This window comes from Rhodococcus sp. 14-2496-1d (assembly GCF_002259365.1).
In the GTDB taxonomy this organism is placed as follows: Bacteria; Actinomycetota; Actinomycetes; order Mycobacteriales; family Mycobacteriaceae; genus Rhodococcoides.
Window position 1 is genome coordinate 57672 of the sequence record NZ_NPFV01000010.1, and the last position, 115343, is coordinate 173014.

Annotated in this window: 104 protein-coding genes, 1 tRNA gene and 1 pseudogene (1 of these 106 only partly in view); 61 read left to right on the top strand and 45 right to left on the bottom strand. The window is 65.2% G+C overall.

Annotated elements, in window-relative coordinates:
- The 4 genes from CH296_RS07135 to CH296_RS07150 form a co-directional block, all read right to left on the bottom strand.
- On the bottom strand, positions 1-624 hold the 5' portion of the coding sequence (locus CH296_RS07135) for an EAL domain-containing protein (protein ID WP_179277652.1). 120 nt of this gene lie to the left of the window's left edge; 624 of the gene's 744 nt are visible here — the first part of the coding sequence; its start codon is at positions 622-624; its stop codon lies beyond the left edge, outside the window.
- Between the two features lie 45 nt (positions 625-669).
- Positions 670-1962: a lipase family protein gene (locus tag CH296_RS07140; RefSeq protein ID WP_256980371.1), complete on the bottom strand. Its 1293-nt coding sequence runs from the start codon at positions 1960-1962 to the stop codon at positions 670-672.
- Between the two features lie 21 nt (positions 1963-1983).
- Positions 1984-3576 carry a GMC oxidoreductase gene (locus CH296_RS07145; protein ID WP_094684375.1) on the bottom strand — a complete coding sequence of 531 codons (1593 nt, stop codon included), beginning with the start codon at positions 3574-3576 and terminating at the stop codon, positions 1984-1986.
- 102 nt (positions 3577-3678) lie between these two features.
- Positions 3679-4230 carry a TetR/AcrR family transcriptional regulator gene (locus CH296_RS07150; protein ID WP_256980372.1) on the bottom strand — a complete coding sequence of 184 codons (552 nt, stop codon included), beginning with the start codon at positions 4228-4230 and terminating at the stop codon, positions 3679-3681.
- Between the two features lie 95 nt (positions 4231-4325).
- On the opposite strand from CH296_RS07150, the gene CH296_RS07155 reads away from it, so the two are divergent.
- Positions 4326-5630, top strand: a complete 1305-nt coding sequence (locus tag CH296_RS07155; RefSeq protein ID WP_256980373.1) for a carboxylesterase family protein — start codon at positions 4326-4328, stop codon at positions 5628-5630.
- Between the two features lie 22 nt (positions 5631-5652).
- On the opposite strand, the gene CH296_RS07160 is transcribed toward CH296_RS07155, so the two are convergent.
- From CH296_RS07160 to CH296_RS07175, 4 genes are read right to left on the bottom strand one after another with little or no spacing between them, the layout of a single operon-like run.
- Positions 5653-6033 carry a hypothetical protein gene (locus CH296_RS07160; protein ID WP_094684377.1) on the bottom strand — a complete coding sequence of 127 codons (381 nt, stop codon included), beginning with the start codon at positions 6031-6033 and terminating at the stop codon, positions 5653-5655.
- An 11-nt stretch (positions 6034-6044) separates the two neighbouring features.
- Positions 6045-7187: an NAD(P)/FAD-dependent oxidoreductase gene (locus tag CH296_RS07165; RefSeq protein ID WP_094684378.1), complete on the bottom strand. Its 1143-nt coding sequence runs from the start codon at positions 7185-7187 to the stop codon at positions 6045-6047.
- Positions 7184-7381, bottom strand: coding sequence for a ferredoxin (locus CH296_RS07170; protein ID WP_094646014.1), 198 nt, complete (start codon positions 7379-7381; stop codon positions 7184-7186). The genes CH296_RS07165 and CH296_RS07170 overlap by 4 nt, the downstream gene beginning before the upstream one ends.
- Positions 7378-8580, bottom strand: a complete 1203-nt coding sequence (locus CH296_RS07175; protein ID WP_094683524.1) for a cytochrome P450 — start codon at positions 8578-8580, stop codon at positions 7378-7380. Before CH296_RS07175 ends, CH296_RS07170 begins: the two co-directional genes overlap by 4 nt.
- A 158-nt stretch (positions 8581-8738) precedes the next feature.
- Here CH296_RS07175 and CH296_RS07180 point away from each other — a divergent pair, with 158 nt between their 5' ends.
- Positions 8739-9407, top strand: a complete 669-nt coding sequence (locus tag CH296_RS07180; RefSeq protein WP_094630495.1) for a TetR/AcrR family transcriptional regulator — start codon at positions 8739-8741, stop codon at positions 9405-9407.
- Positions 9408-9417: 10 nt separating this feature from the next.
- Here the strand turns inward: CH296_RS07180 and CH296_RS07185 are convergent, their stop codons facing one another.
- Together CH296_RS07185 and CH296_RS28850 are read right to left on the bottom strand one after the other, a co-directional pair.
- Positions 9418-9630, bottom strand: a complete 213-nt coding sequence (locus CH296_RS07185; protein WP_032405338.1) for a hypothetical protein — start codon at positions 9628-9630, stop codon at positions 9418-9420.
- A gap of 4 nt (positions 9631-9634) precedes the next feature.
- Positions 9635-9778, bottom strand: a complete 144-nt coding sequence (locus tag CH296_RS28850; protein WP_176459099.1) for a hypothetical protein — start codon at positions 9776-9778, stop codon at positions 9635-9637.
- Between the two features lie 357 nt (positions 9779-10135).
- On the opposite strand from CH296_RS28850, the gene CH296_RS28855 reads away from it, so the two are divergent.
- Positions 10136-10294 carry a hypothetical protein gene (locus CH296_RS28855; RefSeq protein ID WP_176459098.1) on the top strand — a complete coding sequence of 53 codons (159 nt, stop codon included), beginning with the start codon at positions 10136-10138 and terminating at the stop codon, positions 10292-10294.
- A 4-nt stretch (positions 10295-10298) separates the two neighbouring features.
- On the opposite strand, the gene CH296_RS07190 is transcribed toward CH296_RS28855, so the two are convergent.
- The gene (locus CH296_RS07190) at positions 10299-11060 is read right to left on the bottom strand and encodes a lysophospholipid acyltransferase family protein (protein WP_094646015.1); all 762 of its coding nucleotides are present in this window, start codon (positions 11058-11060) and stop codon (positions 10299-10301) included.
- 158 nt (positions 11061-11218) lie between these two features.
- Between CH296_RS07190 and CH296_RS07195 the strand changes: the two genes are divergently transcribed.
- Complete coding sequence (locus CH296_RS07195; RefSeq protein WP_094630497.1) at positions 11219-12133, top strand: alpha/beta fold hydrolase; 915 nt, start codon at positions 11219-11221, stop codon at positions 12131-12133.
- A gap of 70 nt (positions 12134-12203) precedes the next feature.
- On the opposite strand, the gene CH296_RS07200 is transcribed toward CH296_RS07195, so the two are convergent.
- Genes CH296_RS07200 through CH296_RS07210 form a run of 3 tightly spaced genes read right to left on the bottom strand, consistent with a single transcriptional unit; the run spans position 12204 to position 15593 of the window.
- Positions 12204-13994 (bottom strand): FAD-dependent monooxygenase, encoded by a 1791-nt coding sequence (locus CH296_RS07200; RefSeq protein ID WP_094684379.1) that lies wholly within the window; start codon positions 13992-13994, stop codon positions 12204-12206.
- Complete coding sequence (locus tag CH296_RS07205; RefSeq protein ID WP_094646018.1) at positions 13991-14917, bottom strand: fumarylacetoacetate hydrolase family protein; 927 nt, start codon at positions 14915-14917, stop codon at positions 13991-13993. The genes CH296_RS07200 and CH296_RS07205 overlap by 4 nt, the downstream gene beginning before the upstream one ends.
- A 40-nt stretch (positions 14918-14957) precedes the next feature.
- Positions 14958-15593 carry a VOC family protein gene (locus CH296_RS07210; protein WP_032397229.1) on the bottom strand — a complete coding sequence of 212 codons (636 nt, stop codon included), beginning with the start codon at positions 15591-15593 and terminating at the stop codon, positions 14958-14960.
- A 118-nt stretch (positions 15594-15711) separates the two neighbouring features.
- Here CH296_RS07210 and CH296_RS07215 point away from each other — a divergent pair, with 118 nt between their 5' ends.
- The gene (locus CH296_RS07215) at positions 15712-16320 is read left to right on the top strand and encodes a TetR/AcrR family transcriptional regulator (RefSeq protein WP_032396596.1); all 609 of its coding nucleotides are present in this window, start codon (positions 15712-15714) and stop codon (positions 16318-16320) included.
- 271 nt (positions 16321-16591) lie between these two features.
- A complete protein-coding gene (locus tag CH296_RS07220; RefSeq protein ID WP_032396597.1) occupies positions 16592-18946 on the top strand; it encodes a pyruvate dehydrogenase in 2355 nt (784 codons plus the stop codon).
- A 165-nt stretch (positions 18947-19111) separates the two neighbouring features.
- Here the strand turns inward: CH296_RS07220 and CH296_RS07225 are convergent, their stop codons facing one another.
- Positions 19112-19543 (bottom strand): SRPBCC family protein, encoded by a 432-nt coding sequence (locus CH296_RS07225; protein ID WP_032396598.1) that lies wholly within the window; start codon positions 19541-19543, stop codon positions 19112-19114.
- 140 nt (positions 19544-19683) lie between these two features.
- Between CH296_RS07225 and CH296_RS07230 the strand changes: the two genes are divergently transcribed.
- Together CH296_RS07230 and CH296_RS07235 are read left to right on the top strand one after the other, a co-directional pair.
- Positions 19684-20886, top strand: coding sequence for an oxidoreductase (locus CH296_RS07230; protein ID WP_094684380.1), 1203 nt, complete (start codon positions 19684-19686; stop codon positions 20884-20886).
- A 70-nt stretch (positions 20887-20956) separates the two neighbouring features.
- Positions 20957-21622: a TetR/AcrR family transcriptional regulator gene (locus CH296_RS07235; protein ID WP_176459097.1), complete on the top strand. Its 666-nt coding sequence runs from the start codon at positions 20957-20959 to the stop codon at positions 21620-21622.
- Here CH296_RS07235 and CH296_RS07240 read toward each other — a convergent pair.
- Positions 21619-22374, bottom strand: a complete 756-nt coding sequence (locus tag CH296_RS07240; protein WP_094684381.1) for a TspO/MBR family protein — start codon at positions 22372-22374, stop codon at positions 21619-21621. The two genes, CH296_RS07235 and CH296_RS07240, sit on opposite strands and share 4 nt — an antisense overlap.
- 69 nt (positions 22375-22443) lie before the next feature.
- Between CH296_RS07240 and CH296_RS07245 the strand changes: the two genes are divergently transcribed.
- Genes CH296_RS07245 through CH296_RS07255 form a run of 3 tightly spaced genes read left to right on the top strand, consistent with a single transcriptional unit; the run spans position 22444 to position 25584 of the window.
- Entirely contained in the window at positions 22444-23640 is a 1197-nt protein-coding gene (locus tag CH296_RS07245) for a S9 family peptidase (RefSeq protein ID WP_094684382.1), read from the top strand.
- Positions 23634-24497 (top strand): alpha/beta fold hydrolase, encoded by an 864-nt coding sequence (locus CH296_RS07250; RefSeq protein ID WP_094684383.1) that lies wholly within the window; start codon positions 23634-23636, stop codon positions 24495-24497. The genes CH296_RS07245 and CH296_RS07250 overlap by 7 nt, the downstream gene beginning before the upstream one ends.
- Positions 24487-25584, top strand: coding sequence for a M20 family metallopeptidase (locus tag CH296_RS07255; protein WP_094684384.1), 1098 nt, complete (start codon positions 24487-24489; stop codon positions 25582-25584). The genes CH296_RS07250 and CH296_RS07255 overlap by 11 nt, the downstream gene beginning before the upstream one ends.
- Here CH296_RS07255 and CH296_RS07260 read toward each other — a convergent pair.
- On the bottom strand, positions 25545-26570 hold the full coding sequence (locus CH296_RS07260) for a LacI family DNA-binding transcriptional regulator (protein ID WP_094684385.1): 1026 nt from the start codon (positions 26568-26570) through the stop codon (positions 25545-25547). The two genes, CH296_RS07255 and CH296_RS07260, sit on opposite strands and share 40 nt — an antisense overlap.
- Positions 26571-26771: 201 nt before the next feature.
- On the opposite strand from CH296_RS07260, the gene CH296_RS07265 reads away from it, so the two are divergent.
- Genes CH296_RS07265 through CH296_RS07300 form a run of 8 tightly spaced genes read left to right on the top strand, consistent with a single transcriptional unit; the run spans position 26772 to position 33776 of the window.
- The gene (locus tag CH296_RS07265) at positions 26772-27638 is read left to right on the top strand and encodes a BtpA/SgcQ family protein (protein WP_230596918.1); all 867 of its coding nucleotides are present in this window, start codon (positions 26772-26774) and stop codon (positions 27636-27638) included.
- A 3-nt stretch (positions 27639-27641) separates the two neighbouring features.
- Positions 27642-28538: a carbohydrate kinase family protein gene (locus CH296_RS07270; RefSeq protein WP_094613028.1), complete on the top strand. Its 897-nt coding sequence runs from the start codon at positions 27642-27644 to the stop codon at positions 28536-28538.
- Complete coding sequence (locus CH296_RS07275; protein WP_045197202.1) at positions 28535-29548, top strand: substrate-binding domain-containing protein; 1014 nt, start codon at positions 28535-28537, stop codon at positions 29546-29548. Before CH296_RS07270 ends, CH296_RS07275 begins: the two co-directional genes overlap by 4 nt.
- Before the next feature lie 4 nt (positions 29549-29552).
- Positions 29553-30335, top strand: a complete 783-nt coding sequence (locus tag CH296_RS07280) for an ATP-binding cassette domain-containing protein (protein ID WP_094630512.1) — start codon at positions 29553-29555, stop codon at positions 30333-30335.
- Positions 30332-31366, top strand: coding sequence for an ABC transporter permease (locus tag CH296_RS07285; protein ID WP_094684386.1), 1035 nt, complete (start codon positions 30332-30334; stop codon positions 31364-31366). The genes CH296_RS07280 and CH296_RS07285 overlap by 4 nt, the downstream gene beginning before the upstream one ends.
- Before the next feature lie 11 nt (positions 31367-31377).
- Positions 31378-32391 carry a phosphotriesterase gene (locus CH296_RS07290; protein WP_256980374.1) on the top strand — a complete coding sequence of 338 codons (1014 nt, stop codon included), beginning with the start codon at positions 31378-31380 and terminating at the stop codon, positions 32389-32391.
- A 9-nt stretch (positions 32392-32400) separates the two neighbouring features.
- Entirely contained in the window at positions 32401-33153 is a 753-nt protein-coding gene (locus CH296_RS07295; RefSeq protein WP_094657475.1) for a glutamine amidotransferase, read from the top strand.
- Entirely contained in the window at positions 33150-33776 is a 627-nt protein-coding gene (locus CH296_RS07300) for a TenA family protein (RefSeq protein ID WP_094684387.1), read from the top strand. Before CH296_RS07295 ends, CH296_RS07300 begins: the two co-directional genes overlap by 4 nt.
- Positions 33777-33785: 9 nt before the next feature.
- Here CH296_RS07300 and CH296_RS07305 read toward each other — a convergent pair whose 3' ends face one another.
- A complete protein-coding gene (locus CH296_RS07305; protein WP_094646031.1) occupies positions 33786-34955 on the bottom strand; it encodes a thiolase family protein in 1170 nt (389 codons plus the stop codon).
- A gap of 93 nt (positions 34956-35048) precedes the next feature.
- Here CH296_RS07305 and CH296_RS07310 point away from each other — a divergent pair, with 93 nt between their 5' ends.
- The 4 genes from CH296_RS07310 to CH296_RS07325 all read left to right on the top strand — a co-directional run bounded on the left by CH296_RS07310 (position 35049) and on the right by CH296_RS07325 (position 36668).
- Complete coding sequence (locus CH296_RS07310; protein WP_094684388.1) at positions 35049-35516, top strand: helix-turn-helix domain-containing protein; 468 nt, start codon at positions 35049-35051, stop codon at positions 35514-35516.
- Positions 35517-35577: 61 nt separating this feature from the next.
- A complete protein-coding gene (locus tag CH296_RS07315) occupies positions 35578-36114 on the top strand; it encodes a hypothetical protein (RefSeq protein WP_094684389.1) in 537 nt (178 codons plus the stop codon).
- Positions 36115-36147: 33 nt separating this feature from the next.
- On the top strand, positions 36148-36276 hold the full coding sequence (locus tag CH296_RS29865) for a CGNR zinc finger domain-containing protein (protein WP_218829206.1): 129 nt from the start codon (positions 36148-36150) through the stop codon (positions 36274-36276).
- Positions 36273-36668, top strand: coding sequence for a VOC family protein (locus CH296_RS07325; protein WP_094630521.1), 396 nt, complete (start codon positions 36273-36275; stop codon positions 36666-36668). Before CH296_RS29865 ends, CH296_RS07325 begins: the two co-directional genes overlap by 4 nt.
- Positions 36669-36835: 167 nt before the next feature.
- Here the strand turns inward: CH296_RS07325 and CH296_RS07330 are convergent, their stop codons facing one another.
- The 7 genes from CH296_RS07330 to dcd all read right to left on the bottom strand — a co-directional run bounded on the left by CH296_RS07330 (position 36836) and on the right by dcd (position 44489).
- Complete coding sequence (locus CH296_RS07330) at positions 36836-37951, bottom strand: fused (3R)-hydroxyacyl-ACP dehydratase subunits HadA/HadB (RefSeq protein ID WP_032396614.1); 1116 nt, start codon at positions 37949-37951, stop codon at positions 36836-36838.
- 50 nt (positions 37952-38001) lie between these two features.
- A complete protein-coding gene (locus CH296_RS07335) occupies positions 38002-38970 on the bottom strand; it encodes an Hsp70 family protein (RefSeq protein ID WP_032396615.1) in 969 nt (322 codons plus the stop codon).
- Positions 38971-39111: 141 nt separating this feature from the next.
- Positions 39112-39399, bottom strand: a complete 288-nt coding sequence (locus CH296_RS07340) for an ANTAR domain-containing protein (RefSeq protein ID WP_094684390.1) — start codon at positions 39397-39399, stop codon at positions 39112-39114.
- A 150-nt stretch (positions 39400-39549) separates the two neighbouring features.
- Positions 39550-40629 (bottom strand): hypothetical protein, encoded by a 1080-nt coding sequence (locus CH296_RS07345; RefSeq protein WP_094684391.1) that lies wholly within the window; start codon positions 40627-40629, stop codon positions 39550-39552.
- 82 nt (positions 40630-40711) lie between these two features.
- Positions 40712-42154, bottom strand: coding sequence for a CYTH and CHAD domain-containing protein (locus tag CH296_RS07350; protein WP_094684392.1), 1443 nt, complete (start codon positions 42152-42154; stop codon positions 40712-40714).
- A 55-nt stretch (positions 42155-42209) separates the two neighbouring features.
- On the bottom strand, positions 42210-43805 hold the full coding sequence (locus tag CH296_RS07355; RefSeq protein ID WP_179277653.1) for an Hsp70 family protein: 1596 nt from the start codon (positions 43803-43805) through the stop codon (positions 42210-42212).
- Between the two features lie 105 nt (positions 43806-43910).
- Positions 43911-44489 carry a dCTP deaminase gene (dcd, locus tag CH296_RS07360; protein WP_094684394.1) on the bottom strand — a complete coding sequence of 193 codons (579 nt, stop codon included), beginning with the start codon at positions 44487-44489 and terminating at the stop codon, positions 43911-43913.
- A gap of 140 nt (positions 44490-44629) precedes the next feature.
- On the opposite strand from dcd, the gene CH296_RS07365 reads away from it, so the two are divergent.
- The 6 genes from CH296_RS07365 (at position 44630) to CH296_RS07390 (ending at position 51790) form a co-directional block, all read left to right on the top strand.
- Positions 44630-45343, top strand: a complete 714-nt coding sequence (locus CH296_RS07365) for a hypothetical protein (RefSeq protein WP_094684395.1) — start codon at positions 44630-44632, stop codon at positions 45341-45343.
- Positions 45340-47469: an Rv1355c family protein gene (locus tag CH296_RS07370; protein ID WP_094684396.1), complete on the top strand. Its 2130-nt coding sequence runs from the start codon at positions 45340-45342 to the stop codon at positions 47467-47469. The genes CH296_RS07365 and CH296_RS07370 overlap by 4 nt, the downstream gene beginning before the upstream one ends.
- 117 nt (positions 47470-47586) lie before the next feature.
- The gene (locus tag CH296_RS07375) at positions 47587-49368 is read left to right on the top strand and encodes a bifunctional diguanylate cyclase/phosphodiesterase (protein ID WP_094684397.1); all 1782 of its coding nucleotides are present in this window, start codon (positions 47587-47589) and stop codon (positions 49366-49368) included.
- Positions 49369-49399: 31 nt separating this feature from the next.
- Positions 49400-49473 (top strand) — tRNA-Gly (locus CH296_RS07380).
- Between the two features lie 340 nt (positions 49474-49813).
- Positions 49814-50665 carry a glycoside hydrolase family 16 protein gene (locus tag CH296_RS07385; RefSeq protein ID WP_032396624.1) on the top strand — a complete coding sequence of 284 codons (852 nt, stop codon included), beginning with the start codon at positions 49814-49816 and terminating at the stop codon, positions 50663-50665.
- A gap of 168 nt (positions 50666-50833) precedes the next feature.
- A complete protein-coding gene (locus tag CH296_RS07390) occupies positions 50834-51790 on the top strand; it encodes a triacylglycerol lipase (protein ID WP_094630528.1) in 957 nt (318 codons plus the stop codon).
- Positions 51791-51793: 3 nt separating this feature from the next.
- Here the strand turns inward: CH296_RS07390 and CH296_RS07395 are convergent, their stop codons facing one another.
- Positions 51794-52981: a CdaR family transcriptional regulator gene (locus tag CH296_RS07395; RefSeq protein ID WP_032396626.1), complete on the bottom strand. Its 1188-nt coding sequence runs from the start codon at positions 52979-52981 to the stop codon at positions 51794-51796.
- Between the two features lie 188 nt (positions 52982-53169).
- Here CH296_RS07395 and CH296_RS07400 point away from each other — a divergent pair, with 188 nt between their 5' ends.
- The 5 genes and pseudogenes from CH296_RS07400 (at position 53170) to CH296_RS07420 (ending at position 58579) form a co-directional block, all read left to right on the top strand.
- Positions 53170-54888 carry an aldehyde dehydrogenase family protein gene (locus tag CH296_RS07400; RefSeq protein WP_045200508.1) on the top strand — a complete coding sequence of 573 codons (1719 nt, stop codon included), beginning with the start codon at positions 53170-53172 and terminating at the stop codon, positions 54886-54888.
- 32 nt (positions 54889-54920) lie between these two features.
- Positions 54921-56506: pseudogene (locus CH296_RS07405) on the top strand (GMC family oxidoreductase).
- A 163-nt stretch (positions 56507-56669) separates the two neighbouring features.
- Positions 56670-57356: a hypothetical protein gene (locus tag CH296_RS07410; protein ID WP_045197236.1), complete on the top strand. Its 687-nt coding sequence runs from the start codon at positions 56670-56672 to the stop codon at positions 57354-57356.
- A 90-nt stretch (positions 57357-57446) separates the two neighbouring features.
- Positions 57447-57917 carry a hypothetical protein gene (locus tag CH296_RS07415; RefSeq protein WP_032396629.1) on the top strand — a complete coding sequence of 157 codons (471 nt, stop codon included), beginning with the start codon at positions 57447-57449 and terminating at the stop codon, positions 57915-57917.
- Positions 57914-58579 (top strand): methyltransferase domain-containing protein, encoded by a 666-nt coding sequence (locus CH296_RS07420; protein ID WP_094630529.1) that lies wholly within the window; start codon positions 57914-57916, stop codon positions 58577-58579. Before CH296_RS07415 ends, CH296_RS07420 begins: the two co-directional genes overlap by 4 nt.
- Here CH296_RS07420 and CH296_RS07425 read toward each other — a convergent pair.
- A complete protein-coding gene (locus tag CH296_RS07425; protein ID WP_052050023.1) occupies positions 58566-59882 on the bottom strand; it encodes a hypothetical protein in 1317 nt (438 codons plus the stop codon). The two genes, CH296_RS07420 and CH296_RS07425, sit on opposite strands and share 14 nt — an antisense overlap.
- A 78-nt stretch (positions 59883-59960) precedes the next feature.
- Here CH296_RS07425 and CH296_RS07430 point away from each other — a divergent pair, with 78 nt between their 5' ends.
- From CH296_RS07430 to CH296_RS28860, 5 genes are all read left to right on the top strand, one after another.
- On the top strand, positions 59961-60758 hold the full coding sequence (locus CH296_RS07430; protein WP_032397237.1) for an S-methyl-5'-thioadenosine phosphorylase: 798 nt from the start codon (positions 59961-59963) through the stop codon (positions 60756-60758).
- Positions 60755-61813, top strand: coding sequence for an NAD(P)-dependent oxidoreductase (locus CH296_RS07435; protein ID WP_045197241.1), 1059 nt, complete (start codon positions 60755-60757; stop codon positions 61811-61813). The genes CH296_RS07430 and CH296_RS07435 overlap by 4 nt, the downstream gene beginning before the upstream one ends.
- Positions 61806-62459 (top strand): glycosyltransferase, encoded by a 654-nt coding sequence (locus tag CH296_RS07440; protein WP_032396632.1) that lies wholly within the window; start codon positions 61806-61808, stop codon positions 62457-62459. Before CH296_RS07435 ends, CH296_RS07440 begins: the two co-directional genes overlap by 8 nt.
- Positions 62456-63106 (top strand): DUF2064 domain-containing protein, encoded by a 651-nt coding sequence (locus CH296_RS07445; RefSeq protein ID WP_094657488.1) that lies wholly within the window; start codon positions 62456-62458, stop codon positions 63104-63106. The genes CH296_RS07440 and CH296_RS07445 overlap by 4 nt, the downstream gene beginning before the upstream one ends.
- Before the next feature lie 195 nt (positions 63107-63301).
- Positions 63302-63463: a hypothetical protein gene (locus CH296_RS28860; RefSeq protein WP_176459095.1), complete on the top strand. Its 162-nt coding sequence runs from the start codon at positions 63302-63304 to the stop codon at positions 63461-63463.
- Between the two features lie 3 nt (positions 63464-63466).
- Here the strand turns inward: CH296_RS28860 and CH296_RS07455 are convergent, their stop codons facing one another.
- A complete protein-coding gene (locus CH296_RS07455) occupies positions 63467-63901 on the bottom strand; it encodes a MarR family winged helix-turn-helix transcriptional regulator (protein WP_094646043.1) in 435 nt (144 codons plus the stop codon).
- A 159-nt stretch (positions 63902-64060) separates the two neighbouring features.
- Here CH296_RS07455 and CH296_RS07460 point away from each other — a divergent pair, with 159 nt between their 5' ends.
- From CH296_RS07460 to CH296_RS07470, 3 genes are all read left to right on the top strand, one after another.
- The gene (locus CH296_RS07460) at positions 64061-65149 is read left to right on the top strand and encodes a DUF4185 domain-containing protein (RefSeq protein ID WP_094684452.1); all 1089 of its coding nucleotides are present in this window, start codon (positions 64061-64063) and stop codon (positions 65147-65149) included.
- Positions 65150-65172: 23 nt separating this feature from the next.
- On the top strand, positions 65173-65796 hold the full coding sequence (locus CH296_RS07465; protein WP_094684398.1) for a bifunctional 2-polyprenyl-6-hydroxyphenol methylase/3-demethylubiquinol 3-O-methyltransferase UbiG: 624 nt from the start codon (positions 65173-65175) through the stop codon (positions 65794-65796).
- A gap of 79 nt (positions 65797-65875) precedes the next feature.
- The gene (locus CH296_RS07470) at positions 65876-67711 is read left to right on the top strand and encodes an acyl-CoA dehydrogenase (RefSeq protein WP_032396636.1); all 1836 of its coding nucleotides are present in this window, start codon (positions 65876-65878) and stop codon (positions 67709-67711) included.
- Between the two features lie 304 nt (positions 67712-68015).
- Here CH296_RS07470 and CH296_RS07475 read toward each other — a convergent pair whose 3' ends face one another.
- The 4 genes from CH296_RS07475 to CH296_RS07490 form a co-directional block, all read right to left on the bottom strand.
- The gene (locus CH296_RS07475) at positions 68016-69002 is read right to left on the bottom strand and encodes a hypothetical protein (RefSeq protein ID WP_094684399.1); all 987 of its coding nucleotides are present in this window, start codon (positions 69000-69002) and stop codon (positions 68016-68018) included.
- 512 nt (positions 69003-69514) lie between these two features.
- Positions 69515-70006, bottom strand: coding sequence for a flavin reductase family protein (locus CH296_RS07480; protein ID WP_045197252.1), 492 nt, complete (start codon positions 70004-70006; stop codon positions 69515-69517).
- Positions 70007-70156: 150 nt separating this feature from the next.
- Positions 70157-72451, bottom strand: coding sequence for a VanW family protein (locus CH296_RS07485; RefSeq protein ID WP_179277654.1), 2295 nt, complete (start codon positions 72449-72451; stop codon positions 70157-70159).
- 229 nt (positions 72452-72680) lie between these two features.
- Positions 72681-73985 carry a CdaR family transcriptional regulator gene (locus tag CH296_RS07490; protein ID WP_306436974.1) on the bottom strand — a complete coding sequence of 435 codons (1305 nt, stop codon included), beginning with the start codon at positions 73983-73985 and terminating at the stop codon, positions 72681-72683.
- 148 nt (positions 73986-74133) lie between these two features.
- Between CH296_RS07490 and CH296_RS07495 the strand changes: the two genes are divergently transcribed.
- The 5 genes from CH296_RS07495 to CH296_RS07515 are packed head-to-tail and all read left to right on the top strand — an operon-like array spanning position 74134 to position 78966.
- A complete protein-coding gene (locus tag CH296_RS07495) occupies positions 74134-74988 on the top strand; it encodes an ABC transporter ATP-binding protein (RefSeq protein ID WP_256980375.1) in 855 nt (284 codons plus the stop codon).
- Positions 74978-75700 carry an ABC transporter ATP-binding protein gene (locus CH296_RS07500; RefSeq protein WP_032396639.1) on the top strand — a complete coding sequence of 241 codons (723 nt, stop codon included), beginning with the start codon at positions 74978-74980 and terminating at the stop codon, positions 75698-75700. Before CH296_RS07495 ends, CH296_RS07500 begins: the two co-directional genes overlap by 11 nt.
- A 26-nt stretch (positions 75701-75726) precedes the next feature.
- Complete coding sequence (locus CH296_RS07505; RefSeq protein ID WP_032396640.1) at positions 75727-76605, top strand: branched-chain amino acid ABC transporter permease; 879 nt, start codon at positions 75727-75729, stop codon at positions 76603-76605.
- A 1-nt stretch (position 76606) separates the two neighbouring features.
- The gene (locus CH296_RS07510) at positions 76607-77650 is read left to right on the top strand and encodes a branched-chain amino acid ABC transporter permease (RefSeq protein ID WP_032396641.1); all 1044 of its coding nucleotides are present in this window, start codon (positions 76607-76609) and stop codon (positions 77648-77650) included.
- A 14-nt stretch (positions 77651-77664) separates the two neighbouring features.
- Positions 77665-78966 (top strand): ABC transporter substrate-binding protein, encoded by a 1302-nt coding sequence (locus tag CH296_RS07515; protein WP_235386923.1) that lies wholly within the window; start codon positions 77665-77667, stop codon positions 78964-78966.
- Between the two features lie 136 nt (positions 78967-79102).
- Here CH296_RS07515 and CH296_RS07520 read toward each other — a convergent pair whose 3' ends face one another.
- Positions 79103-80446 carry an acetyl-CoA C-acetyltransferase gene (locus CH296_RS07520; protein WP_045197258.1) on the bottom strand — a complete coding sequence of 448 codons (1344 nt, stop codon included), beginning with the start codon at positions 80444-80446 and terminating at the stop codon, positions 79103-79105.
- Between the two features lie 83 nt (positions 80447-80529).
- On the opposite strand from CH296_RS07520, the gene CH296_RS07525 reads away from it, so the two are divergent.
- Together CH296_RS07525 and CH296_RS07530 are read left to right on the top strand one after the other, a co-directional pair.
- Complete coding sequence (locus CH296_RS07525) at positions 80530-81876, top strand: 3-oxoacyl-ACP reductase (RefSeq protein WP_094684401.1); 1347 nt, start codon at positions 80530-80532, stop codon at positions 81874-81876.
- Entirely contained in the window at positions 81873-82730 is an 858-nt protein-coding gene (locus CH296_RS07530; protein ID WP_032396645.1) for a MaoC/PaaZ C-terminal domain-containing protein, read from the top strand. The genes CH296_RS07525 and CH296_RS07530 overlap by 4 nt, the downstream gene beginning before the upstream one ends.
- Positions 82731-82807: 77 nt before the next feature.
- Here CH296_RS07530 and CH296_RS07535 read toward each other — a convergent pair whose 3' ends face one another.
- Together CH296_RS07535 and CH296_RS07540 are read right to left on the bottom strand one after the other, a co-directional pair.
- Positions 82808-83410, bottom strand: a complete 603-nt coding sequence (locus CH296_RS07535) for a TetR/AcrR family transcriptional regulator (protein ID WP_032396646.1) — start codon at positions 83408-83410, stop codon at positions 82808-82810.
- A 62-nt stretch (positions 83411-83472) separates the two neighbouring features.
- Positions 83473-84648 (bottom strand): glycoside hydrolase family 3 N-terminal domain-containing protein, encoded by a 1176-nt coding sequence (locus CH296_RS07540; RefSeq protein ID WP_094684402.1) that lies wholly within the window; start codon positions 84646-84648, stop codon positions 83473-83475.
- 135 nt (positions 84649-84783) lie between these two features.
- On the opposite strand from CH296_RS07540, the gene CH296_RS07545 reads away from it, so the two are divergent.
- The 3 genes from CH296_RS07545 (at position 84784) to CH296_RS07555 (ending at position 89813) form a co-directional block, all read left to right on the top strand.
- Entirely contained in the window at positions 84784-85269 is a 486-nt protein-coding gene (locus CH296_RS07545; protein WP_373453549.1) for a universal stress protein, read from the top strand.
- Positions 85270-85372: 103 nt separating this feature from the next.
- On the top strand, positions 85373-85543 hold the full coding sequence (locus CH296_RS07550; protein WP_082073827.1) for a DUF2613 domain-containing protein: 171 nt from the start codon (positions 85373-85375) through the stop codon (positions 85541-85543).
- 22 nt (positions 85544-85565) lie between these two features.
- Entirely contained in the window at positions 85566-89813 is a 4248-nt protein-coding gene (locus CH296_RS07555) for an alpha-(1->3)-arabinofuranosyltransferase (protein WP_094684403.1), read from the top strand.
- On the opposite strand, the gene CH296_RS07560 is transcribed toward CH296_RS07555, so the two are convergent.
- On the bottom strand, positions 89791-90936 hold the full coding sequence (locus CH296_RS07560; protein WP_179277655.1) for an acyltransferase: 1146 nt from the start codon (positions 90934-90936) through the stop codon (positions 89791-89793). The genes CH296_RS07555 and CH296_RS07560 overlap by 23 nt on opposite strands.
- Before the next feature lie 166 nt (positions 90937-91102).
- Between CH296_RS07560 and CH296_RS07565 the strand changes: the two genes are divergently transcribed.
- Positions 91103-92227 carry a DUF3068 domain-containing protein gene (locus CH296_RS07565; RefSeq protein WP_094630542.1) on the top strand — a complete coding sequence of 375 codons (1125 nt, stop codon included), beginning with the start codon at positions 91103-91105 and terminating at the stop codon, positions 92225-92227.
- Positions 92228-92299: 72 nt separating this feature from the next.
- On the opposite strand, the gene CH296_RS07570 is transcribed toward CH296_RS07565, so the two are convergent.
- The 3 genes from CH296_RS07570 to CH296_RS07580 form a co-directional block, all read right to left on the bottom strand.
- Positions 92300-94018, bottom strand: a complete 1719-nt coding sequence (locus CH296_RS07570) for a nitrilase-related carbon-nitrogen hydrolase (RefSeq protein ID WP_094684404.1) — start codon at positions 94016-94018, stop codon at positions 92300-92302.
- Positions 94015-95457 (bottom strand): cytosine permease, encoded by a 1443-nt coding sequence (locus CH296_RS07575; protein ID WP_094684405.1) that lies wholly within the window; start codon positions 95455-95457, stop codon positions 94015-94017. The genes CH296_RS07570 and CH296_RS07575 overlap by 4 nt, the downstream gene beginning before the upstream one ends.
- A 170-nt stretch (positions 95458-95627) precedes the next feature.
- Complete coding sequence (locus tag CH296_RS07580) at positions 95628-96065, bottom strand: MarR family winged helix-turn-helix transcriptional regulator (RefSeq protein ID WP_094630545.1); 438 nt, start codon at positions 96063-96065, stop codon at positions 95628-95630.
- Between the two features lie 93 nt (positions 96066-96158).
- Between CH296_RS07580 and CH296_RS07585 the strand changes: the two genes are divergently transcribed.
- Positions 96159-97235 (top strand): substrate-binding domain-containing protein, encoded by a 1077-nt coding sequence (locus tag CH296_RS07585; protein ID WP_094630546.1) that lies wholly within the window; start codon positions 96159-96161, stop codon positions 97233-97235.
- Here CH296_RS07585 and CH296_RS07590 read toward each other — a convergent pair.
- Positions 97216-98430: a polysaccharide biosynthesis protein gene (locus CH296_RS07590; protein ID WP_179277656.1), complete on the bottom strand. Its 1215-nt coding sequence runs from the start codon at positions 98428-98430 to the stop codon at positions 97216-97218. The genes CH296_RS07585 and CH296_RS07590 overlap by 20 nt on opposite strands.
- A 25-nt stretch (positions 98431-98455) precedes the next feature.
- On the opposite strand from CH296_RS07590, the gene CH296_RS07595 reads away from it, so the two are divergent.
- Positions 98456-100192, top strand: coding sequence for a hypothetical protein (locus tag CH296_RS07595; protein WP_373557274.1), 1737 nt, complete (start codon positions 98456-98458; stop codon positions 100190-100192).
- On the opposite strand, the gene CH296_RS07600 is transcribed toward CH296_RS07595, so the two are convergent.
- Positions 100139-101359 (bottom strand): glycosyltransferase family 4 protein, encoded by a 1221-nt coding sequence (locus CH296_RS07600; RefSeq protein ID WP_094646405.1) that lies wholly within the window; start codon positions 101357-101359, stop codon positions 100139-100141. The two genes, CH296_RS07595 and CH296_RS07600, sit on opposite strands and share 54 nt — an antisense overlap.
- Before the next feature lie 82 nt (positions 101360-101441).
- Here CH296_RS07600 and CH296_RS07605 point away from each other — a divergent pair, with 82 nt between their 5' ends.
- The gene (locus CH296_RS07605; protein WP_256980376.1) at positions 101442-102212 is read left to right on the top strand and encodes a class I SAM-dependent methyltransferase; all 771 of its coding nucleotides are present in this window, start codon (positions 101442-101444) and stop codon (positions 102210-102212) included.
- 9 nt (positions 102213-102221) lie between these two features.
- Positions 102222-103100: an ROK family protein gene (locus tag CH296_RS07610; protein WP_094657496.1), complete on the top strand. Its 879-nt coding sequence runs from the start codon at positions 102222-102224 to the stop codon at positions 103098-103100.
- A gap of 66 nt (positions 103101-103166) precedes the next feature.
- Here the strand turns inward: CH296_RS07610 and CH296_RS07615 are convergent, their stop codons facing one another.
- The 4 genes from CH296_RS07615 to CH296_RS07630 all read right to left on the bottom strand — a co-directional run bounded on the left by CH296_RS07615 (position 103167) and on the right by CH296_RS07630 (position 108211).
- The gene (locus CH296_RS07615) at positions 103167-104996 is read right to left on the bottom strand and encodes a phosphoenolpyruvate carboxykinase (GTP) (RefSeq protein WP_032396654.1); all 1830 of its coding nucleotides are present in this window, start codon (positions 104994-104996) and stop codon (positions 103167-103169) included.
- A gap of 310 nt (positions 104997-105306) precedes the next feature.
- Complete coding sequence (locus CH296_RS07620; protein ID WP_045197272.1) at positions 105307-105612, bottom strand: DUF6802 family protein; 306 nt, start codon at positions 105610-105612, stop codon at positions 105307-105309.
- 38 nt (positions 105613-105650) lie between these two features.
- Entirely contained in the window at positions 105651-107186 is a 1536-nt protein-coding gene (locus tag CH296_RS07625) for a hypothetical protein (protein ID WP_094684408.1), read from the bottom strand.
- Positions 107183-108211: a hypothetical protein gene (locus tag CH296_RS07630; protein WP_094684409.1), complete on the bottom strand. Its 1029-nt coding sequence runs from the start codon at positions 108209-108211 to the stop codon at positions 107183-107185. Before CH296_RS07630 ends, CH296_RS07625 begins: the two co-directional genes overlap by 4 nt.
- Before the next feature lie 211 nt (positions 108212-108422).
- Here CH296_RS07630 and trmB point away from each other — a divergent pair, with 211 nt between their 5' ends.
- From trmB to CH296_RS07650, 4 genes are all read left to right on the top strand, one after another.
- Positions 108423-109181 (top strand): tRNA (guanosine(46)-N7)-methyltransferase TrmB, encoded by a 759-nt coding sequence (trmB, locus tag CH296_RS07635; protein WP_094630552.1) that lies wholly within the window; start codon positions 108423-108425, stop codon positions 109179-109181.
- Positions 109182-109195: 14 nt separating this feature from the next.
- Complete coding sequence (locus CH296_RS07640) at positions 109196-109882, top strand: NYN domain-containing protein (protein ID WP_230596976.1); 687 nt, start codon at positions 109196-109198, stop codon at positions 109880-109882.
- Positions 109883-113038: an MMPL family transporter gene (locus tag CH296_RS07645; RefSeq protein ID WP_094684410.1), complete on the top strand. Its 3156-nt coding sequence runs from the start codon at positions 109883-109885 to the stop codon at positions 113036-113038. It abuts the gene before it with no gap.
- An 84-nt stretch (positions 113039-113122) separates the two neighbouring features.
- Entirely contained in the window at positions 113123-115276 is a 2154-nt protein-coding gene (locus tag CH296_RS07650) for an MMPL family transporter (protein ID WP_094684411.1), read from the top strand.
- The last annotated feature ends 67 nt before the right edge of the window (positions 115277-115343 follow it).

Here is a 115343-nt window from a genome sequence, read left to right on the forward strand (position 1 = left end):
GCGCGCGAACTCGAGCACCAGTTCCGCCAAAGCCAGCTTCGCCCGATTCGCCCTCATCTCGTGGACGACGAAGGCATCGAGTTTGACGATCTCGGGTTCGAGCAGAACGAGGTGCCGCATTCCCGCGTACCCCGATCCCAGATCGTCGACCGCCACGCCCACCCCGCCGCGTCGAAGCTCGGCCAGGACGGACACCACCGCGTCCTCGTCGACGAGGGCGGCATGCTCGGTGATCTCGACAACCAATGGCCGACATCGCCCGGCATCGAGCAGCACGTCGACCAGAGCCGAGTCGACCAACAGCGTTGCAGCGCTGAGATTCACCGCAACGAAAGGCCCACTCGGCAGACGAACGGATTCCTCCAGTGCTCTGACCGCCGCCGATCTGTCGAGCGCAGGCCCCAGGCCACAGTGCGCAGCATCGGCAAACCATGCTTCGGTATCACCGCCGCCGGGCGGAAAACGAGAAAGAGCCTCGTATCCCTCGATCGCACCGTCATCGGCTCGAACGATCGGCTGAAAGACGATCTGCGGACCACCGCACGCAATCACGGCCTCCACCCGACGCCTCGCACGCAACAGTGTCGAATGCAGCGGCGTCGAGGCACCTCTAGTCGACGACACGGGTCGTCGAATACATCGGAGAAAGCAGTTCGGCCGCGACCTCGGTCAGTCGACGCTGCATGCTGCCAGAGGAAGATCGGCGAATCGGTCCATCAGGAACTGGGCAGCCTCGCCGCCGTAGCCGTCGATCAGCTGCGGTCCGAAGTGGTTGGGCAACACAGCACCCTGCAGGATCGGCGGCAGCGAATTGGTTCGGAACTCCACCCGGGCACCGAGCGCACACCAGTCGTACGCCAGTTGCCTGGCCTGGCCGTACGGCACCGTGTCGTCATTGATTCCGCTGGTGATCATCACCGGAGCATTCGGCGTACTGCGGCCGATTCGTTGCTCGTCGAAGATCGCTCCGGCCTGCGGGATCCCACGCAGGTTCTCCAACATGGACTTTCCGTCCTTCGTCAGCGTCTCCGTGCGCAGGAACGGGTGCTCGAGAATCGTGTCGCCGATGCATTCCGTCGACAGCTCGTTCAGCACCGCCTTGCCCTGATCGGTGAGTCGCTCGTCCACGAGCGGGCGCAGACTCGGGTCGCGTTCGACGAATCCGTTGAGGGCATAACCGATCACACCACCGATCAGTGTTCCGTCGACGGTCTTCAACACCTCGAGCAGATCGGCCGTCGGAGCCCCGGCCCACGTCCCCTTCAGATTCAGCTCCGGCGCGTACTCCCCGGCGAGTTCCGCGGCGGCCGCGGCAGCCCCACCGCCCTGCGAGTAACCCCAGATGCCGATCGGTGCATTCGCGTCGCCGCCCAATTCGACTGCAGCCCGGGCACCGTCGAGAACTGCATGCGCCTCCTCCACCCTGTTCACGTACGTGTGCAGGCCGGGCGTTCCCAATCCGATGTAGTCGGTGACGAACACGTTCGCCCCCATCGACCCCCACAGCGTCGACGACAGCAGTTCCTGATTGAACGAGATCGACGGTGGTTGTGTCACAGCGTTGATGGAGGTGGGAAACGCTCTCGACGGGGCACATTGATCGCCCTGCCCGACGGTTCCCGGGGCGACGACGATGGTCGGTCGCGGGCCTGCTCCACGCCACGGCACCTCGGTCTCGACGAACGTGCCCGACACGACCACCGGCGTATCGTCCTGCGTACGCGAGGTGTACAACACCCGCTGCGCCTGGGCCGGATACGAGCCGTCGTTACCCGGCAGTGCAGCGAACAACGACATCGGCTGGGTTCGGTCGACGGATCCAGGGCTGTCGGTCGGCTGGGCAGGCGGGACGTAGAAGTCGTCGACGGGATCGGCGTGCGCGGCCGAGGCACCGAGTGCGGTCACCGAGGACGCGAGTACGGCGGTGACGACAACACCGATCATGCTGCGATACAGATGCATTGGGCTCTTTCTGCTGAGGGGTCAGACAATCGTGTCGAGGTCGCGGGCGACGATGTTGTCCAGCGCTCGTTCGGCCAGCGCCGCGATCGTCATGGACGGGTTGCAGGCCGCAGTGTTGCCCGGCATCAACGCACCGTCGAGAACGTACAGTCCGCGTTGACCGTGAACACGGCCGTCGAGGTCGCACACCGGGCCCATGTTCGCCCCGCCCAACGGATGCCAGGTGGAGGGGAACACGGCATTGGTATCGGTGAGGATGCTGCCCGAACCTGCGATGCGACGCACCGTCGGATCGATGGAACCGTCCTGAATGACGGAGTCGCCGTTGGCCGGCCAGTACAGCTGGGCTCGGTCGCGCGTGGAATCGTAGGCGACGTGGCCGCGACCGTCACTGACTCCGTAGCCGACGATCATCGTGCTGTGGGCATCCACACCCAACGGCGGAATGGATGCCTGAATGACCGTGTGCGCGGTGCGCGGATCGTCCCAGTTCAAGCTGCCGAACACCACCGGACCGCCCTGCGGCGTACCGAACTGCTGCTCGATACTCGACCACACGTAGATGCGATCGGCGTTGGTACCCCAGCCCTGCCCGAGCTGGTCCGGTAGATCCGGGATGGCACCGGTGGCCCCGGCGCGGACCAGCAGCTTTGTGGTGTTCAGACTGCCTGCGGCCATGATCAGCGCACCGGTAGTGAGGATCTTGTTCTCCAACACCGTTCCGGCGGAATCGATTCGGTCGACATGGACGGTCCAGCGACCGTCAGTGGCGCGCTCGACGTGCGTGACGTTGTGCTGCGTTGCCACGGTGGCCAGCCCGGTTGCCTCGGCAGCGGCGATGTAGGTGACGTCGACGGAATGCTTGCCGCCGTTGTTCACTCCGAATGCGCCCGCACCGTTGGTGTACGACGGCTTCATCACCCCGCGGGTTTCGTCGAGGGCGTAGTTCCAATCGATCGGCATCGGAATCTTCGACACCGGCAGACCCGCCCGCCGCGCACTGTCCGCGAACACCCGTGCCGCTCGATAATTGGGCGTTGCGATCAACTCGTCAGGGGCCTGCGCGAGCTGCAGCATCCGCGCGACGCGGGGGTAGTGGACCGCGTTCAGCGTGGCCCAGTCGAGGTCGATCGGAAAGTGAGTCTCGAAGACGGCCTGCGAGGGCTGCAGCGTCATTCCCTGGTAGATCAGCGACCCGCCGCCCACTCCGGCTGCACACAGAGCGGTCATGTTGTCGCCGGAGACTGCCTCGAGCAGGCCGACGTACGGATCGAACGGAACCGGTCTCCCGAACAGGTTCGGGCTGGAGCCGTACCAGAGCATCCGCTTGTCCGGCGCGGTCGCGTTGGGGAAGGTATCGGCATTCGGCCCTGTGGGCCAACGCCTTCCGCGTTCGAGCACCAGAACCGGGATGCCTGCCTCCGCCAAGCGCAGCGCCGCGACACCGCCCCCGAACCCCGATCCGATCACGACGACTCGATGGTCCTCACGGGTGATCGGGACCTGAACCCTCGAACGCGGGGCGGCCTGCGCTGCACCGGTAACCGACGCCACGGCAGCAATCCCGGCCATCGCGGTCGCGCCCAGAAATGACCGGCGATTCAGTGTCGACACGTTCCCCCCAAGAGATTGCGGCAACGTACATCGAAACCCGAGTTACGTGTACGCGTCGTGCAAAACTAGACAGAAGGGGACTTGGGTGTCAAGTTTTCGACGCTATGAAAAGGGCAGAACCGGGATCAACCATCGTTCGAGGTAGCGCCGCAACCCGTCGTCGTGGTGAATGGTGGGGTCGTCGAACAGAATCACCGACAGCCCCACACGCACGATGACGCCGTCGATGCCGTGGAACTGTGCGGAATCGAAGCCCGGATTGCGCTCGATGTAACCGTCGAGAAACTGGCGTACCACCGGTTGTGCGCGATCCATCATGTCCGGGTCGAACAGTGGGTTCGCGTTGCCCGAGCGCAACAACGAGTTCAGAACCGGTTCGCGCCGAATGAGATTGCGCGCAGCGACCACGGTCTCGACGATGAACTCCGTCGGAGTCTCGGCCTGATCGGCCTTGTCCCTGATACCGCCCAGCACGTCGACGATCAGTCCCACCATCGCCTCGGAGACCATGTCCTCACGAGTGGTGAAGATCGAATACACCGTCTGCCGCGTGACACCCGCAGCACGCGCCGCAGCCGCGATCGTGACACCCTCGAAGCCGCTCTCGGCGATCAACCCGAGGGTGGCATCGAGAATCTTCTGCTTGGACCGCACGGTCCGATTATGACGGAATTCGAGCGTTGCGGCCTCATCCGATGACGGGGCGGAGACGATAAGCTCGCACCTGTTCATCGAATGGGGGTTCACACGTGAGCGAGAAGACGACACCCGGGGCGACGCTGCGCACCATCACCGGCACCACCAGCGGAGACCTCGAAGCGGTCGAAGCCGACGGGTTGATCCACGCCCGGGGAATTCCCTATGCCACCGCCACGCGATTTCGTCGGCCCGAACCGATCGACACCCCGGATACGACGCGCGATGCCACCCGCCGCGGACCGGTCTGCATTCAACTGCCGTCCCGGATAGACAATGTCACGGGCCCGATGGTCGACGGGCTCGAACAGAGCGAGGACTGCCTCGTGTTGTCGGTGACCGCTCCCTCTGTGGCGGAGGGACTTCCGGTGATGGTGTGGCTGCACGGCGGCGGCTACGTCTCCGGCGGCGGGGAAGCCGAGAGATACGACGCCGACCACCTCGTTCGGGAGGGCGTCGTGGTGGTCAGTGTCACCTTCCGGCTCGGTGGATTCGGTTACCTGACCCCGAAAGGCTCAGGGGACAGCAACATCGGGGTGGAGGATCAGATCGCAGCACTGCGCTGGGTGTCGATCAACATCGCTCGATTCGGTGGTGACCCGCGCAACGTGACGTTGTTCGGTCAGTCTGCGGGCGGCGATGCCGTCCTCGCGCTGATGGCGTGCGAGTCGGCTGCAGGGTTGTTCTCGAGGGCAATCGTGCAGAGCGCGCCCTTAGGGTTGCGATCGGGCCGTTCGGCTCTGTACGACACAGCCCGAAAGGCTTTCGCAGCGCACTTTCGTACCGACCCGGCCACCGCTCCCGCGTCGGATGTGCTCGATGCGGAGCGTGCCGTGACGCGTGCCGTGCGCAGGTTCGGTGCCGCAGGCGGAATGCCGTTCGGGCCGGTTGCTCACCTCGAGCCCCTGGCCGGTGACCCCGACGCCGCCCTACGCAGAACTGCTCCTGGCGTCGAACTTCTGATCGGTCACACCAGAGACGATGCTTCACCGTTCGTGGACGTCGTATCGAACATGTTGTGGCTGAACAGGTTCGGTATCGTCAGTTCGGTACTGACCGCTCCGGTCGTCCGTCTCGTCACCAACCTGTTGTTCGGCGTCGACGGCATGGTGAAGATGTGGCACCGCGCCGGTGGTCAGGTCGCGTCATACCGAATCGACTGGGCACCGAAGGGCGCACCCTTGGGAGCCTGCCACAGCATCGATTTGCCGTTGCTGTTCGGTGACGCGTGGTGGGACGCACCGATGTTGGCCGGCTATGCTCCGCCGGAGGCATTGGCCGCCAAGGTACGGCGGACATGGGCCGCGTTCGCCAAAGAAGGAGTGTCCGGGCTACCTGGGCGCTCCATGGTGTTCTGACCGGGCCCACCCTCTCCGACTTTCAGAGCTGCGTTTCGGCGAACACACCGGCAACGACGAAGCCTCCGGCAATGGCGCAGCCGGCCACTCGGGTGCGGCGCGGAAGGTACGCGGTCAAGGCGAATGCACCGGTGTCCCATACGTCGACGGCCACCCCGGCACGCAGAAGGGGGCGCACCAACTTCGGTGCGTACTTCGTGGCTGCGTACAGCCCGCCACCGATGTAGATCTCGCGAATCCCGAAGGTGCGGGCGGCCGCTCGCGTGGTCGCCACTGCGGCGTCGGGGCCGGCGAGCAGTTCGTTGGCGCGGGTGGGAGCGATCATGTGGGCGACGCCGATGGCGGCGCGGCCCAACCCGACGATTTCGGGCAGGCGTCGAACAAGCGTGGAGCCGATGGCCATGAATGCATTCCTCAATTCGTCGAGACAGCGCTGTCGCGTGCCAGCCGCCGGAGCAGACCGACAGGCTTCTTGATACCGAAGGCCACGATGGTGACCCGACCGTCGTCGTGATTCCACTGCAAGAGGGCCGACCCCTCGTCCACGGCCCCCTCGAGTACGGTCGGGTCACCCTGCAGCGGCAGGGGGCCGACAACCTTGATCGGCAACCCGAGGATCTCGGTCCAGAAGTAGTCGTCGGTGGGGGCGCAGGTCGGTTCCACGCCCAGCGCGGATGCCGCAGCCACTTTGCCCTGTGCAACGGCGTTGGACCAGAACGGAGCTCGGGCCGACGCGTCACGGAAGTAGGTGACGTCCCCGGCGGCGAACACGCCGGGAGCGGTGGTGGCACACTGCTCGTCGATGGCGACGCCCCGAGCATCTGCGATCCCGGTGCCCTCCAACCAGTCCGTCTCGGGAAGATCGCCCGCGCAGGTGACCACGAGATCGGCTGTGCGCGTGCCGTCACCGAGTTCGATGCCGGTCACCGAATCCCCGGTCAGGCCAACCGGCCCGTCGGCCAGGACGAACTCGATCGACCATTCCTTCGCGCGCCGGGCGATCGCCTCGGACAGAAACGGCCCGAGGAGCCGCTGCAGCGGTGGATCGACATCGACGACGGTGACCTCGACACCGCGAGCGGCGCACGCGGTGGCAACTTCCAGACCGAGGAAGCCAGCGCCGACGACGATCGCGGTTCGAGCCTCGTCCAGCTTCGGACGCAGCGCCCGGACGTCGGCGAACGTCCGTAAGACGTTCTCGCCCATCTGATCCGGGCCGGCGATACGACGGGCCGACGCCCCGGTCGCCACGATGAGCGCGTCGTAGGCGACATCGGTGCCGTCGGCCGTGGTCACGGTGCGTCGATCGGTGTCGACCGATACGGCGCGATCGACGACGGCAGTGATGTCGAGATCGGACAGATCCCACGTTTCCGCCTCGGCCCCATCGCCTTTGAGCACGTGCTTCGACAGCGGCGGCCTGGCGTAGTAGCCGTCGGCGTCGGCACCGATCACGGTGAGTGCGCCGTCATGTCCTCGCGCGCGCACCTCACGGGCTGCGGTGCAGCCCGCGATGGAGTCTCCGACGATGACGATCCGACGTTCTGTGGTGCTCACTTGCTCTCTCGGAGCGCGGCCACCGGACAGACGCCGACGGCCGATCGTGCGGCAGCCTGCTGGTCATCCGGAATGTCGTTGTCGTCGAAGGCATAATGAAGCTCGCCCTCGTCATCGAGGCTGAAGACCTTCGGAGCTTGATCGGCACAGATTCCATGACCTTCACATCGATCCCAGTCGACGTCGATTCTCATTGCGGTGTCCCTTCTGCAGCCACCAATTTCAGCGGCAGGCGTTCGTATCGGTGAATGACGTTGTTGACGGCCCGTTTCGGTGTTCCCGAGGGGACGAATCTTTCGACCCTGCGCGCCAGTACCCGAAGCATGGTCTGCGCCTCGAGCCGAGCCAGACCCTGACCTGCACACCCGTGCACTCCGGATCCGAATCCGAGTTGCCGAGCGGCGTCACGGGTGACGTCGAATGCATCGGGGTTGTCCCACTCGCGTTCGTCCCGGTTTGCCGACGCGTAGATGACCAGCACGCGTGCACCTTTCGGGATTCGCGATCCATCGATCTCGACGTCGCGCACGGCCCGACGTGAGAACGCTCGGATGGGTGACTCGTATCGGACGACCTCGTTGACGGCGTTGGGGATCAGGTCCGGGTCCTGTCGGATGGCCTGCCATTGCTCGGGGTGGCGAGCGAACAGAGCGAGTGCGCCGGAGATCGCTCCGATCGTCGTATCGAGCGATGGGCCGAGGTAGTCGATCATCAATGCCGGACATGCGGACTTGCCGATCCTGTTCTCGTCGGCGGCTTTCAGCACGTCGTCGCCCATGCTCCCGGGGAGCACCGATCTCTGCCGCACCACCTTCTTGGAAAACGCGAGCATCTCGGTGGCGGCCTTCACGGCCGTGACGGAGTGACGATTGACGGGCCCGAGCGAGTCAAATGTTGCTCCAGCCCAGCGGAGAAGCTCCTCGCGACCGTCTTCGGGCCACCCCACGAGGTCGGGCACGACGGACATCGGCAACGCCGTGGCGAGATCGTCGACACCGTCGACGAACGTCTTGCTCAGGGCCGCATCGACGATGCTCTCCGCCTTCTCCTCCACTGCGGCCGACATCTTTCGCACGGCCTTCGGCGTCAAGCGGTGCGCGAGGACCGCACGCTTGGTCGCGTGCTCCTCACCGTCGCTGTTGAGCGTCGTGCCGCGTCCGAGCCTGTTGGCAACCGGATTGAGTGCGACTCCGTCGCCCGAAATGAAGGTCTCGTCGTCGAGCAGCACTGCCTTGCACTCTGCATAGCGTGAGATGGCGAACGCCTGCTGCCGTGGTAACCACACCACTGGGCCGAGCGCCCGGAGCCTCGCGTAATGCGGGTACGGATCGAGGATCGCATCGGTGGAGTAGATGTCGGTGCGGTACTCCGGGATCGTTGCGTTCGTTGTCATGGGGTCCTTCGCCAGGAAGAGTAAGTTCGCGCTGCCCAAACGGGTTATTGACGATATCGTCACCCATGACACAGCCGCCCGTCAAGCTTTTTGACGAATTCGTCATGATTCGAACGCGATAGGCTACCCTCACGCACACCGCAGAGCAGGAGCAGACCGTGACCGAAGGCAACCGCGTCGAGCGCCGCAAGGCACGCACCAGAGCCGCGCTGGTCCGCGCAGCTCAAGGGCTTCTCGCCAGCGGAAACACCAACGCACCGGTCCTCGAGATCACACAGGCAGCCGACGTCAGCAACGGATCGTTCTACAACTACTTCGAGAGCAAGGAAGAGCTGTGGCAAGCGGCCATCGACTCCGCCCTCGAATCGGCAGGTGACTATCTCGACTCGCTCACCGTCGACCTGGACGATCCGGTCGAAAAGTTCACCCAGTCCTTTCGATTGTCCGGACGGCTCTTCCGCCTCGAACCGGAACTGAGTCGTGTCCTGCTCAACTCCGAGGCCGCGGCATTCGCCGCAGCCGGGGGCCTGGCCCCGCGTTCGCGTCGTGATATCGAATCAGCCGCCGCACAAGGACGATTCGATGTGGACGACGCGGATGTCGCACTTGCCATCGTGGCCGGTTCTCTGCTGTCGATGGGCCGACTGCTGCTCGCCCAACCCGAGCGCGACGAAGCGGCAACCGTGGACGGCACGACACAGCGCGTTCTACGGGCACTCGGAATCTCTGCAGACGAAGCCGAAATCCTCTGCAGCCGAGAACTTCCGACGTCGTACAGCGGCGGAGTTCACGCAGCGATCGACCCCTCGGGCCAGCCGATCACATAGCCGACCAGAGTCAGTCGTCCACGGCCCTGAGCGCGACGCTCAGCGCCTCTTGCGCCGATATGTCCGCGTCGATCGCACTGCGCAACTCGGCATCGTCGAGGTCGACCGACAACGGGACATCGGTGTCGGACTGTCCACGTAGATCGGCCAGTACGTGCTCCCGATCCTTTGCTCGCCGATAGTCGGCAAGGGCCTCGTCCTGCTTCTCTCGTGCGGTGGCCACGACGTCAGGCCCGATGGTGTCGCGCGGGGACGTGTGCAGGCATCTCGACAGGCACCGGTGCGGCTCCGCGTTCGACCTTACGATCACTACCTCGCGTGCTCATCTTCATGAAGTTCTGCAGTTCGTCGTGGATAGGTGTGTCGGTCATGAGACTCGACCTTCTCGACCTACGATGCGCAGGTCGGTTCGGTTTCGCTGAACCATTGTGTGCGCTGAACGAGCGGCGTGACACCGACCCTACGGCCTTTCCTCCCACTCGGTCCACGCTGCGCCGAACATCGTCGACCGGAACTTCGTTGCTATCGACGAGCGAGGGGCTCGGAGTCTACTGTCGGTCACACGTCGACTAGGTCGATCGCGAAGAAGCGGCAGTCGATGGCCGACCCTCCGTACACAGCGGACGGTAGCGGCGACTCGAACCTCGGCAAACCTTCCTACCGAGGACACATGCTGTTGGCCCGGCGCACGTGCGGCAGCGGCATTCGACGTACAGGATCGAGACCCAGTGCTCACCTACAGCTTCAACCTCGATTACCGCGGCATCTGCCCGATCTGTGAGCAGATCACGTTGGGAGAGAACGTCATCGATTCGCAGGCGGTCGGACCGACCAACAGCCGCATCTATGCCTCCTGTGACGCCTGCGGATGGGAAGGGCCCGGCTGACAGCTCAGCCGATCACCGGCTTGCGGTCCTTCGTCAATTCGTCGAGTTCTGCCTGCATCGCCGAGTGCACGCGGTGCGCGAAATCCTCTGCGGACTCGTCGGGCTCGGGACGCATCGGCGCCAGAACCGACGTCTGAAGCTTCGTCGGTAGAGGTAGATACGGAAGCAACCCGACCACCCCCACATTCACGCCCCAGGGAATGGATACCGACAGCGGCAGCGTCTTGACCCGAAATGCCGTCTTGTCCAATCGGAGCGCCTTGGCGATACGACGTCCACTGCTGAGGACGAGGAGTGACTCACCCGCGCCCGCGGTCACGACCGGAACTATCGGCACCCCGGCTTCCATTGCGAGACGCGCGTAACCACTGCGTCCGGCGAAGACGATTTCGTTTCGGTGCCGCCACGACTTCAGCGCATCGAGGTCACCGCCCGGGAAGACCAGGACATTGTGCCCCTCTTCGAATGCGTCGAGAGCGTTCTCTCGAGCGGCCGGCCGCGCGCCGAAGGGCTCGAGCAACTTTCCTGCACGCAGTGTCCACGCGATCTGGTGCGTCAACGCGATCACTTCCCTGGACAGGCCCAGATCGTCGTACGCTGCCGCGAACGCGAACACGTTCAGATCGATCACGCCCCCGAACCCGTGATTACACACGAACAACACCGGCTCATCGGGAACCGGTTGCGCGACGGACACTTCGAGGCGGTTGTAGAGACGGACCGCATTGATCCCCATGGCCCGAATCGCGCGAGGTACTTTGTGCATGCGCGCACTCTAGCGGGCGCCCACGCATTTCCGGGTTGGATCCATCGGAGTTCGGACCAGCCGGCGGCGACGAAGTGGCCCGCGAGCTCACGACGCGACGCACCGGAGCCTGGATCGAGTACTGCATCCGACGACACCCTCGACTAGAAAGTAGCGAAGTGACCGATTCCGAAATCCAACGATGGCAAGACATGAAGTGGAACAACCACACTCGTGACTTAGACGTGGACGGATCGCGTATCCACCTCGTCGACCTGAATCCGACCGCAGACGAGGTGGTGATCTTTCTGCACGGCATTTCGGCTAGCTGGCGCTGGTTCATCGAGATCCTGCCCGAGGTCGCGCGGTCGCGTCGAGCCATCGGCATCGACCTCCCAGGCTTCGGTGGCTCGCAATTCTCACGAGGGCACAGCAGCTTCGCCGCACTCGCCGACTCTGTCGCCGCAGCGTGCGCGAGCCTCGGTATCACGCGCGCAACGTTCGTCGGACACTCCATGGGTTCGATCGTGGCGACGCGGCTGGCGGCGGATCACCCCGGGCTGGTCGAGCGGCTCGTCGTCACCGGCGGACCGATCCTCTCGCTCACCGGCCTCACACGACGTCCGATCAGCACCATCCGTGATCAACCACGCGCGGTGGCGACCCTGTTGGCAGAGTTGGTCACGATCGGCCTCCCCATGCCGAACTGGTTGGCGCACAGGGCCGCACGATCACCCCTGCTCCTCAAGGCCGCCCTCGGACCGTTCGTGAACCGGACCGACCGACTCGACCCCGAGCTCATGGACCAGGTGATGTCCACACTGGGCGCACCCGGATCGTTCCCGGCGCTGCTGTCCACCGCATCCGCCGACCCGAGTGCCGGTCTGGACCGCATCACCTGCCCGACGCGGATAATTCGTGGACCGGGTGATCCCCTGTCGCCACCCACCGACGTTCAGCGGTTCCTCGACGCCGTTCCGACCGCCACCGCAGTCGAGATCGAGGGCACCGGACATTGGCCGCACATCGAGAAACCGACCGAGTTCCTGGCCGAACTGACTGCCTTCCTGGACATTCCGGCACAGCAGCGCTGACCGCTTCGTCGAGCACGACCGATGGTGCACTGCCGAATGTAGCGCACCATCGGTTCGTGTCGCGCGAGGGCTACACGCCGGCGGACACCGCGAAGTAGTGCCCCCATTGTCGGCTCACGAACTCGCTCAGCTCCCGCCTGGCGTCCTCACCCGATGCCGATGAGCGCCAGGCACTGTGGCCGTCGGGCCGCACGAGCACCGCTCCGGTCTCACCCACCTCGTACAGTCCGATCAGCTCGTCCCGAGCGGCACCTGCCGGTAGTTCCGCAGAGATCAAGGTGACGCCGGGTCCGACCTTGTCGAGCTCGGACACCACGCCTGCCCACCTGTCGCCATCGAAAGTGAACAGCGACAGCGTGTTCGGGTCGAGTGTCTCGTGCACCGCCACCTGCGCACCACCCACCGAGACCATCGCGTGGGGGAGTCTTGCCCCCGGGTAGGTCGTGGGCAGGTAATCCACCACGTCTTCGGCTGGCTTTGCCGACGGGTCCCGTGCGATCAACGGACTGGCGTAGAGGTAACCGAACTGCAAGCCGATCGACACGAAATGCTCGACCTGAAGCGGGATGGCGTCGGCGATCTCGCGACGAAGCTGGGCGGACCCGGGTGCGTCGGGATCGACTTTGTGCGATCGCGCCATCTGCTTCCGGGTGGCAGCGGCAGCCAGTGGCGCGATCAGCTTTCCCGGAACCTTGTTCAGCGGCGGCCGACCCACCACCTGAGTCGCTTTCGCCAACATCTTGTTGGTGATGCCCACCCTCTTCCCGATGTCGTCCATCCGGAAGTGGTTCGCCACACTCTGCTCGGCGAACTTCTCCACCACCGGACGACGCTCGGTCTCGTAGGTGTCCAACAGAGACGGGGACGCGGTGCCGGACAGAACGGCGTCGAGCTTCCAGGCCAGATTGTGGGCATCCTGAACACCCGAGTTCAGCCCGAAACCACCGGTGTGCGGAAACCGGTGCGCCGCATCGCCGAGCAGGAGCAGACGGCCACGACGGAACGCATCGGCGGTCTGCGATGTCATCACCCAGGTCCCGGTCGACTCCAGATCGAAGTCGTGTTCTCCCAACACCTTCGGCAGCGTGCGTGACCAGTACGCTCGACTGTCCTTGGCGATCTCCTGGTCGGGGTGCAGGTACGCCGTCATCAGAATGTATCGATGGTCGGCATGCGCGATCATCACTCCGCACAGGTCCGGCGTGTAGATCCAACTGAGCAGCGGCCGAGCATCATCGGGGAAGAGTGTCGTCGAGGTGAAGAAGGCACTGCCCATGTTCGCCAGGACAGGTCCGGTCAGTCCGACCCCGGTACCGTCTCGCGTCGCGCTGTTCGCACCATCGCATGCCAGCACGTACTCGGCCTCGATCTCGGCCACTCCGCTTGCGCAACGCCCACGCACACGTGCACCGGACGAGTCGGTGTCGACGGACTCGACAGCGCATCCGCGGCGAAACTCGATCAGCGGTTCGGCGTCGAGCGCATCCCACAGTGCCGGCATCAACAGATGCTGACCTATGTGCGAGACCAGGAACGGACTCTGACTCTCGACGATTGCCTTGCGCTCGGGGTCAGAGAGCAGGTCGATCGAACCGATGGCCTCGTCCGCGAGATTCCCGAACCAGCTGATGAGATTGACGGTCTCGTGCGGCGGCGACATCGCAGCGATCGAGCGCGCCAACTCGGAGCTGTATTCGTTCCAGATCTCGAGAGTGCGGGCGTTGATCACGTGCGCGGCGGGATGAAACAGCGGCGCGTTGCGGCGCTCGAGCACGACACTGCGAATCCCTCTGCGTGCCAACAGCAACGCGGCGGTACAACCGGCCGGTCCGGCTCCGACCACGGCGATCGGCACGGTCATCGGACCACCGTCTCCTGCATCCCCAGATCGATGGCTCCGTCGGCGGTCCTGATACCGGCAGTGATCACATCGTCGACCGAGAGGTAATCGGGATTCTTCGCCTGCCGGGCGAAGAAGAACTTCCACTTCAGCGCCGGCGGAATCAACTCACCGATCTTCTGCACGATCTTGGGCGGCGCGGAAATGGCGGTGCCGATCGGTGTTCCGGTGAGGAGTACGTCGCCGGCAGTCATGTTCTGGAAGCGGGCCAGCCTGGTGAGCGCCTCGGCCGGCGGAGTGATCAGGTCGTTGCCGATCGTCTGGTCCTGGCGCGTCTCGCCGTTGACCGCCAGCGTCATGTGCAGCTCGGGGATGCGGCGGAGCTCGTCGTTGTCCAACAGCACCAACCGAGGCCCCAACGGGGTGAACGTGGGATACGACTTGCTCTCGTACACCTGAACTTTCGTCAACTGGATCTCCCGCGCGGACACATCGTTCGCTACGATCACCCCGGCTACGTAATCCGAGAGGTTCTCGTCGGTGACCGTCGTACCGATGGGAATCTCGGCACCGACGACGATCCCCAGTTCGATCTCGTAGTCCAACAGCGCCACCTCGGGTGGCTGGCGGATGGGATCGAACGGACCACTGATCGACGCCGAGGACTTACGAAAGAACGTCGGCTGCAACGTGTTCGGATCGGAACCCGCATCGATCGCGTGCGACCGATAGTTGAGCAGCTGCGCCACCACCCGGCACGGTGTGGTGACCGGAGATACGAGCTCCAGCTCGTCGACACTCGACCCCGCACCCGACGCGCCGGTGATGGCCTCGCGGTCGGCAAGAAGTTCGCGGGTGGTCTCGGCCGTCGTCTCGATACGAATTGCACGGTCGCCGTCGAGGCGCCACCAACCGTCGATGGTCCGGACTACGTTGACTGACATGTGAGTCTCTATCCCCCTGGTTCGATCGAAATCGGCGCGGTCACAATGTTTTCGGTGTGATGGTCTTCTTGTTCGCGACCACCGGATGGCCCGGCCGAGTTCCGGCCTCGCGTCGGCGAAGCTCCTCGTGCGGCACGCCGTTGCGCAGCTGGCTGAGCAGGTAATCGGGGTCGATGTTGACGCCGATCGGGTTCTGGGCGAACTCCTCGGTGAAGAAGAACGCCGCGGTGTTCTCGGCGTCGAAGTTCTCGACCTGGAACTCGAGGCGCACCCCGTCGGGATCCTCGTAGTAGAGCGAGATCGTCGGTCCGTGATTGATCGACCAGACGGGGAGGATGCCCAACCGCTTGAGCCGCACGTAGTTCTCCAACAACCGCTCGAGCGAAACGAACGTCAACGCGATGTGATCGATCCCGTATGCCTTGCGCTTGAACTTGGAGAACGGGAAAAGGAACCTGACGGGCTTCGGAACGGCGATGATCGCCAGTCGATGCGACTCGTCGTCCCAGGTCAAGAACGTGATTCCCTCGTCCTGGTAGACGATCTCGGCACCGAACACCGCTCCGTACCAGCGCACCATCTCCTCGGTGCGAGCCGACTTGACCACCCAGTGGGCGATGAGATCGGGCGCAACCCTCGGCGCTTTCCGACTCCCTGCATCCTGCGTCGCACTCATCGAACGAGCCTTTCCTCGGGTCACCTGTTGTGACCTACGCTACGACCACCTTGACTGCCAGTCAAGAAATTGATCGACCGTCAGGAGAGATCGCGCCGCGTGGGCTAATGTCGGATCGGTGTCGAACAACTCGCCCACCGGTGCCGAGCGGTCTCGCCGTGCCCGCCCCCGACTGGACCGTCGGCAGGCCTTGATCGACGCCGCCATCGAGCTGCTGGCCGAGGGCAACAGCGCCGACATCAGCGCGGCCGCGATCTCCCGTCGAGCGGGCGTCGCACACGGACTGCTGTTCTACTACTTCACCGACAAACAAGGCCTGGTCGCGGCCGCCCTCGCCGACGTGCTGTCGAAGCTGGCCGAATTTCAGGAGCCCGCCGCCGACGAGACATCCGTGCGCGCACGCATGGAAGGTTTCGTGCGACGCCACATCGAATTTCTCGAGCGCCACCGTGCCCTCTACGTCCGAGTGGTCCGGGAAGGTGAATTGGGCGATTCCGTCGTCGAACATGCCGTCCGAGAGGCACGGGCCGAGGGCGCACGTCAGGTCGCAGCCCTGGCCGAGCTGCCCGATCCACTGTCCCCACTCCAGGCGGCCGCGATCTCCGGATGGACCGGCTTTCTCGACCGCACAGCAGACGCCTACTTCGACACTCCAGGGCTCGAACTCGATGCGATCGTGGCGCTGGTGGTCGACGCCTTCGAAGCGGTCGTCGACGCATCGAAGTAGACCCACCGGCGTCTCGGAAGAGGTCAGAACGACCATATTTGCCCACGCTCCTGCACCTGATATTGAGCAATATGCACCCTGCGGGGCTCAGCACTTGCGCAACAACGCAGGCTGCTGGTGCACTGTCTCCCATCGCAGCTCAGTTGCATCCTCTCGGCGATTCGAAACCCGAACGCCCGCCCGGACCGCAGAACCGCACTCGGTTCTCCCTCGTCCGCTCTACCTTCTTCGTGCCCCCGGCACATTCGACGTCGATTCAGGAGCACCTGCCATGACCAGCATCAGTCCCGCCGATCACCGCTCACCCACCGGTGATCACCACGATCTGCACGAGCTCGCCCAGCGGGTGCTGTGGCTGTCGACGTCGATGATTCACCATGCCAATCGAATTCGGCCCAACCCGACCGGACTCAAGGTCGGCGGCCACCAAGCCTCCTGCGCGTCGATGGTCTCGATCATGACCTCGCTGTGGTTCGAGCAGCTGCAGCCAGGCGACCGCGTGTCGGTCAAGCCTCATGCCTCGCCGGTGCTGCACGCGATCAACTACCTGCTGGGTGAGCTGGACCAGAAGTACCTGACGACACTGCGCGCATACGGCGGTCTGCAGTCCTACCCTTCGCGGGCCAAGGACCCGGACACCGTCGACTACTCCACCGGATCGGTCGGCATCGGTGCCACGGCACCGATCTGGGGAGCGATGTCCCGACGCTTCGTCGAGGACCGGTTCGGTCCGGAGGAATCCACACCGAAGACGCCCGGATTCAGCGGACGGCAGTACTCGTTGGTCGGTGATGCGGAACTCGACGAAGGCGCGGTCTGGGAGGCGATCATCGATCCGGGCATTGCCGAACTCGGCGAGATCGTCTGGATCGTCGACCTCAATCGTCAGTCGTTGGACCGAGTTGTGCCCAACATCGCCGCCCGTCGCCTCGAGAAGATGTTCGACGCCGCCGGCTGGCAGGTCATCACCGTCAAGTTCGGCCGGTTGCTCGAGGACCTGTTCGCCAAGCCGGGCGGCGACGCACTGCGCACGCGCATTCTGGACATGCCGAATCCGGAATACCAACGCCTGCTGCGCTGCACCGCCGACGAGGTGCGCACCAGGCTTCCCGGATCGGGTCCCGACGCCACCGCCATTGCCGACCTGATCGCCGATCTCGACGACACACTACTGACCGAGTCCATTCGCAACCTGGGTGGACACGATCTGGATGCGTTGCGCGAGGCCTACTCTCGCATCGACGACACCCGACCCACCGTGATCATCGCGTACACGGTCAAGGGATTCGGCCTGCCGACCCAGGGACATCCGCAGAACCACTCCTCGCTGCTGACCGTCGAGGAGTACGCAGAACTCGCACGTACCCTCGGCACCGATCCCGAACAGCCCTGGGGACGCTTCGATTCCGACAGCGGACCCGGCCGGCTGTGCACTGCCACCGCCGAACGGCTACGCCGCGAACCGATTCCGGCGTCGACGCCACCTGCCGTCCCCACCGACATCGGACGCACCCCCAAGGGCACGGCCACCACGCAGGCCGCGCTGGGACGCACCCTGATCGACCTCACCCGAGAAGCCCCCGACGCGGCTCGTCGTGTCGTCACGGTCAGTCCCGACGTCAGTTCGACCACCAACCTCGGCGGTTGGGTCAACAAGGTCGGCGTCTGGTCGTCGTCGGATCGACACGACTGGTTCGGCGACGACGCCGAGACGATCATGCACTGGCGCGAAGGGCCGTCCGGTCAGCACATGGAACTCGGTATCGCAGAGACCAACCTGGTCGGCCTGATGGGCGAGCTCGGTGCCACGTGGAGCCGGTGGGGAGAGCCGCTGTTCCCGATCGGTGTCATGTACGACCCCTTCGTCGAGCGCGCACTCGAGCCGTGGTCTTACGGCATCTACGCGGGTGGTCAGTCGATTCTGGTCGGCACGCCGTCGGGAGTCACCCTGGCCGCGGAAGGTGGTGCGCACCAGTCGATCAAGACCCCGTCCATCGGACTGGAGCAGCCCGGCTGCATCACCTACGAGCCCGCATTCGCCATCGACGTCGAATGGACACTGCTCGCCAGCATCGGTCGACTCGGACGCCCCGACGGCTCCTCGGCATACCTGCGTCTGTCGACGCGTCCCGTCGATCAGTCGAAGGCGGACGTCCCCAGCGATCCGGCTGCCCGGGAACGCAGGCGTCGGCAGGTCGTCGCGGGCGGCTATCCGCTGGTGCGTCGAGACGGAGCAACGGTGACCATCGCCGCCATGGGCGCGTTGATGACCGAAGCCCTGGACGCCGCAGAGCGTTTGGAGCGAATCGGTGTCATCGCCGACGTTCTGTGCATCACCAGCCCGGGCGAGCTCTACCGCGCGCTCCAGGCGCGGCAAGGACACCACGTCGGCGAATCCTGGATTCTCGATCAACTGCTGCCCGCCGACCGAGCGACCCCGATGGTGACGGTGCTCGACGGGCATCCACACACCCTCGCGTTCCTCGCCACCGTCAACAGGGTTGCGTCGACATCGTTGGGCGTGAGCAACTTCGGACAGGTGGGCTCACTCGACGAGGTGTACAAGCACCACCGAATCGACACCGATTCCATCGTGGGCGCAGCTCTCGATGTGACTGGTCGGTGACAGGGCTTATCCGACAGCGAACGCAGCCATGACCGCATCGTCGACGGTGCCGCTCGCCACCTCGGCGATGTCGGGCTTGCTCGAAAAGGGTTACACAGCACATCGTCTCGACTGATCATCGAACATCTCGATCGCCCCGCTCGCACGTGCGGGGCGATCGGCGTTTCACGCGAGGTACTCCGCGAGTCCGTTCAGAGTGGCGGTGAGCTTCTTCCTGAACGTGCCCTGCAGCGCCTTGCCCACCACTCCGAACAACAACGGACTGGTCACCTCCAGCTCGAGGGTGACGGCGGAGCCGCCTCCGCGAGCGGCGCAGTTCATCGTCAGCCGAATCTTCGATCCGGTCGACCCGGCACCCACCAGGACCAATTCCTCCGGCGCACGCAGACTTTCGACCTGGAACTCGATCGTGTCGATGATGCTCGCGATCTTGATCTTCTCGACCATCGTCGACCCGACTTCGAGGTCCCTCGGGGGCGTCTCCACCCACTCCTCGTGCAGGGCATGCCACTTCTCGAAGGTGCTGACGTCGGACAGAGTTGCCCACACGTCGTTCTGCGAGGCAGGCAGTTCCTGCGTCATGGTGATGTTCAGCATCGGAGGTTCCTTCGCTCGAGGTCGGTGTTTCACCACTACGCCATAGGATTGATCGGAAGTCAATATTGACCTCAAGTCAAGTACCGTTTAGTTTCGTGACACACGCCTCACAGCCACGGGGCCGAACCGGAAGACGAGCCATGACGACGACCGAAGCGCTGCCCATTGCAACCGCCACCGATGTGATCGCCAACCTTCGAGCCCTCGTGCCCGACCTGAAGGCCGGAGCCGCCGAGAACGAGAAGGCACGACGCCTCTCCGAGGACACCGTCGACGCCCTCCGCCGCGCTGGCGCATTTCGAGTCGCAGCACCGGCGAAGTTCGGCGGACTCGAAACCGACCTGCGCACCATGCTCGACGTGTCCGCGATCATCGCCGAAGGTGACGCCGGTGCCTCCTGGGTGACCACCTTGTCCAACGTGAACAACTGGGCTGCAGGCCTTTACAGTGACCCGGCTCAGGCCGAGATCTACGCCGACGGCCCCGACGCCATCATTTCCGGCGTCGTCACCCCGGGCGGCACCGCCCGGAAGGTCGAGGGCGGCTACCGACTGAACGGAACATGGCCCTACGCCTCGGCCAGCCTGCACTCGCAGTGGTTCACCGGCGGAATCATCGTCAACGACGACGACGGCGACATGCTCGACCAGGGAATGGCGCTGCTCCCGCGCACGGACTACCGCATCGACGACACCTGGTACGTGGCAGGCATGCGCGCATCCGGGAGCAACACCGTCGTCGCCGAGGACGTCTTCGTCCCCGAACACCGGATGCTGTCGATGATCCCCGCATTCAGCGGTGCCAACGTTGCCGAACGTACCGACTCCGCCTTCGCTCGTTCGGCCTTCGGACCCATGCTCGTCATGGTCCTCGTCGGTCCACAGCTCGGAATGGGCCGCGCTGCAGTGGAACTGGTACGAAAGAAGGCCGCAGAGAAGGCCCTCGCCTACACCGTGTTCGACCGTCAGGCCGATTCGGTGGCATTCCAGATGCTGCTCGCCGAAGCAGCGCTGAAGGTCGACACCGCGCACCTGCACGCCTACCGCGCAGCAGAGGACGTCAAGCGGTGGGCCGAGGCCGCCGAGTACCCGGACCTGCTCTCCCGTGCGCGTGTTCGCGGCGACGCAGCCGTTGCACTACGGAGCATCAACGAGGCGCTGAACATGCTCGTCGACGCCACCGGTGCCGGAGCCTTCGCCGAAGTCAATGCTCTGCAGCGCATTTGGCGCGACTCCAATGTCGGTGCCCGCCATGCCGTCATGCTGCCACGAGTGTCGATCGAGACCTACGGCAAGGCGCTGCTCGGTTTCGATCTGCACGACCACATCACCCCGATCATCTGATGACGTCCTAGGCTCGTACCGAGCCCTCGGTGACAGCCGGACGGGCAGGCCAAGGCAGATAGGACTTTCGGTGCCAGATCGTTCCGCCAAACCGGTTGCCCGAGCCAACCGGGCCACCGCCCGAGCGGCCGAGACCCGGCAGCGAATCGTCGACGCAGCGGCGAGCCTGTTCGCCGAGGCCGACTACGACAAGGTCGCCGTCTCGGACATCGTCGAGTCGGCCGACGTTGCCCACGGCCTCCTGTTCCACTACTTCGGTAACAAGAGGGGCATCTACCTCGAGGCGATGCGGGCCACCGCCGCGGCCATGTCGGAGGCCTTCGCGGACATTCCCGACTCGACACCCGACATCCAGATTCGGGCTGCGCTGACCAGCCACCTGAACTACCTCAGCCGGCACCGAGGACTGGCGTTACGAATGGTGTTGGGCGGCAGAGGCGCAGACCCCGAAGCCTGGGAAGTGTTCGAGAACGCGCGAACCGCAGTGCTGGAGGCGGCGGCCACGCAACTCGGACTCGACGCGGAGAACGCAAGCGTCGGACTCGTCGGTCACAGCATCGTCGCGGCAATCGACGGCGCGACGGCCCGATGGCTCGAACAGGACGCCAGAATCGACGTCGAGCAGATGGTCGAATGGTTGGTGCACATCATCGTCGCGTGCCTGCGTACTGCACCGGTCCTGGACCCGGCCCTGAACGTCGACGACGCTGTCGAGGCGATCCTCGGACGCGGCTAGGTTACCGACCGACGCCCGCGAACCCTGGTCACCACAGTCGAACCGACGACCACGAGGGCTGCGAGAATTGCGGTGTATCCCACCGTGGAGTTGGTCAGCTCGCCGTACAGGCGACCCTGCGCCAGCCATCCCAATCCCCACCCGATCGACAGCATCGGAGCGATCGCTCCGCGCGAGTAGCGGGCGAGCAGCAGCCCTACTGCCGCTGCAACGACGAGCACCACGATCGCCCAGACGGTTGCACCTGCACCGCCGGTGAACCCGAGGCTCACCAACCAGGCAGAGATGTTCGCGATCGTCGCGACACACACCCAACCGAGGTAGAGCCCCATCGTGCCGTCGGTGATCACTGCGTCGGCGACGCCCTCGGGCCGGAACTGCTGCATCAGCACGAACACGCGCACGAGCGCCGCCAACAGCGCCACGATGACCAGCACGCTCAACCACACCTGGCCGAACTGGACCGCGAGAATCCAGGCCGGATTGAGCAACATCGACGCGATGATCGGTGCCCGCAGCGCGTCGTGGCGTGCAGTGCGCCCGGGCAGCAGCTGCCAGACGGCATAGACGATCAACCCCGCGTAGATCACCGACCAGATCGAGAACGCGGGCCCCGCGGGTGCCACCAGAGTCGACGTGGCACTGAGCGCTCCGTCCGCCGCTTCGGCGATGGGCGTCCCGATCCATGCACCCGACCCGAGAAAAGACACGACAACGGCCACGACCGCACTGAGAACGACGCCGATTTTCACAGTCGAGTTGATCCCCGATCGACGGGCAGTGCAAACACAGCAGCAGCCCGGTTCTGGTAGACACGCGGTGTGCATTCCTACTCGCGTTCGATCTCTGCTGCCGTCTGCTGCCTCGCGGTGGCCGTGACCGCCGGATGCAGTTCCACGCCGGAGCCCGCTCCCACGGAATCGACGTCTGCTCCGGAACCGCAGTACGAGTTCACAGGAGTGCCCGGCACCGTTCTCGATTCCGCGGACTTCGGTGATCGATCCCCCGCCCTCGCCGCGACCGGTGCCACGCTCTACCGATTCGTCTACGAATCGACATCGGGCGTCGACAATTCCCCCACCGCGGTCTCCGGGGTGGCAGCCGTTCCGGCGGGCACGCCGCCCGAGGGCGGGTGGCCGATCATCGTCTACGGGCACGGCACCACCGGTGTGCAGGCCGATTGCGGACCGACCCTGTATCCCGATCTGCTCGGATACCAATTTGCGGTGCAGGACTTCACCGCACTCGGGTACGTCACCGTGCTACCCGATTACCAGGGCCTGGGCACCGGCGGTGGCACCCACCCGTATCTGGAGCCGCGAACCACCGGAAACAACATGATCGACGCGGCTCGCGCGGCCCACACCGCGCTGCCCGACGTCTCCACACGCTGGGCTGCCGTCGGCCTGTCGCAGGGTGGCCAAGCCGCCTGGGCTGCAAACGAACTCGCCGCTTCCTACGGTCAGGGCCTGGACCTGGTGGGATCGGTGTCGCTCTCGCCCCCGACAGATCTGAAGCCGTTGATTCGATCCAGTAACGACGGCACCCTGACCAGGCCGCAGAAGGAACTGTTGCCGTACCTGCTCTACGGCGCTGAGCAGGTCGACCCCTCGATCGATCCGACGGACTACAGCGGCAGTGTCGCCGAGGCCAACAACGAACTGCTGCTCACCTGCTCGGGCGGCGACACCGGAGGCAAGGAGCGAGCCGTCCAGGCGATGGCACCCGACGAGTTCGCAGCCGACTCCACCGAATCCGAGCAGAAGCTGATCGACGTGGTCGATCGCTACACACTCCCGCAGGTGCGAACGGAGGTACCGCTGTTCGTGGCGTACGGCGCGAAAGACGACGTCGTTCTGCCGCAGTGGACTGCCGACGGTGTCGAGAAAGCCTGCGCCCTCGGCGATTCGGTCGTCGCCCAGGAACAACCCGAACAGGGCCACGACGTCAGCGACGAAGCGGCAATGCAATTCCTGGCCGCCCGGTTCGCAGGACAGACGGTACCCAGCACATGCTGACGAGCGGCTCTGCACCCGAACGAATCACCGAGTACACCCACGCCGGTTTCGTGTTCGACGTCCTCGACCAGGGACCGCTCGACGGCCCGGTCGTGTTGCTGCTGCACGGATTTCCCGAACGTGCATCGTCGTGGTCCGCGGTGATGGAGATACTCAACGAGCACGGGATGCGCACGATCGCACCGGATCAGCGCGGATACTCCCCACGCGCCCGGCCCACGAGGCGACGAGACTATCGCGTCGGCGCACTGGTGGGCGATGTGGTCGCCCTGATCGACCTCATCGGAACGCCGGTTCACCTGGTGGGACACGATTGGGGAGCGAACATAGCCTGGGTTACCGCCGGTCGTCGTCCCGACCTGGTCTCGTCCCTGACGGCGCTCTCGGTACCCCACCCCGGCGCATTCATGACCGGCCTGCTCAGCTCGAAACAGATACTGCATTCCTGGTACTTCGCGTTCTTCCAACTGCCGGTGCTGCCCGAGAAGTGGATGACGCAACCCGGCCGCAGGGCCGAAAGATGGTACGAGAAAAGCGGAATGACCGAAGCCGATCTCGAACGCACGCAGACGGAGATCGTCGACTACGGCGCGCTGCCCTTCGCCGTCGACTGGTATCGGGGCCTACCGTTCTCGAGCCCGGGCATCGGCCGCCTGCGCATCACCGTGCCGACGTCGATGGTCTGGAGTGACGGTGACACCTTCATCGGACGCTCCACCGTCGAGAGTGCCCAACGGTACGTCGATGCGGCCTACACACTGACCGTGTTGCCCGGCGTCTCGCACTGGATTCCGACACAGGCACCCGATGCGGCTGCCGCTGCAGTGATGCGATCGAGTGCTCCCCATGGCACTTGACCGCACCACTGCCGTCGGCGTGCTCACCGAACTGGTCACGCAACGCACCGTGTCCGGCGACCCTGCGCCCCAACGCTCCTCGATGGACGCCGTCGTATCCCTTCTGAGGGCGCGGACGACCGGCGTTGCAGTCGAGGGCGATCGAGACGGCGCGCACCCGTGGCTGCTGATCACCAACGACGCCCCTCCTACGACCACGCGACTGATGTTCGCCTGCCACGTCGATACCGTTCCCGCGGGCGATCTTTCGAATTGGCAGTTCGATCCGTTCGCCGCGGACGTCGAGGGCGGAGTGATGCGAGGCCGGGGTACGTCCGATATGAAGGCAGGCCTGGTGGCCGCCACGGCCGCCGTGCTCGCCGCCTTCGAGAACGGTGTTCCTGCAGCACTGTTGCTCACGAGCGACGAAGAGATCGGCTCACTCGGAGCGCTCGCCGCCCGTCACGCCGTCGCCGAATGTTCGGTGGGTGCCGTGGTGGTGCCCGAGGCGACCGGAAACAAGGTGCATCTGGGCCACCGCGGAGCATTGTGGGTCGATGTCACCACCAAAGGCATTGCAGCACACGGCAGCACACCCCAGCGAGGCGAGAGTGCAATCATGAAGCTCGTCGACGTCCTGGCACGGGCACGCGACGAGCTCCCGCTGTCGACGGATCCGTTCCTCGGTGCCGAGACGTTCAACGTCGGGTTGATCGACGGGGGTTCGGCCCCCAACATCGTCCCGGACACCGCACACGTCGTCGTCGATCACCGGACCGTCGGTGACGGCTCGGCACTGCTCTCGTGGTGGCGGGATCAACCCGAGGTCGACCACATCGAGGCGCGGATCGACCTGCCCGGTGTGCGGACGGCCGGTGGCAACAGCTGGATCGACGAGCTGCCGCATTCCGTTGCGAGAGAACCGGTCACGTACTTCACCGACGCGTCCATCATCGCCGCGGCGGCTCCCGGTGCGCCGATCGTCGTGTGGGGACCGGGGACTCCGGCCCTGATGCATGCCGCCGACGAAACTGTCACGCTCGACGAACTCGATGCGGCCATCACCGCCTACACCGCCGTGACGCGCGCCTGGCCGACCGTCGACTGACGGACCACCAACTCCGGCTGCAGAGCGATGTGCGCGGTGCCCGTCTCGTCGCTGTTCATCGCCTGATCCAACAGCCTCGTGGCCTCGGCGGCAATACGTTCCTGCGGCTGCCGGACGGTCGTCAGCGGCGGATTGCTCAACGCGGAGAACGGAATGTCGTCGAACCCGGTCACCATGACATCGGTCGGAACCGACAGTCCGAGAGCCTGGCAACTCTGCAAAACACCGAGCGCGATCAGATCGTCGGCACACACCACCGCGTCGGGACGAGAGGCTGCTTCGAGAATGGGCCGAGACGACTCACGGCCCCAGTCGATCGAGTAGTCGCCCAACAGCGTCCACTCCTCTCGCGTCTCGATACCCACTCGCTCCGCGTGGCGAAAGAAGCCGGCTCGACGTAGCTCGGTCGACGAATTGGTCAGTTCGGAACTGATGAATGCCGCGCTCCGAACACCGAGAGCGGCCAGGTGGTCCATCACCAGCGCCTGTGCGGCATCGTCGTCGACCCCGACCCAGTCGGTGTGGGTGTCGAGCGCGAACCGGTCGAGTTGGACGACAGGGATCGCGCGAGCCGTGGTGCGCACGGCCTCTGCGGACCGCTCGCCATGGCACGGGCTGATGATGATGCCGTCGACCTGACGCGAGACCAAGCTGCGCAGCCTCTGCGCTTCGACGTCCGGGTCGGATCGGGAGTCGCACAGAAACAACTGCAAGCCGCGCTGTGACAGCACATGCTCGACGTTGACCACCAGCGAGGTGAAGAAGGGATTGGCAATACTCGGCACCACCATGCCGACGGTGTCCGTTCTGTTGCGGCGCAGGGAACTGGCGATGATGTTGCCCGAATATCCCAGATCCTCGGCCGCCCGTCGGATGGTGGCAGCAACGTCTTCCGAGACCGGACGTGAACCCGAGAGCGCTCGAGACACCGTGGCTGTCGAGACGCCTGCGCGCTCGGCAACGTCGCGAATGGTTGCTTTACGCATCCAACTCCTACTCTCACGTGTGGACCCGAGGCTATCGAACCGCGCGGTCGCTTGCGTTGCTGTTTACACAGTAGAGGCAATCGTTTACATAAACGACTCCGAAATTCCTTGACACGAATAGGTACCGATCCCTTACGGTGCATACATGCGAGGTAATCGATTACATCATCTCGCCCGACGATCACCCGAGGAGTTCCCTACGTGAGTACGTCCCTGTCGGACCAGCACCCAGAGCAGTCGCTGGGAGTCTTTCCGACCAAGCCGTCGGCCCTGGCCGCGATGTTCACCTCGGCACCAGCACTCATCGGTGCCATCCACCTGCCCGCCCTCCCCGGCAGCCCGCACTACAAGGGCCGGCCCGTCTCGGAGATCTCCGAGTTCGCCCTGGCCGAGGCTCACGCATACATCGACAATGGTTTCGACGGAGTCATCGTCGAGAACCATTGGGACATACCCTTTCTCAAGCCGGGTGAACACGGATACGAAACCGCGGCCAGCATGGGCGTCGTCACCGCCGCCGTCGTCGGCGACTTCGGCGACCGCGTCGGCGTGAGCATCCTGTCCAATGCCGGCGAATGCGGCGTGGCCGCAGCGTGGGCAGCGGGCGCGAGCTTCGTCCGCGTCAACCAGTGGGCCAACGCGTACATAGCCAACGAAGGATTCATCGAAGGTCAGGCCGCCAAGACCACCCGCTTCCGCCACCGCATCGGTGCCGACCCGGTCAAGATCTTCGCGGACGTGCACGTCAAGCACGGCGCGCATGCCATCGTCGCAGACCGCACGATCGCCGAACAGACCGAGGACGCCGAGTTCTTCGATGCCGACGTCCTCATCGCCACCGGCTCCCGCACCGGAGACGCCGCCTCCGTGGACGAGGTCTCGGTGATCAAGAACAACACGATGCTTCCTGTGATCATCGGCTCCGGCATCACCGCGGCCAACGTGGGCGAGCTGATGAAGGAATGCGACGGGGCCATCATCGCGTCGTCGGTGAAGGAGAACGCCCGCTGGTGGGGACGCGTCGCAGGCGAGAAGGTTCGCGCCGTCGCCCGCGCAGCTGGGAAATAGCCGATGATCGTCTTCTTCGGATACGCCAACAACGATGTGACGGTGCATGTTCCGCATGTCCCGGTGCTGGGAGAGAGGGTGCAGGCAACGGCGATCGACACGATCGACGGCGGCATGAACGCCAACGCCGCGGTCTCCGCAGCCCGTATGGGTGCACGCGTGGCCTTCGCCGGCGCAGTGGGCCCCGACGCCAGGTCCACCGAGTTTCTCGCCGGGCTCGAGCACGACGGAGTAGACACCAGCTGGGCCCCGCGTGACGCTTTCCTCTCCACCGCAGTCGTTCTCATCGCCGAGGGCGGTGATCGATCGATCATCAGCCAGGACGACGCCAACGACGCACAACGGCTGGCCGCCGTCCTCGAGGCCCTCTCCGACGACGGCGGCCGACTGTTCGTCGACGGCTACCGAGCAGAGATGCTCCCCGCCGAACTGCCCGACAACGTCAGCCTCGCCATCGATCTCGACGGCTGCGACGATCTCGACGCCGCACTCCATGCGTTCGCCCTCGCCGATCACGTCATCGTCGGACGCAGCCTGTGGCAGAACAGCTTCGGCATAGATGCCGAACGGTGGTCGACGATGACCGCCGAGCACGACACTCACCTCGTCGTCACCGACGGCGAGCACGGGTGGACCCTGGTGACACCCTCGGGTGAGACGATCACCGAACCCGCAGTACAGGTCGACGTCGTCGACGCCGTCGGAGCCGGAGACTGCTTCTGCGGCACCTACATCGCCTTCGTCGACGCAGGCGAACCCCCGGCTCATGCAGCACGCCTCGCCGGGGCGTCCGCTGCTCTCGCATGCGCCACGGCCGGACCACGCGGCTGCCCCAGCATCACCGAACTCAACGAATTCACTGCCACCCTGGCCACTGTCGATCTTCAGGAGACCCGATGATCAAACGCGCACTCCCCCTCGTCCTCGGCACAGCACTTGCCCTCGGTCTCACCGCATGCGACTCCGCCGCCCCCAGCGACACCACGGGCGGCACCGACGCCTCCGCGTCGTCCATTCCGGATCCGTCCCGCGTCGCCGACACCTGCGACGGCAAGAACGGCACCCTCAAGGTCGGCCTGGTGACCATCAATCTGCAAGCTCTGTTCTTCAACCAGATCAACAACGCCGCCCAGAAGGTCGCCGACGAAGCCGGTGTCGACCTCCAGATCATCAGCGGCAACGACGATTCGGTCACCCAGGCCAACGCATTCGACAACCTCATCGCTTCCGGCGTGGACGCCATCATCGTCGACGCCATCGACACCGACGGCATCAAGCCATCCGTGTCCAAGGCCGCCGCAGCAGGTATCCCGGTGGTGGCCGTCGACGCCACCGTCGACGACCCGGGCATCTCGACCCAGGTGGGAACAGCGAACGCCGAGGGCGGCGCTCAGATCGGTGACACACTCGCCGAGCTGGCGAACGACACCGGCACCGTCGGTATCGTCGGCGCACTCAACAGCACGATCCAGCTCGAACGTCAGAAGGGCTTCACCGACACGGTCTCCGCCGCGGGCATGACCGTCGGCACGGTCGTCGACGGTCGCAACATTCAGGAGAACGCGCAGACCGCCGCGGAGAACCTGCTCACCGGCAACCCGGACATGGAATACGTCTACGCCACCGGCGAACCCGCACTCATCGGGTTGGTCGCGGCAGTGAACAGCCAGAGTGCACAGGACCGGATCAAGGCCGTCGGATGGGACCTGTCGGATCAGGCTGTCTCCGCCCTCCAGGCGGGCTGGCTCGAGGGCGTCGTGCAGCAGAACACCTTCGAATTCGGCTACGAGGCAATGAACGCCGCGATCGATCTCGGTTGCGGTCGCACCGCACCCGCGGACATCCCGGTCCCGACGCAGATCGTCACCCCCGCCAACGTGGGCGACTACATGTACTACCTGGAGAAGTAGCCCTATGGCACACCATGATCCGACAACACCGTTGATCGAACTGTCGGGAATCACCAAATCGTACGGCCCGGTGAAATCGTTGCAGGGAGTCGACCTCCGGCTCTCACGCGGCGAAGTACTCGGAGTCGTCGGAGACAACGGCGCCGGCAAGTCGACGCTCATGAAGATCCTTGCCGGCGCCGTTCAACACGACGGTGGTGAGATGCGAGTCAACGGGGAACCGGTGCGCTTCTCGACACCGCTCGATGCGCAGCAGCAGAAGATCGGCATCGTCTATCAGGATCTGGCGCTGTGCGACACCCTCGATGTCGCGAGCAACCTGTTCCTCGGCCGTGAACCCCGCAAGGGACCGTTTCTGGACCGGCACGGCATGCACGAACGCGCCGCGAAGATCCTCGCGGACCTGCACGTCAAAGTGAAGTCGACGTACCAGGAGATCGGCCAACTCTCGGGCGGGCAGCGGCAGACCGTCGCCATCGCCAGGGCCGTCTCGTTCCGGCCCGACGTGTTGATCCTCGACGAGCCAACGGCCGCACTGGCCGTCGCCGAGGTGGAATCGGTCCTGAAACTCATCACGGACGTTGCGGCCCAGGGCGTCGGCGTCATCCTCGTGACGCACCGCCTGCAGGATCTGTTCCGAGTCTGCGACCGCATCACCGTCATGTACGAGGGACAGAGCGTCGACGACGTTCCGATCGGCGAGCTGAACATCGAATCGCTCGTCGGACTGATCACTCGCACTCCGGTTCCCCAGCGCTCACCGTCCTCGCCGGAAGGCCGCCCATGATCACTCTCGACAAGAACGCACAGCCCAGCGTCGCGAAACTCGCTGCGCGACCGACATTGTGGCAACAGACCAACAAGCCGACACTGGCCATGCTGGCCGTCACCGTCGCGGTGGCCCTCGTCTTCTCGGTGACCACGTCGTCGTTCCTGACGTTCACCAACATCTCCAACCTCGCCACGCAGATCGCACCGGTCCTGATCATCGCCGTCGCGATGACGTTCGTGATCACCACCGGCCAGATCGACCTCTCCGTCGGAGCGACGGTCGCCTTCGTCGCCGCGATGAGCGCCCAGCTCATCCAGGCAGGCGTCGACTCCTCGGTCGTGTTCGTCGCGGCTCCACTGATGGGTGCGGCGTGGGGACTGGTCAACGGCTGGCTCGCTGCCTACCAGGGCATTCCACCGTTCATCGTCACACTCGCCACGCTCTCCATCATCCGCGGAATCGCGCTGTACCGCACCGAGGGCTTCTCGGTTCCCATCACCCCGGGCACCGCGTTCGCCAAGCTCGGCACTGCGTCGTGGCTCGGGTTCTCGGCGAGCGCCTGGATCGCCCTCGCCGTGGTCGTCATCGGCGCGGTTGCGCTGGGTCGCACCCGCTTCGGCCGCTACGTCACCGGAATCGGGTCCAACGTCGAATCCGTCCGACGCTCCGGCGTCAACACCCGTCGCGTGTTGATGATGACGCTGGTGTTCACCGGTCTTGCCGCCGGCATTGCCGGCCTGCTCATCGCCGCACGACTGGGATCGGGTTCCGCCAACTCCGCCAACGGTTTCGAGCTGACCGTCATCACCGCGGTGGTGCTCGGCGGAACCAACCTGTTCGGTGGACGAGGAACCGTGGTCGGCACCGTGATCGGTGCGGTCCTCACCGGCATCATCGCCAACGGCCTGACGCTGCTGGGCGTGAGCCCCTTCCTCACGCCCATCATCACCGGAATCGTTCTGCTCGTCGCCATCTGGATCAACATGCGTGGGCACTCGTTGGCGTCACTGTTCAAGCACCTGCAGAGCGCACCGGGCAAACAGTGATCGTCCGGACGGTGACCGGTCCGGTCGACTCCAGCGAGCTGGGGTTGGTGTTACCGCACGAGCACCTGCACAACGACGCCTCGGCGGCGTACTCGGAATCGCCCGATCCCGCTGTGGCGCAGGTTCTTTCCGGACCGATCTCGGCCTCGGACGCCTGGCTGTTGCACGACAATCCGTATCACAGCGCCGACAATTGCCGGATCGACGACGCGGCGGCCGTGTTGGCGGACCTGAAAACCTTTGCCGACCACGGCGGGACGACCGTCGTCGATCTGACACCACCGGGCATCGGTCGTCGACCCGAGATCCTGGAACGGTACTCCCGAGACTCGGGGGTCCGGGTCGTCATGGGCTCGGGCTGGTACCTCGAGGCCACGCACCCGGCCGAGGTCGCCTCGCTGAGCGTCGACCAACTCGCGTCGGGACTCGTTGCCGAGTTCTCCTCGAACGACGGGCCTCGCCCCGGGGTCATCGGGGAGATCGGAGTCTCGCCGTCGTTCACCGCCGCCGAGAAGAAGGCGTTACGCGCCGCATGCGTCGCGCAACGAGAAGTCGCTGTACCACTGTTCGTTCACCTTCCGGGGTGGCAGCGGCGCGGGCACGAAGTGCTCGACATCGTCGTCGAGGAGATGGGTGTCGACCCGAGTGCTGTGGTGCTCTGCCACATGGACCCGTCGGGCAGCGATCCCGACTACCAATGCGCTCTGGGTGATCGCGGGGTGTATCTGGAATTCGACATGATCGGCATGCCCTTCGAGTTCCCGGGTGAGGGTCAGTCTCCATCGCCCGCCGACACCGCCTTCGCGGTCGCCGGTCTCATCGGCGGCGGATACCGACGGCAATTGCTCCTCAGTCACGACCTGTTTCTCAAGTCGATGCTCCGCACATTCGGTGGCAACGGTTTGGCCTACGTACCAGTCTCTTTCGCAGCACGACTCGTGCGCAGCGGAATCGATCCCCAGCACGTGTCCTCGCTCATGCGAGACAACCCGAGGTCGCTCTTCGAGAGCGCCGGAAAAGGATAGAGAACCACCATGGGTAAGAAAGTTCTGATCGCCGGTGAAAGCTGGATGACCACCTCGACGCACGTCAAGGGCGTCGACGAATTCACCGTGCACTCCTACGTGGAAGGTGTCGGACCACTCAAGGACGCCCTGGCTTCCCGCGGCCACGACGTGGTGCACATGCCGGCGCATCTGGTGCCGACACAATTTCCCGGTAACGGCGAGGCTCTGTCCGCCTACGACGTCATCGTCCTCTCGGACATCGGCGCCAACTCGATTCAGCTCGCACCCAGCGTCTTCGATCGTTTTCAGGCAGGCGAGGACCGCCTGGTCGAGCTCCGGAACTGGGTGCACGACGGCGGTGCGCTGCTGATGATCGGCGGATACCTTTCGTTCTCAGGGTTCCAGGCCCGCGCTGCGTTCCGGCAAACAGCACTCGCAGACGCTCTGCCGGTGACGATGCTCGCCGAAGACGATCGCGTAGAGACCCCAGGTGGCATGGTCCCCGTGGTCGTCGACGACAAGCACCCCACCGTGAGCGCCAGCGGGATCGAGTGGCCTGCACTCCTGGGCTACAACCGAGTGATCGCCAAGGACGGAGTTGCCGTCCCCGCCACCATCAACGGAGATCCGCTCGTCGCTGCGGGCACCTACGGCACGGGCCGCTCGGCGGTCTTCACCTCGGACTGCTCACCGCACTGGGCACCGCCGGAGTTCTGCGAGCAGTGGCTCGGCTACACCGATCTGTTCGACGGCCTGATCACCTGGTTGTCCGCGGAATGAGTCGCTCCGCCGAACTGATTGCGCGGCAACAACGCAACCTCGTTGCAGCGCAGCGCGTCCCCTTCATCGTCGAATCGATCGACGGCACACTACGCGACGACCACTTCCGGCGTTACCTGGTGATCGAGGAGGCGTTCGTACTCACCGCGGTGCGCATCCTGGGACTCGTCGTCGCAGAGTCCGAGTCCTTGGACGACGCAACCGATCATGTGGTGTCACTGTCGAATCTCGTCGGTGAGCAGCGGGAGTACTTCGCCGGGCTACGTGAGCAGTTTCCGTACGACGGCGATACCGACGAGTTGATCGAGAGATCGTCCGTACTGTCCGACTACGCACTGGGACTTGCCCGTCGAGACGGCAGGGCCGCAGCACTCGTGGCGATGTTCGCCGCAGAGACCCTGTACCTGTCCTGGTGCCGCGCAGCACTCCATACGTCGACCGATCGCGAACCGGCGCTGCAGGAGTGGATAGAAATGCATACCCGACCTGCTTTCGTGGCGCAGGTCGACGCGTTGGCCCGAGAGGTCGACGCCATGAACGCTGTGGACGATGCAAGGCTGGACGAGTGGTTCGCAGGAATGTTGGCCGCCGAGAACGAATTCCACAACTCGGCGATGGACTAGTGCCTGCACTTACAGGCGTTCGACGATGGTGGCGTTCGACAGGCCGCCCGCCTCGCACATCACCTGCAGCCCGAAGCGTTGCTCACGTTCGGCGAGGGCGTGGACCATGGTCGTCATGATGCGCGCACCGCTGCCGCCGAGGGGGTGACCGATGGCGATGGCTCCGCCGTTGACGTTCACCTTGCTCGGATCGGCCCCGGTCTCCTTGGCCCATGCGAGCACCACGGAGGCGAATGCCTCGTTGACCTCGAACAGGTCGATGTCGCTCATCGTCAACCCCGCCTTGGCGAGCACCTTCTGCGTGGCCGGGATGACGGCGGTGAGCATCATCAGCGGATCGTCACCGACCACGGCGAAGCTGTGCAGCCTGGCCATCGGCGTGAGGCCGAGCTCCTTCGCCTTCTCGCTGGTGGTGATCATGACCGCGGCGCTACCGTCGTTGATCTGGCTTGCGTTGCCCGCGGTGATGTTCCATTGGATTTCGGGGAACCGCTGCGCCATGGCGTCGCTGTAGTACGCCGGACGCAGCCCTGCCAGGGCCTCCAGCGTCGACCCGGTGCGGATCCCCTCGTCACGGTCGAGCCCGCGGATGGCGCTGATCTCCCTCTTGAAGCGTCCCTCTTCGGTTGCCGCCGCGGCCTTCGCGTGACTGGACAATGCGAATTCGTCCATTTCGGTCCGGCTGATACCCCACCTGGCCGCGATCAGTTCGGCACTGATGCCCTGCGGCACCAGACCGTCCGGATACCTCTCGGCGAAACCGACACCTGCCGGGTCCTCGGTACCGATCATGTTCGAGCCCATCGGGATTCGACTCATGGACTCCGACCCGGCCGCAATCGCCAGATCGTAGGCACCGGAGATGACGCCCTGAGCGGCGAAGTGAATCGCCTGCTGGCTGCTTCCGCACTGACGGTCCACCGTGGTCGCAGGCACGGATTCGGGATAGCCCGCCGCCAATGCAGCACGTCGAGTCATGTTCGACGCCTGATCCCCCACTGCGGTGACGACACCACCGATGACGTCGTCGATCTGGTTCGGGTCGATTCCACTGCGCTGCACAACTTCCCGAAGACTGTGGGCCATCAGGTCCACTGGATGTTCGGGATGCAGAGTGCCGTTTGCCTTGCCCCGTCCGACCGGGGTTCTGACTGCCTCGACGATGACTGCGTCTCTCATGACGGCTCCTTGTCCGATCGACCCGTTCCTATCGGATCGCTGACACCACGGTACGAGCTGGCTATGGTTTTGTAAAGTCAGTAGTATCGTGATATGCCCCTCCACATGGACGGCCCACTGTCCGACCTCGACTCCTGGACGGCCGGCGACCGCTGCTCCATTGCGCGCGCCTTGTCCGTGGTCGGAACCCGATCCGCCATGCTGATCCTGCGCGAGGCCTTCTACGGCACGACGCGATTCGACGACTTCAGCCGACGCGTCGGCATCACCGACGCCAGCAGCGCCGCCCGACTCAAAGAATTCGTCGACGCGGGCATCTTCGTCAAACAGCCCTACCGCCCCGACAAAGGACGAACACGCTACGAGTACATCCTGACGAAAATGGGGGAAGACCTGCTGCCCGTCGTACTCGGGCTGATGCAATGGGGCGACGAGTATCTACAGGATGATGACGGGCCCCTCGATGTGGTTGATGCACAAGGAAACCCAGTGCACGTCCGGATCACCGACAACAACGGCGCGGAAGTGCCGGTGAACGAACTGAGAGTGCGCATCGCCTAGCCTCCGGTGTTCGACTCGAAGAGACGCACACACAGCGGGCACGACGCGTAACCTGCTGCACGTGGTCAACGATCTACAGCGCGGCACCGGAGGCCGACCCGACAGGGCCTGGACCGCACTGGTTTTCGGTCTCACCCTGGCCGCAGCCCTGTCATCGCTGTGGCACTTCGCCGCGCCCCTCGCGCCCTTCGACCCGGCGGCTGTATCCGGCGAGACCGGAAGCGTATCGATCATTGGCTACGCGCATCTGTTCACCGAACAGGGGCCACCATGGTTTCCGTCGTCGCTCGTCATCGGCGCACTGACTCTGTGCGTGGTTGCTGCGGCAGCACGGATTCGAGGATCTCGGCAGTCGCTGTTCTGGTGGCCCTTGCCGACGTCGGCGTTTCTCGGAGCTTCCTTGTGGGCCTCCGCCGCCGTCAGTCCGCCGCAGGTCTCCGACATTGCCTTGGTTCACCCCGACTCGACGGCCGCGCAGATGTCGGAGTCGCCGCTGTTCCGAGAATCGAGTCTCGTGTTCCTGATCGAATGCCTGGCAGTGTCGATCGTGATCGGTGCAGTTTTCGCGGGTGTTCAACACAGGGCCGACCGACGCTGAGGCCGAGTACGTTCAGGCCGTGATCGCCTGGCGTTGTGCGAGGCCTCGCGATGCGGTCAACTGTTTCTGCAGGATCGACCCAATCAGCAATGGTGCTGCAGCGCATGCGGCAATCGGGCGCGCGCTGCACGACACCACGCCGTCAAGAAGGGCAGATCATGAACATTTCGGTACATCAAGTGGTCGTCGACTGCACCGACGCCCGTGAGTCCGCCGAGTTCTACCGGCAACTGCTGGGATTCGAGTACATCCCCGGTGACGCCGAGACGATCGATCCGGATTGGCTCGCGATCACCGCGCCGGACGGTTCGTGGCGAATCGCGTTTCAACAGATCGACTCACTACCGGCCGCAACATGGCCGGACGGCGAGCACCCTCAGATGTTGCACCTGGACTTTCGCGTCGACACCGTCGAGCAACTCGACGAAGAGCACACGCGCGCACTCGAATTGGGTGCGCAACTATTGCGGGACCTGCGGGACGACCCGGAAGAGCCGATCCGAATCTATGCCGACCCGGCCGGCCATCCGTTCTGCATCTTCGTCGGGACGTGAACCGGCGCCCCGCACATCAGCTCCCCACATTCGGATACCCGACGCCGATCGGAGTCACATATCCACAACCGAGGAGCCGATCCGCGGACTACGGACGCCAACCGAGCATCCGAGTGGTGTGGTCGAGTGCCGCCCGGGGCACACAACCACACCACTGCCGCAGGCACTCAGCCCAATTGCACTGTGACCGTGGCGCGGTGACCGAAGATTCGCTTGCCCTCGAACGTGGCACCCAGTGAGATGACCGCAGTACGCGTCGCCTCGTCCTTGGACTTGATCTTGCCGGTGAAGACGATCTCGGCGGCCTTGTGGGTGTCCACCGGGATGGGGGTGGTGAAGCGGACGGTGTAGTCCTTCACAGCGCCCGGGTCGCCGAGCCACTCGGTGATGTACCCGCCGCCTACGCCCATCGTGAGCATCCCGTGGGCCAGCACGTTCTCGAGATCGATCAGCTTGGCGAACTGCTCGCTCCAGTGAATCGGGTTCGCGTCGCCGGCAACACCTGCGTAGTTGACCAGGTCACCGCGGGTCAGGCGCACCGTGCGGGGCGGCAGTTCGTCTCCGACGTTCACCTCGTCGAACTTCTGTGTGGGCCGACCCCGGTACTCCTCGACGACCAGAGGTTCGTGTTCCTGCGGAGTGGACAGTGTGCCGCTCTCGCCGGAATCGGCACCGCTGACGTCCGTCGTCGCGCCGAACATCACCAAGTTCTTCGCAGACTCGGCGATGGCCGGATCGATCTCGCCGGACCGACCGACGAGCAGCGTGGTGTACGTGGTCTGCACCAGTTCGTTCTTCTGGTTGGACACGACGTTCTTGGTGACCATCATGTCGCGTCCCATGACCGTCTTGAACGAGTCGAGCGAGACATCGCACGTCAGTTGATCGCCGGCGAGGATCGGCTTCTGGAACACCAGCACCTGATCGGTCTGGAGGATCTGGCTCAGGTCGTAGCCCTCGGCGATGGACTGGAGAAGCTTCTTCTGCGCAAGGGTGCCGACCAGCGACATGAACGTCAGAGGCGCGACGAGGGCACTGTGACCCAGCGCGGCCGCGGCATCTCCGTCCCAGTGGGCGGGGTGGAAATCCTGGACGGCGCGGGCGTACTCACGGACCTTCTCGCGGCCCACCTCGTAGTAGTCCTCGGTGCGGTAGTGATAACCGACCATGCTCCGAGCATGTTCCGCCGGATCGAATGCTTCACCGTCGGTTGCTGCCGTACCGGACTCCGCTACCTGCTCTGCCACTGTTGTCCCACCGTCTCGTACCCCACTGTTCACCATTACCCGAGCAACCTACCGAACAACGGCGTTCGTTGGCCAGGCCGGCGGGTTCAAGCCGAGCGGTGTCGCGGTGAGTCGTGGTAGCCCACCATGCCCACCATCGAGGCATGTTGCGACGGCGCGACGTTGGCGATCGTGGCGCCCCGCGGGCGGTGTCGACGCGACGCGACCGCGTCGACGGCCATCAGAGCCGCACCGTGCGCGGTGAGAGACTCCGGATTGGCGGGTGCGACGACCGGCAGCATCAGATCACGACGGAACAGGCGCCGCAGCGTCGGAATGTTGGCGCAGCCACCGACCATCACCAGGGCGTGAACGGCACAGGGCGCGTCGACGATCACACTGGCCACCCAGTCCTCCAACGACCGAATGCTGCGTTCGAGAACATCATCGAAAGTGTTGCGCCACAACCTGACCGGACCACCGACGAAGGGTCCGGCAACTTCGGCCACCCGCAGTCGAGAAAGCTGCTCACGCGCCGTTCGGACCGATACCGTCAATTCTGCCCGTGCCCGATCGGACGCCAACTCGTCCGCTCCGTACGTCGAGAGCAGGTAGCGGGAGAGTTGCTCGTCGCAGCTGTTGCCTCCGAACAACGTGGTGCGCACGGAACTGAAGACCGTACCGGTGGCCGGGTCTGCCACGGACACCGTGGTGCCCGACGCCCCGATGTCACAGACCGCGACCGTACGAGCGCCCTCGAGCTGGCCCGTTCCCTGCAGATACCGCAGCTGAGCTCCGAGTTCGGAGGCGACCAGCAGTCGATCGGCCTCGTACGTGGAGTAGGCGGACGTACGCGCGCGAGCACCGGGATCGTCGGGTACCGCCAACACGATGTCCGTTCGGTCGACCATCTGATCGCGCGACATGGAGTCCAGCAAGTCGATGGCGACCTGAAGGTGATCGTCAGGATCGAACGAGTGAACGATGTGGGCCGACCGCACCGACTCGTCGATCGCATCGACTGCGACCCCTCGGGCAGTGGCAGAACCCACCGAAACACCAAGGACTGTTCTCATGATTCCTCGACTCGACTGGCTACTCCGACCTGCCGATAGTAAACCGCCGAACCGTCGTCTGGACAGCAATCTCGGTATCTGAATGAACTTTCGGTTTGTTTTGGGACATATAACAAGTAGCGGAACCCGTACCGACCGATCTCAGGCGACGTGATCGAAAGGATCGCGACGGTACGCCAGCAGCGGACCCCACTCCTCCTGCGCCGAGGTCATCGCCGCACAGGCGACGCCGTTGGCCGAGTCCATTCCGCGCGCGGCCGCGACGATGGACCGAGCCGACTGCACGAGGGAGACATCGAATCGGAAGCTGTGCGCCGCCAATTCGGCGAACGCGTCCTCCGGACTACAGCCGCGCAGCGCGATGAGAACACCCACCGCCCTGTCGATAGTGGTGCGAGCCAACGGTTCTGCTGCGGGATTCTCGGTCATCGAATACTCACCGTCTGCTGGTCGATGACTCGATGGTAGCCACGCATGAGCAGAAGTTCAGGTGTCGGAGTCGAATTCACACACCCGTCACGAGAAGGACTTGTCCAAGTATCAAAAATGCACGCTCACAAGGGAATCAACGAATCGATCTCACTCGACCGGACTCGCAGCCGGTTCTTCGTCGACGGTCGTGGGTTCGGTGGTGACCGGAACCTCCGTGGTGGTCTCGATCGGGCTCGTGGTCGTCGGAGGATCGGGGTCGGGCTCCGGCTCGACGGTCGTCGTTTCTTCTCCACCCGAATCACCACCGCCACCCGAGTTGCCGCCGCCCGACGCCCCGCCGTCCGCATCGCCGTCCGAGTCGCCACGACCTTCGCTGCCGCCGCCGGAGACCACGCCGGGTCTGCCGCCACCCGATCCGGCCCGGGAGTCCCCACCCCCCGACGAGCTCATCGACGTGGGGACCGGACTCGCGGGGAGCGCTTCACTCCAGGTACCGACCGGCACCGGCCCGTACACCGGTGCCTCGAACACCCCGGCCTCGATGGACGGAACAGCCGACGGCGCAGGCGGGGGGACCGCCGAACCCGCGACCACCGACACCGACGACGACGCGACCTCGCTGCCCCCGGCCGACGGCATCTCGGTGCGATCCGCGCTGTCGACCACGGAATTCTGGGTCGGACCGGCCGCCGACAGCGCCCACACCGTGGCTCCGCTCAAAGCGGCGAGAACCGCGACGCCCAAACCGATCATCGTCAGTCGCGCACCGCGTGGAGTGCCGGCCGCATCGCTGCCGGAACCGTTCCAGACCTCGTCGACCGACTCCGCAGGGACGTCGACCGGCCCGCCTGTCCACGCAGTGAGAGCGTCGACGGTGCCGATCAGTGCTGCTGCGACTCCCAGCGGAACCTCGGCGTTCAACCGCGGATCTCCGGCATCGACCACCACGACATCGCGAACCTCATGGGCGGCGAGCGCTGCACGGACGATTCCGCAGAGCGCGATGCTGTCGCACACCACTCCGGAACCGCTGATCCGCAGGTCGTTCTGGGCCGCTTGCACCCTCATGATTCCGAGCATCGTGGTGACGGCGTCACCCACGCCGCCGGGAACCGCCGCAACGGACACGGTGCGCGTGGAGATGGCTCCCAACTCGGGTAGATCGGCCTCGACCAGCACGGCCGACACTTCTTCGGCACCGACGTGTATCCCGAGCGCAATGGCCATGGTCGTCGACTCCCCCCGACTTCGATTCGGGCTCAGAGTACCCTTCGAGCCTGAAATCGGGGAAACAAATTGTTTTACTCGATCAGAACTCCAACCTGCTCGCCTCGTCGCGGGCCGTCTCGGCGGCCCGGCGCTCGCGCTCGAAGAGCAGGCCGAAGGTGAATCCGTTCTCCCCCGCCGTCGTGCCTGCTCGCGCGCCGAGGGTACGCAGAATGTCCGCCGCGATCACCGCGTCCTGATGCTCTCCCAGCACCTCCTGAATCGTCTTGAAGTGCTTGATGTTCGCTTTCGAGACCTTCTTGTCCACCACCGGTGCAACCAACTCGGCCGCATACCGTGCTCGTTTCGATGCCTTTCGTGCCCGATGCAGCGCCTCGTCGTCGGTACCGCGCACGGCACTCTTCGTCCGATCGATCGCTTTCTTTCCTGCCTTGCGTGCCAGCTTGACCAACACGCGCTCGGTGACCTCGCCGTCGATCGGTAGCCCGCGCGACCACTCCGCCAGCGTCGTGAGCAGCGCGCGGTAGCGCTCTCCGTCGAGTTCGCTCATCGCCGCCTCGCGGTACCGAATCTGCTCGGCGAGCAGGTCGTTCTCGATGCGCGACGCGACCGGCCCGAGCACCAGTTCGGGCGGTAGTTCGCGCAACGCTGCGGCGAACCGGGCACGTTGCACCTGACGATCGCGCACTTCACCGAGAATGCTTGCATACCAAGACAGTTCGGCTTCGAGCTGGGCGGCGGGCTCGTCCTCGAACAGGCTACCGAACACACGAAGGGTACTGCGGTATCGCCGAATCGCCACCCGCGTGGAATGAATCGGATCCAGCCCTCGACGCAGATACACATCGCCTGCGACGATCGCCTGCGCCTGCGCGTCGAGATAGTCCGCCAACAGCACCACCCCGGGTTCGGCGGGTACCTGACGCACCACCGACAGCGCCCGATCCAGCTTCGACGGATGCGCCGACGGCCGGGCACCGGCAGCCCGCAGCACCTTGCCCGCCTTCTTCAGAAACGACTCCGAGCCTGCGGGTCCGAGTTCCACCTCGACCTCCCGCCACCGCGGACCGGTCGCGCCGCCGATCAGGACGACGGAGACCTCGTCGTCGGCCACTTCCGCGACCATAGCCCCGTCGGCGTCGGACACGGTGTGAATCGTGCGATGCGTCGTCAGAGTCGCGACCGCAGACAACTCCGCGCCCATCACCGCACCGCGCAGCACGTCGTTCAGCTCGTCCGGCACCGCACCGTGCGCTCCGTTGCCGAGAGGGAGCCGAATCTCGGTCCGCGCCTTCTCCGCCGGGACCTTCGCATGCCAGCCGTTGTCGGAATCACCGGTACGACGCCGAACCGTGATTCCGCGTCGCAACAGGTCGTGGCCGGTCGTGTCGAAGTACTCACTGCTCAGGTCGGTCTCGCTCGACGCCAGAGCGCCGCCGGAGGGCACCAGTGAAGCGAGAGTGGGCAATCGGAAATCTGCGTCGACGTCGAACTTGTCTTCGCGCTCGGTCTGAATCGACTCCATACCTGTCATCCTGCCTCGAGTACCGGGGCCGATGGAGTCCGAAACTGCAGACCGGTCAGCGTCGCGGAAAGTCGAAGTCCGGCAGCGGAAAATCGAACGTCCGAGTGGACCGTGTGGTGGTCGGCGGACGCGTCGTCGTCGCCCGGGTCGTCGTGGCGGGGCTCGTCGTGGTCGGACGAGTCGTGGTGACAGGCGGGACAGCCGTCGGTACCACGGTCGACCGATCGGGGGTGAGCGTGTCGGGTGCCGTCGTCTGCTGAATGTCGGACGGGGCACTGGTCGTGGCCACGGTGCGCCGCGCTGCGGTGGTGCTCGCCGCGTCGGAAGTGGTCGGTGTTGGGGCCGAGGGCGACGTTGCCGACGGGTCGACCGGAGGCGAGGTCTGCGCCGTCGTGGTCGCGGGCGGCAACGACGACCCGGTGGGGTCGGCGGGTGATCCGTCTGCGGCAGGCACCACGGACTGCGACCGAGCGGTCGGTGAGGCGTCCTGCGAACTGTTCACCGACGGAGACGGCTCGTCGCCGCTGGTGCGTGCGGCCGCAGTGACCACGGTGCCGGCTGCACACACCGCCACGATCGCCGCGAGTGCGCCCCCGAGATGCCGAGACTTGTTGACCCTGGTCATCCGCTTGGAGGAGGTGTCGCTGTGCCGTGGGCGCTTGGAGACCACCGGGGCGATCGCACCCACCTCCACGTCTGCGGAGTCCCGATCCACGGCAGCGAACCGATCGGTGAGCACCTCGGGCGGTGCCGGGGTGGGCCGCCGACCCACCGTCCGCGCGATCCCGGCAGCGCCGTGCGCCGCCAGCAGTTCCGGCTGCTCGGGCACGTAGACCGGCATCGACACCGCGTCGAACAGGACCTGCCGAATTATCTGCATGTTGGCACCACCACCGACAGCGACGATGGCGTCGACGTGGATGCCCTGTGCACCGACCTCGTCGAGCACGTCCACGGCCATCGAGACGGCTCGGCGCACCGCGTCGCCGATGAGCTCGTCGAGATTGCCACGCCACAGCGATGCACGTCCGCCGACGAACGGTCCGATGATCGACACGCTGCGAAGCAGTGCCAGTTCGTGTTTCCCGGCGCGGACGTCGTGAACGAGCCGCCGCCGAGCCTCGACCGTCAGCGCCTCGGCCGCACCGAACGTCGCGATGAGGTGATCGCACAGCACCCGATCGCAGTCGTCACCACCGAGGGCGTCCGTACGACGCGACGCGAGGACATCACCGCTGTCGACATCCACCACTGATACCGAGGTACCGGATGCACCGACGTCGAACAGAGCGACGCAGCGCTCACCGGCGAGCACCCGCGTCTGACGCAGCGCACCCAACTGGGCACCGAGTTCGGAGACGAGCACAACGCCATCGGAGAAGTCCTGGTCGTAGGCCGTCTTGGGGTCGCTTTCGCGCAGTGCGAGCACCGGATGGAAATCCGCGGACGCATACTCGGTCGCCAGATTGTGAACCGACGTGATGACGGCATCCCACGGATCGGGAGCGAGGCCGTTGGGTGCCGGCCGGGATGCGACGGGCTCGTGTACTTCCAGGACAGCACCGGAGCGAGCGTTGTCGCTGATCACGCTGCGCAGACCACTCGACCCCAACGAAGCGCCGAGTACGGACACATCGGGAACCGCGGACACTAGAAACCTCGCTCTGGTAGGCCCCAACCCACGTCGAGTCACCAGAGTACCGCTACAACCGGACATTCACCACGTTTCGCGGTGAGAAACAGACCTCGGGATCGTTTACTCGACGCTGGAGCGAGCGAAGTTCAGGTAGGCCTTCGACGGTGTCGGCCCACGCTGGCCCTGATACTTCGACCCCACCGCGGCGCTGCCGTACGGATTCTCGGACGGCGAAGACAGCCGGAAGAGACACAGCTGCCCGATCTTCATACCCGGCCACAACGTGATCGGCAGGTTTGCGACGTTGGACAACTCCAGCGTGATGTGGCCACTGAAGCCCGGATCGATGAAGCCTGCGGTCGAGTGCGTGAGCAGACCCAGCCGCCCGAGCGAACTCTTCCCCTCGAGCCGACCGGCCAAGTAGTCCGGCAGCGTCGTCAATTCCAGCGTGGAGCCGAGAACGAACTCCCCCGGATGAAGAACGAACGGCTCACCTGCGGCAGGTTCGACCAGCGTCGTCAATTCGTCCTGCTGTAGCGACGGGTCGATGTGGGTATAGCGGGTGTTGTTGAACACCCGGAAAAGCTTGTCGAGCCGCACATCGACACTCGACGGCTGAACCATCGACGGGTCGAACGGTTCGATCGCGAGGTTTCCCAAGGTCACTTCGGCACGGATGTCACGGTCGGAGAGCAGCACCTCTGCAGGCTACTGGTCCTGGGCGGTCCCCCGCGACACACCCGAACCCCGATCACGATACGTAGCTCCACAAAGGAAAAGCCGGACAATCGAGCGGCACGACCATTCACATTCGGGCAACTCCTATCAGGAAGAGTGAAATGACAATTCCGTTCGACGTCCCCTCGTACTGGGACGACAGATCACAATGCCTCGTTCTGGCCACCACTCCCGCCGAGAATCCGACCTTGTGGGAACAATTCCTGGGCGGCGCAGAGGAAAGCTATATGCGACACGGTGTGACCACCGCACTCGAAATGTCGACTATTCGCGACGGCAGCACCACCTCACTGTTCTTCGCCGCACTCGACCGAACCGGGCAAATAGTCGGTGGAGTACGAGTGCAAGGACCGTATTCCTCGGTCGATCAATCTCACGCACTGATCGAATTCGCCGAGTACCCCGACGGGCTCCGGCGCGTGCACACCATGCTCGACGAACGCATCGGCCACGGAGTCGTCGAACTCAAATCTGCGTGGGTCGCTCAGGGCGCACCCCACGGCCGGGCCGTCACCGCGATGATCGCGGAATCACCCGCCTACAGCACCGCGCTTCTCGGCGCGCGCTACGCGTTGGCCACCGCGGCATCCCACGTCCGCGCCGCATGGCTCGACACCGGAGCGGTCATCGCCACCCAGATCGCACCGATCCCCTACCCCGACGAGCGCTATCGAACCGAGGTGTTCTGGTGGGACAGAACCACACTCGCATTCAACGCCGATCTGGCCACCTGGCGCCGGATGCGGCAGAACACCGTCACCCTGCTCGCGCACCGCCGCCCAGCCGCCGAACTCCCGGAAGCAGTCGCATCATGAACGATCGACACCTACCCGGCCACCACTGGAAGCCTGTGATATTCGACGAGACCGACGCCACACAGCGCGCCGCTCTCGACGAACTCAGACGCGATCCGACCCTCACATTTCTGGACGAGAGGAAGACGCAGAGAAAAGGCCTCCTCTCACTTCTTCCCAGCCCTGAGCAGAGCCTTCTCGACGAAAACGACAGGTGGGTCTTCTTTCCATGGCGGAAAACCGTCGTCGCGGTACTCGGACCGAACTCGTTCCGACACCTGAGGCTCGACAGAAACCGAAACAAGATAACTCTCGCGGAACAGAATTCTTTAGGAGATCTCACGATAGGAATCATCGGGCTCAGCGTCGGACACGCCATTGCCCACACCCTCGCACTCGAAGGAATCTGCGGGACGCTTCGCCTCGCCGATTTCGACGAGATCGAACTTTCCAACCTCAATAGAATTCCCGCGTCCATCCTCGATCTCGGCGTCAACAAAGCGGTCGTCGCTGCCCGACGCATTGCCGAAATCGACCCGTACCTACGCGTCGAAATCGCCGAGGACGGCATCACCGAGAACACCATCGACGAGTTCTTCGACGGACTGGACCTCCTCGTCGAGGAATGCGACTCCCTCGATGTCAAAATCCGGGCCCGCGAGGCGGCCCGGTCGCGACGCATCCCGGTACTGATGGAGACCTCCGACCGAGGGCTTCTCGACGTCGAACGCTTCGACCTCGAGCCCGAACGCCCGGTGTTCCACGGCGTGCTCGGCGAGATCGACTCTGCGAGTCTGCGAGGGCTCGGCACGCGCGACAAGATCCCGATCGTTCTCGATCAGCTCGACGCCTCGCTGCTCTCGGCGCGCATGGCCGCTTCGATGGTGGAAGTGAGCGAAACCATCGAGACCTGGCCGCAACTGGGCGGCGACGTTCAACTCGGCGGTGCCACCATCGCCGCAGCCGTTCGACGCCTCGGCACCGGAGCGCACCTGCCGTCCGGACGAATCCGCATCGACCTCGACACCCATCTCGATGCGCTCGTGCCCCCGAACCCGACGCGTCGGGTGCAGGAGCCCTCGGTCGATACCGCCGTCGACGCCCGACGGGCCTGCGTCGATCCCGACGCGCTCGTTCTCGAGGCTGCCCGTCGAGCGCCGTCCGGTGGAAACAGTCAGCCGTGGACCTTCACCCGCGACGGACGCACCGTGCGGATCGAGGTCGATCGTTCACGAACCTCGACGCTCGACATCGCCTTCCGCGGCAGTTGCGTCGCCGTCGGTGCTGCCGCTTTCAACGCCCGAGTGGTGGCCACCGCGCAGGGCAGGCTCGACCGCACCGACGTCGGCGAGAACGGAGTCGAGATCACGCTGGGCGCGGGGGACCCACAACCCATCACCGATCGACGGCTGCTCGACGGCGTTCTCGAGCGGTGCACCAACCGGGAGTTGGGCACCGGCGCGCCGTTGGACGCGGACATCGCCACCGACATCGCCGCTGCAGCGGCCGCAGAAGGTGGACGGGCAGTGCTGCTGACGACACCCGAATCCATTGCCGCGGCCGCGGATGTCCTCGCCGCCGCGGATCGCATTCGGTACCTCACACCGCACCTGCATCGAGACATGTTCTCCGAGTTGCGTTGGCCGGGAGATCTCGATCCCGATCGGGGCATCGAGGTATCGACTCTGGGGATCGACGACGCAGACCTGTCCAAGCTGGAGATCGTCAAGCGGCCGGACGTCATGGAGCTCGTGCAAGTCTGGGACGCCGGCGCGGCACTGGGGACCGATATGCGGGATCGAGTGCTGTCGAGTTCGTCACTTGCCGTGGTGGTCGTACCCGGATCGACCGCGGAACATTACATCAGAGGAGGATGTGCAACAGAGAACGTATGGGTAACTGCGCATTTGCGTGGATTGGCGGTGCAACCGGTTTCCCCTGCGTTCCTCTACGCCCGAAGCGCGGAGGAGTATCGGCAACTGTCGACGCACCACGCAGAAGCACTGCAGCAGTTGAGTTTTCGGTTCCGCGCACTGCTTGAAATGGAAAGCACCGAATCCGTTGCACTGGTGTTGCGGCTCAGTTGCGCCCCGAAAACAGCCATACATAGTCGCAGACTTCCTGTTTCAGCGTCTGTATCGGGGTAGAGTTCCGGCGAAGACCAGGGGGAACAGTCCTGCACTGAGTCTACGAGAGGCGGGAGTAGGGCCCTGGAGCACAAACGGACGCTCGAGGTCCTCGTCACCGGCGTCGCGACCGAACTCATGGGAGTCGATGCGGCGACGGTGCGCGAGGCCTACGAATCCGTGCTGCGGCAACTCGTGGACTACCTCGGCATCGACTTCAGCTTCCTCCGACACAACGACTTCGAGGCCAGGGCCACCAGACTCACCGCGGAATGGCCACCGCGACTGAGCGTGCCCGATCCGGATCCACTGGCTGTGGTCTACTTCGACGACGCAGACTCGGTATTCCGCCTGGCCGAGACACTGACCGAACCGGCAGTGTTTCGGCCGGATCCGGAACAGGAGGACTACCGTCGACGCGTCGAGCAGGGGTCGGGATTCTCCGCGACCTCGATGGCCGTCGTGCCACTGCTGCACTCCGAACGCACCACCGGCATCCTCGGCTTCATCAAGATCGGTGACCGAAGCTGGTCCGAGGCAGAACTCAACGCGCTCAAAGCAATTGCGGCACTGCTCTCTCAACTGCAGGCACGGGTGATCGCCGAGGAGCAACTCCGATTCTCGGCACAGCACGACCCCCTGACCAAACTGCCGAACCGCACGGCTCTCGCACAACACCTCCGCGAACGACTCGACCCGTCCATGCCCGGCCCCGTCGCCGTGATGCACATCGATCTCGATCGACTCAAAGCACTGAACGACTTTCTGGGCCACCTGGCCGGAGACCACTACCTCGAGACCATCGCCGATCGACTGCAGAGCTTCGTCGGCAGGTCGGCCGGTCTCGTCGCACGCCTGGGCGGCGACGAGTTCCTGGTGGTACTGGCCGGGCCGTGCTCGGCCCGCGTCGCAACACACCACGCCGAGATGATCGCCGAAGCCGTGAACGCCCCCGTCACCCTCGGAGTCGAACGCATCAGCAGAAGCGCGAGCATCGGAATCGCCTTCGGCCAGCCCGGCAAACACACCGCCGAGTCGCTTCTGCGGCAGGCAGATCAGGCCGCCCTGGTGGCCAAACGCGCAGGCGGCCACGACATCGCCCTGTTCACCGAAGAGATGCACGCCGACGCCGAACTCCGCAACGACGTCGAGATCCACCTGCGCGAAGCCATCGCGGGCGACTCGCTCACCCTGCACTTCCAACCCGAGGTGGACCTGGTGACCGGACGCATCACCGCGGTCGAAGCCTTGGTCCGATGGCAACACCCCACCCGCGGACTGCTCCCCCCGTCCGCATTCATTCCGGTCGCCGAGGAGACCAACCTCGCCGGTGAACTCGGTCGCTGGGTCCTCGACCACGCCTGCCGCACCCTCGCCGACTGGCAACGCGAGATCCCCCACCTCGACATCGCGATGCGCGTCAACATCTCCCCCGTCCAACTCGTCACCAACGGATTCGTCGGTGCCGTCGCCAGAGCACTCACGGAATTCTCGATAGCCGGGCCCGACCTGTGCCTCGAGATCACCGAAGTGGCAGTGGTACAGGACCTTTCCCGCACCCGCGTGACACTGAGCGAACTCCACGAACTCGGCGTGCAAGTGGCGATAGACGACTTCGGCACCGGATACAGCTCCCTGTCACACCTCAAGGAACTCCCCGTCGACGCACTCAAGATCGACCGCGCCTTCGTCACCGACCTGGGCAACGAGAACACCGGCGACCTCGCGATCGTTCAGTCCATCATCGGACTCGCCCGCGCCTTCGGGCTGACCATCATCGCCGAAGGCGTCGAAACACAGAGCGCCAGAAGAACCCTGATCGAACTGGGATGCACCCGCGCGCAGGGATACCTGTTCTCCAAACCGGTGCCGGCCGACGACGCACTCGAACTCCTCCACGGCGTGCGCATCGACATCTGACCATCCTGATAACCTGACATCCGCACCACACGCCGGTGTAGTTCATTGGTAGAACGCGACCTTCCCAAGGTTGAGAGGCGGGTTCGATTCCCGTCACCGGCTCCACCGACCGCCCACCTCGGGCCGTCCTCCTACGGGCTCCTCTCCTGCCCATCCCGGTCGTTCCTGCAGGCTCCACTCCTGCCCATCCGATTTGCTCCCGTCTCGTCCGTATCGCTGAACTCACAGACGCTGCACAGTCACTGCGGTCACTCCTGAAACAAACCGACCACCGCTCAATATTGGTCGATACCCTTGCTACCGACCGGTAGCATGTGCGAATTCATTCATTGTATTCGCAAGAATTCCTGCATTTCCGAAGAAACTTCTTCCGCCTTCTTCGCCGTGCTAGAAATCAAATGTCGACATCTTTTCACCGACAAATGACCTGACAGGAATCCCCCTCATGCGATCACTTTCGACAATTGTCGCGGTCACCCTGACGACGATGGCCGTGGCCGTCTCGTCGGCGACCGCTGCCCCGTCACTGGCCACACCTCCGAGAACCCAAGGCGGAGCCGGAACCCTTCTGTGGGAGGATCAATTCAACGGATACGGTGGACCCGACCCCGCCAAATGGGGATTTCAGACCGGCCGTTGGGGCGCGAGTTCCGGTGAGCAGCAGTACTATACAGATTCCTGGAACAACGCCAACCAGTTCAACGGCTCACTGAACATCACCGCGCGTCGGGAGAACGCACCCGACCGCAAGCGGGCACCGTACAACTTCACCAGCGCCCGCGTGGTCAGCATGGGCAAGCAATCGGTGACGCCGCCGGTGCGCATCGAAGCATCGATCAAAATGCCGAGCGCCCAAGGTCTGCTGCCCGCATTCTGGACCCTCGGTCTCCAACCCGGTGGCGAATATTCATGGCCCAGCCAAGGGGAAGTGGACATCGTCGAAATTCCCGGGCTGTACGGGCCGTCATTCAATTTGCACGGCCCCTCCAAGTGGAACTCCAATCAAGATACGAAGACCGGCGGAAGTATGAATCCGGTCAACAACGGATTCCACACATACCGAATCGACTGGTTGCCCAACAGCATCACCTGGTTCGTCGACGGAGTCGCTCGGTTCTCCCTCACTCAGGCCCAGTACGAGGCGAAGGGCGGCAACTGGAAAGCGTTCTCGGGCTCGTGGCCGCACTACATCCTCTTCAACGTCGCCGTCGGCAACAACTGGGTCGGCAAGACACCGAACAGCACGCCGTACCCGCAGACGATGAGCGTCGACTGGCTACGCGTGAGTCGCCTCTGACCTGCAGAGCAGCACTTCCTGTCCGCACGGGGCCCAGCCACCACGGCTGGGCCCCGTGCGGTGTGCGCGATCGGCACGGTTTCGACGGCAGAACAATTCTTGTGACTTTTCTCAGCGACGCCGTCTCGTCATAGGGACATTCCACAGTCAGGGGAATATCGTCTGTTCATGCGCGGGCCACGGCGGAGTCTGATCACCCTCGTCATCGCCGCTGCCACCGCACTCCTTGCGCCTTCCGCACACGCCGGGCCCGTGTTGCCCATCGCCGCCGCCCCCGAGCAACCCGACCACGCCGATGCCATCCGCTACTCGGCATCGAACCGCGACGCCGCCCCGCCCGGAGCCAACGACATGAGCTGCACACCCACCGCAGCCCACCCGAATCCTGTCGTCCTCGTGCACGGCACCGATGCCACCGCGTACGCCGACTGGGCAGGCTTCGCGCCGATCCTGAAAGCAGCAGGCTTCTGTGTCTTCGCCATCAACTACGGCACGTCGCCGGACGGCAGATCCAACGGGTACGGCGTCATCGAAGACAGTGCAGCGCAACTGAAGGCGATGACGTCGTCGATACTCCAGGCAACCGGTGCCGCCGCAGTCGACGTGGTCGGCTACTCCCAGGGTGCCGCGGTGGCTCGATACTTCGTCAACAGACTGGGCGGCGCCGACGTCGTCGATCGATGGGTGGGAATCGCATCACCGACGTACGGCGGCACCATGTACGGAGTAGCGCCCGTCGTGCAGGCGGTGCCGGGTGCAACCGGTGTCCTGGCAAGCGAATTCGGTCCTGGTCTCGCCCAACTGATGGCCGGATCCGACTTTCTCGATCGGCTCAACGCCGGCGGCGACACCGTGCCCGGGGTGGAGTACACCTCCATCGCAACACGGGTCGACGAAGTGATTCAGCCGTACACCAATGCGCTGCTTCGAGATCCGGGAGCGCACAACATCGTGGTGCAGGACGTGTGCCCCGATACCGAGGTAGCGCACTTCACGTTCACCTACGATCCCACCGCGCTGCGGCTGGCGCTCAACGCCCTCGACCCGGCGAACGCGCGTCCCCCGACCTGCGTACCGGTGCCGCTGGGAGCCGGAATCCTCGACGTCGTCCTCGCCAGCCACTGATCCTCAGGTCAGGAGCTGATACGCCCTGAGCCCGACGTACAGTTCGGCGGCCTGGATCGGATCACGGAAGTCGCGACCGGTGAGCTCGGCGATTCGACGTAGCCGATACAACACCGTGTTCCGGTGGTAGTGCAGCGATTCGGCGGCATCGCGGGTGGAACCGCCGCAGGAGAACCAGGCGTCGAGAGTATCGAGCAGGCTCTGCCGTTCGGCTCGCGGCAACGCCAGCAGATCGCCGAGTATCTGACGGGAGGCGATCCGGCCCGATTTCGGATCGCGGACCAGCAGCAGCGGCACCGGCACCGAGTCGTAGCGCACCGGTGCGGGCGGTGATGCCTCGCCCGAGGTGCACGACCGCGCCAGCCGGGCCTGGCCGACGGCGTCACCGATACCCGACGGCGACCGGAACACCGAGCTCACCCCGACCCGCCCCGGACACAGCTCGCTCAGCGTGACCACAGCGGAGTCGATCTCCGATTCCGTTGCGGCACAGATGAGTCCGACGGTACCGTCCACCTCGGCGTCCCACACCGATTCGGCACCCGCGGTACGGAGGCGGGCGATCAATCCGTCGATCCCCATCGCTGCGGTCAACGGCTCCTGCGAGACCACCGCGAAGTAGCCGTGGTCGGGAATGCGGAACGTTCGCAACGCGTCCGCCGCCGCAGTCGGATTCGCGCCGTGATCGGCGAAGAGCACACGGATGAGGCGTCCACGAGCTTCGGCGCTTTCGCGCGCACGCATGTCGGCGCTCTCTCGATAGGCTTCCGCTGCCTCGTCGGAGTACACGTCGACCAACGCCCAGACCTGAGCGGCCATGTCCAGCAGCGCATGACTCGCCCGGCCGTCCGAGCGTTCCATCAACTCGTCCCAGACCAACCTGCCGCCCAGCCGAAAGGCGTGCAGCAGGGCAGCCAGCGGTACCCCCTGCTCGGCCTTGAGCCGGCCCGCGTCCCGCGCCGACTCGAGCCGCATGGGAGCACGACCGGACAGCTTGCCCAACATCGAGGCCAGATTGCTCCGCGACGCCTCGTAGAGCTGCTCGGTGGTGAGCAGCGTCGATTCGAGGTAGGCGTGCTCGGCCCCCAGGATGCGTCGCACCAGTTCGGTCGCGAGATCGTCGACGCCGTCGAGCATCGTCGCGGCCAGATCGGTCGGTGACGGATGCACATCGAACTCGGTCGCGGTCATGACCGAACTCTAGCCGTACCCGTGTAAGCCACGCCACAGCGAAATTGTGCGGTGGCACAAACTGTCGCATCCGATTGAGGCCCCCTGCCCATAGCGTCCCGCGCCCGAGTGCGACCACAATCACAGTGAAGCCGTGTACCCGAACGACGAGTGGAGCCGAGAAGTTGACCAGCGACGTCACCCCACACCTGCAATCCGTACCGACGACGGGACCCACCGAGGCAGTCGACTCCGCACTCGCCGATCTGTCCGCGGGAGAGAAGAACTGGGAACGCCTCACCCTGGCCGAACGCCGAGCGCTCCTCGAACGTGTGCATGCGCTGACCACAGCTCACGCGCAGGAGTGGGTGACGGCGGCAACGTCGATCAAGGGACTCGACGCCTCGTCCAGCCTCGTCGGAGAAGAATGGCTGTCGGGTCCGTACTCGTTCCTCAACGGACTCGGCACCGTGGCGCACACACTCGCGGCGCTCGAAGCAGGCACCAGCCCACTGGCCGGTGCGAAGTTCGGCACGGCACCCGGTGGGCGCACGACGGTGTCGGTGCTGCCCCTCAACATCTTCGAGCGACTCCTGCTCAACGGGTTCAGCGCCGAGGTGTGGCTGAAGCCCGGAATCGACCGTGCAACCGCACAGCGGACCGCGGGTCTCGCCCAGCTCGATCCCACCCGCACCGCAGGCATCGGAGTGGTTCTCGGCGCAGGCAACATCACCTCGATCGCGCCGCTGGACGCGTTGTACGAACTGATCGCGTTCAACCGGGTCGTCGCACTCAAGCTCAACCCCATCATGGATCCGCTGCTGCCCGTGTTCGAGAAGATCCTCGCCCCGCTCGTCGACATCGGCGCACTGCGTCTGCTCACCGGAGGAGCCGACGTGGGCACCTACCTGGTCCAGCACTCGTCCGTCGACCACGTCCACATGACCGGCAGCGCCATCACGCACGACGCGATCGTCTTCGGTCCCGGCCCGGACGGAGCTGCGCGCAAGGCGGCCAACGACCCGATCCTCACCAAGGAGATCTCCAGCGAACTCGGCGGAGTCTCGCCCACCATCGTTCTGCCCGGTGAGTGGAGCCGAGCCGACATCGAGTTCCAGGCCGAACACATCGCCACCCAACGCCTGCACAACAGTGGATACAACTGTGTCGCTTCGCAGGTCGTCGTACTGTCCTCGGAATGGAAGCAGCGCGACCAATTCGTCGCCGCCCTCCGCGCCGCCCTCGACCGCGCTCCGGCACGAACACCCTACTACCCCGGCAGCGACAAGCGAGTGTCCGACGCCACCGCCACCTACCCGTCCGCCGAACGCCTCGGTGAACGCGGCGGCCGCGTGCTCATCACCGATCTGAACCCCGGCGAATACGCACCGCTGCTGCAGACCGAGTACTTCGCACCGGTCATGGGTATCATCGAATTGCCTTACAGCGGAGCAGCATTCGCCGCCAAGGCGGTACAGGCCGCGAACGAGGAATTCACCGGAACACTCGGCATCAACATCATCGGCACCCCCGGCACCATCAAGGGACTCGGGGAGAAGTTCGACACCATGCTCGCCGACCTCCGGTACGGCACCATCGCCGTCAACGCCTGGACGGCCATCGGATTCCTCACCGCAGCGGCCACCTGGGGCGCATTCCCCGGCCACACCGTCGACGACGTGCAGAGCGGAATCGGCGTCGTGCACAACGCATTACTGATCGACGGGGCCGAGCGAACAGTGGTGCGCGGGCCTTTCCGGCCACTGCCGCGCTCGCTGGTCAACGGCGAACTCTCCATCTCGCCGAAGCCACCGTGGTTCGTCACCAACAAGACCGCAGCATCGACCGGCAAGCTGCTCACCGCATTCGCGGGCGCACCGTCCTGGTCCAAGCTGCCGGCAATTTTCGCCTCCGCCCTGCGCGGGTAGAACCCAGCGTCGACGACGATCGAAGGACAATCATGAGCTCTCAGCGCACGACGGCCGACTACATCGTGGTGGGCGCAGGTTCGGCAGGCGCGGTGGTGGCCAATCGCCTCAGCGCAGACCCACGCAACGAGGTGATCCTGCTCGAGGCCGGCCCCGAGGACAAGAACAAGTTCGCCCACATTCCCGCTGCATTCTCCAAACTCTTTCGCAGCGAGGTCGATTGGGACTACCTCACCGAACCGCAACCGGAACTGCGCGATCGCAGCATCTACTGGCCGCGCGGCAAGATGCTCGGTGGCTCGTCGTCCATGAATGCCATGATGTGGGTGCGCGGATTCGCCGCAGACTACGACGACTGGGCGGCAGTCTCCGACGACTCCTGGTCGTTCCGCAACCTCGTCGGCTACTTCCGCAAGATCGAGAACATCGAGGGGACAACCGAACTCGACTCCGGTACGGACGGCCCGCTCGTCGTTTCGCACCAGCGCAGTCCCCGTGCCCTGACGTCGTCCTTCCTCGACGCCGTCGAGGAGGCCGGTTATCCGGTGGAGACGGCAAACCTGCCCGAACCCAGGGGCTTCAGCCGCACGATGGTCAACCAGAAGCGCGGCGCACGGTGGAGCACCGCCGATGCGTACCTACGACCGGCGAAGAAGCGCAAGAACCTCACCATCCTCACCGATGCGCAGGCCACTCGCGTCCTCTTCGAGGGCAGTGCCGCGGTGGGCGTCGAATACACCTCGGGCGGCGCAGTACACACCGTTCGTGCACGCAGAGAAGTCGTACTGTCCGGCGGAGCGATCAACACCCCGCAACTGCTGATGCTCTCGGGCATCGGCGACCAGGAACAGCTGAAGTCGCACGGCATCGCCGTCCGGCATCACTCACCCGGAGTCGGACAGAACCTGATCGACCATCTGGCCGCACTCATCGGCTGGAAGACCGAAACCGACTCGCTCTTCCACGCCGAGAAGATCCCGGAGCTGGTCAACTACCTCGCACGCCGACGCGGCATGCTGACCTCCAACGTCGCCGAGGCCTACGGTTTCGTCAAGAGCCGCGAGGACCTCGCCCTGCCCGATCTCGAAGTCATCTTCGGCCCGGCACCCTTCTTCGACGGGGACTCATCGCGCAGGACTCCCATGCCGCCGTCATCGGAACGGTGCTCCTCAAACCGGAGAGCCGCGGCGAGATCACCCTCCGGTCGTCCGACCCGACGGCCAAGCCCATCGTCGAACCGCACTACCTGGGCGATCCGGAGGGCCTCGACCGCCGGGCGATGATCGAAGGCCTTCGGGCATGCATCGCGATCTCCGAAACACCCGCTCTGAAGGGACTGCTCGGCGACGTCGTACGCCCGAGGGTGGCGTCGAACATCTCCCCGGCGGACCTGCTCACCGAGGCTCTCGAGCAGAATGCGCACACGCTGTATCACCCCGTGGGCACTGCCCGTATGGGCAACGACGCCGACAGTGTCGTCGATGCCGAGTTGCGGGTACGGGGCGTCGACCGCCTTCGCGTCGCCGACGCGTCGATCATGCCGAGCATCATCCGCGGACACACACACGCGCCGTCGGTGGTGATCGGCGAACGAGCAGCGGACTTGATCCTTCGTTGACCCCCGAGTGAACCTTCGGAAAATTTCCGGTTTGGCAGTCCGGTTTGTCGGGTAACAGGTGGACACGCTCCCTTGCAGGGGATCGAGATGGGACCCATCCGCTCGGCAAGCAGCGCCGAATGACCCACAACGCTCGAGAGACGAGCACGGAAGGTTGACCGACATGTTCACTGTTCGTAAAGCTTTGGCCGCCACCGCAATCGGTGCACTCACCATCGTCCCGCTTGCCGCATGCTCCAGCGAGGAAGCGTCCGACACCGTCGACGCAGCCACCTCTTCGGCAGCAGAAGCAGTGGAGAGCACCCCCGAGCCCGCAGCCGAGGTCGACAACCTCACCGGTGTCGACACCGCAGTTGCGCTCGATCCCGGCTTCACCGGTGCACTGACCACCCTGGGCCTCACGCCCGGCGTCGTCGGAACCGCCACTCTCGCAGACGGATCCATCCGCTTCCCGATCACCGGCGGAGACGTCAAGTACTGGGAGCCCGGCACCGTCGATCCCTACGTCCAGGGCGAGATCAACCACGACGGCAGCGGCCTTTCGCTGACCGCAGGCGAGACCGTCGTCGAGCTCACCAACTTCGACATCGACCCGGGCACGTCGCTCCTCACCGGTGACGTCTTGGTCAACGGCGAAGAAGCAGCCGCAGACGCAGTGCTGTTCGATCTCGACGGCCGCACCCTGCAGCCGCTCGCTACCGGACCCGACAACACTGCAATCCTGCAGGGCACCCAGGTGAAGATCTCGGAGACCGCTGCCGGACTGCTCAACAGCACCTTCAACACCGATGCTGTGACCCCGGGACTGCTCGTGGGCGTTGCGACCATCACCATCAACACCGCTGCATAACAGTTTCCTGACCCCGTGCGCGAGGCGTCACCGTCGACGACGGTGGCTCTCGCGCACGGGTGTTTGCATCGCAGGACCAGGAGCCGACCGATGAGAGCGTTCACGAAGATCTACGGCGGGCACCCGCTGCATGCGGTCGGTCTGCTGCTCTCGTTCGCCCTCGTCGGCTACGTCGTCACACTCGCAGGGCCGCAGACTCTGTGGAACAGCGACGTGTGGTGGAAATCCGTTCTCGTGTGGTTCTTCGGATCGGTACTGCTGCACGACGCAGTACTGTTCCCGCTCTACTCACTGGCCGATCGGCTCCTCACCAGCATTCCGAGCCGCCACCTGGCCGTGTCACCGGTGAACTACGTTCGCGTTCCCGCTCTCGGGACAGCACTGACGTTTCTGATGTTCTTCCCCGGGATACTCTCCCAGGGTGCGGAATCCTATCGGGCCGCAACCGGTTTGACCCAGGAACCCTTTCTCGGACGTTGGCTGGCGCTGACCGCGGTGTTGTTCACCGTGAGCGCCGCCGCCTACTTCATCCGATGGACTCTCGTACGGAGCCGAGCATGAGCGTCACCGCCGATACACTCTTCAACCGCGCAGCAGCCGGACTACCCTGCTGGATAGGCGATTCCGACGGCAGCAGGGAGCAACTTCCCACCGCGCGGTGGATGGGCGGCAGCGCCTCGTCAGCCGAGGATCGCCGCGCGGATCACGCCATGCTCAGCCGATGTACCGGCCCCACCATCGATCTCGGCTGCGGGCCGGGTCGACTCACCGAAGCACTTGCGCGACGCGGCGTCTCGGCACTCGGTGTCGACACATCCCGAACAGCAGTCGATCTGACCATCGGGCGCGGCGGCAACGCCGTTCTCCGCGACCTGTTCGAGCCACTGCCCGACACCGGCAACTGGTCGTGTGTCCTCCTCGCGGACGGCAACATCGGCATCGGGGGCGACCCGGTGCGTCTGCTCCGCCGGGCGGCCGACCTGCTCGCACCCCACGGAGCCGTCATCGCGGAAGTGGATGCGCCCAGCGACACAGGAATTCGTCACCGCACCGTTCGGTGGGAAACCGACACCATGGTCGGCGATTGGTTCGCCTGGTCGAGCGTCAGCGCCGACGCCACAGCGGATCTCGCCAATGCCGCCGGCCTTCGAGTGGTCGACGTGGCACCGATCGACGGGCGCTGGTTCGCTCAGATGACGCTGGCTCCGCTCACCAGTTCGTGAACAGCAGATGATTGATCGCCAATGCACCGATCACCTGCAGCGCCAACCAGAAGCGATGCGTCCTGATCGGCAACACAGCGGGCGCGATCAGCATCCACATCGCGAAGGGCAACCAGATTCTCTCGGTCTCGGCCTTGCTCAACTGACTCAGATCCGCCATCACCACCGCAGCGACACCGCCGATCACCAACAGATTGATCGGTTCGAGCCGGGTGAGAATCCGCGGGAACGCCGCGGGCACAGCAACACCCAGCGCACAGAACAACGCCGCGAAATTCGCCCAACCCCAGTACTCGAACGGACGGTCCTTCGCGATGCCCTGGTAGTAGCGCTCCTGCACCAGCAAGTAGCCGTCGTACCACCAGAATCCGTACGCCGTGAAGATCCCCGCGACGATCAGTGCACCGATCAGCGCGCCCACCAACGGCAGAATCCTCCGCCCGGCAATCAACACCGCGACCGCAGGCAGGCCCATCAGCACCAGCCCGTAGTTGAGGTAGATACCGAAACCGAGCAGCACTCCAGCACCGATCGACGCCGGCCACAGGTACCGCTTCGTGGAGATCGCCAGCAACGCAACGCCCCACGCGGCAACACCGGCATAGAACGCATCCGCCGAGACGGCGATCCAGATCGCCGCCGGGGCGATCGCCACGAACGGTGCTGCACGCCGCGCGATGTTCTCGTCACCGAGCACCTTCAATGTCAGCACCAGCGCGACGGCGGCACTCGTACCGACCAGCACGCACAGCGTCGCCGCCCAGGCTCCACCGCCGAGGCCGAGACGATCGAGCCACACGAAGGTGAGCAATGCGCCCGGTGGATGACCCGACACATGCGTCGTCCACGAATCGGCCTGGTAGTCCAGGATCCGCTCGGAGAACCCGCGGAGCGTGGCCGGAATGTCGGTGACACCGGGCACCTCGTGCAGGTACTCGTCCGTCGACGCCAGCCGGTCGACGAAGCCGCGCTTCCAACCGTCCACCATCGCCAGCGACATCGTCCAGGCCGCCGACGCACCCCACACGAGGAACAGCAGTCGCGTCCACGACAGTCGACGTGCCACCGTCGGCCCCCACAACACGGTGGCCACGGCGATCAGAACGGCGACGGGAGTCCCCCATCCCACGTGAATCTCACGGAAGCCGAACAGCGGTGCCGCATCGGCGAAATCACGCACCTGCTGCGGAGTTCTGTTGATGATGGGAGTGACGAGTTCGTTGCCCAGGTACGGAACGACGAACGCGACCACGACGAGCACGACGGCCAACGTGCCGGCGACGGCTTCTCTCCAGTAACGGATAGTCTTTTCTCCCTGCGGACTCGAGGCGACCACGACTTCGGACCAGCATATCGACCGACGGTGATGGAGGATGAGCAGATGAACAACGACGCGAAGGGACGGGCCGAGATAGCCGTCATCGGCGGCAGCGGCTTCTATTCGTTCTTCGCCGACGATGCCGAGGAGGTCGTGCTCGACACCCCCTACGGCGCTCCGAGCGCCCCGATCACGTTGGGTGAGGTCGAAGGTCGGCGAGTCGCGTTTCTGCCCAGACACGGCCGGAATCACGAGTACTCACCGCACACGTTGCCGTATCGCGCCAACATGTGGGCGCTGCGCATGCTCGGGGTGAGCCGAGTGTTCGCCCCATGCGCGGTCGGATCCCTGGTGTCCGAATACGGTCCGGGGACAGTCGTGATCCCCGATCAACTCGTCGACCGAACCTCCGGGCGTGCGCAGACCTACTTCGACGAAGGCGGAATACACGTCGAATTCGCAGACCCCTACTGCCCCACGTTGAGGAAGTCCGCTGTCCAGGACTCGGCGATCGACGGCGGCGTCATGGTCGTCGTCGAAGGTCCTCGGTTCTCCACGCGCGCCGAGAGCCAATGGTTCGCCCGCCAGGGTTGGACGCTGGTGAACATGACCGGCCACCCCGAGGCGGTCCTGGCTCGCGAACTCGAACTCTGCTACGCGCCGATCGCATTGGTGACCGACCTCGACGCAGGGATCGAGTCCGGCCAGGGCGTCAAGGCAGTGGACGTGTTCGCCGAATTCCAGAAGAACATCGAGCCGCTCAAAGCACTGGTGCGCTCGGCCGTCCGCGACGCTCCCACCGGTGACTGCCCGACGTGTCGAGTGCACACCGGCCTCACGCTGCCGATCGAACTGCCATGACGCGGGTACTGCTCACCGGCGCAGCCGGATTCATCGGTGGCCACATTCTCGACGCCGCCCGCGATTCCGATCTCGAGATCGTCGCCGTCGACGCCATGCTGGAGTCGGCTCACGGCCCAGGAGCGCGAGCCGACGGGATCATCGATCTCGATGTGCGCGACAAGGACTCGCTCGTCGACGTATTGCGCGGGGTGGACGTCGTGTGTCACCAGGCCGCAGTCGTCGGAGCGGGCGTCGATGCCGCAGATGCCCCGGCCTACGCCAGTCACAACGACTACGGGACGGCGGTTCTGCTCGCGGCAATGTACGAGGCGGGGTGTTCGCGCCTGGTTCTCGCGTCGTCGATGGTCGTCTACGGCGAAGGGCGGTATCTCAACTCGTCCGGTGAGACGGTGATTCCTCGGCCCCGCACCCGAGCCGACCTCGACGCGGGACTGTTCGACAATCGCGACCCGATATCGGGCGAGCCTCTCGATTGGCTTCTGGTCGAGGAGGATTCGACGCTCGAGCCCAGAAGTACCTACGCCGCGAGCAAGCTGGCACAGGAGAACTACGCCTCCGCATGGGCGGTCGCCACGGGCGGCTCGGTGATCGCACTGCGGTACCACAACGTGTACGGACCGCACATGCCGCGAAACACCCCGTACTCCGGCGTGGCGGCGATGTTTCGGTCTTCGCTCGAGCTCGGTCGGGCCCCGACGGTCTACGAGGACGGCAAGCAGGCCCGCGATTTCGTGCACGTGCACGACGTGGCGGCCGCGAACATCGCATCGATCGAGGCGGAGCTGGACGGCTTCACCGCCCTCAATGTCTGCTCGGGACAACCGATCACCATCGGTGAGGTCGCCACCATCCTCGCCGACGCACGCGGCGGGCCGACGCCCGAGATCACCGGACGCTACCGCGCGGGCGACGTACGGCACATCGTCGCCAGTTCCGCGCTGGCCGAACAGACCCTGGGATTCCGCGCGACGATCATGCCGAGGGACGGTCTCACCGCCTTCGCCGACGCACCGCTGCGCGACGCCGAAGGCACGGGACCGCCCCGTGTCTGAACCGAAGTCCGTCACAGTCGTCATCCCCTGCATGAACGAAGCCGAATCGCTCCCGGCAGTGCTCGATTCGGTCCCGGCGGGCTACCTGACGATCGTGGTGGACAACAACTCGACCGACGCCACCGCCGCCGTCGCCGCTGCCCACGGAGCAACGGTGGTCTCCGAATCGGTGCCCGGTTACGGTGCAGCAGTTCATGCAGGCGTCGTCGCGGCCGACACCGACATCGTCTGCGTCCTCGACGGTGACGGTTCGATGGATCCACTCGACCTGCCGACCCTCGTGGCGGCCCTGGATCACGCGGACCTCGCCGTCGGTCGGCGCCGACCGGACAGGGGAAGCTCGCCTCTGCACGCCAGGATCGGCAATGCCGTTCTGGCACTTCGACTTCGCACCAAGTACAAGCTGCCGGTGCACGACCTGGGAGCGATCCGCGCAGTACGTCGTCAGGCACTGCTCGACCTCGACGTCACCGACCGACGCTCGGGCTACCCGCTGCAGTTGCTCGTACTGGCGGCCGAAGCCGGCTGGACCGTCGTCGAACACGACGTGGTCTACCGGCCACGGACAGCAGGAACGTCCAAGGTCTCCGGCTCGGTGAAGGGGACGATCGTCGCCGTGCGAGATTTCTGGAAGGTGCTCTCGTGACCGTCACCGCTCTCGTCGTCGCCAAAGCCCCCGTTCCCGGGCTGGCCAAGACACGCCTCGCCGCCACGATCGGCGACGAAGCTGCCGCCGAGCTGGCCGCAGCCTCGCTGCTGGACACCCTCGACGCCGTCGCGGCCGCCGACGTCGACCGCCGTGTCGTGGCCCTCACCGGCTCCCTCGCCGACGCGGCCCGCGCGAACGAACTCACCCGTGCTCTGGCGTCGTTCACGGTGATTGCGCAGCGCGGCGACGGGTTGGGCGAACGACTGGCGAATGCACACGCCGACGCAGCCACCTCCGGTGCCGTACTGCAGATCGGTATGGACACCCCCCAGGTCACGGCGCGACTGCTCTCCGACGCGGCGGCGCGACTGGGCAGCAGTGACGTCCTGGGCTCGGCCGAGGACGGTGGCTGGTGGGCGCTGGGCCTGCGTGACCCCGACCTGGCACGGTCCCTGCTCGACGTGCCCATGTCTGCGCCCTCGACGGGCACCGACACTCTCGATGCTCTTACCGCCGCAGGAGCGTCGATCACGATGCTCCCCGAATTGCGCGATGTCGACTTCGAGTCCGATCTCGACCCGGTGGCACAATTGTGCGCACCGAACAGCAGATTCCGTATTGCTGTCATGGCAATGGGTAATTGATCGGGTCTCGATCCGTTCCGAGAGGTCTGTTTCCACCCGAACTCGGCCGGTTTCACGAAATCTCCACATCCGTTGTGGAACAGCGCGTTCGATCTGCCCGAATTGCCGGACCGTAAACAACCAATATCGAATCGCAACAAATCCGAACCACCGTTTCACGGCGATTTCACAGACACAGGTGCTAGAAAGTGTGACATGACCGGGTTGTTGATAGGCGTAGCCGTATGGATGGTGATCGCGACAGTCGTCGCGACCGTCCTCGGCCGCGTCGCGCGCCGGGGTGACTCCGAAGAATTGGGGTCCACCATCGAATGGGACGTCGACGCTCTCGATCACGAAGTTCACCACGAGAACTGACGGTCAGTCGACCCGTTCGACGATCTCCGTCAGAATACGGGCCGCCGCGGCCAGTGTCTCCCGCTGCTGCGGCGTCAACTCGTCCAGTTGCTCTGCGAGCGCGATCTCCCGAGCTGCGACCTCCTGACGGGCAGTCGCAGTCCCGGCATCGGTCAGCCGCAGAACCACCTGCCTGCCGTCCGTCGGATGGGGCTCCCGGCAGATCAGCCCCGACTCGACCAAGGCGTGCGAGGACCTGGACACCGACGGTGGCTTGATCCGCTCCCTCGCCGCCAACTCGCCCGTCGTCATCGGTCCCTCACGGAGCAACGTCGTCAGAATCGACAGGTGAGCGACGGGCAATCTGTCGCTGGAATGGCGCAGCCGGAGTCTCCGATTCAGCCGCATCGCGCTGACGGACAAATCCCTCGCCAGCCGGGAATCGGGCAGATCACTCACGTTGTCCAGATTACGACACCGAGGTGCAATCGCCCGATTTCCCGAAACAGCGGATACCTCGTCTTATTACCTCTCGAACAAACCGCTGATATGGTTCTTCCCGGTTGTCGGGGAGAGAATCGAAATGGGGAGAACGTCGTGAGTCGCGTGGGTTCGAGAATGTTGACCATTGCCGTCATTTCCGTGGCCACATCGCTGCTGGTCAACGGCCCCAACGCACTTGCCAATCCCAACGCGGTCAATCCCATCGCCGGCCTCAACGGCACGTTCGGGCTGCCGCAACTGAACGGCCGCGCACAAGCCGTCGCTCAGGTGACCGGGATGTCGAGCCCCAACAACACCCAGAACGTCAACATGATCGGCACCGACCTCGGCATCATGTGGGACAACGGCCGCGGCGAGGTACTGACGGCTTTCGGCGATACCGCCGGACTCGGCGTACCCAACCTGCTGCAGGGCAGCCTGTGGTCGTGGCGCAGCAACGCCATCGTGCGGAGCAACGACCGAAACCTCGCCGACGGCATGAACTTCGACAGCGTCGTACTCGACCCGATCGGCCAGACCAAAGAGGTCGTCCCCAGCCCCAAGATTCCGTTCGTCGAGATCAGCCGAATCCCGACGGCAGGCGTGGCCGTCGGCGACAGCCAGTACCTGAACCTGATGTCGGTGAAGAACTGGGGACCCGCAGGAACCTGGGAAACCAACTTCTCCGGCCTGGCAGTGTCGAACGACAACGGGGAGAACTGGGCAGCGCTACCCGAGACCCAGCGGCCGAGCGTTGGCGGCGATCGCAACTTCCAGCAGAGCGCGTACCTGAAGGACGGCGGCTACGTCTACCAGTACGGCACCCCGCCAGGCCGCTTCAATCTCGGTCACGTGGCTCGCGTCAAGGAGCAGGACATCGCCAGGCTCGGCGAGTACGAGTACTGGACCGGCCAGGACTGGAAGAAGGGCGACCCGGCGGCAGCCGCACCCATCGTCGGGGGCGTCGGCGAACTCTCCGTCGCGTACAACGCGACCCTCGGTCAGTACCTGATGCTGACCACCGACAACGCCAACTCGATCGTGCTGCGGCGCTCGCCGTCGCCCGTCGGGCCGTGGAGCGCGCCGGAGGTTCTGGTGGACACCCGCGAGGTCAGCTCCATCTACACGCCGTACATCCACCCCTACTCGACCGGCCGCGACCTGTACTTCCTGGCGACGGTCTACCAGAACTACAACGTTCTGCTGCTGCGCGCGACCTTGTAGGAACCCCCACTAGGCTTCCCCGGGTGGACGCCGCAGACTGGGATCGTAAGTACGAAGGCCGAGAACTCGTGTACGGCGAGGCACCGAACGCAACGCTGGTGGAAGTCGCGACGACGCTGAAACGTGGTCGGGCACTCGATCTCGCATCCGGTCAGGGCCGAAACGCCATCTGGTTGGCCACCCGCGGCTGGACCGTCGACGCCGTCGACTTCTCCTCGACGGCACTGGACAGGGCCAGCCGTGTCGCCGCCTCGGCACCTCGGTCGGTGCGCGAGCGCCTGACCTGGGTGCACGCCGATGTGACGCAATTGTCAACCGAACCGAACTATGACCTGGTTCTCATGTTGTACCTCCACTTGCCCCCGGGGGCACGTCGCGCGGCCGTGTCCGCCGCAATTTCGGCGCTGAAACCTGATGGAATCCTCATGATTCTCGGGCACCACACCGACAACATCGAGACCGGCACCGGTGGACCACAGGAATCCGAAATCCTCTATACGCCTGAGGATTTGACGGCGGACATCGACTCGCGATTGACCATCGTCACTGCCGAGAACCGCTACCGCGACGTGAGCGAGGGCACAGCCGTGGACGCACTGCTACTGGCGAGTAGGTCTCCCCTTGGCAGCACAGCGGATCGGGGGTAACATCCCCTATGTTACCGACGAGTAGCTAACTTGGGCGGTACTTACGAGACCGCACCACCGACTGGAGAGCGAACGAGCAATGGGCCATTACAAGAGCAACCTTCGGGACCTCGAGTTCAACCTCTTCGAGCTCTTCGGACTCGACGAGACCCTCGAAGGCGACAACTTCGGCGACATGGACGGCGAAGTTGCCCGCGACATGCTGCGCGAGGTCGTTCGCCTGGCCGAGGGACCGCTGGCCGAGTCCTTCGCGGACGCCGACCGCAACCCGCCCGTGTTCGACCCCGAAACCCACAGCCTGAAGCTGCCCGACTCCTTCAAGAAGTCGTTCAAGGCGCTCTACGACGGTGAGTGGTGGCGTGTCGGCCTCGACGAAGAAGTCGGCGGCATGGCAGCCCCTCGCAACCTCCTGTGGGGCATCAACGAGATGCTTCTCGGCTCGCAGCCCGCAGCATTCATGTACTCCGCAGGCCCCGGCTTCGCGAACATCCTGTTCCACAACGGAACCGATGAGCAGAAGGAATGGGCCAAGGTCATCGTCGAGCGCGGCTGGGGTGCCACGATGGTGCTCACCGAGCCCGACGCCGGATCCGACGTCGGCGCAGGCCGCACCAAGGCCATCAAGCAGGACGACGGCTCGTGGCACATCGAAGGCGTCAAGCGCTTCATCACCTCGGCTGTCTCCGACGACCTGTTCGAGAACATCTTCCACCTGGTACTTGCGCGTCCCGAGGGTGCCGGACCGGGCACCAAGGGCCTGAGCCTGTTCTTCGTACCGTCCATCCTCTTCGACTTCGAGAAGGGCGAACTGGGCGAGCGCAACGGCGCATTCGTCACCGGCGTCGAGCACAAGATGGGCCTCAAGGCCTCCGCCACCTGCGAGCTCACCTTCGGTGGCCATGGCGTCCCCGCCAAGGGCTGGCTCGTCGGCGAGGTCCACAAGGGCATCGCGCAGATGTTCGACGTCATCGAGCACGCTCGAATGATGGTCGGCACCAAGGCAATCGGCACTCTCTCCACCGGCTACCTCAACGCACTCGAGTACGCCAAGGAGCGCGTCCAGGGCGCTGACCTGACGCAGATGACCGACAAGACCGCACCTCGCGTCACCATCACCCACCACCCCGACGTGCGTCGCAGCCTCATGATGCAGAAGGCGTACTCGGAGGGCCTGCGCGCGGTGTACCTCTATACCGCCGCACACCAGGATCCGATCACCGCCAAGCAGGTCTCGGACGCAGACACCGACATCGCGTACCGCGTCAACGACCTCCTGCTGCCCATCGTCAAGGGCGTCGGCTCCGAAATCGCCTACCAGGTACTCGCGGAGTCCCTGCAGACCCTGGGCGGCTCCGGCTTCCTCCAGGACTACCCGCTCGAGCAGTACATCCGTGACGCCAAGATCGACTCGCTGTACGAGGGAACCACCGCCATCCAGGCGCAGGACTTCTTCTTCCGCAAGATCGCCCGCGACCGCGGCGTGGCTCTGGCTCACGTTGCCGGACAGATCAAGTCGTTCATCGACAGCGAAGCAGGCAACGGCCGACTCAAGGCCGAGCGCGCACTGCTCGCCACCGCACTCGAAGACGTGCAGGCCATCGTCACCTCGATGACCCAGCACCTCATGGGCGCACAGGACCAGCCCACCGAGCTGTACAAGGTCGGCCTGGCATCGGTGCGCTTCCTCATGGGCTTCGGTGACCTGCTCATCGGCTGGCTGCTGCTGCGTCAGTCCGAAATCGCCATCGCCGCACTCGACAACGGTGCAGAGGGCAAGGACAAGGCGTTCTACGAAGGCAAGGTCGCCGTGGCCTCGTTCTTCGCCAAGAACATCCTCCCGCAGCTCACCTCCACCCGAGCAATCCTCACCAACATCGACAACGACATCATGGAACTCGACGAAGCAGCATTCTGATTCCCTGACATCGTCAACGGCCGCACCTGTTCTCGGGTGCGGCCGTTGCCATGTGATGGGCATGGTGGGGTGGGGCCCGGTTGCCGCAAACGCGCGCGCATTCGTCAGATGCACGCGAATTCTGCAGGATCCTGAGGCAATTTCGCGCGCGTTCAGCAAAAGCGCGCGCGTTTGTCAGGGTTGCGCAGTTGCGGGTCCCGGCTGCCGCAAACGCGCGCGCGTTCGTCCGGGTTGCGGAGTTACGGGTCCCGGCTGACGCAAACGCTCGCGCATTCGTCAGATGCACGCGAATTCTGCAGGATCCTCAGGCAATTTCGCGCGCGTTCAGCAAAAGCGCGCGCGTTTGCCGGCCAGTCGGCGTACTCCGCACGCTCCCTCGCGGTGGCGGCAGGGCAGCGGCCCGCTCCACGGCTCGAGCAACGCGTGCCACCACCTCCGCCGGATTCGCCAGGTCTGCCCAGGTCCAGCGCACCACGGGATAGCCGAGATCGCGTACGGCGTCCTCCCGCACCTTCTCCCTGAACACCACGTCGCCGGGGTTCTCATCCTCCCGTAGGTACTTGGTGTACTTGGCTCTACCATCGAATTCGCACACAACAACGCCATTGACCAGCCAGTCGATTCGCGCCAGCGCCCGCCCATCCGGATCCAGGATCTCCACCTGCGACTCCACAGCGAATCCGTTCTCGCGCAGAATGATTCGACTCTGAGATTCGCCAGGGTTTTCGCTTCGCCCGTCCATGAGAGAGACGGCTCGCCGCGCCTGCGCCACACCTTTCCAGCCCCGAGCACGCTGCAACTCCGCGTCGAGCTCCTGTGGATCGCAGCGCTTCAGAGCCGCGTCACCGGCAATCACCGCCGACACAAGGGGCTCGGTACGAGCAAGGTCGACAACCGTCCGCGCCAGCGAGGTCACGGAAATTCCTTCGACGGTCGCGTACGGCACCCACGGCGCACAGTGCACGATCACCGCTGCGTTCGCGCGACCTCCGCCGCGGCGATGTCGAGTGACGTGCACCTTGTCGAATCCCCCTGCGGATAAGGGTAATTCGTGCAGCAGTGCTGCAGATCGATGACTGACGGCGCTGCCCTCGGCAATTGTCGGAAGTACGGCGTCGATCAACAGCCGATGCCGTCCCTGCTCCGAGAGGCCGGCAAGCCTGGACGACGGAACGTAGACGCCGTTCACCAGACGCTCCCAGCCCCCGCGTTCGTACAGTGCCCGCAACTCGTGATCGGCGTGGCCATCGGCGAGCGCCTCCGAGCGTCGCACCATTCGGTCATCCTTCATTCTGCGAGTTTCGACTACGCGCGCGACGTCTCGAGAAGAAAAGTAGCCACCTGTGCACAAGTACGCACCTGTGGATGAATACAGGTACGGGGGTACCAGTTCGCCCCACCGTTGGTCTCGTAAACGCGCGCGCGTTTGCGAAATCCCGAGGCGAACAGGTACGCAACCCAGGGCCAGCAAGGCCGAACCAGCGGGGCCGAGCAGGAACAAACGCGCACGCAGTCGTCAGATGCGCGCACAATAGCCCCCCGATCAGGCCACCAATTCGCGCGCGTTCGGCAAATGCGCACGCGTTTGCGAAATCCCGAGGTGAACAGGTACGCAACCCAGGGCCAGCGAGGCCGAACCCGCGGGGCCGACCACAACAAACGCGCGCGCAGTCGTCAGATGCGCGCACAATAGCCCCCGATCAGGCCACCAATTCGCGCGCGTTCGGCAAATGCGCGCGCGTTTGCGAATTGCAGAGGCGAGAACAGCGAGGCCGAACCCCCAGGGCCGAGCGAAATGAACGACTACTGTTGCAGTTTACGAAACTTGCTGCCGTGGAACACGATTGGGTTCACTTCGCTTTGCACGTCCAGGGAATGTATGCGCAGCAACACTATTGCGTGGTCGCCTGCGGGGATTTGCTGTTCGATGGTGGTGTCCAGCCAGGCGGTGGCACCGACGATGAAGGCTGCGCCCCCGTCGGTGACGGTGAGATCGAGGCCGGCGAAACGGTCACCGGTCTTGGCGGCCAGGGTACGGACGGCGTCGTTGTGTGCCTCGCCGAGAACGCTGACACCTATGTTGGGTGCCAATTCGAGTTTCGGCCAGGTCGTCGACGTGTTCTGGATGCACACCGCGACGAGCGGCGGGTCGATGGACACCGAGACGAAGCTGCTGGCCGCCAAGCCCACCATGACACCGTCGATCTTCGCGGCGATTGCGACGACGCCGCTCGGGAACTGCGCGTACGCCTCGCGAAGCGTCTGCTGATCGAGGACGGTACGTGTGAGCGACATTGGACGAAGCTCCCCTTCCGATCTTGTGGTGCACCCCCGCGTGGGCGCAATTCTGTCGAGCGAACACCTAGTGCAAGCAAACACCCGATCGGGCGGCGACGCCACAGTCCGAATCGCCATGATTCGAACCGTCGGCGCGCGGGTGCGGCATCACTCGTCTTCGTCCGGTTCCGGAGCGGGGTCCGCTGCGGGTGCCGGAGCGGGGTCCGGGCGATCGGGCTGAACGCACCGCACGATGGGGATCGGGTCGTACTTCACCGTTCTGGTGTTCCGTGAAATTTCCCTGCCCGACGCGGCGTCGCTGATCACCCTGGTATCGCTGGCGGTGAATCCCTGGCCCCCGCCAGACGCGACGCAGCCTGCGCCTGCAGGCAATGTCACCGTATTCGGTGAGGTGAAATTGGTTCGCGAACCGGTGATCGACTCGACGTCGACCGTTTTCGTTCCCCACAGTCGGACGGTGACGCTGGACGAGTCGGCGAACGATTCGATGACCACGCCGGTGTCGTTCGGGTTGGTGAACTTCAGGTCGATGGCACCTTCGAAGACCGTCGCTTCGCGCGCCTCGGGGTATCGGCTGATGTAGTAGCTGTGTTCGGTGTGATCGGTGTCTTCCATACCGGCGAAGTACGACGCGTTGTAGAGCGTCGTCGCGAATTGGCTGATGCCGCCGCCGATTGCGCGATCGGGTCGACCGTTGTCGATGATCCCCGACTCCACGAAACCCTGCGCGCTTCCTCGCGGACCGGTGTACCCGTTGAGCGAGAACGTCTCTTTCGGCTTCACGAGCGCACCGTTCACGATCTGCGCCGTCAGCCCGATATTGACGCCCGACGCGTACTCGAACCCGCCGGTGGTGTACTCGGCGATCACTTCTCGCACCCCGAGATTCTGTGCGGCCTCGGTGGTGAGAGCGGGTGGGGCCGGTTCGTAGATCGCCTCGGTGGTGCGCGGTCCGTCGGCGGACAGCAACGCGGGCAATTGTTCGAGAGTCTTGCGCCACTCGACCAGCTCGCCCATCTCTCCGGGAACGACGGTCGGGGCACCACCGGAGAAAGTGAACGACGCGTCCTTCGGCGGCGTCTCGGTGCGCACGAGTTGCGGCGCGAGAATGCCTGTGGCGACGTCGGTGTCGTAGATCGGAGTCAGTCCGCCCTGGCCGTCCGGGTCGAAACGCAGAACCTCGCCCACACGATCCGTCGGAAGGATCGCGTCGACGTTCTGTCGGCCCGCTACGGTCACCGGTGCCTCGACCGCAGGAACGGCGATGTCGGCGAAGGCGCGATCGACGGCGTCCTGAGTCACCGTGACGGGTGTTGTCTCGTAGGCCGCTTCCGTTGCGCCCGAGGCCCATTCGGCCTGCAGGTTTCGACGCGTGCCGTCGGCGTCGAGCACCCGGCCGGACAGCGGCGCGACGGCAATCGGTGTGCTTCCGTCGAACACCACGTCGCCCTCGACAGGATCTCGGTCGGTCTCGACGCGCAGTCCGTCGACGGCAGCGGTGAGCGCTTGCTCGTCCGTGGTCGACACGACGCCGATTTCGCGGCTGCCGAACAACGACGTCAGCCGGGTGATCGGATTGATCGGCTGCGATCCGGCTCGGTCGAGCGTCGCGTTCCAGTCCACACCGAGGCCTGCGGCGGCCGGGAGTATCTCGACCTGTCGATCGCCGACGTCGACCGACACAGGCTGCTCGGCGCGCGCGCCCAGCTCCGAGCGCAACAGGGCTTCGGCGTCGGGGTGACTCTTGCCGCCGACCTCGATCCCGGCGACGGTGACGCCGCGGGGCACTCGGTCGCTGGAGGTGATCCAATCCGCCGCGTAAAGCAGCGTGAGAACGGCGACCACCGCGCCGGTCCCGATCGCGATCTTCCGCCACGGCGGCACGAATCCGGACCCGTCGGCGGCCTGCGGCGAGCCGTCCTCCGGCGGAATCACAGGTGGTCCGGCCGGCGACTCCGATTCGGGAGAAACAACGGTCTCGCGAGGAGCACCAGCTTCTGCAGCAGTAAGAGGCTCCGCAGGAACGATTGACTGCGCGACGGTCGGCGATTCGTCGGCTGCGGGCGGCGGTTGCGGGGCCGGGGTCTGGTCGGGCGCGGCGTCCCCGGGAACGACGTCGTCGGCTTCGGTGGACTCGGCCTCGTCGCCGACCGGATCTGCGGCCACTGTGTCTGCATCGACCGAACCTGGATCGACCGACCCAGCATCGACGGACTCAGCATCGACGGACTCGGCGTCAGCCGACTCGGCATCGTCCGACTCCGGATCGACGACATCGGATGTCGCGTCGGAAGGCTGCTCCGCCTCGGAGGAATGCTTCGGACCGTCGGTCTCGTCGCGGATCGCACCGAAGACCTCGGTGGGAGCGTCGTACGGCGGTACGTCGGGTTTCGGTTCGGCACCGTTGGGCGCGTCACCCGACCTACTGTTGCCCTCGCTCACGTTCGACCCTTCCAGGACCACCGTTGGTTGTGTTCCGCCCTTCTGCCCGGCGTACCCATCGCACGAGCTTACGCAAACCGAACGGTGCCGCTCACTTCGGAGACCATCGGCACAGAGACGAGTAAAGGCCCCGTGCTGCTGCCGGGTCGGGGGTCAGGCAGCAGCACGGGGCCACTGGGAATATAGGCCCACTGCGGCACGCCGTTACAACGACCGCGAAATTGTCTAGTCATTTCATTCGGTTGAATGATCCAGGGGTCGTCGAGCTGTCCCCTTGCCCGACGGCTCGGGCCCAATGTCCGGTTCTGACCAGCGCGAGAGTGAGGAGAAGCCGATCTCGCGGATCGGTCAGATCCTGCCCGGTCAACTCCTCGATGCGGTGGACCCGGTAGATCACGGTGTTGCGGTGGCAGTAGAGCGCCTTGGCGGCGTTGGTGGGCGAGCCGTCCGACGCGAGCATGTGCGCCAGGGTGTCGAGCAGAGTTCCTCGATGCGGCTCCGGGTGCGTCCACAGCTTTCCCAGAGCATGGCGCACCAGCAATTCCGACGATCGATCATCGGCCGCCATGATCACGCGGGGCAGTCGGTCCGTCGCCAACGCCACGCCACTGTCTTCGGTGATGGTCTCGGCCGTCAATGCCGCGAGGCGATACGCCGCAGCGAACGACGACAGGCCCTCCGGCGAATGCGCGACCCCCACGGGCCCGACGGCCCGAGCAGCGAGTGCGTCGACGACGGAGTGCCACGATCCCGTTCCGAGTGCGACGAGCGCGAACTGGTGGCCGTCCCTGGTGTTCCAATGCGAGACCGCACCGATCTGATCCATCGCGTCTTCCGGTGCCGGGAGCGGCGGCGACCCTTGATCGTCGAGCGGACCGACGACACACGCGATTTGCTGCGATGCCGAAAGACCAAGGGTGGCACGCGCTTCCATGACGAACGCTGGATCACCGCCCCGCCCCGATCGAAGGCCGTCGAGTATCACCAGCACGTTGGCGAGATCGCGCTGCTGCATCCGGGCGCTTTCCTGCCGGTATGCCTCGACGAGTGTTTCGTACTGGCTGTCGAGCGCGCGCCACAGCTGTTGCCCGGCCACGAGCAGCAGATGCTCGTCGATGCTGGTGCGGCACTGCTCGCGCTCGAGCATCAGCTCCTCCCACAGCGTCCGACTCCCCAGCGTGTACGCCTTGAGCACCAACTCCATCGGAATCCCCTGGCGCGCACGCTCTCTGCCGGTACGGCGCCATACCTCGCGCGCGTTGTCACCCGCGGCGGTCAGCCCCGACAGGGTGCGGAGCCCCTGGTTGATGTGCTCGCGAGTGCTGCGACGAATCTCGCCCGCGATGTCCGGAGTGGAACTGGCCAGGTAGCCGGGTTCCTGCTCGATCAATGCAAGCGTGATGGAGTCCGCGATCGAATCCGCCCGTGACGTCAGGGCTGCCCACGCACGGCGAATCTGTTCCTGGTCTGCGTCCGTCACCGCTCCCCGGGCAGCCGAACGCGCGGATCCGCGTCGACCATCGAGAGCTCCCACCTGCACAGTTTTGCGCACTGAGCCCACATCGCAGGTCGATTTGACCGTTACTGGTGCCCAGGGACCCAAACATTCTGTGCGCAGCGCCCATATCGCCCGTTGTGCGAAACGCACCATAGTGAACGCAACAGATTGTGAGGTGGATCACTTGAACTCTCTCGACACGTTGGACCCGGTCCTCACCATGACGGACATCGAAGTGTCGTTCGGCGGAATCGTCGCGCTGTCCGGAGTCAGTCTCGAGGTGCGACCCGGCGAAGTCCTCGGCGTCATCGGACCCAACGGCGCAGGCAAGACGACGCTGTTCAACGTTGCGTGCGGACTCGTCCGACCGCAATCGGGAACACTCGGACGACACGGCGACACGCTGACTCGACTACGGCCCCACGACCTCCCCCGACTCGGTATGAGCCGAACACTGCAGGGACTCGGACTGTTCGATCGGATGACAGTTCTCGACAACGTCATGGTCGGTGCAGATCGAACAGCGCACACCGGAATCCTCGCGGGCCTGCTCGGCCTGCCGTCGAGCGCATCCGACGATGCCGCGGTCCGCTCGACCGCAATGGCCACCCTCGAACGCCTGCGAATCGACGACTACGCGCACCGATTGCCACCGAGCCTGCCGTACGCGGTGCGTAAACGCGTCGCACTGGCACGCGCCCTGGTGAGCGAACCGACACTGCTCCTGCTCGACGAACCCGCCTCGGGACTGTCCAGTGACGAGATGAGCGAACTCGGCGACGAGATCCGTGCGCTCGCAACGTCGACGGGTCGTTCCGCCGGCCCCACCCCTGCGGCATCCACCGGCTCCGAACCGGAAAGACCCGCAACATCGGTCATGCTCGTCGAGCATCACATGGATCTGGTCATGAGTGTGTGCGACCGGATCTACGTGCTCGATTTCGGCAAGGTGATCGCTCAGGGAACGCCCGACGAGATTCGCGAGGATCCGGCCGTGCTCGCTGCTTATCTCGGAAACGAAGTGGCACATGAAGACTGACGCGGCGCATCTGACGATCACCGATCTGACCGTTCGATACGGACCGGTCACCGCCCTCGACTCGGTGTCGATGACCGTCACGGCGGGAGCTGTCACCGCCGTCCTCGGCGCGAACGGAGCAGGGAAGACGACCCTGCTGCGCACCATCTCGGGGTTGCTGAAACCGGTATCGGGGAGGATCGAACTCGCCGGCGTCGACATCGTCGGCGTTGCACCGGATCGGATGTCCCGCAAAGGTCTTGCGCACGTTCCCGAGGGTCGGGGCGTGATCGCCGAGTTGACCGTCGACGAGAATCTTCGACTCGGCGCGATGGGACGCAACCGAAGTCACGACGCCGTCACCCTCGACCGCATCTACGACATGTTTCCGCCCCTGACCGGTCGTCGAACATCCTCGGCCCACACCCTGTCCGGCGGCGAGCGACAGATGCTCGTGATCGGCCGGGCGCTGATGGCGACACCGTCGGTACTTCTGCTCGACGAGCCGTCACTCGGACTCGCGCCGAAGGTCGCTGCGCAGATATTCGAGACGTTGCGCGGACTCGTCGACTCCGAGTCGATGACCGTCGTACTCGTCGAACAGAACGCCCGCAGCGCTCTGTCGATCGCCGAACATGCCGTCGTACTCGATCTGGGCAAGGTCGCGGTGGAAGGCCCCGCCGACACCTTGGCCGGGGACGACGCCCTCCGACACGCCTACCTCGGGTTCTAGAGCAAGCCGAAAGGACGCCAGCCACAGTGCAACAACTGCTCACCATCCTCATCAACGGCGTGACCACAGGCATGATCTACGCCGCGTTCGCGCTCGCCCTCGTACTCATCTGGCGATCGACCCGCATCGTCAACTTCGCACAGGCCCCGATGGCCATGATCACCACGTACGTGGCACTGGTCGTCATCGACGCCGGCTACTCGTACTGGATCGGATTCGGGGTCGCGCTCCTGTGCGGCCTGCTCCTGGGAGCCTTGACGGAGCGACTCGTCATCCGATTCGTCGACAGCTCGTCGCACATCAACCCGGTCATTCTCACGCTCGGGTTGTTCATCATCATCCACGCGGTGGCCGCCATCGTCTTCGGCAACCAATTCCGTTCGTTCCCTGCGCCGTTCGGCCTCACCGGCCAGCGGATCGGCGACGTGAACGTGGCGTTGACCGGGTACGACATCTTCAAGATCCTCGCCGTCCTCGTGGTCCTGGGATTGCTGATCCTGCTCTTCCGGTTCACCGATCTGGGACTGAAGATGCGTGCGAGCGCCTTCGAGCAGGAGGTCGCCAAACTCCTCGGCGTGCGCGTGAGTCGAATGCTCACTCTCGGTTGGGCGCTGGCCGCAGTGGTCGGTTCGCTGGCCGGACTGCTCATCGCAGGCGGCTCGCTGGTGCACCCGGGCTACATGGACTCGATCGTCGTGTTCGGTTTCGTCGCAGCGGTTCTCGGCGGACTGGACAGCCCGGCGGGCGCAGTCGTCGGTGGCCTGCTGATGGGCGTAGGGCTGAGTTTCGTCAGTGGTTACCTCGGTCAGGATCTGGTCTCCAGCGCAGCATTGGTGATCCTGATCGTCGTTCTTCTGTTGCGACCGAGCGGGTTGTTCGCCAGCTCCGCGGCCAGGAGGGTGTGACATGAACGCGACTCTCACTCGCCTCACCGCAACACCGGTTCGACGCCACGTGCTCGGTGCCGTCATCGGGCTGGTCGTCATCGTCCTCGCGCTCGAATCCCTGAGCACCTTCCGTCAGAGCCAACTCACCTCGGTGGCCTACCTCGCCATCGCGGCCGGCGGCCTGACGGTGCTGACCGGGCTGAGCGGCCAGCTGTCACTCGGGCACGGCGCATTCATGGCGGTCGGTGCGTACACCGCGGCATTGATGTTGCGGGCCAACGATTCGGGATGGTCGGTCCCCCTCGTCCTGCTCGCCGCCACCGTGATCTCGGCGGTGGTGGGTGTCGTGGTCGGTGTGGCGGCCGCCCGACTGCACGGGCCGTACCTGGCCGGCGCGACTCTGGCGCTCGCTGTCGCGGTACCGGGCCTCGCCCTGTACTTCTCGGACTACCTCGGCGGCGAACAAGGACTCGTCGTACCGGCACCGAAGGTGCCCGAGCTGATCGACGACATGATGTTCTTCGTCACCGGAAACGAGCTCAGCGGAACCAAATTCGTCGCCTATGTCAGCTGGATACTGCTGGTGCTCGTGTTCTTCCTGTTGGCGAACGTCTCGTCGAGCCGAATCGGCCGTCGCTGGCGGGCCGTCCGGGACGACGAAGTGGCCGCCGAGTTGTCCGGAATCGATCTCGGCCGCGCACGCATTCTCGCGTTCGTGGTCAGCGCGGCCTGTGCGGGAGCGGGCGGTGCAGTCCTGGCGATGTCGGCACGAATCGCCGCACCGAGCGGATTCACGCTGACTCTCTCACTGACCTTGCTCTCCGCCGTCGTCATCGGCGGGCTCGGCACCCTTTCCGGCGCGTTGATCGGGGCGGTTCTGCTGACCTACATCCCGCCGGTGGTCACCAACTTCGGGCTCGATCTGGGTCTGAGCAGTCTGCAATCGGCCGAACTCGCACCACTGGTGACCGGAATCTTCACCGTCCTCGTCATCCTGTTCGCCCCACTGGGTTTGGTGGGCACGTATCGCAAGTTACGGACAACCAGAAAAGGAATGAAATGAAAAAGTTCGGATCGGTGGCTTTCAGAACGACCGCGCTCGTCGCCGTCGTCTCGTTGGCCGCGGCGTGCGGTGCAGGTGGCCGAGAAGAGACGACGGAATCCTCGGAAGGGTCGACGGTCGGCATCACCGACACCTCGGTGAAGATCGGTGCCCACTTTCCGTTGACCGGGGTCGCAGCGCCCGGGTACAGCGAAATCCCCACGGGCGCACAGGCCTACTTCGACTACGTCAATGCCGCAGGTGGCATCAACGGCCGACAGATCGAGTACGTGGTTCGGGACGACTCCTACGATCCGACGACCACCACCCAGGTCGTCAACGAACTGGTACTCCAGGACGAGGTGTTCGCCGTCGTCGGCGGACTCGGCACCGCGACCCACAGCGCCGTCATCGACTTCCTCAACGAGGAAGGTGTGCCCGACCTGTTCGTCTCCTCCGGTGCGATCATGTGGGGCAACGATCCGGAGAAGTACCCGAACACCTTCGGGTGGCAGCCCGACTACCAGGTCGAGGGCAAGATCATCGGCGACTGGGTAACCAAGAACCGGCCCGACGCCAAGGTCGGACTCTTCCTCCAGGACGACGACCTCGGCCGGGACAGCGAGGCCGCAGTGCGCCAGTATCTCGACGATCAGATCGTCGAGGTCGTGCGCTACACCTCGGGCAACACCGACGTCGCACCACAGATCGCTGCTCTGCAGGGTGCCGGAGCGGATCTGGTCCTCGGCTTCAACGTCCCCTCCTACACCGCACTGAGCCAGCTGACAGCCATGCGACTCAACTACGACCCCGAGTGGTTCTACAGCTCCATCGGATCCGACGTCGACCTCGTCGGCTCCCTGCTCGGACGGTTCTCTCAGGGCGCGGTCACCGACGGCGCGCAATCGCTCGAAGGGATGATCTCGCTGGAATACATCCCGGGCGTCGACTCTCCGGAGAATCCGTGGACCCAACTGTGGCAGAAGGTCTGGGCCGAGAACGGAACCGGTGACCCGTTGACCAATTACCGTATCTACGGACTGAGCCAGGCATACGCCTTCGTACAAGCCCTCCAGGCGGCAGGCGAGAACCCCACCCGTGAGGGCATCGTCGCAGCCATCCAGGAAGGCGGAATGGACTTCGAGGGACCGCAGTTGGCCCCCTTCCGATACTCCGATTCGAGCCACCTCGGAATCTCCGGTGCCAGTGTCTTCCAGATCCAGGGAGGCGTGCCCGAGTACCTGACTCCGGTGCTTCAGACCGACATCGGGGATTCGGCGGTGGAGGAATACACCGGCGAGGAGTCCACACCACCGGAAAGCGGCATACCGGGCTGATCACACGTGAAAGGGCACGCAGAGCGAACTCTGCGTGCCCTTTCCCACGTTGTGGTCGGCAGATCCGAAAACCCCTCGATTACCGGATCCACCGACCCTATGACCCCCGGTCGGAGAGCAGCCGAAGCTGCAGTGATCAGCGCTCGATGATGGCGGTGACGCCCTGGCCACCGGCCGCGCAGATCGAGATCAGGCCACGGCCCGAGCCCTTCTCGGCCAACATCTTCGCCAGCGAAGCCACGATGCGTCCACCGGTCGCGGCGAACGGGTGGCCCGCCGCGAGCGAGGATCCGTTGACGTTGAGCTTGCTGCGGTCGATGGAACCGAGAGCACCGTCGAGGCCGAGACGCTCCTTGCAGTACGCGTCGCTCTCGAAAGCCTGCAGAGTTGCGAGCACCACCGAGGCGAACGCCTCGTGGATCTCGTAGTAGTCGAAATCCTGCAACGTCAGGCCGTTGCGTGCGAGCAGACGCGGAATCGCGTAGGTCGGTGCCATCAGCAGACCATCCTTGAACGACCCGTTGCCGTGGACGTAATCGACGGCGGCGGTCTCGGAATCGACCAGGTGCGCCAGCACCGGCAGGTTGCGCTCGGCAGCCCACTCGTCGCTCGACAGCAGCGCAGCCGACGCACCGTCGGTCAGCGGCGTCGAGTTTCCTGCCGTCATGGTGGCGTCGCCCAGCTTGGTTCCGAAGACCGGCTTGAGCGTCGCGAGCTTCTCCACTGTCGATCCCGGACGCAGGTTGTCGTCGCGAGTGAGGCCGAGGAACGGCGTCACCAGGTCGTCGAAGAAGCCGCGATCGTAGGCCGCTGCCATGTTGTGGTGGCTCGCTGCGGCCAGTTCGTCCTGGTCCTCGCGGCGGATGCCGAATTCCTTGGCCGTGATGGCGGCGTGGTCACCCATCGAGAGGCCGGTACGCGGCTCACCGTTGCGCGGGATCTCGATGCCGAGCATGCCGGGACGAACGTTGCCGAGCAGCTTGATGCGGTCGGTGGTGCTCTTGGCCCGGTTCAGGGAGAGCAGGAACTCGCGCAGTTCGTCGTTGACGCCGATCGGAGCGTCGGACGTGGTGTCGACACCACCACCGATACCGGCATCGATGCGGCCCGACGCGATGGCGTCGCCGACGGCGATGATCGACTGGAGGCCGGTGCCGCAGGCCTGCTGGATGTCGAAGGCCGGGGTGTACGGGCTCAGTGCACTACCGAGTACGACCTCGCGAGTGAGGTTGAAGTCGCGGGAGTGCTTGAGCACGGCACCGGCGGCGACGAGGCCCAGGCGCTCGCCCTGCAATCCGAATCGCGAGACCAGCCCGTCGATGGTCGCGGTGAGCATGTCCTGGTTGGACGCCAGCGCGTACTTCTTGTCCGAGCGCGCGAACGGAATGCGGTTGCCACCGACGATTGCGACCGGTCGTAGCTGCTTGCTTGTCACTGACGTCTCCAAACATCGTCGAATAAGGCCCTGGTGGAGTTTCATCTTACTGGCGAGTAAGTTGGTTGTCGACACCCGGTCGTGCGCCTCGCTCCTCGAGCGAGCAGCGCTGAATGAAAGGTACGACAGTGGCAGCCTCCAAGGGAGCCCCAGATCTCTACTCAACGTTCCTCGCGTCCGCGCCGGGAGCCTTCATCGCCAAGCAGGCCGGCTTGCCGCAGCCCGAGAAGCTGCGCCGCTACAAGGCGGGCGAGCCGCCGCTGGCCGGACCGGTCCTGATCGGCGGTAGCGGTCGCCTCGTCGAGCCCCTGCGTGAGCTGCTCTCGGACTACCCGCAGTCGCAGCCGCACGACGACAAGCACGGCGGACTGGTGTTCGACGCCACCGGCATCGGCAACGTCGCCGAGCTGGAGCAGCTGTTCCAGTTCTTCCAGCCGGTCATCCGCAACCTGGCACCGTCGGCGCGCGTCGTCGTCATCGGTACGACGCCGGAGGAGACCGCGAGCGTCGACGAGCACGTCGCTCAGCGCGCTCTCGAAGGCTTCACCCGCAGCGTCGGCAAAGAGGTCAAGCGCGGAGCCACGGCGCAGCTCGTCTACATCTCCCCCAAGGCGTCGACCGGCTTGTCCGGACTCGAATCCACCCTCCGCTTCCTGCTCTCGGCCAAGTCCGCGTTCGTCGACGGCCAGGTCATCACCGTGGGCGACGCGGACTCGCAGGCCCCGGCCTCGTGGGACAAGCCGCTCGCAGGCAAGGTAGCGGTCGTCACCGGAGCCGCACGCGGTATCGGTGCCACCATCGCCGAGGTCCTCGCCCGCGACGGAGCCACCGTCATCGCAGCCGACATTCCCGCTGCCGGAGAAGCACTCTCGCAGACGGCCAACAAGGTGGGCGGCACCTCGCTCGCCCTTGACGTCACCTCGCCCGACGCCGGAGATGTCCTCTCGAAGCACCTCCTCGAACGTCACGGCGGCGCAGACATCATCGTGCACAACGCAGGCATCACCCGCGACAAGACACTCGCCAACATGGACGAGAGCCGCTGGAACTCCGTCATCGGCGTCAATCTCGCTGCGCCGCAGCGCATCACCGATGAGCTCGTCAAGTCGGGTGCACTGAAGGAAGGCGGCCGCGTCGTCGACGTCTCCTCCATCGCCGGCATCGCGGGCAACCGCGGCCAGACCAACTACGGCACGTCCAAGGCAGGCGTCATCGGCCTGGTGCACGCGTCCGCACCGGTGCTGGCGAAGAAGAACATCACCATCAACGCCGTCGCTCCCGGGTTCATCGAGACCGCGATGACGGCTGCGATTCCGTTCGCTACCCGCGAGGCCGGACGACGCATGAGCTCGCTGCTGCAGGGCGGCGAGACCGTCGACGTCGCAGAGTTGGTCTCGTACTTCGCTTCTCCCGCATCCAACGCCGTCACCGGCCAGGTCGTGCGCGTGTGCGGCCAGAGCCTTCTCGGCGCATGAGCACCGTCACGCTCACCGCGCAGCCGAAGACGTCCGACATCTACACCTCGGCAGCGCTGGGCGCACTGCCGTTCTTCGGATCCAGGTCGTCCTCGGTTCCCAGCACGGTGTACGAGCTCAAGGGTCTGCGAGTGGACCCCGACAACCTCGCCGGGTACTGCCGGGCGACGGGGCTGCGATTCGGCGACCAGCTCCCGGTGACCTATCCCTTCACCCTCGTCTTCCCGACGGTGATGAAACTGATGGTGTCCAAGGGCTTTCCGTTCGCCGCCATCGGTTCGGTACACGCCGAGAACGTCATCGAGCAGTACCGTGGCATCTCCGCGTCCGAGCCGCTGGACGTGCGAGTGCACGCGGAGAATCTGCGCGAGCACCGCAAGGGGTTGCTCGTCGACCTGATCAGTGAGGTCAAGGTAGGACGCGAACTGGTCTGGAAGCAGACCTCGAGCTTCCTGAGCCTGCAGAAGACGTCACTGTCCGGTGGCCCCCGCGAGGCACCGCCGGCCGACGAGGTTCCGCCGCCCCCGACCCGCACTCTGCGTGTCGACCAGCGGATCATCAGCCGGTACGCGGCGATCTCCGGAGACCGCAACCCGATTCACGTATCCTCGCTGGGCGCAAAGGCATTCGGGTTCCCGAAGACCATCGCGCACGGAATGTGGAGCGCGGCAGCCGTGCTGCAGACCGTCGAGGGCCGAATTCCGGAGGCTGTGAACTACAGCATCCGCTTCGGCAAGCCGATCATCCTGCCCGCGACGGTGAACGCCTACGCCGAGGCCGTCGGCACCGGCTGGGACCTGTCGCTGAAGAACCCGAAGAAGGGCTACCCGCATCTGACGGGAACCCTGCGGTAACCGCCTCACCCTCGAACTCGAAGTTGTGGACGGATTTCTCCGGATTTCCGTCCACAACTTCGAGTTGGGCGCGGAGCTCAGGTGGTGGCGGTCTTCTTTCCGGCCAAGCCGCGCCAGGCCAGATTCTCCAGTAGGTCCGCGGCCGCGTCGACCTCGATTTCGCCGCCTGCCACTCTGTCGGCCACAGCCTCGCCCGCCCCGACCAGCGCGACGGCCATCAGCCCGAAATTCTGGGACTGCTCCGGATCTCTCGTACTCATCGCGAGCAAGCCGGCCGTCAACTCGATCAACCGATCTCGGCTGCTCTGCACCTGCGAGGCGAACGCCTGCTGACCGATGGCCTGACGGTAGAGCACCATCCACGACTTGCGGTTCTCGCCGACGAATCCGAGGAAACCGATCAGGGCCTTGCGCAACTGCTCGCGCGGCGTCAGCGTCGGATCTGCGGCTGGAGTCAGGGCCTCGACGAACTTGACGCCCTCGCGGTGGATGCAGGCCGCGAACAACTCGTCCTTGGACCCGTAGTACAGGTAGAGCATCGGTTTGGAGATGGCCGCCTTCTTGGCGATCGAATCCATCGATGTCTCGTGAAAACCGTTGTCGGAGAACACATCCACCGCCGCGTCGAGCATCTGCTGCTCACGGACGGCGCGGGGCAATCTCTTCGTGCCACCAGCCATGGATCCTCCAATACGTACGAACTACTAGACCTTACTCCACAGTAAGGTCCAGTACCGCACAATCAGGACCCGCACGCCCCCTTGAACCGAGCAACCGTAGCAGCGGCCTCGTCCACCTGAGCTGCCGGCAGACGTCCCGTCGCCACCGCGTCCTCGAGATTGTCCAACACCGCGGGCACCTGATCGGTGGTGAGCCACAGCGCCACATCGGCTCCCGCGACCAACGCCGCCTCGACCGCGTCGACGATCCCGAGCCTGGCCGTGATCGCCGCCATGCCGCTGAGGTCGTCGGTGAAAATGGGGCCGTCGAACGGCGCGGCACCGTATCCGACGCCATCGCGCAACAACGCCATCGCCGCCGGGCTGATACTCGCCGGCACCCCCGGCTCGGTCAGTCCGGGCACATCGAGATGCCCGACCATGACACCGACGCCGGTGTTGTTCAGCGCCGCGAACGGCAACAGATCCTTGGCTTTCAACTCGTCGAGCGACGGGGTCGTCACCGCGCCGGTGTGCGAGTCGCCCGAACCCGAACCGTGCCCGGGAAAATGCTTGATGACGGGCTTCACACCCGCGTCCTCCAGACCCCGCGCGTACGCCCCCGCGTAGTCGATGACGACCTGCGGATCGTCGGAGAACGACCGATCGCCGATGACGGAATCGTCGGGCTGACCGCTCACGTCGACCACCGGAGCGAAGTCGACGGTGACACCGAGATCCTTCAACCCCTGGCCGCGCGTCAACGCCATCGAATACGCCTCGTCCACCGACACCGTCTGCGCCAGTTCCCGCGCCGACGGTGCGGCACCCAGCAGATCCGCGACCCGCGAGACCCGTCCACCTTCTTCGTCGATCGTGACCATCGGAGCCACCGCGGAGGCGTCGAGCACCTGCGGTACTTCCCGATTGCCGAGCATCGACTCGTCGGTCCAACTGCCGACGAAGATGCCGCCGACCTGCTCGGTGGACATGATCTGCACCGCGTCCGCAGTTCCGGTGACCCCGACGGTGAGCAACTGAGCCAGCCGCTGCCGCTCCGACAATCCGTCGACGAACGCAACGCAGCCGTCGACGGGCGGCACCGGTTGCGGCACCGTCGTGTCGACTGCAGTCGTCGTCGGAGCAGCCGGTGCAGTCTGCGTCGACGCGACCGGCGCAGACTCGGTGGAGCACGAGACCAACAAGCCGACACCGACGGTCATCACCGCAGCGGACCGAACCGAAAACCGAAGTCGCATGGAATACGACGGTAGCCCAGATCGTCGGTGTCGCTGCCGACCCGGGGTCCGGATCGATGCGCCTTCGTTGCACTCCGACCGACCGAAACCCACATCGATCCGCAGAGGGGTGAGGGTAATCTGGACGAACGCGACATGAGGAGGAGATCGACCGTGACCGCAGACCTCATACTCATTGCCTACGACGGATCCGACAACGCCAAACGCGCCATCGACTATGCCGGACGGTTTCTCACCACCTCACGCGCGATCGTCGTCACCGCATGGGAGCCGATGGTGCGTCAGGCCGCGCGCATGTCCGGCCTCTCCGGTGTGATGCAGCCCGAATGGGTGCCCGACGACGAGGCCGAGGACGTGGCGCTCACCGACGCGAAAGTGACCAACAGCGAAGGCGTCGCGCTGGCCGAGGCCGCAGGCCTGAAAGTGGAGGGTCAGTGCACCGAATGCACCACCGCCATCTGGGCCGCGATCGTGGAGAAAGCCGACGAGATGAACGTCGACATCATCGTCACCGGTACGCGAGGCACCACCGGTCTACGTGCGCTGCTCCAGAGTTCGGTGGCCGAGCACGTTCTTCGGCACAGCCATCGACCCGTCCTGATCGTTCCGCCCGGCAAGTAGAGCGTCCGACGGCTGTTTTCCGTGACGCAGGTGATATCGTGATGCCCGCGTGGGGGTCCACCTCGCCCGCTACCGTTCTGAGCCGACTGACTGGAGAACCGAGATGAAGTTTGCTGTCCCGGGTGTCATTGCCGCCGTCGTCGGAGCCGTACTGGGTGCGGGCGTCGTCTTCGGAGTCACCGCAGCTGCAGCCGACAACTCTCGTCCGGATATCGATCGCTCCGGAAACGCCGACTCGTCCTTGCTGAACCAGGTTGAGTACGGCAGCCGCTGACGCTGGTCGCTCTCGTGAATCGGTGATCTCGGCCGAGCCGCTCGGCCGCAAGTGGCTTCTCGGCGTCTCGATCCTGGCGTTCCTCCTCACCTTTCTGCAGGTCCCCGGCTTCACCGTCGCCGACACCAAGTACGACCTGGCACAGAACCCTCTCGGATTTCTCGAACGCGCCTCCCATCAATGGAACAGCGCAGCCCCGCTCGGCCAGGTGCAGAACCAGGCCTACGGCTACTTCTTCCCCCACGGTGCGTTCTTCGCCGGCGGCGATCTGCTGTCGATCCCGCCGTGGATCACTCAACGCATCTGGTGGGCGCTGCTGCTCATCGCCGGGTTCTGGGGAATCGTGCGGCTCGCCGAAGCTCTCGGTGTCGGCAGCCGTAGTTCCCGTCTGATCGCAGCGACGGCCTTCGTTCTGTCTCCGCGAGTGATCACCACCCTCGCGTCTATCTCCTCCGAGACGATGCCGATGATGCTGGCACCGTGGGTGCTGGTCCCGATGGTGCGGTATCTCGCCGGCGACGATGCGAAACAGACGGTTCGGCGCTCGGCCGCGCAGTCTGCACTGGCGGTGGCCCTGATGGGCGCGGTCAACGCCGTCGCCACCGCCGCCGCCGTTCTGGTCGCCGTGATCTGGATGCTCACGCATCGGCCGAACAAGCGGTGGTTCGTCTTCGGTGCCTGGTGGTCGGGCTTTCTGGTGCTTGCGACGCTGTGGTGGATCGTTCCACTGCTTTTGCTGGGCAAGGTCTCTCCGCCGTTTCTCGACTACATCGAATCCTCCGGCACCACCACGCAGTGGACGTCACTGACGGAAGTGCTGCGCGGTACCGGCAGCTGGACGCCGTTCGTCTCTCCCGAGCGAGTGGCCGGTGCCGTTCTGGTGACGCAGCCGGCGGCCGTCATCGCAACGGGCTTGATCGCGGCCGCTGGAATCGCGGGCCTGGCCATGCGGTCCATGCCCGCCCGCGGCCGGTTGACGATCATGCTGTTCGTCGGTCTTGTCGGCCTCGGTGCCGGGTTCGTCGGCGATCTGGACGGCCCGTTCGCTGCCGCCGTTCGAGTGTTCCTCGATTCTGCAGGCGCACCGCTACGCAACATCCACAAACTAGAGCCGGTCATTCGAATTCCGTTGGTGCTCGGGCTGGCTCATCTGTTGGCCCGGGTTCCGCTGCCGGGTTCCGCGCCGCGATCGCAGTGGAAAACGGCCCTCGCGCATCCCGAGAAGCACCCGATGATGGCGGTGACCGCGTTGGTGCTCGTCGCCTTGACGCTGTCCACCTCGCTGGCGTGGACGGGCAAGCTCGCGCCCCGCGGTGCGTACGAGGCCGTTCCGCAGTACTGGCACGACGCGGCGGACTGGCTCACCGAGAATGCGTCGGGATCGAGTCCGGACGGTTCCGACGCGCAGCGGGCCCTGATCGTGCCGGGCGCACCGTTCGCTCTTCAGACCTGGGGATTGACCCGAGACGAACCGCTGCAGGCTCTGGCCACCACCCCCTGGGCCGTCCGCGACGCCGTACCCCTCACCCCGCCGGGTGCCATCCGGGCACTGGACTCCGTGCAACGACTCTTCGCCGACGGTCGGCCGTCGGCCGGATTGGCCGATACCCTTCTGGGCCAGGGCATCAGCTACGTCGTCGTGCGCAACGACCTCGATCCCGAGAACTCCCGGTCCACGCGTCCGGCATCGGTGCACCAGGTGCTCGACGGTTCCGCGGGACTCGAGAAGGTGGCCGAATTCGGTGAGGACGTGGCCCCCGGTCAGGTCGACGGCGTTGTGCTCGACGGCGATCTTCGACCGCCTTATCCGGCTGTGGAGATCTATTCGGTGCGTGATTCGGCGGGCATTCCCGCGTCCGGCCCCTACACCGTCGATCTGGATCGTGTCCCGGTGGTCAAGGGTGGACCGGAGTCCATTCTGCGCTCGAACGAGTTGCGGAACAACGGGATTCGCAATCCGGTGCCGTCAGGCCCCACTCTGCTGGCTTCGGATGCGGCCGCGGCCGGCATTGCCGTGGACTCGGTGACGGTGACCGACACCCCGATGAACCGTGAGACCGACTTCGGCCAGGTCGACAACCACAGTTCTGCCCTGCGGGCCGCCGACGAGCCACGGCGTTCGCTCAACGAGGTCCCCGACTACCCGGTGTACGGGGCGAAGACCGTCGACGCCGAATGGGAGGGCGCGACCCTGACGGCGTCGAGCTCGGCGTCGGACGCCACCCAGATCGGCGGCAGCGCCCCCGGCAGCGGTGTCGCCGCCGCCGTGGACGGCGACCTGGCCACCAGCTGGATCAGCAACGGCATCGAACGTGCTGTGGGGCAATGGCTTCAACTCGACTTCGATACTCCCGTGCGCGGCGGGCTCTTGCACATGCGCACCAGCCCCGGGACGATCGGCGACCCGGTGAAATGGGTGGAGATCACCACCCCGAACGGCTCGACGGCGGCGCGCGTCGACGAGCCGGGTGAGCCGATGACGGTGTCACTGCCGGGCGGTGAGACGCCGTGGCTGCGCATCACCGCGAAGTCGACGGTCGACGGAACCCGAGGCAGCCAGTTCGGCATCAGCGAGGTGTCGGTGGACGACTACTCCGACCGGGACAATCCGAAGCAGGTACCGATCGTGCACCGCGCGGTGCTGCCCGAGACTCCCGCCGGGGCGAGCGTCGACGCCTGGGAACTGGGCCAGGAATTCCCAGGCCGCTCCGGGTGCCTCGACACCGAGGATCGAATCCGTTGCAGCAGTGGACTGTCCAAGTCACCCGAGGAACTCGGGCGCTTCTCACGCACGATCGACGTGCCGATGGGCACCGCGGTGATCCCCGATCTGACGGTGCGTACGCGGCAGTCCCCCGAACTCGAAGCGCTGCTCGCGCAACCGGGGCGGCCGTTGGCCAGCGGGGCATCGGACGTCGCGGACCTGCATGGCTCGGCGTTCGCGGCGACCGACGGCGATCCGCGCACGTCCTGGACAGCGCCGGAGAAGTCGATCACCGACCGAGCGGGGACCAACCCGACCCTGACCATCGAATTGCCAGCTCCCACACTGGTGGACGGGCTAGAGCTCAGCCCGAGCCTGGGTGCACTCCCGGCCCATCCCACTCGGGTCGCGGTCAACCTCGGCAACGGGCCGATGGTGCGCGACATCGACACCGACGGCTCGACGACCCTCGAGCTGGCACCGCAGGTGACGGACAGGATCGTCCTGTCGATCGTGGACTGGGACGGGGTGTTGGACCGAAACTCTCTGGGCTTCATCCAGTCTCAGCCGCCCGGCTTCGCAGAAGTGACACCACTGTCCGGTGGTGAACCGATCGGCGCACCGTACGACGGCGATCGCGAGATCACCGTCGACTGCTTCGACGGCCCCATCGTCTCCATCGCCGGGCAGACGGTGCGCACGTCGGTGACGGCCACCGCGGACCAGTTCCGATCCGGTGAACCACTGAAGGCCTCGGTGTGCGACGCCGACACTCCGGTGAACGAGAACTTCGTCAACCCGGTCTCGCTGCCCGAGGGACACCAGGACGTGGTGGTGGAGCCGGGAGCATCGTTCTTCGTCGACGGCATTCGGTTGCGCACCATGCCCATTCCGGCCGACTGGCCGACGGAATCGGCCCCGCAGTCCGCCAGGACCACCGCCTGGAGCCCCGATCACCGCGAGGTGACGCTGACGTCCACGACTGAGGACCGCTTGCTGGTCATCCCGGAGAGCAACAACAGTGGTTGGCGCGTAACCACTCCCGGTGGCGTCGAACTGTCCCCGGTGGTGGTCGACGGGTGGCAGCAGGCCTGGATCGTTCCGGCCGGGGCGTCGGGCACGATTTCGCTGGATTTCGCCACCGACCGCTGGTATCGCCTCGGCATCTTCGGTGGGCTGCTCCTGCTGATCCCGCTGCTGTTCGCAGCGCTGGGTCGGCCGCGCAGTATGCCCGATCTCGGGCCCTCGCCGCGGCCGTGGCGGAGCGTTTCGGCTGCCCTGGTGGCACTGTTCGGGGCGACGATCGTGTTGGCCGGAATTGCCGGTGCGATCACGGTGGCCGTGATCGGTTTCGGCGCGGTGTTCCTGGACCGCCGTTACGGTCGCGCGCTCTCCTCACGCGTGTTGGTCGGCGCGGCAGGCGGATTCGCGTTGCTGGGCGCGGCGCTGCTCTCGCTCGGGCCTTGGCGATCGACCGACGGGTACGTGGGCGAATCGTACGGAGTGCAGCTGGCCGCGCTGATCGGCATCGTCGCGTTGGCGATCAGTGCGATGCGGAAACCGTGATCGGCTTCTTCGGTGCGAAGCGTCGTCGGGCAGGTTCTTCGACCAGCGCGTAGCTGGCCGCGGCCACCGGAATCGACAGCGCGAGAGTCACCGTCAGTACGAACCACATCCCACCCGAGAACGGGATGATGCCGAACACCGGGAACACCACGGCCAGGACGGCCAGGTGCCAGATGAAGATTCCGTACGACCACCGCCCGAGCGTGAGCATCACCGGATGCTCGAACACTCGGTGCCGACGACCGGTGTCGGCCAACACCAGTGGCGAGAGCATCGCGAACGCGAGCACGGCGCCGTACACGATCTTCAGCTCGAACTGCCACGGCTCGGGACGTACCAGTCCCTGTGGGCCCGCCAGCGGAGTCGCCGACAGCACGAAAGCCGCGACCGCGATCGACGGCATCACCCATCTGCGCCGAGCCCACCGATGTACCCATGTCTGTGGGCCCACGGACACCTCGGCCAACACCATTCCGGCGGCGAACCACGGAAAGTACCCGGGCAGCCAGTTGTCGTGATGGATGGCGTCCGCGGTCGTGATCGGGACGAAGGCCCAGGACAGCGTCGCCGCAGATGCACCGAGCAGCACCGAGATCCGGTGCTTGGCCGAGGCCCCACGCAGTCGAACCATCAGCCAGGCGAACACCGGTAGCAGCAGGTAGAAGGCCACCTCCACCGACAGCGACCACATCTGCGTCATGCCCTCGGTCAACGTCAGGGGCACGAACACCTGCGTCAGAGACAGATTGGCCAACCACACCCGGTAGTCGCCACCCGCATTCGGCAGAAACAGCAGCACCAGCACGACGACGACCCAGTAGGCGGGCAGGATGCGCACTGCCCGCGACCAGAAGTAGCGACGAGCCGGCTGAGCAGGCGCGAGTCCGCGGGCCTGCGCGGCATGGGGGCGCCACAGCAGAAACCCCGACAGCGCGAAGAAGATGGCAACGGTCAGATCGAACCTGCCCCAGATACGCCCCATGACCGGGGAATTCGCGGCACCGGTCTGGAATGCGACGTGGGTGACGACGATGCCGATCGCGGCCAGCGCGCGCATTCCCTCGAGCGCAGGGACGAACGCGCGCAGCGGAACGACGGAGGGCGAGTGGACTCGAGTGCTCATGGTGGTCTCAAGTGTGCCGTGTCGAACCGGCGCAGACGAGACCGGTGCCACTGTCTGCTGTTACTGTCACCTGCGACGTGTCGTATCAAATCGGGCATCGGGTCGGGGCTGACGTCTTTCCCGACCGCGGTGTCTTCCATGAAGCGGTCAACTAAGGAGATTCAGCATGGCGGAGCGCTCAGGGCCGAGCCGGATACTTGCCCTCGTACTCATCGGCTTGGGCGCGTTTCTGGTGGTCGCCGCCATCCTCATTCCCACGTACACCATCTCGGCGCTCGAGAAGACGCCGTTGGACCTCGAAGTCACCACCGTCTCCACCGGTGAGGGCAGCGTCCTGAATGCGAGCTCGCTCGCGGCCGGTCGCGCAGTCGTCGACCAGAACGTTCCTCTCGTCTCGCAGCGATTCGTCACCGTCGAGGATCCCTCCGACGCCGACATCATGACGCTGCAGGCAGGCCAGACCCTGCGACGCAGCGACAAGCAGGCCGATACCGGGCTGCTGACGGCGAGCGTCGATCGCGTCACCATCGACCGCAAGACGTCGATGCCCGTCGAGAACCCGATCGGCACCATCCAGGTGGCAGGCAACGCGCCGGCCGACGAGGTGGCCCACACCGGACTGCAGTACAAGTTCCCGTTCAACGCGGAGCAGAAGAGCTACCCGTACTTCGACGTCAACGCCCGCGCATCGAAGGACATCGACTTCGTCGAGGCAACCGAGATCAACGGAACGCCGGTGTACCAGTACCAGCAGACCGTCGGCCCGGTCGACCTGTCGACCGTGGTCAACCTGCCGACCAACAAGGTCACGCTGCCCGCCGACACCTGGGGTGTCGAGGGTGGAGCCGCTCCGGTGACGATGACTCGCTGGTACGAGAACACCCGCACCCTGTGGGTCGAACCCGAGACCGGCGTCGTCGTCAAGGGCGAAGAGCAGATTCACCAGTACTACGCACGTGAAGCAGGCCGGCCCGAGGTCGACGTCCTCAATGCTCCGATCACGTTCGACGAGAACACGGTCGAATACCAGATCCAGCAGGCAAAGGACGGCCAGGACCGGATCTCGCTCTTCGGCCGCACCGTCCCGATCATCGCCGGAATTCTCGGTGTCATCTCGCTGATCGCCGGAGTGTTCTTGCTCCTGCGTGGCGGCGCAAACGGCGGACATCGTCAGCCGGCCCGAGCGGACAACACTCCGCGACCGACCCCCGGCGGCGGAACCGCGACGAACCGCGACTGGACTACCGACCGCACCGAGGAAATCCCGAGGACGAACCTGTCCAAGGAGTAAGTGCCCGGAGCAACCGAAACAACCCGATGGCGTGGTCATGTGAGAACACATGACCACGCCATCGGTGTTTTCTCACGCGGTCGACAGAATCCCGTAGTGGTGGGGTTGACGCATCAGGACGAGGTCTTTGCGTCGCACGACATTGGTCGGATAGAGCCCGCCGAGATTGGTGGTGTCGACGACACTCGTCGCGTGGCCGGGTTCGGGCCCGTCGACGATGGCCTCGGTTCGGGGGAAGGCAAACGTATCCGGTCCGAACACGCCGCTGTGTCCGACGATTCCGCGACCCGGGTCCACTGCGTTGGCGAACGCGAAGTAGACGTTGTTCTCGCCGGCACGCACGCGCATGTGGTGCCAGTGGGTCGCATCGGGCCCGGTGAGAACCTCGGCGGCAAGAGGAATCTCGGTTCCCGGGTGTGATCCCACGAACGTTCCTGCCAGTGCGGACGGGCAGGCGATCAGATCGCAACCACGCAATGCGAGTACTCGCCCCGATTCCGGCAGCAGCGCATCGTTGCCGATGAGAAGCCCGACTCGTCCCAGAGGAAGATCGACCACCGTCCAGGTGTCGCCGGCGTCGAAAAGCGGAGTGTGCTCCGTGGACAGGTGTATCTGTCGGTAGGAAGTGCGGACCCCGTCGGTTCCGAGCAGGACGGCGGAGTTGTACACCCGATCGTCGTCGGTGTCACGCTCTGCGATACCGACGACGATGGACAGGCCGTGCCGGACCGCGAGGTCGGCGATCCGAGTGAGCGAGGGTCCGTCGAGGGCTTCGGCGACGTCGCTGGGTGGTCGATCCGCGGAGACGGGACCGGTGATCGACAGCTCAGGGAATACGACGAGATCGGTTGCACCGGCTACTTGTCGAACCCTGGCCTCGATCTCGGCAAGGTTGCTCTCGATCGAGGCACTCGGCGTGCACTGCACCACGCTCACAGCAGACGTGCCACCCGCGGGAAGCGGCGAGTGGCCGTACAGGGTGAAGAAATCGAGAGGGTTCCAGCTGTACGTGTTCGTCTGCAGCTCGCGGTACAGGTCCGGTCGACGCGTCGGACCCAACTCGCGGGTGCGTCGAACGTCGATCTCGCCTGCGACGATGCCGTTGCCGACGTCGATTCGACCGGTGACTGTGCCGTCGGGCTCGATGATGCATGTGCCGCCACTGAATTGGACCGTCCGTTCGAGTCCCCATCGATTGCTCTCGATGACGTAGCAGTTGTTCTCGAAGGCTCGGCTGATCCAATACGGTGCCGGAGTTCGTTCGGCGAGCCAGTTGCTGATGTGGCAGATCACATCTGCCCCTTGCAGGGCGACCACCCGAGCAGTCTCGGCGAAGTGCAGATCCATGCAGATCAGCATCGCGATTCGGCCGAGTCGGGTCTCGAACACCTGATGGCCCAGGTTTCCCGGTGCCGCCCATTTGGGTTCGGCGATGTACGGGTGGGTCTTGCGATGGGTTCCGACGATTCCCTCCGGTCCGACGAGGACTGCACTGTTGTAGAACAATCCACTCGTCGGATCGACCTCGGGCATGCCCAGCACGATGTAGCAGTCACGCCTGGCGGCAATCTCGACGAACGTATCGGTGGTGGGCCCCGGAATCTGTTCGACGACGGTCGCTGCTTCCTCGGGATCGTGGAAACAGTAACCGGTGGTGGCCATTTCGGGTGTGGTGATCAGCTCGGCCCCGTCGGCGGCGGCCTTGTCGACCAGGTCCGCCAGGGCAGCGATGTTTGCGTCCTTGGCGAACAACGTGGGCTCGAACTGGACGGCCGCTGCGGTGAATGTCATGACGCTACAGTCCTTTCGGTTGCCGGAGCTTCGGCGGAGACCGGCGGTTCGTAGTACTTCCCTCGTGTTGCCATGGTGAGCGGGATGTAGATGATCGGTCCGAGGATCATCGCGATGAACGAGGCGTAGTAGGACGGGTAGAGACCGAACACACCGATGCCGCCCACGGCCACGCCTGCTGCCATGGCGAAGATTCCGCAGGGGTTCCAATTACGGACTCGTCCTTCGCGAAACTCGATGTCGTTTCGCGGAGCGAGGCCGAGCATCCGCCTGCAGACGAAGTAATCGGCGAGCAGAATGAAGATCCAGGTGTTGGTCATGATCCCGGTGACGGCCAGGAACTTGTCGGTGTACTGCAGGATGTTGACCGGGTAGCAGAGCACGCCGACGACGAGCAGCGCCACCATCCACCATTGGCGTCCGACCTTGCGAGGCGAGAGCACGTCCCAGGCATTGGACAAGGCGAGGGAGCCGGAGTACAGGTTCATCACGTTGATGCGAACCTGGGTCACGACGGCGAAGATCACTCCGAGCAGTCCCATCACGACAGCGAAGTAGAGTCCCGGATCGGTGGCCGAAAGTTCGGGTGTCGCAGTACTTCCGGTGAAGTGACGCAACATGGTGAAGCCGAGGAAGACGCCGAGAATCATCACGACGACGATCATCAGCAGCTCGGCGAGCATCAGTCCTGCGGTGCCGACGTAGCTGACGCTCTTCTTGACGAACCGTCCGTAATCGGTGGCGATGAGCGCCTGGAACACGACCTGCCCGTTGGCGAGACTGAATGCCTGCCACATCGCGGTGGCGGTGAGCCCGCCGGTGGCCTCCCACTGACCGGGACCCACCAGAACGTATCCGCTGGCGAGCATGTACATACCGATGGCGAACAGAATGAGGAAGATCGGCATACCGAATCGCTGCAGAATGTTCATCGAGTGCATCCCGCGCCAGGAGAAGAACAGCGCAACCAGGGCTACCAGTGCGAATACGACTGTGGCCCAAGCAGAGTTGATGTCGATTCCGGCCAGTTCACTGAGGCCGTGCGAGACGATGCTGCCCTCGAAGATGAAGTAGAAGACGTAGTTCACGGCGTAGACGAGCGATGCCACGGCCGAGCCTTTGGTGCCGAACCCGAGCCCGCGAGTGAGCAGAGGGAGCGACAGGCCCTCCTGGCTGGCGATCCGCATGATCAGGCTGCCGACGAGCGTCGCGCCGATCACCATGTAGGCGACGGGGATCAAGAACATCGGCCACCCCACCAGGAAGCCGATCTGGCCACCGAGGGCGAACCAGAACATCGCGGTGACGTTGCCGGTGAGGACCAGCAGGATCGCCGGCCGTCGCCAGCGTTGATCGTCGGGCACACGAGAGGTTGCATAGCTTTCGATCTGGTCGTCGAGGCTGGTTGCAGGCCCCTCGAAGTACTTCTTCATGTTCATGAACGTGTGTCCACTTCGGTTCGCGGCAAGAGCGCTGATTGCGCTGCATCGGAACAATACTTTCCGTGGACACTATTGCAACGTGAAACATGTTAATTGGAGATCACGAAAGTTCACGACCACGCACAGGGGCAGCACACAGAGGGGGGACAGCCGGAACAGTAAGCCGCTCAGTGAGCGAGCGAGGACGCCTTCGCAGTGGCCTCGAGCGAGCGCAGCAAGGATTGCAATTGCTCACGGTCCGACTCGGACGCGAACACGGCCGCTGCAACGGCTTCCATGACCGGGGCAGCCTCGTCGTACTTGGCCCGCCCGCGCGCGGTCAGTCGTATGAGCACCTGACGACGATCGACCGTGCCGGTGCGACGGTGCACGAGATTGTTGGAGACCAGCCGATTGACGGCTTTGGTCAGAGTCGGGGGCGCGAGCAAGGCGAACTCTGCGGTTTCGGCCATCGTGTGGCCCTCGCCGTCGGACAGCAACGACAGCACTCGCCACTCTTCGAGATCGAGTTCCCACGGTACGAGCGCACCGCGCAGCCGATCCGAGACGGCACGCTCGACCACCGTGAGCAAACGAGCCGCCGAACCAGCCTCGTCGTGATTCACGCGATCATGCCCCTCTGCTCTTACCTTGCCACGGCGCTACAGTCTCCCTCAGCGATTCTAGAGCGAATCGACACGGATCGGACGGACAGCACGATGAACAGCGATCGGGTCGGCACGTTTCGCGTCGGTTTGATCTTTCCGATGTCCGGGCCGTTCGGCCTGGTCGGGCCGTCGAGTGAACTGTCGGCGCAGTTGGCCAGGGACGAACTCAACGCCGCGGACGGCGTACTCGGTCTGCGCGTCGAGCTGATCTCGATCGACGGTGGTCGCGACCCCGCTGCCGTGGCCCGTCAGGTGGCGACTCTTCTGGACGCAGGTGCTCTCGATGCGGTTGCGGGGATGCACACCTCGGCGGTGCGACGAGCCGTGATTCCGGTGACGGTGAATCGAATTCCCTACGTCTACACGTCCCTGTACGAGGGCGGCGATCGCTATCCGGGCCTGTTCATCACCGGTGAGACTCCCACCAACCAACTCGTCCCTGCCCTCGACTTCCTGGTCCGCGAATTCGGACGCAGGCGCTGGGCGATCGTCGGAAACGACTATGTCTGGCCACGCAAGAGCGCAGCCATCGCTGCCTCCCGCCTCCGGGAGCTCGGGGCGAGCGTGGTGCATGCCGAATTCCGGCCGGTGGGCAGCACCGACTTCGCCACCTCCGTTGCCGCGTTGGAACGGTCCGGAGCCGACGGTGCCGTCGTTCTCCTCCTTGGCGACGACGCCGTGTACTTCCATCAGCAGTTCGCTGCGGCAGGGCTCGACGCGCGATGTGTTCGGCTCAGTCCGTTGATGGACGAGAACATGTTGATCGCGGCCGGCGGCGACAGTACACACGGGCTCTACGTGGCGTCGGGATACTTCGAAACACTGGCCACCGAGGACAGTTTGGGGTTCTCCGCTCGTTTCGCCCGGGCGTTCGGGGTCGATGCGCCGATCGTCGGTGCTCTGGGTCAATCCTGCTACGAAGGCATCAAACTGCTGGGAGCACTGGTGAACAGGGCAGGCACCGTCGATGTCGGCGTCATCGAATCGATCTCCGATTCGGTGTCGTTCACCGGGGCCCGCGGGCGGCTCTCGCTGTCCAACGGCCATGTGGCGCAACCGATCTACCTGGCGCTGGCCGGCGAGGTCGACTTCGAGATCCTCAGCGAGATCAGGCCCGTCGCCGACTGATGTCCTTTCCCCACAGGGCGAGTCCGCACACCACCACCATCGTCACCGCGGCAGTGGCTGCAGCGACGGTGACGAATTGCGCGAGAGTCGACGCCACGAACAGCAACAGCAACACCTCTGCGGCCAGGGCGATCCAGGCAACGACGGCGAGGTGGGTGCGCTCACCTGCGATGGCCCACAACAACGCGCTCTGCAGCACGGCCAGACACGCACCCTGCAGCACGAACAGCCAGACGTAGTTCTGCACACCGGAATACGTATCGCCCACCACCAACGGCAACAGTGGAGACGCCAGTGCACCGCCGATCACCAGAACCGTACCGAGCCCCGCGACGACGGCCAGAGCCGAGCGCACCGCGGCAGCAGAATGCAGGGGGTTCGCCATCCGCGGGTACAGCACCACCCCCACGGCCTGCGGCAACCAGAACGCCGCCTTGGACGCAACGGCCCCGACGGCGTACAGCCCGGCCTCGTTGGAGCTGAGCAGCGTGCGCGCCAGCACCAGATCCAGCGCGGACATCGCGATCAACACCAACTGCACCTGCGACGCCTGCAGTACGGCCAGCACGGTGACCTTGGTTTCCGACACCGAGTTCACCGGCACCCCGGCCGTCCATCGCGCACCGAGGGCCACCACGCCGATGCCCACGGCCGTGGCGAGAAGAACCGAACCAGGACCACCGCCGAGCACCAACACCAGCACGGCCGGAGCCACCTTGCCGAACCCGGCGGCGGCCAACACGATGCTCAGGGCTCCGAAACGTCCCCGTCCCTGCAGCAAACCCTGTTCGGCGGCCAACAGCACCAGCACCGGCGCCGCGATGACCGCCGACACGGTCGCCGCCATCGAGACGTCCATGGCCGCGGACAGTGCAGGTGACAGTGCCAGAGCGAGCACCCCCACCACCGCCGCGCACCGATATCCCACCGTGCGTAGTTCACGAGAACTGCGCCCGCGCACCACCTCACGCGCGACGACGGATTGCAACGCCAACGCCGGAACCGCGAGAACCAATTGCGCAGCAAGCAGACTCGCGAATTCTCCGTAGCCCTCGACGCCGAGCATCCGGCTCGCCAGAACCTGCAGCAGGTACGCCGCAACGTTCGCGAACATCGAACCGGCCGTCACCATCCCCATCCCGGCGACCGACGCACCCGCGGTGTGCTCTGCCTCGGACGAGGCACGGAAAGACATGAGCCCACGGTATAGGGTGCCGATCATGGCGTGGTCGAGGTCGAGGTGGACACCGCCGCTGTACAGTCTGCTGCTCGCGGTCGTGATTGTCGGCCCGCTGCTCGGCCCCGGCTATCTCCTGCTGCGCGACGCCGTCAGCACTCCCCGTTCCTACTTCACCGACTCCGCCTGGGGAATCGCCGACGCGGCCGCGAGGGCAGTACCGCAGGACGCCGTTATCGCCACGCTGTCGACAGTGTTCGACGGTGGCCTGGTCGTCAAGACCATTCTGCTGCTGGCCCTGTGGCTGACCGGGTGGGGTGCCGCGGTCATGGCCCGAACAGTTCTGCCGACAGCCCCACTACCCGCACTGCTCGTGGCATCGACGGTGGCCGTGTGGAATCCGTACGTCGCCGAGCGGCTGCTGCAGGGACACTGGAGCCTGCTCGTCGGATACGCCGCCCTTCCGTGGACCGTGGTCGCTGCGCTCGCGGTCAGAGAGGGCCGTTCCTGGTGGGCGCTCGCAGCCTGTCTCGCCGCGGCCGGGCTCACCCCCACCGGCGCGTTGCTCGCCGCAACCATCGCCCTGGTGGTCCTCGCCCTCCCCGGGGGTGCCCGACGCGGCCTGCGCGTGGTCGGCGCCGTCGGGCTGGCGGCGGTGGCGTCGGCGCCGTGGCTGGTGGCGACGGCGGTGTCCGGCGGTGGCGTCGAGCAGGCGGATCCGGCGGGTTGGGCGGCGTTCGCAGCGCGGGCCGAGCCGGGTCTGGGCACCCTCGGCAGCCTCGCCGGTCTCGGTGGAATATGGAATTCCGATGCTGTACCCGCTTCTCGCACAGGTCTTTTCGCGTTCGCGGGTACGGCGCTACTGCTGACCGTTGTCGCGTTCGGTGTGCGTCCGTTGCTCAGGCGTCGAAGAAATCCGGTGATCGTAGGGCTCGGTGTTGTTGCCGTGCTTGCCATCGCAGCCCCTGCGCTGGCAGCGACGGGACCCGGTCTGGCAGCGGCCAGGGCGCTCGGCGAGACGGTGCCCGGTGCCGGCCTGCTCCGCGACTCCCAGAAATGGGTGGCGCTGGCCGTGCCGATCTACGTGTTGGCCGCGGCGGCCGCTTTCACTCCCCGGCATCGACCGAATCCGGTGCAACCAACCGCGCTGACCGCGGTCCAGCGCACCCGATTCGGCAGCGCCGTTGCAATCTCGGCCCTGCTGATCGCATTGCCCGACCTGGGCTGGGGCGTCGGGAACTCGATGCGACCCGTGGCGTATCCGGCGTCCTGGCAGGCGGTCGCAGCCGAATTGCAGGGCAGCGACGGCGATGTCGCGGTACTACCGGCCGGGATGTTCCGCCGCTTTCCCTACAGCGGGAGCGCTCCCGTTCTCGATCCCGCGCCGCGCATGCTGCCACTGGACGTACTGCAGACCGGCGAGCTCATCGTCGCGGGCGGCACGGTGCGGGGCGAGGGGGCGCGCGCGACCGAGGTCCAGAATGCCCTGCTCGCAGGTGAACCCACGAACGTGATCGCAGAGCTGGGCGTCGGCTGGGTACTGGTGGAGAACACCACCCCCGGCGAACTCGGGCGGTCCGAGCAAACACTGGATGCACTGGACGTCGTGTATTCCGACGACCAACTCACGCTCTACCGGGTACCCGATCCCGTGCCGACCGAGAGCCGGCCGGCAGCGGCCGTCGTCGTTGCCCACCTCGCCTGGGCAGTGCTGCTTCTCGGGGGTCTAGCGGTAGGACTGCTGGGCCGAATCCGAGTGCTGCGCACCCACCAGACCTGACGACCACGTGCCGCGCGTCGTCGCGTCGAGCACCGAGTAGACACCCTGCGCGCACTGCTCCCAGGAGAATTCGGCCGCGCGCACTCGGGCCTTCTCGCCCAGGCGAGTTCGGGCTTCGGTGTCCTGCAGCAGCTCCGACACGGCAGCGGTCAGGCCGGAGACGTCCCGGTCCCCCTCGGCATCGGAAAGCCCGCCCACCAGAACACCGGTGACGCCGTCGATGATGGAATCGGTGAGCCCCTTGGAACTTCGGTAACCGACGGTCGGCACGCCGTGCTGGGCCGCCTCGACGACCGCGAGACCCCAGCCCTCCTTGCGGGAGGGCATGATGTGCACCCAGGAGCGACCGAGCAGAGCGTGCTTGCGGTCCTCGTCGACGTGTCCGTGGAAGGTGACGTACTGCTCGATGCCCAGTTCTCCGACGTAGTCGCGGAGGTTCTGTTCCCACCAGCCGCCACCGATGACGTCGAGGTGGATGTCGGGGATACGGCCACGCAGCGCGGCGACGACGTCGAGTGCGTCCTCGATCTGCTTGTGCGGAACCAAGCGGGACAGGACGGTCAGCGACGGATGGGCGGTGCGGGTGCTCTCGTCACCCTCGGGCACCGACTGCGGAATCTCGTCGGCTCCGTTGCGCACCACGGCGATGCGCTCGCGGTCGACGCCCAGTGCGACCAGTTCGTCCGCGGACGGCAACGACACCGTCAGGTACTGATTGCGGCGGTGGACCCTCGGCGACACCGTCGATTCGAGCCACCAGCCGAGCTTGGCCATCATCGGCCCCGCGACCGGCCACTGCTCGCGGTGGCAGTGGTGCACCAGCAACGTCACCGGAACGCCGAGCGCCGCCCGTGAGAAGAAGGGAATGCCGTTCTGGGTGTCGATCACCGCGTCGGGTGCGATGCCCTTGAGCGGGCCGAAACCGAGCCGTCCGGCTGCGATGGCGGCCAGTGCGCGGGGATACACCGACAGGCGTCCACCGCCGCGACTGATGCGGATGCCGTCGACGATTTCCTCTGCGGGAGCTCCGGGGTACGACGCAGTCCTCAGCGTGACGCGGACGCCGCGTCGAGCCAGACCCGCGCCCACCTGCTCGAGGTAACGCTCGCTGCCGCCGCCCTGCGGGTGCCCGGTATCGCGCCAGCACAGCAACAGAACCTCGCGCACAGCTCGCTTCACCCAATTTCCGCATGCTCGTCTCGACCGCAGTCGATTACCGCTGCCACAGTAACCGCTAGGGTTCGTTTTCGTGACTTCCGCCGTGACACGTCTGTTCGCCTCTCGCGCGACACTGCGCCGCTCGGTGAGTCTGCTGAAGGACTTCGGGCACGAGCAGAGTGCTCCCGACATCTTCTACGGCGCGCTCGCTCGCGATTCCGTGGAGCTGATCGGCGATCTGTATCGGGGCCTGACCGGCACCGACATGTCCGCGGCGACCGTACTGGACGTGGGCGGTGGACCCGGATACTTCGCCGAGGTCTTCGGTGCGAGCTGCGCGCGCTACCTGCCCGTCGAGCCCGACGCGTCCGAGATGCACGCAGCGGGACTGCAGATACCCGGCTCGGTGCGCGGCTCCGGGATGGCGCTGCCGTTTCGTGACGACAGCGTCGACATCTGCTTCTCGTCCAACGTCGCCGAACACGTCCGCGAGCCGTGGACCATGTCCGAGGAAATGCTGCGAGTCACCAAGCCAGGCGGATTGACCGTCCTCTCGTACACCATCTGGTTCGGTCCGTTCGGCGGCCACGAGACCCGACCCTGGCACTACCTCGGCGGCGAATACGCAGCCCGCCGCTATGCCCGCACCACCGGTCACGAACCGAAGAATCGATTCGGCGAATCACTGTTCGACATCAGTGCGGCAGACGGATTACGTTGGGCGCGAAGCACACCCAACGCAACACTGCTGGCCGCATTCCCGCGCTACCATCCCCGCTGGGCCTGGTGGATGATGCGAGTACCCGTACTCCGAGAGTTCCTGGGCAGCAACCTCGTCCTCGTCCTGACACCGAACACATAATCTGGACCGATGACGGCACTCGCGCTCGACATCGGCGGCACCAAGATGACAGCGGCACTCGTCGGCGACGACGGGCGGCCACAGAATCCGGTGACGGTGCCGACTCCCGAGTCCGGGGTGTGGAAGGCGTGCGCGTCGTTGCTTCGGAAGATGGCTCCCGGACAGCACATCGACCGCATCGGCGTCGCCTGCTCCGGTCCGGTGAACCTCGAGACCGGGTCGGTCGCACCGATCAACATCGACGAGTGGAAGAACGGTTTCGGTCTGCGCGATCACATTGCCGTGGTCTTCCCCGAGTCCGACATCCGCCTCGCGATGGACGGCAGCGCAGCGGCACTCGGCGAGCACCGCTACGGTGCGGCCGTAGGTGTGCCGGATGTGCTGAGTCTGGTGGTGTCGACCGGGATCGGCGGTGGGTTGGTGCTGGGCGGGAAGATCGTCGCCGGTGCCAGCGGCAATGCGGGCCACATCGGCCACATCGTCGTTCCCGGTTCGACGACGCCCTGCGCGTGCGGCGGAATCGGCTGCGTGGAAACCGTCGCGAGTGGGCCTTCGGCGGTGCGGTGGGCGCGTGAGCTGGGTTGGACCGGCAGCAGCGGAACCGAATTGGCCGCCGATGCCGCCGCCGGGGAGCCGATCGCCATCACCTCGTTGCAGCGCGCCGGGGTGGCGCTGGGCCAGGCGATCGCGTCGGCCGTCGCCCTGGTGGACGTTCGCATGGTGGTGATCGGTGGTGGCTTCGCCCAAGCCGGCCCGCCGCTGTGGAATCCGATTCAGGAGTCGATCGCGCTGCACGCACGCCTGAAGTTCCTCGATGGCCTGCAGGTGGTGCCTGCTGCGTTGGGTGGACTCGGCACCCTGGCCGGGGCGGCCGCGCTCACTGCCTGAGCGTCCATATCCACACAGCCAGAACGGGACCCACCCCTCGGTGAGTCCCGTTCTGTGTCGTGAATACTACGCGCCCAGGCGCTGCTTGAGGGCGTCGAATTCGTCCTGAATTCCGGTGGGCAGTTTCTCGCCGACGAAGTCGAACCACTCCTGGATCAGCGGGATTTCGGCCTTCCACTCGTCGGAGTTCACCGCGAGTGCCTCGGCCACGTCCTCGACGGTGGTGTCGAGTCCGTCGATGTCGAGTGCCTCGGCGGTGGGGACGACACCGATCGGCGTCTCGATGCCGGCGGCCTTGTGCTCGATGCGCTCGACGATCCACTTGAGCACGCGCGAGTTCTCACCGAATCCGGGCCACAGGAAGCGCTTGTCCTCGCCGCGACGGAACCAGTTGACGTAGAACACCTTCGGCAGCTTGGACTCGTCGGCATTCTTGCCCAGGTCGATCCAGTGCTGGAAGTAGTCGCCCACGTTGTAGCCGAGGAACGGCAGCATGGCCATCGGGTCGCGTCGGACGGTTCCGACGGTGCCCTCGGCGGCAGCGGTCTGCTCGGAGCCGACGGTGGCTCCCATGAACACGCCGTGCTGCCAGTCGCGAGCCTCGGTCACCAACGGAACGGTGGTCTTGCGGCGTCCACCGAACAGGATCGCCGAGATCGGGACACCCTTGGGGTCGTCCCACTCGGGAGCCATCGACGGGCACTGCGCCATCGGCACGCAGTAGCGCGAGTTCGGGTGCGCGGCATCGGTTCCGGACTCGGGGGTCCAGTCGTTGCCCTTCCAGTCGATCAGGTGATCGGGCTTGCCTTCGAGGCCCTCCCACCATACGTCGCCGTCGTCGGTCATGCCGACGTTGGTGAACACCGAGTTGCCCTGATCGATGGTCTTCATCGCGTTGGGGTTGGAATCCCAGTTGGTACCCGGTGCCACACCGAAGAAGCCGTATTCGGGATTGACGGCGTAGAGGCGGCCGTCCTCACCGAAACGCATCCACGCGATGTCGTCACCGATGGTCTCGGCACGCCAGCCCGGGATGGTGGGCTGGATCATCGCCAGGTTGGTCTTGCCGCACGCGGACGGGAACGCCGCTGCGATGTAGTACGCCTTGTCCTCAGGGGAGATCAGCTTGAGGATCAGCATGTGCTCGGCGAGCCAGCCCTCGTCGTGGGCCATGGCCGAAGCGATGCGCAGCGAGTAGCACTTCTTGCCGAGCAGGGCGTTGCCGCCGTAGCCGGATCCGTAACTCCAGATCTCGCGATCCTCGGGGAAATGCGTGATGTATTTGGTGTCGTTGCACGGCCACGGCACATCCGCCTGGCCCTCGGCGAGCGGAGCGCCGAGCGAGTGCAGCGCCTTGACGTAGAACCCGTCGTCACCGATCTTGTCGAGTGCGGCCTGGCCCATGCGGGTCATCACGCGCATCGAGACGACGACGTACTCCGAGTCGGTGAGCTCGACGCCCAGCTTGGGGTCGGCCGCGTCGAGAGGGCCCATGCAGAACGGCACCACGTACATGGTGCGTCCGCGCATGCAGCCGCGGTAGAGATCGGACATCAGCGTCCGCATCTCGGCGGGGTCCATCCAGTTGTTGGTGGGACCGGCGTCGATCTCCTCCTTGGAACAGATGTACGTACGCGACTCGACGCGAGCGACGTCCGACGGATCGGAGTTGCCGAGGAACGAGTTGGGCTTCTTCTCGTCGTTGAGACGAGTGAAGGTGCCTGCCTCGACCAGCTTGGTGGTCAGGCGCTCCCATTCGGCGTCGGATCCGTCAGCGAACACCACGGATTCCGGTTCGGTCAGTTCGGCTACCTGGGCAACCCAGGCGAGCAGTTCTTTGTGTCGAGTCGGCACGTTGTCGGTGCCGCTCAAACCGGGAATGGTGGCTGAGGTCATCTAACTCTCCTGGGGTGAGCCGGAACCGGGAAGTACTCGCACGATCACTGTTGGGCAAACATGCGCGAGCAGATCTCGGTTTTCCCCTCTCGGCGGGGCGCTGCTCGACCGTTCGAGCCGCAGTACACCATCGTAACGGGTACAGCAAGCCGAGCGTCGAGCGCCGGGTGTCCTGGTACTCAGGTTAACGCCGAGCGACGTAAATCCGGAAACAGGGTGTTGTCCGATTAGTCACAGGACCGATTCAGATAGGGAAAGATCCGCGCAAGAAGGCGTCTACCAGCACCGACGTCCGCTCGGGACGGACCGGCTACAGCTCGCCCGATTCGGTCATTTCGCCCCGGCCGATACCGTTCGCTTCTCGAAAAATTTCCCAGGATCGGTACTGCCCGTCACGTCCGAACGATGTGAACTTGTCGGTCACACCATCGCCGTCCACGTCGGTCGCCACGGTCATCCCGGCGTCGGTACGGCGTACGGTGGTCTCGAAGTGACCGTCTCCGTCGAGATCGAACAGGTCCGTCGAGACCGTGGGCTCACCCGAATCCCCGACGTCGTGAGGTTCGGCCTCCTCCGCGAGGAACCCACCTGCTGCGAAGCCATCCACCGCGATCATCGACGCTCCTCACCTCGCTCAACGAACCGACACTGCACCTACTGACTCCGACGCACCGGCTCGTCGAACGGTTCCACCTGCTTCGAAGAAAAATGGACGGGTTCACGGGCTAAGAACACACCGCGATCGAGTCCGCGGAATCGCTCCAGCCCCCGCTCGAGTGCGGACAGATCGCGATCGCAGGCAGACAGCAGTGCCGATCGGTGGTCGGCTAGCCGACGAAGCTCGGCGTCCACCTCGGCGAGTGCGACATCGATGCGGGCCACAGCACCGCGATCCGCAGTCGCGACGGCGGACGCGAGCATCGACTCGGCATCGAGAATCCGCGAGAGCACGTGCTGCTCCACCGACGATCTCACCCGGGCCAGGCTTTCCTGTGTCCAGCCGCGCAGTCGGGCCCGATCGGCCACCAGCGCCCGTGACCGCGTGATCCACCAGGCGAGCGCACCTCCGAGGACGAGTGCGATCACGGTGTTGGCGACTGCCCAGGCGGGCACCAGCGCCATCGGCGACACCACCAGCCGCCCGAGTCCTACCCCCGCCGACGCACCGACGACGATCATGACCGCATCCTCGATCCCCCGCCGCCGGGACGGCTCCCCGATGTCGAGCGGGGAGTCCTCGACATTCGATTCCGCCTGCGCCGGCGTGAGCCCGAGATCGGTCTCCACTGCCCGCAATCGCGCTGTGACCGCCGCGTCGGCCCGATTGCGGGCTTCGCGCGCGGACTCGGCGACATGTACGGGAAGGTGAGTGAGTTCGGCACGCCCCGACCCGTCTATCGTGCGCTTGAACTCGGCGAGCAGGGCGCGAAAATCTTCGGCGGCAGCATGGAGGGACTCCACCCGCACCCGTTGAATTCGATTGTGCAGCAATGCCCGTCGGTCGCCACCGAGATTGTCCCGTTCGCCGACGAGCTCGGCTCGCCGCGCACGGAGTTCGGCCGTGTCACCTCCCCCGGTCACCGCGCGCGCTCTCGCCACGATCGACGATTTGGCTCCGGCGGCGCAGTCCTGCACTGCCGCAACGTATTTGCGCTGGGATCCGATAGCTGCGGCCTGCAGCAGCAGCGCGCCGAGCCGGTCCGCCACCGCTCCGAGACCCGACTCCGCGGACATCGCGGCGTCACCGCTGTCTCGGCCCGTCCGCGCCGACCGAACCGAGATCGGGTGGAACGTGCACTCCACCGCCCGTGGGACACACTCGGCCACGACATCGCTGTCGGCGGAGACCACCTCACGCCAGTCTCGATGCACGTCGATCTTGTTCACCAGGAACAGGACCGGCGTGGATTCGAGGGCTGCTCGCCATTGCTCGACCTCGACGCGGCCCACCGGAGCCGACGCGTCGACGACGACCATCACGACCGCGGCATCGGACATCGAGTCCGTGAAGCCGATGGTGGAACCACCGAGTCGGGACAGCTCCCGGCGGAGTTCGGACTTGCCCGATCCGGGGGTCCCGGTGAGATGAACCCCGGCGGGTCGACTGACCCTTGCCCGTTCGATCTCGTCGAGTGCACCCGAATTCCAGCGTCGGAGAACGCTTTTCATGCCTTCCGACAGGGGCGTCATCGGCGCAGCATTCGTACGTGTCCTCGGCACAGCGCGAGTGCCGCGCGACGCACGTCGGGGTCCCCGGCAGCAGCCGCACGCTGTTTCCACAGCACCGCCTGTTCCAGCGCGACCTCCTCCGAACCGGTCTCGATCGGCACCCCGAGACGTAGAGCCACGTGGCGCATCTCGGCAGCTACCGCCTCGTCCGAGGCCAGGTACGACTCGACGGCGGCACGAGCCCGCCGGTTCCGGGCGGAGATCCGGTGCAGTCTGCGATGCAGCTCGACGTCTCGAGCCGCCGCGGCCGCCGAGACGGCGGTGGAGACCGCGGCGACGACGGCGTCGGCACCGGTGGCATCGGCGAGCATCCGTACGGCATCACCGTCGGACACAGCCGTTGGTTGCCGCAGCAGGTCGACGAGCAGGGCGAGACCTCGAAGTTCGATGCATTCGATCAGCGCTTCTCTTCGAGACGTCGACACCGCGAGATCGGCGGCGCGAAACCGATCGACGGTCATCAGGTCGGTCGGACGCAGATCGGCCGCTGCGACGGCGCGCACGTCGGACATGTCCAGAGGCGCGCCGACTCGGCCCACTCCCCGCAATCCCGCCGCGGTGGTTCCCATCAACGGCAGAACCGTCCGCCCCAGCTGCTCCGCTGCCGCTGCGGCCGCGGCTGCGGGATCGTCGAGTGTGTCCGCCTTGGTCAGCACGACGACGGTCCCGTCCGGAGGATCGCTCGGCCGAGAACTCAGCAGTGCAGTGTCGACCGGCGACACCGCACCCGCGATCACGTGGACGAGCACCTCGCCCTCGCTGCTGTCCGCTCTGCCCTCGCGCCATCGGACATCGAGGCCGTCGACATCGAGCGGCGCCGCGTCGAGAACCGCGAGCACCGCGGATTTCCCGACGCCGGAGCGGCCGGTCACCCGTGCGGTCATCGGCCGTAGGCGATCGTGGACGGCGGTGTCGACGGACTCGCGTGCGTCGCTCGACGCAACGCGGTCACGCAACAGGCCAAGACCGACCTCGGCGACATCCATGATCGATTCCCCCACCGACGACCCGCCGCCCACGTCGAGAGGCGACGCACAGCCCCCTGCTGCGGCACCGATTCTGGCACATGTGGGCGCTCACGAGCCGACCGTCGGGAATTGCATCGTTGTAATTAGCCGGGCTCGTCCCACCGCTGATCAGCGGTGGGACGGTAAGTCTCAACTTCAACTCGAGACCCACCTGTCACACGCCCCGTCGATGCGCGACAATGGACCGGTGAACGAGCCCCAGGACCCCTCTGTCGACACCGAGGACAATGCCGTGAAGACCCAGGAACGGGGCTCACGGCTGTACCCCCGCGTGACGAGTTTCCGCTCTCGGCGCGGAGCGCTGACCGAAGCGCAGCAGACCACCTGGGACAACCTGTGGCCGCGCATCGGCCGCGACGTCGCCGACGAGCAGATCGACATCGACGCCTGGTTCGGCCGCAGCGGTCCGGCGATTCTCGAGATCGGCTCGGGTACAGGCACCGCGACCACGGCGATGGCCTCGGCCGAGCCGCACGTCAACCTGATGGCCGTCGAGGTCTACCGGCCCGGCCTGGCCCAGACACTGCAGCAGATCGAACGCGAAGGCATCGAGAACGTTCGGTTGCTGCGCGGTGACGCGATGGACGTGCTCGAGAACATGCTGACCTCGGAATCGTTGACCGGCGTCCGCGTCTTCTTCCCCGACCCGTGGCCCAAGGTTCGACACCACAAGCGTCGCCTGCTGCAGGGTCCGACGTTCGCGATGATCGCGGATCGGTTGAAGCCCGGCGGCGTTCTGCACGTGGCAACCGATCATGCCGAATACGCTGAGTGGATTGCCGAGGCCGGGAACGCCGAGCCCGGTCTGACCGTTCTCGATTGGGAGTCGCCCATGACACACGAGCGACCGGTGACCAAGTTCGAGGGCAAGGCACAGCTGGTCGGTAGCTCGGTGACGGAATTGATCTGGGGAAAGAAGACAGCATGAGCGTCAGTACGGACATGCCCGACACCGTGGTCGACCCCTCAGAACTCGGCGCACTCGGTGAATCGCGCCACAGCAAACGCGTCCTGCTGGTGTGGGACGCCCCGAACCTGGACATGGGACTCGGCGCAATTCTCGGTGGCCGACCCACCGCTGCGTACCGTCCGCGCTTCGATGCCCTGGGCCGATGGCTGCTCAGCCGCACTGCCGAGCTCTCCACCTCCGGCACCGCGACGCTCGAACCCGAGGCCACGGTGTTCACCAACATCGCCCCCGGCAGCGCAGATGTCGTCCGACCCTGGGTCGAAGCATTGCGTAACGTGGGTTTCGCGGTGTTCGCCAAGCCCAAGGTCGACGAAGACAGTGACGTCGACGCAGACATGCTCGACCACATCGACTTCCGCAACCGTGACGGCGGCCTCGCCGGTGTCATGGTCGCGTCCGCCGACGGTCAGGCGTTCAAGGGTCCACTGGAGGCCATCGCAGCAACCGGAGTGCCCGTGCAGGTGCTGGGCTTCCGGGAGCACGCAAGCTGGGCTGTCACGTCGGACATCCTGGAGTTCCTCGACCTCGAGGACATTCCGGGCGTCTTCCGTGAGCCACTGCCACGGGTGAGTCTCGATTCGCTTCCCGACGAAGGTGCGTGGCTGCAGCCCTTCCGACCGCTGTCCGCCCTGCTCGTCGGGCGCCAAGGAGTTTCTTAAGTGTTCGCCAGATGGGGAGACATCGTCTACCGCCTGCGGTACACCGTTATCGGTGTCATGGTGGCCGGACTGCTGGGCTTCGCTGCCTACGGTCTCGATCTCAACAGCCATCTCAGTCAGAGCGGTTGGGACGATCCGACGTCGGAATCGGCCCAGGCTGCCCGTCTGGCGGACACGACGTTCGGTCGCGACAAGCAGGGTGACGTCATCGTCCTCTACACCGCACCCGAGGGCTCGACGATCGACGATCCCGAGTTCCAATCCAAGATCGTCGCCAACCTCGATTCGCTCGCCGCCGACCACCCGAACGAGATCGAGAAGGTCAACGGCAGCTACTTCCGCACGGCAACTGCCCCGAACCTCGCCGCCCTCGGTACCACCGACAAGCAACACGCGATTGCCAGCATTGCGATCGCCGGTGCCAACGACACCGAGCTGACCAACAACTTCCAGGCCGTCAAGGACGTCTTCTACATCGACGGTGTGAACGTGCAGGTGACCGGCTTGCAGGCCGTCGCAGGCGCGTTGCAGTCGACGATGGCAGGCGACATCCACCGGATGGAATTGCTGGCCATCCCGGCAGTGGCCGTACTGCTGTTCTTCATCTTCGGTGGCGTCGTCGCGGCTGCCCTCCCGCTGATCATCGGTGGCCTGACAGTCGTCGGTGCCAACGGCATCGTGAAGGTGTTCACCAACTTCACCGAGGTCAACTCATTCGTCGCACCCGTGGTCTCACTCGTCGGCCTCGGGCTGGCCATCGACTACGGATTGTTCATCGTCTCGAGATTCCGAGAAGAACTGGGCGACGGCTACTCGACGCCACAGGCCGTGCGCCGAACCGTCATGACGGCCGGTCGCACCGTGGTGTTCTCCGCGACGATGATCGTCGCGTCCCTCGGTGGTCTGCTGCTGTTCCCGCAGGGCTTCCTCAAGTCGGTGGCCTACGGCTCCATCGCAACCGTGGCTCTCGCAGCTCTGACGGCCATCACGATCCTGCCCGCAATGCTCGCCATCCTGGGACCCCGCGTCGACGCCCTCGGCCTCAAGTTCATGCGCAAGACCAAGTCCAGCGAGGAGATCGAGAACGGCATGTGGGGCCGTCTCACTCGCTGGGTGATGCGCAACCCCGTCAAGGTCACCGTCCCGATCGTGCTCGGCCTGGTGCTCCTGACGCTGCCGGTCGGCAACATCAAGTTCGGCGGCATCAACGAGACCTACCTACCGCCCGACAACGTCACCCGCGAAGCGCAGGGCGAGTTCGATTCGCTCTTCCCCGGCCAACGGACCGAACCCATCAAGCTGGTGATCAGCAACGCGCAGGGTGCCAACCTCGCCGCGATCACCAACCAAGCGAACAACGCTCCCGGCCTGGTCGAGCAGTTCTCTCCGGTCGGTGCCAGCAAGGACGGGATCATCGTCTTCAAGGCAGGACTGGTCGATCGCAACGACTCCAAGCCCGCCATCGACTTCCTGCGCAGCATCGACGTGCCGGACGGAGCGTCCGTTCTGGTCGGCGGCACCCCTGCCATCGAGCAGGACTCCATCAGTGCGCTCATCGACAAACTTCCGCTGATGGCCGTGCTCGTGGTGTTCATCGTGACCCTGCTGATGTTCCTGACGTTCGGATCGTTGGTGCTGCCGATCAAGGCGGTGCTCATGACCGTCCTCGGTCTCGGGGCCACCATGGGCATCCTGACGTGGATATTCATCGACGGCAACGGTGCGGGGCTGATGAACTTCACTCCCGGGCCGATCATGGCTCCGGTCCTGGTGCTGATCATCTCGATCGTGTTCGGCTTGTCCACGGACTACGAGGTGTTCCTGCTCTCTCGTATGGTCGAAGCGCGCGAAAAGGGCGCGAGCACAAGCGAAGCCATCCGTATCGGAACCTCGCATACCGGACGCATCATCACCGCAGCGGCCCTGATCCTCATCGTCGTGACCGGGGCGTTCGCGTTCTCCGATCTGGTGATGATGAAGTACATCGCCTACGGCATGATCGCGGCCCTCATCATCGACGCCACCCTCATCCGCATGTTCCTCGTGCCCGCCACGATGAAACTGCTCGGCGACGACTGCTGGTGGGCCCCGCAGTGGATGAAGCGGATTCAGCAGAAGCTCGGACTCGGCGAGACCATCCTCGAGGACGAGCTGCTCCCCATGGCGGACGTGCCCGAGCTCGCTCTCGCAGGCGGTGCACCGTCGAGTACGGTCGCGCCGCTGATGCGTCCGGCACCGCGCCGCAGCGAGCCGCTCACCGAACCCATTCCCGTGGTCGCACCGCACGGCGGGGGCCCGATCCGAGCGACCCACGCGGCGAAGGAAGAATCCCGACGCAGTGTGACAGGGCGTCCGGCCACCCCACCCGAGCCGACCCGTGCGGCTCCCGCCACGCCCGCGGCACCGGCTGCTCGACCTACCCCGACTCCCCCTCGGACCCAGGCCGCTCCGCAGGAACGACCGGCTCCCAGGCCTGCCCCGAGCCGGCCGGTTGCGCCGCGGCCGACCGTCGAACCGGAACCGACCCAGGCAGCGGAGGTCGTCCGGCCCGCACCGCCGGTCAACCCGGTGGCAGCTCCCCCGTCGGCGGAGCCGCCCCGCGCACCGAGCGCACCGCGTCCACCCGCAGCGCCGCCGAGCCGAACCCGGGCCGCACGCGCACCTCGCGCCGAGGAACCGGATTCCCGTTCCATCGAGAGCTGGCTCGCCGACCTGCGAGCACCCAGCGCATCACCACCCCCGAGCACACCGCGCAACGGTTCGACCGCCAACGGGTCCGATCACAACGGATCGAACCACAGCGGTGCGAACCACGGCGCTTCGAACCACAGCGCTACGAACCACGGCGGTCGCGACGAGACCGGCTCCCCGCAGAACGGTTCCGATCGCAACGGCCACAGCAACGGGTCCGAACGAAACGGCACCGACCGAAACGGCACCAACGGGACCGATCGCAACGGCACCGAGCAGACCGGTACCGAACGCAACGGCAGCAACGGATCCGCGTCGAGCGAGCCACGGCCCGAGAAGCCGTCGGGCCGCCGATCCGCACCGACCACCGAGGGTGGCGACAGCGGTCGTCATCGCGGCGGCGAGAACGGACAGGTGCTCAGCGTCAGCGAATTGCTCGCACGCGAGCGCAACCGTTCACGCTGACGCTCGTGTGATCGGCTAACCTCCCTGAGCCGAGGTTCACTCACGTGGCGGCGGTAGTCGCGTGCATCCAGGGGGAGTACACACGTGTTCGTTCGATGGGGAAAGTTCGTCCACCGACTCCGGTACACCGTTCTCGGTGTCATGGTGGCCGGGCTGTCGATCCTGGCCGCGTACGGCTGGGATCTCACCGACCACTTGAGCCAGAGCGGCTTCGACGATCCGACGTCGCAATCCGCGGCTGCGAACAACCTTGCCGAGGCGACGTTCGGCCGTAACACCGAGGGCGATGTGATCGTCCTGTACACCGCGCCGGAGGGGTCGACCATCGACGACCCGGCGTTCGACGCTGCGGTCGTCGGCAGTCTCGATTCGCTGGTGGCCGATCACCCGGACCGCATCGCGAAGATCAACGCCAGCTACTTCCGAACTGCCGAGGCCCCGGTGCTGGCAGCGCTAGGAACCACCGACAAGCAGCACGCCATCGCGAGCATCGCCATCGTCGGTACCGACGACACCGAGCTGACCGAGAACTTCCAGGCCGTCCAGAACGCGTTCTACATCGACGGCGTCGACGTACAGGTCGCCGGCCAACAGGCCGTGGCGGCCGCCCTGCAGTCGACGATGACCGACGACATCCACCGAATGGAAATCCTTGCCATCCCGGCGGTGGCAGTGCTGCTGTTCTTCGTGTTCGGCGGCGTCGTGGCCGCTGCGCTGCCGCTCATCGTCGGCGCGCTGACCGTCGTCGGCGCCAACGGCATCGTGAAGCTGTTCACCCACGTCACCGACGTGAATACCTTCGTTGCACCGGTGGTGTCGCTGGTCGGACTCGGCTTGGCGATCGATTACGGACTGTTCATCGTGTCGCGTTTCCGAGAGGAACTGGGCGACGGCCGGTCGACGCCTGATGCCGTCCGTCGATCGGTCATGACGGCCGGTCGGACGGTGGCGTTCTCGGCGACGATCATCGTCGCCTGCCTCGGGGGTCTCTTGCTGTTTCCGCACGGGTTCCTGCGGTCGGTCGCCCTGGGTTCGATCGCGACGGTCGCTCTCGCGGCACTGAACGCGATCACCATCCTGCCGGCCATTCTGTCGATGCTCGGCCCACGCGTCGATGCCCTCGGCCTGGCGTTCATGCGCAAGACCAAGTCGTCGGAGGAAATCGAGAACGGGATGTGGGGCAAGCTCACCACCTGGGTGATGCGCAACCCCATCAAGGTGGTCGTCACCATCGTGCTCGGGCTGCTGGCGTTGACGCTTCCGATCGGGAACCTCGCGTTCGGCGGCATCAACGAGACGTATCTGCCACCGGACAATCCGACGCGGGTGGCGCAGGAACGGTTCGACGAACTGTTCCCCGGCCAGCGCACCGAGCCGATCGAATTGGTCATCCAGAACGCCCAGGGGTCGAACCTGGCCGCCATCACCACCCAGGCGAACAACGCACCGGGCCTGGTCGAGCAGTTCACCCCGGTCGGTGCCAGCAAGGACGGGATCATCGTCTTCAAGGCCGGACTGATCGATCGCAACGACGCAGCGCCCGCCATCGAGTTCCTGCGCAGCATCGACACTCCCGAGGGCACCTCGATGGAGGTGACGGGAACGCCTGCGATCGAACGGGATTCGATCGATGCGCTGGTCGATCGTCTACCCCTGATGGCGGTGCTGGTCGTCATCGTCGTGACCGTACTGATGTTCCTGACGTTCGGATCCTTGGTGTTGCCGATCAAGGCGGTGCTGATGACGACCCTCGGGCTCGGTGCCACGATGGGCATTCTGACGTGGATCTTCATCGACGGCCACGGCGCGGCGTGGCTGAATTTCACGCCCGGGCCGATCATGGCGATGATTCTGCTGTTGATCGCCGCCATCGTGTTCGGGCTGTCCACCGACTACGAGGTGTTCCTACTCTCCCGCATGGTCGAGGCACGCGAAAATGGCTCCAGCACAAGCGAAGCCATTCATATCGGCACTTCGCACACCGGTCGCATCATCACCGCGGCAGCATTGATCCTCATCGTCGTCACCGGAGCGTTCGCGTTCTCGGATCTGGTGATGATGAAGTACATCGCGTACGGCATGATCGCGGCCCTCATCATCGACGCCACCGTCATTCGCATGTTCCTGGTGCCCGCGACGATGAAATTGCTCGGCGACGCGAGCTGGTGGGCACCGGCGGGCATGAAGCGCATGCAACGCAGACTCGGACTGGGCGAAACGGCTCCGAAAGACGACTGACGCGCCGCCGCCCCCACACCGCGTCAATGGACCACTGCACTCCTCAGACGTATGCAATGGTCCATTG

What these genes read in the sequence shown, in the direction of transcription:
- CH296_RS07550 (WP_082073827.1), top strand. Translation starts at nt 85,373, where the DNA reads ATGAAGTTTGCTGTCCCGGGTGTCATTGCCGCCGTCGTCGGAGCCGTA.
- CH296_RS07575 (WP_094684405.1), bottom strand. Translation starts at nt 95,457, where the DNA reads ATGAACATGAAGAAGTACTTCGAGGGGCCTGCAACCAGCCTCGACGAC.
- CH296_RS07160 (WP_094684377.1), bottom strand. Translation starts at nt 6,033, where the DNA reads ATGGCCATCGGCTCCACGCTTGTTCGACGCCTGCCCGAAATCGTCGGG.
- CH296_RS07510 (WP_032396641.1), top strand. Translation starts at nt 76,607, where the DNA reads ATGAACGCGACTCTCACTCGCCTCACCGCAACACCGGTTCGACGCCAC.
- CH296_RS07140 (WP_256980371.1), bottom strand. Translation starts at nt 1,962, where the DNA reads ATGCATCTGTATCGCAGCATGATCGGTGTTGTCGTCACCGCCGTACTC.
- CH296_RS07280 (WP_094630512.1), top strand. Translation starts at nt 29,553, where the DNA reads ATGGCACACCATGATCCGACAACACCGTTGATCGAACTGTCGGGAATC.
- CH296_RS07410 (WP_045197236.1), top strand. Translation starts at nt 56,670, where the DNA reads ATGTTCACTGTTCGTAAAGCTTTGGCCGCCACCGCAATCGGTGCACTC.
- CH296_RS07220 (WP_032396597.1), top strand. Translation starts at nt 16,592, where the DNA reads ATGACCAGCATCAGTCCCGCCGATCACCGCTCACCCACCGGTGATCAC.
- CH296_RS07390 (WP_094630528.1), top strand. Translation starts at nt 50,834, where the DNA reads ATGCGCGGGCCACGGCGGAGTCTGATCACCCTCGTCATCGCCGCTGCC.
- CH296_RS07205 (WP_094646018.1), bottom strand. Translation starts at nt 14,917, where the DNA reads ATGTCAGTCAACGTAGTCCGGACCATCGACGGTTGGTGGCGCCTCGAC.
- CH296_RS07620 (WP_045197272.1), bottom strand. Translation starts at nt 105,612, where the DNA reads ATGATCGCGGTGGATGGCTTCGCAGCAGGTGGGTTCCTCGCGGAGGAG.
- CH296_RS07300 (WP_094684387.1), top strand. Translation starts at nt 33,150, where the DNA reads ATGAGTCGCTCCGCCGAACTGATTGCGCGGCAACAACGCAACCTCGTT.
- CH296_RS28860 (WP_176459095.1), top strand. Translation starts at nt 63,302, where the DNA reads ATGACCGGGTTGTTGATAGGCGTAGCCGTATGGATGGTGATCGCGACA.
- CH296_RS07395 (WP_032396626.1), bottom strand. Translation starts at nt 52,981, where the DNA reads ATGACCGCGACCGAGTTCGATGTGCATCCGTCACCGACCGATCTGGCC.
- CH296_RS07335 (WP_032396615.1), bottom strand. Translation starts at nt 38,970, where the DNA reads ATGAGAACAGTCCTTGGTGTTTCGGTGGGTTCTGCCACTGCCCGAGGG.
- CH296_RS07200 (WP_094684379.1), bottom strand. Translation starts at nt 13,994, where the DNA reads ATGACCGTGCCGATCGCCGTGGTCGGAGCCGGACCGGCCGGTTGTACC.
- CH296_RS07175 (WP_094683524.1), bottom strand. Translation starts at nt 8,580, where the DNA reads ATGACAACGAACGCAACGATCCCGGAGTACCGCACCGACATCTACTCC.
- CH296_RS07610 (WP_094657496.1), top strand. Translation starts at nt 102,222, where the DNA reads ATGACGGCACTCGCGCTCGACATCGGCGGCACCAAGATGACAGCGGCA.
- CH296_RS07270 (WP_094613028.1), top strand. Translation starts at nt 27,642, where the DNA reads ATGATCGTCTTCTTCGGATACGCCAACAACGATGTGACGGTGCATGTT.
- CH296_RS07370 (WP_094684396.1), top strand. Translation starts at nt 45,340, where the DNA reads ATGAACGATCGACACCTACCCGGCCACCACTGGAAGCCTGTGATATTC.
- CH296_RS07560 (WP_179277655.1), bottom strand. Translation starts at nt 90,936, where the DNA reads ATGAGCACTCGAGTCCACTCGCCCTCCGTCGTTCCGCTGCGCGCGTTC.
- CH296_RS07170 (WP_094646014.1), bottom strand. Translation starts at nt 7,381, where the DNA reads ATGAGAATCGACGTCGACTGGGATCGATGTGAAGGTCATGGAATCTGT.
- CH296_RS07630 (WP_094684409.1), bottom strand. Translation starts at nt 108,211, where the DNA reads ATGGATGTCGCCGAGGTCGGTCTTGGCCTGTTGCGTGACCGCGTTGCG.
- CH296_RS07420 (WP_094630529.1), top strand. Translation starts at nt 57,914, where the DNA reads ATGAGCGTCACCGCCGATACACTCTTCAACCGCGCAGCAGCCGGACTA.
- CH296_RS07210 (WP_032397229.1), bottom strand. Translation starts at nt 15,593, where the DNA reads ATGAGTGCGACGCAGGATGCAGGGAGTCGGAAAGCGCCGAGGGTTGCG.
- CH296_RS07365 (WP_094684395.1), top strand. Translation starts at nt 44,630, where the DNA reads ATGACAATTCCGTTCGACGTCCCCTCGTACTGGGACGACAGATCACAA.
- CH296_RS07375 (WP_094684397.1), top strand. Translation starts at nt 47,587, where the DNA reads ATGGGAGTCGATGCGGCGACGGTGCGCGAGGCCTACGAATCCGTGCTG.
- CH296_RS07480 (WP_045197252.1), bottom strand. Translation starts at nt 70,006, where the DNA reads ATGTCGCTCACACGTACCGTCCTCGATCAGCAGACGCTTCGCGAGGCG.
- CH296_RS07625 (WP_094684408.1), bottom strand. Translation starts at nt 107,186, where the DNA reads ATGACGCCCCTGTCGGAAGGCATGAAAAGCGTTCTCCGACGCTGGAAT.
- CH296_RS07190 (WP_094646015.1), bottom strand. Translation starts at nt 11,060, where the DNA reads ATGCACAAAGTACCTCGCGCGATTCGGGCCATGGGGATCAATGCGGTC.
- CH296_RS28850 (WP_176459099.1), bottom strand. Translation starts at nt 9,778, where the DNA reads ATGACCGACACACCTATCCACGACGAACTGCAGAACTTCATGAAGATG.
- CH296_RS07585 (WP_094630546.1), top strand. Translation starts at nt 96,159, where the DNA reads ATGAACAGCGATCGGGTCGGCACGTTTCGCGTCGGTTTGATCTTTCCG.
- CH296_RS07285 (WP_094684386.1), top strand. Translation starts at nt 30,332, where the DNA reads ATGATCACTCTCGACAAGAACGCACAGCCCAGCGTCGCGAAACTCGCT.
- CH296_RS07225 (WP_032396598.1), bottom strand. Translation starts at nt 19,543, where the DNA reads ATGCTGAACATCACCATGACGCAGGAACTGCCTGCCTCGCAGAACGAC.
- CH296_RS07500 (WP_032396639.1), top strand. Translation starts at nt 74,978, where the DNA reads ATGAAGACTGACGCGGCGCATCTGACGATCACCGATCTGACCGTTCGA.
- CH296_RS07255 (WP_094684384.1), top strand. Translation starts at nt 24,487, where the DNA reads ATGGCACTTGACCGCACCACTGCCGTCGGCGTGCTCACCGAACTGGTC.
- CH296_RS07250 (WP_094684383.1), top strand. Translation starts at nt 23,634, where the DNA reads ATGCTGACGAGCGGCTCTGCACCCGAACGAATCACCGAGTACACCCAC.
- CH296_RS07310 (WP_094684388.1), top strand. Translation starts at nt 35,049, where the DNA reads ATGCCCCTCCACATGGACGGCCCACTGTCCGACCTCGACTCCTGGACG.
- CH296_RS07475 (WP_094684399.1), bottom strand. Translation starts at nt 69,002, where the DNA reads ATGAAGGATGACCGAATGGTGCGACGCTCGGAGGCGCTCGCCGATGGC.
- CH296_RS07260 (WP_094684385.1), bottom strand. Translation starts at nt 26,570, where the DNA reads ATGCGTAAAGCAACCATTCGCGACGTTGCCGAGCGCGCAGGCGTCTCG.
- CH296_RS07430 (WP_032397237.1), top strand. Translation starts at nt 59,961, where the DNA reads ATGAACAACGACGCGAAGGGACGGGCCGAGATAGCCGTCATCGGCGGC.
- CH296_RS07415 (WP_032396629.1), top strand. Translation starts at nt 57,447, where the DNA reads ATGAGAGCGTTCACGAAGATCTACGGCGGGCACCCGCTGCATGCGGTC.
- CH296_RS07345 (WP_094684391.1), bottom strand. Translation starts at nt 40,629, where the DNA reads ATGGCCATTGCGCTCGGGATACACGTCGGTGCCGAAGAAGTGTCGGCC.
- CH296_RS07275 (WP_045197202.1), top strand. Translation starts at nt 28,535, where the DNA reads ATGATCAAACGCGCACTCCCCCTCGTCCTCGGCACAGCACTTGCCCTC.
- CH296_RS07305 (WP_094646031.1), bottom strand. Translation starts at nt 34,955, where the DNA reads ATGAGAGACGCAGTCATCGTCGAGGCAGTCAGAACCCCGGTCGGACGG.
- CH296_RS07590 (WP_179277656.1), bottom strand. Translation starts at nt 98,430, where the DNA reads ATGTCTTTCCGTGCCTCGTCCGAGGCAGAGCACACCGCGGGTGCGTCG.
- CH296_RS07340 (WP_094684390.1), bottom strand. Translation starts at nt 39,399, where the DNA reads ATGACCGAGAATCCCGCAGCAGAACCGTTGGCTCGCACCACTATCGAC.
- CH296_RS07640 (WP_230596976.1), top strand. Translation starts at nt 109,196, where the DNA reads ATGCCCGACACCGTGGTCGACCCCTCAGAACTCGGCGCACTCGGTGAA.
- CH296_RS07540 (WP_094684402.1), bottom strand. Translation starts at nt 84,648, where the DNA reads ATGCGACTTCGGTTTTCGGTTCGGTCCGCTGCGGTGATGACCGTCGGT.
- CH296_RS07460 (WP_094684452.1), top strand. Translation starts at nt 64,061, where the DNA reads ATGTTGACCATTGCCGTCATTTCCGTGGCCACATCGCTGCTGGTCAAC.
- CH296_RS07615 (WP_032396654.1), bottom strand. Translation starts at nt 104,996, where the DNA reads ATGACCTCAGCCACCATTCCCGGTTTGAGCGGCACCGACAACGTGCCG.
- CH296_RS07385 (WP_032396624.1), top strand. Translation starts at nt 49,814, where the DNA reads ATGCGATCACTTTCGACAATTGTCGCGGTCACCCTGACGACGATGGCC.
- CH296_RS07565 (WP_094630542.1), top strand. Translation starts at nt 91,103, where the DNA reads ATGGCGGAGCGCTCAGGGCCGAGCCGGATACTTGCCCTCGTACTCATC.
- CH296_RS07330 (WP_032396614.1), bottom strand. Translation starts at nt 37,951, where the DNA reads ATGGTGAACAGTGGGGTACGAGACGGTGGGACAACAGTGGCAGAGCAG.
- CH296_RS07520 (WP_045197258.1), bottom strand. Translation starts at nt 80,446, where the DNA reads ATGAAACTCCACCAGGGCCTTATTCGACGATGTTTGGAGACGTCAGTG.
- CH296_RS07530 (WP_032396645.1), top strand. Translation starts at nt 81,873, where the DNA reads ATGAGCACCGTCACGCTCACCGCGCAGCCGAAGACGTCCGACATCTAC.
- CH296_RS07595 (WP_373557274.1), top strand. Translation starts at nt 98,456, where the DNA reads ATGGCGTGGTCGAGGTCGAGGTGGACACCGCCGCTGTACAGTCTGCTG.
- trmB (WP_094630552.1), top strand. Translation starts at nt 108,423, where the DNA reads ATGCGCGACAATGGACCGGTGAACGAGCCCCAGGACCCCTCTGTCGAC.
- CH296_RS07325 (WP_094630521.1), top strand. Translation starts at nt 36,273, where the DNA reads ATGAACATTTCGGTACATCAAGTGGTCGTCGACTGCACCGACGCCCGT.
- CH296_RS07295 (WP_094657475.1), top strand. Translation starts at nt 32,401, where the DNA reads ATGGGTAAGAAAGTTCTGATCGCCGGTGAAAGCTGGATGACCACCTCG.
- CH296_RS07350 (WP_094684392.1), bottom strand. Translation starts at nt 42,154, where the DNA reads ATGGAGTCGATTCAGACCGAGCGCGAAGACAAGTTCGACGTCGACGCA.
- CH296_RS07570 (WP_094684404.1), bottom strand. Translation starts at nt 94,018, where the DNA reads ATGACATTCACCGCAGCGGCCGTCCAGTTCGAGCCCACGTTGTTCGCC.
- CH296_RS07435 (WP_045197241.1), top strand. Translation starts at nt 60,755, where the DNA reads ATGACGCGGGTACTGCTCACCGGCGCAGCCGGATTCATCGGTGGCCAC.
- CH296_RS07535 (WP_032396646.1), bottom strand. Translation starts at nt 83,410, where the DNA reads ATGGCTGGTGGCACGAAGAGATTGCCCCGCGCCGTCCGTGAGCAGCAG.
- CH296_RS07470 (WP_032396636.1), top strand. Translation starts at nt 65,876, where the DNA reads ATGGGCCATTACAAGAGCAACCTTCGGGACCTCGAGTTCAACCTCTTC.
- CH296_RS07545 (WP_373453549.1), top strand. Translation starts at nt 84,784, where the DNA reads ATGAGGAGGAGATCGACCGTGACCGCAGACCTCATACTCATTGCCTAC.
- CH296_RS07230 (WP_094684380.1), top strand. Translation starts at nt 19,684, where the DNA reads ATGACGACGACCGAAGCGCTGCCCATTGCAACCGCCACCGATGTGATC.